Source organism: Undibacterium sp. FT79W (assembly GCF_014284215.1).
GTDB classification, from domain to species: Bacteria; Pseudomonadota; Gammaproteobacteria; order Burkholderiales; family Burkholderiaceae_D; genus Undibacterium; species Undibacterium aquatile.
Window position 1 is genome coordinate 1 of the sequence record NZ_JACOGB010000003.1, and the last position, 115343, is coordinate 115343.

The window sequence follows — 115343 nt, forward strand, 5'->3', positions numbered from 1 at the left end:
GCGCCAGTTTTGCGGAACCTTGGATGATAGGCAGATCGTCGCCTGGGAATTCATATTTGGACAGTAATTCACGCACTTCCATTTCAACGAGTTCCAGCAATTCAGCGTCATCAACCATGTCGCATTTGTTCAGGAAAACGATGATGTATGGAACACCAACCTGGCGAGCCAACAGGATGTGCTCACGCGTTTGTGGCATTGGGCCGTCTGCTGCGGAGCAAACCAGGATCGCGCCGTCCATCTGAGCCGCACCAGTGATCATGTTTTTAACATAGTCAGCATGGCCTGGGCAGTCAACGTGAGCGTAGTGGCGTGTTGCTGTTTCGTATTCAACGTGGGCAGTATTAATTGTAATACCGCGTGCTTTTTCTTCTGGTGCTGCGTCGATTTCGTCGTATTTCTTCGCTTCGCCACCGAATTTTGCAGACAATACTGTTGCAATCGCTGCTGTCAATGTTGTTTTACCGTGATCAACGTGACCAATTGTACCTACGTTGACGTGCGGCTTGGTGCGTTCGAACTTACCTTTTGCCATTTTGGACTCCTAACGATTTTATGAGATACTCAGGCACGCGCCCGACGACTTCAGACTTGAAACACCAGCTTACATGGTGCCCTTGACGTGGATTGAACACGTGGCCTCTCCCTTACCAAGGGAGTGCTCTACCACTGAGCTACAAGGGCAGCTTAGTCTGCACAAAGCCATGCAAAATAACTGGAGCGGGTGAAGGGAATCGAACCCTCGTCATAAGCTTGGAAGGCTTCAGCTCTACCATTGAGCTACACCCGCAGGGGCTACCACTTCAGCCGCAATACAAATTCTTTCCTATGGTGGAGGGGGCTGGATTCGAACCAGCGTACTCAGAGAGAACAGATTTACAGTCTGTCGCCTTTAACCACTCGGCCACCCCTCCATAGGGAACTCAGAACTATAGAGATCCGAAGCACTGATGTCAAGAGCTATTTAAAAAAATTGTCGAAAAGAGTCAATTTCGTGCATGCGACAGCTGGAAGGAATCAACGCCGTCAAATTTTTCGAAGTCCTGAGATAAAACACTGATTGGCAGCGCAAGCTTTTTATCCATTGCGACTGCAACAAAACGCCACTCCAGAGCACCATTACTCTGTGCAATCGCCAACGTACCACTGGCCATTTCATAACCGCGTCTCAAAGCCATTTCGCCCATTGTTTTCTCATCCGGCAAAAATCCCTTTTTAAAACGTATCGTGATCACAATTGCCGCTTGTGAAGGTAACCAAGACTCAAGGCGATGCACCCATACCATGCAGGCGGCCGACAAAAGCGCCAACAGAATTGCCGCGGCATAAAAACCTACTCCGACCAAAACACCGATCGCAGATGATGCCCACACCGAAGCAGCCGTCGTCAAACCGCTGATCGTAAATCCTTCCTTCATGATCACACCGGCACCGAGAAAGCCAATACCGGTGACGATTCCCTGAATAATTCTGGTCGGATCAAGCGCCACCGGCGCTATCGCGCGACCGCCGTACCAGAAGTCAGGGTAGCCGGCAATCACGACCAACGCTGCAGAAGCCATACATACCAGCCCGTAGGTCCGCATGCCTGCGGCACGTCCGTGATAAGAGCGCTCGTAGCCGACGACAAAGCCCAGCAACATTGCGCCAGCCAGATTCAAGAATATGATTATGTTGGCGTTCAGCTCGGCGGCCGACCAGAAACTCATGAAATGACTCAGGTAACTTCCCATAACGCCCCATAAATGATGTAAATCGTTTTTTAGTTTATCAACTATCAGTCTGCGGCGGAAAGCAATTTACGCTACCTGCGTAAGATATCCGGATAAAAATCAGTTCCCGTTTTTTTAAACCTATCGTCCGCAAGCGACTATGCAGTATAATCCGCGCTCACATTCATTGGGGAGTAGCCTGCTTCAGCCTTGCTGAAGAAATCGCATCAACATACTTGACTCAACAGTCATGGTGCGGTTGATCCTGTGATCAGCAATGGATCAGCGATGATCTGCGCGGGATTTGGCAAGACCTTTGATAGTTGCACTTCTGTTACCGGAGATCGGGCGGAGTGTTGCTGTCATTGGTTATCAGCGCCCGATCTCAATAAAAATCATGGAAGCTTTCCTCGTCTCTGCTCTGGCCGTCACCGTTGGCGAAATTGGTGACAAAACACAATTGCTCGCCTTATTACTGGCAGCGCGCTATAAAAAACCAATCCCTATCATTCTCGGCATATTGATTGCCACCTTAGCCAATCATGCTCTGGCCGGATTACTGGGCCAATGGGTTGCCACTAATATTCCCTCCACGTTGTTGCGCTGGGCGCTAGGATTATCTTTTCTGGCCATTGCAGCCTGGACACTGAAACCTGATGAAATGGAAGATGAAGGTCTGAGTGAAGGAAAATACGGCGTCTTCGCGCTGACCTGCATCACTTTCTTTATTGCCGAAATCGGCGATAAAACACAGCTGGCAACGGTCGCACTGGCAGCAAAATACTCGAATCTCTACCTGGTTATCGCCGGTACAACGCTGGGTATGTTGATTGCTGATATTCCTGCAGTCTTTTTAGGAAAAATCGCAGCGCCGAATTTTCCATTCAAAATAGTCCGCTGGATTGCTGCTGGCGTATTCGCTATTCTTGGCGTCTTGGTGCTGATGGGTATCGGCGATCGTTTTTTATAAAGAGAAAGAAATGCTGACGATTTATCATAATCCGCGTTGCTCCAAATCCCGTGAAGCACTGGCGATACTCGAATCTGCCTGCGCCGAACACGCGCAGGAGTTAAAGGTCATCGACTACCAGAAAACACCGCTCTCGGTCGGACAATTAACGACACTGCTGGAACAACTGGGCGGCGATGTACAACAAATGTTGCGCAATAACGAAGCGGAATATGCCGAGAAAAATTTAGCGGAAGCCGACGATTCCCGCGCGCTTCAGGCCATCGCTGATTGTCCCAAATTACTGCAACGTCCTATCGCTACATTCAATGGAACAGCGGTCATAGGACGTCCGCCGGAGCAAGTGCTGCATCTATTTAAGAAAGTGTCATCACATGAGTGAATTTAAACTTGCCGCTGGCAGTATCGTCAAATTCGGTTGCACAACAACCCAGCTTTATCCGATTTTAAGAAATGGTATCGCGATGAGTAGTGTGCGCCAGGGTTTGCAAGATGCCGCTGGCGCATCAATACCAGGAATCATGATAGGCGAGTTGATGGCTTACTTCGCTGCGTGTGCAGATTTCTGCAATAACACCGGCGCGGTCCATCACGCACATCAGGACATCATGGCAGCTTTCGTGCAGGCGCTGCAGAATAATCGCGGCGAAAAACCGCAAATGCCGGAGCTGGAAAGCATTGCCAGTGAAACCGGCTTACCGGTCGTGCTGGAAATCGTGCTCGGGGAAGATTGCGTCGTACTGGCAGACACGCATTTCGTCAGTGAAGGTGAAGCCGAGAAAAGCTGGAAACTCTGGCGCAGTGGTTCTTTGCAAAGAGAAGGCGGAATTCCGGCGAGTTGGATCAAACAATTCTATTTCCCGCGCCTGCTCGATTACCGCGATATCAGCGTTGCCAGAAATCCACGCAGTCTGGAACAAACCACCGATACAGCGTTGATGGTCGGTGGCCTGATGCAATCGTGGCACAAAGACACACCGGCAGATTTACTGAATGCCTTCAATAAGCAATACGGTCGCATTAATTTTTCTCAGCGCAGTCAATTTGATGAAACATCGCTGGAGCGCTTCTTCAATCTGAATGCCATGCTGGACCCGGCAACCCGCTTGTTAAATCAAATGACCATCTGGCAAGACATTGATTCTCTCGCCAAGAAACAAGGTATTGAGCTGAACTAAAGCAAATCAGTTGGACGGACTGCGTTTGACGAAAAACAGCGCAGCCCCAATCGCCATCAGTATCCCGCCGAAGAAGCGATTCTGGCTTTTTAACCAGCGTGGATCACTGAAATATCTCTGCATGGTCGAGGCGGCATACGCATAGCTATGCATCACGATCAGATCAACGCCGCACATAGTCGCCCCGAGTATGCAAAGCTGCGGCAACAACGGCGCATCATGCGAAATAAATTGTGGTAACACCGCCACCATAAAAATGATGCCTTTAGGATTCGTTGTATTTGTAAAAAATCCGATCAGGAAACGTCGGCGCGCAGTGGGCAACTGTGTCAGCGTGACGTTTTTTTCTTCTTCCTTCACCACTTCTACCCGCGCACGCCATTGATTAAATCCAAGATAAATCAAATACAGCGCACCAACGATTTTAACGATATTAAACGCGAATTCTGACGCTAACAGAATCGAACCCACCCCTGCCCCGGCAATCGCCAGAATCAACAACAAGCCAGCCTGCAAGCCCAGTATCGTTGTACTGGCTTTTTTGACGCCGTAATTCAGCCCATGCGACATTGATAACACTGCACCAGAACCAGGGGAAATAGCGATTACACAAGCGGCAATCAGAAAGGCAAACCAGGTAGAAAAAGTCATAATCATCAATAGCGACGAGCGCTGAAATTAAACTGCAAAAAAAAACTATTGTAGCCGCTGCACCGCAGGCAGCCGCAGATCGTAGAATAAAAAATCAGCCTCGCATCATCGCGGCGAGTAACTGACTTTTCAAGGTCTTGATCAAAGCGGTTTCATCCGGCGGCACGCCTTCATCCGCGGTGGTCGCGCGATCCGCATAAAACAAGCCTAGAGGCTTCTTTTGTATGACCAGCGGCAAAATAATAAAACTACGGGCGTCCGGTAATAATTCCTGATGCCAGGCTGGCAATAAACTGCGGATTTTTGGCACCATCGCATCCGAAATCATCACGTCAGCATTATTGCTTAAGGCCAGCGCAAATAAATCAGACTCGGATTTGCCGCCGAAGAAAAAGCTCTTTTGCCGTTCGGCATAATGTTCACCAACCGCCAGCCGCGCGACATAACGCCCGCTGCTGATATCGCGCAGGCAGACTGTGGCAAAACGAAATCCCATGCTGGTGTACAAGGTTTCGAGCACCAGCAAGATCAGATCATTCAATTTATAGTCATCGGAGGTCAGCATCTGCGTCACATCCTGCACGCCGGTCAGCAACAGATCACGCGCGTTGTGCGGTTTTCCGCTGGGGTAACGAATCGCTTCCTGCGCGGGAGTGACTTCGGCGGTCTTCAGCAAAAATTCACTGGGAACGCCCAGCGTTTTCAATAATTCCGGCGCTTCTGCATTCGCCTCTGGCAAGGCAATATCCATGCTCTTTGCCATCTGGCGGGTCTCAGCTTCAACTTTGAGCAACAAATCGTCCAGCATCGCCTGATCCAGCTCCAGCACTTTACCGAAGCGCTTCAGCAATTTTTCATAACGGGCTGATTTATCGCCGACACCCGAAATCAGAATACCGGCCAGCGCATCGCTGAAGCTTGCCACTTGTTTCAGCCATTCATTACGTTGCGTGCTCTTGCGCAGCTCGCCGGAAGGCAACGGCGCCATCGCCTGAATAATCGCATCCGGAATTTTCCAGCCTTGCAACGCCAGCTCGCCAAAACGCTCGAAGCTACAGCCGAGCAACAAGACCGATGCCGCATCCTCACTGGTTTCTCCGGTGGCGGCAACATTCTGGATACGAGAAAATAATCCGTGGTCAAACGAGGCAATCAGAACCTTGCCGACATTCTTGAACAAGGAAGCAACCGCCGCTTCTTCGCCATCCTGAAAACGCCCACGCTGTGCAATTTCGCGGCCGATAATACTGGCGCACAAAGAATGAATCAGCTCTTTACGTACACTGATCGCCTGCGCCTGATCTTTGAAAAAATCGACCAGCAGCATCGCCAGAGCGCTGGTTTTAACGGTATTGAATCCGAGCAGAAATATCGAGCGTGAAATGGTAGTCACCGCAGCGCCAGCCGCAGTCCGGTATTGCACCGTATTTGCCAGCCGCAATATTTTTTGCGTCAGGCCGACATCCGACAAGACAAAATGCGCGAGACGGGAAACCGAGTCTTCGCCGGACGAAGTAATTTCAACGACTTTAGCGATCGCGACACCCAGTGTCGGTAAATCGTTTTCGTCTCGGATTTTTTTTAATAAGCGCTCGCGATGCGACTCGAGGGGAATCTGAGAAAAACCTGCTGTTGGATAAGTTGCCATAGTTCCTGCGTGTGCAGCCAATGAATTCGACAAGATACTGTGCGACTCCTGCCTGCCGTTCGATCAATCGCCGATACGGCTGGCAGATATGGCAATCGATCTAATTTTTTGTAAAACGACTGATACTCAAACCATACTTTTTCTGCAGCTCATCATATAAACCCCGAATCGCCTTCAGACGCGGATTCATAGGATCAAGATGACGCGCAGATTCGATCAGCGCCTTCGCCTGCTCACCGATAGTATTGTCCCAGCCAAGATTTTCCAGACATTTCAATGCCGCCAGCGCAGCATTCATCACCACTTGTGAATTGTCCGGCGATTTACGGGCAGCGGCCGTCATCAGCTCAACCGAGCCGCGGAAATCACCCTGCTTCGCTTTTTGCACACCCAGCGCCACCAGATCCATAACTTCCTTCTTGCTGCGCTGTGCCAGCTCTTTCGCCAGATGCCCTTTGCCGGCGCTTTCAAACACGCCCATCGCCTTGTTCATGACCTGCTGGTTACTCGCCGCATTTTTCATCACGTCGAGAATAATTTCGGAAGCCGCGTCTTCATTGTCGTTATCAAGGCAACTCTTCGCCAGACCGATCTTGGCACCGGTCGATAAACCGATGTCTTCGCGCGAGGCTTCGACGGCGGCACCGAGTTCTTCGGTCAACCTCGCGTCACCGGTTTTGGCATGCACCATCGCATTTGAAATCGCGCGGCAGGCCGCGGTCTTTTTCAGACCGACCATACTTCTGTCCATGTCTCGGATCACCGATTTAGCCTGATCGGTATCGCCTTTTTTGACCAGTGCATCGACCAGATTCATGTGATCTTCAGGATCACGGAATTCAGAAAATTTTGCCTTGCTGACGACTTTTTTAAACACGTTTTCTGCGGTTTCGATGTCACCGGTTTCCATCGCAATCCGGCCCAGATTACGTAAGCGGCGTACACCGTGCGGCGAAACGGCGACCGCCGTATCCAGCACTTCTTTCGCTTCGGGGAGCTGGCCAACCATTTCATGTGTTTTGGCAAGCCAGTCATACGCATCCATGTACTTGCTGTTTTCCGCGACCAGATTTTTCAGGATGCTTTCCGCTTCCTGATATTTTCCCTGCATGTACAGCGTTTTCGCCAGCCCCAGACGAGCCCAGGCGACGGCTTTCATTTCAAACAGCTGGGTGTACAGCGCTTCGGCTTCTGCGGCTTCGCCCAGTACCACATGCAGTTCGGCGCGCAGGCGCATGAAATCAATCACGTAGCGCGGAAATTCACGTTCGCCGTGGTAGGTGGCGGTAATCGCCTCGCTCACTTGGCCCTGTTCCATCAGGTTATACACATCGACAAAAGCTTTGCGTTTTTCCAGCGCGCGAACCACACGTTCCAGCAGCATGTCAGCAGTAAATGGCTTGAGCAGGTAATCAGACGGGGCAAGTTCAGCGGCGCTGACGACTTTGGCGTAAGAGCGCTCGGCGGTCACCATAATAAAGATGGTCGATAAAGGCGCAAGCTTGTGATGGCGCATGTCTTCGAGCAATTGCTGACCGTCCTGACCGACGCCGAGATCGTATTCGCACAGAATCAGATCGAATACTTTTGCCTGTATGGTCCGCACTGCAGTACCGGCAGTCAGCGAGTGCTCGATTTTTGTAATGCCACACAGATTGAGCATATTGTGCAAACTGACCCGCATTCCCTGATGCGGTTCAATGAGCAATGCCCTGATTTCGCTGAGTTCGCTCATTTCTACCTTTAGCGTAATTTTTTGTTTGTAATCGCTAGTAAGACATATCAGATAGCAATGCTGATATAAGTTCAGCAACCTCCTGATTGCTGCCACGCCTGTCGATTCATTATATTAAAGTGACGGCGAAATAGCGTAAAAACTTTAATCGGCCAACGCTGCAAAATCGGTGCAAAATCGGCATTTTTTCTGCGCTATTGCTTTCACTTGAAGACGCGCGCGAGCAACAACACGACCAGCGAAATCAGTATCGTCGAGGCAAACGGAAAAGAAAAATCACGACCAAATAAGCGAAAACGAAGGTCGCCGGGTAAGCGTCCTATGCCCAGTTTTTCCAGCCACGGCAGCAGGCTGGAAAACACCACGACGGCCAGAAATATCGTCAATACCCAACGAAACATCAGATACTCCCCCCTGTTTTCATCAAAAACACCTTTATGTCCTTATAAACACTGGGCTTCAAAATATACTCCCCCCAGTATATTGGACGCCTATTTTCACGTCCGCACGCGATCAAAGACGGTGACTGCGGTCGTGCCGCAGTAAATTGTCAGGAAGATCAATCCCGCTGCCGACCACAAGGACTTTGAATAACTCACCCATTTCCGCCGGAGAGATCAGTTTTTGCAACGCGTTCGCCTGCGGCAGATAAGCCATCACCTCTTCCGGCGAGGTACGGCTGAGCAGGTCTGCAATGCCCGATTCGAGTAAAAAACCGGCCTGACTGGTGTAGCTCAATACAGACAAATTTTCTTCCAGCGCCGCGCGCGCCATGGCAGTAAAGTCAACATGGGCGGTGATATCTTGCAAGCCTGGCAAATAAAACGGATCAGGATGTGCGTGATGGCGATAGTGACACATCAGGCTGCCCTGCGAGCGCTGCGGATGATAATACTCTTGCGCCGGAAAACCGTAATCGATCAGGATCGCCGCGCCGCCTTTGCCAGTCGCTGCGCAACCGGCATTCAGCATCTGCGCCAGACTGTGCATAAAACCGCTGGCCACCGCATGCACTTCAGTCAGATAAGCAAGCGGCAGCTCGTCGGCATCGGGAATCTGCGCGCATGTTGCAGCGTCGCAGGTGCGTTCGCGGTATTGCAGAGGCGCTGCGTCACCGTCGTCCGCCAGCGCCACGCCTATCTCGCACCAGCCATCGGCGGTCTTGCGCACCAGATCGACCGGCATCGCATCGAGCACTTCATTGCCCAGCACAATGCCGGAAAATGAGACTGGCATTTCCTGCAACCAGACCACCTGCGGAAAGTCTTTCAGCAAATCTTCCTGACGGGCGCGCAATTCGCCGGACAATTCCACGATAAAATAGCGTTCTATCGCGATACCGGATAATTGACACTCCGTTAAAAAATCTTTGGCGAGCTTACCTGTACCGGCGCCGAATTCCATGACTTGCGCGGTGGTTTGGGCGAATAATTTGCCCGCCAGCGTGGCCAGCGTCGCACCGAACAAAGCAGACATTTCCGGGGCTGTTGTAAAATCGCCGTCTTTGCCTAATTTTGTGGCACCGCCGCTGTAATAACCCAGATCCGGCGCATACAAGGCCAGTTCCATGTAGCGCGAAAAAGGGATCCAGCCCTGATGTTGCCTGATGTCGTCAATGATGAGCTGTTGCAGTGCCTGTGAAGCTGCGAGCGCCTCCGGCGCAGGAATAGGAAGAGATAATTTTTGCATACCGGCATTGTAGTAAAAACCCCGTAGTCACGTTAAAGAATTTCCATGACCCAGACCAAGCTCAACAACACCGAGGCGCGTGTTGCCCTCGTTACCGGCGGTGCGAAACGCATAGGGCGGCATATCGCCCTGACAATGGCGCAACAAGGCTGGGATATCGTCGTGCATTTCGGCACCTCGGCCACCGATGCCGCCAGCGTGGTACAGGAAATTCAGGCGCTGGGGCGACGCGCAGTCGCTTTGCAGTGCGACCTGGCCGATGAAACCGCGACACGCGCTTTGTTACCGCAGGCGATTGCCGCGATGGGTGCCGTGCATTGCGTGGTGAATAATGCGTCCCTGTTTGCCGAAGACAGCGCCAGCAGCTTTACCTATGCCGCGCTCGACCGCCACATGCACGCCAATCTGGGCGCACCGCTGATCCTTGCGCAGGTGCTGCATGCCGCCACCGCTGCGGGCCAGCAAGCCTGCGTGATTAATTTGCTCGATCAGAAATTATTTAATCTGAATCCCGATTTTTTATCGTATACCCTGTCCAAAGCTGCACTACAATGCGCGACCACGACACTGGCACAGGCGCTGGCACCGAAAGTACGGGTGGTTGGTATCGCGCCCGGCATTACGATGGTGTCTGGTCATCAGAGCGAGGCCGATTTTCAGCAGGCGCATCAGGTTACGCCGCTGGGTCGCTCCAGTACACCGGAAGATATCGCGCGCACAGTCTGTTTTGTGGCTGACAGCCCGGCCATGACAGGTACGACCCTGCTGGTTGATGGTGGCCAGCATTTAATTCCTTTGCAGCGCGATGTGATGTTTGTCGCCACTGCGAATAATACGAACTAAGATTAATACGAATAATACGTCGGCCTGGCGATAAGCTTGCCACAGCTTACCCGCTGATACGCTACCCAGAATCACGTTTTTACTTTATCAGGCTACTTATGCTATCCATTTTGCACCACCCACAACTCGCTGACTGCCGCCGCTTGTTTTTACGGAACTACGAAATATCGATCAACATCGGTGTGCACGAGTTCGAGAAAAAAGGCGAACAGCGCGTCTTGATCAATGTCGATCTGTATATCCCGCTGGCACTCTCGACGCCGAAAGACGATCAGCTCGATGAAGTCGTCGATTACGATTTCATGCGCGGCACGATTGCCGCCCGCGTTGCGCAGGGTCATGTGCATTTGCAGGAAACCCTGTGTGACGACGTTGCCCGTATCATGCTGGCACATCCGCGCGTGCGCGCTGTGCGTGTATCGACCATGAAGCCGGATGTGTATCCCGATTGCGAAGGCGTCGGTGTTGAAGTATTCCAGATCAAAACAGAAATTTGAGTCACCCCATGCAAGTAACTAACGTCTCTTTCAATGAGCAGGCTGCCGACAGCAAGCAAGCGGCAGATAGTGCTGTGACTAAATCGCAGGAAAAAATCACCTACGAAAACAATAAACTGCACAAACGTCTGTGCCGTCAGGTCGGCCAGGCGATTGGTGATTTCAATATGATAGAAGACGGTGACAAAGTCATGGTCTGTCTTTCGGGCGGCAAAGACAGCTATGCGCTGCTCGATATCCTGATGACGCTGCGTGAACGCGCACCTATCCATTTTGATATCGTCGCGGTCAATCTCGATCAGAAGCAACCCAACTTTCCGGCCGATGTCTTGCCAGCGTATCTGGAAAAAATCGGTATTCCGTATCACATCGAAAACCAGGATACCTACAGCATCGTTAAGCGCCTGATCCCGGAAGGCAAAACCACCTGCTCGCTGTGTTCGCGCCTGCGCCGCGGTATTCTGTACCGCGTTGCCGATGAACTGGGCGCAAATAAAATCGCACTCGGCCATCACCGTGACGACATTCTGGAAACCTTTTTCCTGAATATGTTTTTCGGCGGAAAAATCAAAGGTATGCCAGCGAAATTGCAATCCGATGATGGCAAGCACATCGTCATTCGCCCGATGGCGTATGTCAAAGAAGCCGATACCGAGCGTTATGCACAGGTCAAAAATTTCCCTATCATTCCTTGCGATCTGTGCGGTTCGCAGGAAAATCTGCAACGCAAACAGATCAAAAATCTGATGCGTGAATGGGATAAGAAATATCCGGGTCGCGTAGAGAATATTTTCTCATCCTTATCGACCGTGGTGCCTTCCCATCTGATGGATAAAAACCTGTTCAACTTCACCGATCTGCAACTAAACGGCGAAGTCAATCCCGATGGCGATATCGCATTTGACGAAGAGCCATGCGCCACGCCAACCAGCGGCGTGATTCAACTGCATCTGGATCAGGACGATTAAGTCTTTTTCACTGACATAAAAAAAGCGGGCATGAAGTCAGTTCATGTCCGCTTTTTTATTTTCTTTGCTGCGTTCGTTTCAGGCCAGTTTCCCTTCGCGGAAATCGCTGATCGCCTTGAAGATCTCTTGCTGACTATTCATCACAAACGGCCCGTACTGCACTATCGGTTCACCCAGCGGCTCACCGGCAATTAACAAGGCCCGGGTAGCTGTAGCGGCGCTGATGATAACGCCATCCGCCTCTGCTGCTTTTTTCAGGATCGCCATTCTTTGCTGTGGTACGGCTTTGCCAGCAACGTCCAGCTCGCCTTCATACACATACAAAAACGCATTGGCCGTCGCACTCAGATGCTGGCGGAATTGTGTACCGGCAGGCAGGTGAATATCGAGATACAAAGGCTGCGTTACTTCACGCTGCATCGCACCGGCAACGCCATGACTATGCCCGGCAATCACGCGTGCTTTCACGCCTTCTGCGGTCAGCAATTCAGGAATCGCTTCACTCTGAATATCGCGATACCACGGCGCGATCATCTTGTCTTTGGCAGGCAGATTCAGCCATAACTGAAAACCTGCCATACGGCCTTCTTCCTGTTCCGGCATTTCTGAGTGAATCACGCCTCGCCCGGCGGTCATCCATTGCACGCCACCGTTTTGCAGCAAACCTTCGTTCCCGGCGCTGTCGCGATGACGCATGCGCCCGGTCAGCATATAGGTGATGGTTTCAAAGCCGCGATGCGGATGGTCGGGAAAGCCGCCGATGTAATCATCCGCCTCGTCGCTGCCAAACGCATCCAGCATCAGGTAAGGATCAAGACGATACTGGAACGGCTGGGTCAGTACCCGCGTCAGTTTGACGCCGGCGCCATCGGAGGTCGCCTGACCGGCAACCAGTTGCTCCACCACCCGTGACTGGCTGACGTTTTCTGTCTGCAGATCTGTATGTACAGTGCTCATCCTGATTCTCCTTGTAACTGATTGCGCCAGATGGCAATCAGGCTTTCAGTGCATCTTCAATTTGTTGCGTCGCTGAAGCAATCGCTGCCGCTTCGGCGTCCGGCCCCATTGCCAGACCTTCGGCATAAATGAATTCCACATCGGTCATGCCGAGGAAGCCGAAGAAAGTCTTCAGGTAAGGCATTTGTGTGTCATTCCCTGTGTTGCGATACAAGCCACCACGGGTCAGCACCACATACACTTTTTTGCCGGTCAACAAACCTTCAGGGCCATTCGCGGTATAACGGAAAGTGACCTGAGCACGGGAAATCGCATCGATCCAGTTTTTCAGCTGGGACGAAATACCGAAGTTATACATCGGTGCGCCGAGCACGACCACGTCTGCTGCCTGAATTTCTGCGATCAGCGCATCATCTTGTGCCACACGCGCCTGCTGCGCCGCATTGCGCTGATCGGCTGGTGTGAACAAGGCTTGCAAGGCCGCTTCGTCGAGTGCCGGATGTGGCGTATGCCCGAGATCACGCACCGTCAGCGCTGCGCCCGGATTTGCTGTCAGCAAACGCTCGACCAGCACTTTAGACAAACGGTTGGAATGGGAACCTTCGGAACGGACGCTGGAATTGATTTGTAAGAGTTTCATTTTCTTGCCTTCGATAAAGTGGTTAAGGATCAGATGACCATGAACGTACTTTATATGTTCCAATCATATTCCAGAAGACCATAAATTGGATATCATTATCCCAAATATGGAACAATGGCTTGTTTATCAGTCAGTTTCCCCAAACTCCCACAAAAAAATCAGGCGAAAAGAGAACGACGATGCAACTGGAAGCGAATGATCTTTTACTGTTTGCCCGCATTGTGGCTGAAGGCAGCTTCAGCAAGGCGGCTGCCCGTTTAGCGGTACCGAAATCGACTTTGTCGCGCCGCATCACGGCACTCGAATCGCAACTCGGTGAACGGCTGCTGCTGCGCACGACCCGCAAACTCAGCGTCACCGAATTCGGGCAGCATGTCTTGCAGCACGCGCAGCATGTGCAGGAAGAAGTGGATGCCACTCTGGCGCTGACCCAGCATCGCCAGGCCGAACCATCGGGACGCCTGCGGGTCTCGATGCCCGCCGATTTTGCGAATCAGGAAATGAGCCAGTTTTTATCTGCGCTGATCGCCGCACATCCGGCGATTGCGTTTGAAATTGATTTGTCACCGCGCCGTGTTGATCTGATCGGTGAGAATTTCGATGTCGCGATCCGCACCGGCGATCTGCCGGACGATGCCTCGCTCGCCGCACGTCGGCTGGCCGTATTCACGGTGGGTTTATACGCGTCGCCCGCCTACATCGCGCGGCACGGCTTACCCAGCGAGCCGGAAGCGCTGATGGAGCATGATGCTTTGCTGCTGTTGGCGCGCAATGGCGAAGCAACGCCGTGGAAACTGAGTCGCAATGAAGAAAAATGGGAAGGCATTCCACCCGGACGCGCCAGCGCCAATTCGCCGGAATTGCTGACGCGCCTCGCGCGCAACGGCGATGGCATCATCATGCTGCCGGATAATTTTGCCGAATGCTATGTGAAATCGGGCGAACTGATACGCATCCTCGGCGACTGGCAATCGCCGGATATCAAACTTTGGGCAGTCTTTCCCGGCCGTCGTCTGATGCCGGCGCGCACCAGAGTATTTCTCGATGCCTTGCAGCAGCAATTTGAATCGACCTGCACGTCGAAACAATCAGCCTGAAAAGCCAGAAAAAACCTCAGAAATTGATGTTTTTATGGGAGTATATGGCGATTTTGCCTTTATCTCCTTATAAACAAAGGGCTTTAAAATATACTCCCCCCAGTATATTTTCCGCTTCTGGGGCCGGAAATAGCTGAAAAATGGCAGCCGCAGCCATTAACGCATGGTCGATTTCAACTGAATGATGTCGCCAGCAACCATGAATTTGCCGTAACCCAGATGATGCAAGGTGCGTGGCGCCGTCACCGCCGGATCACGCCACGCCTTGACGACTTCCAGTACAAACTGACCATATTTTTTGACCCTGCTAATGTCCACCACCCGGCATTCCAGACTCGCATAACATTCAGCGATCAGCGGCGCACCCACCATTTTTGCGGCGACCGGCGTCAGCCCGGATTGCAGAAATTTATCGACCGTCGCACCGCTGACATTACCGCATTGCACGACTTGTTCCGCAATCTCTGCGGTCGGAATATTGATCACACATTCCCGCATCGCCATCAGCAAATCGAAAGAGTAATTGCGGTTGCTGACAACGCAGCTCAGCAGCGGCGGCTCGAATTCCAGCATCGCATGCCACGACATCGTCATCACATTCGCCCGCCCCGCAGCCGCCGTCGTCAGCAACACCACCGGCCCCGGTTCCAGCAAGCCATAGACTTTGGCCAAGGGATAAGATTTTTTGGGCATGATTTCAGTTCGCTCAATTGTCGTCTTCACTGCTGCACGCTATCCATACAAGCACAAAAAACTGAGCCCGTGAAACGATCAACGATTCACAGGCTCATATTGTACAAAATTCCGTTATCAACAAAACGCTGCGATCAGCGGCTCATGCCCTTTAACATCCCCAACACACTGCCCAGGGTATCGCCCATCGCATTGCCTTCAGGCACAGTGCCGTCCGGCGTTAACTTGTCGACGACCTGAGGCAACAGTTCTGCCAGATGACCCGACACTTCCTCAGCGGAAAATCCAAATTTTTCAGCGATCGCCTGCACCTGTTCACTGCCGAGTACCGACTGTAACTGCTCAGCAGATATCGGCAGATTTTCGCCGGTTGCGACCCATGAGGAAACCACGCCACCCAGCCCTTTTTCCTGAAATATGGTGATCAAACCGCTCAGGCCGCCGATCTGCGGATTATTCATCAAACCGCCTATCGCTTCCAACAACCCCGCATGCTGCGTTGCGCCTGCCTGACCGGACTGCGTCAACGAGCCCAACACCTGTCCTGCAATTGAATCGAATAATCCCATCATCATCTCCTCAACTAAGCTACTGAACGCCTGAATGTCCCTACATTCAGGATCTGACCAGATTGGCTTGCTTAGTATAAGCACAGATCAGCCAAATGAGCAGCAATTGGTTTCAGAAAATCGTTGCCCTGCACTGTTCTCAAAGAATTCATTCACTGCGTACAAGGAATCATTTTTCCGAGGCAGCCCGTTGTCGATCTGCCGGATGATTGACGCCGTCATTGGTCGGCACATCACGAAGATCAAATGGATTCACGCCTTCCAGGCAAGCGACGTTATAACCGTATTGCTCAGGATTTGAGCGGCGTTGATGGTGCGTGTAAATCCCACAGTTTGCGCAAAAATAGTGTTTAGCGGTGAAGGTATTGAATTGATATAACTTCAGAAATTCCATCCCTTTGACTATCCTGATTCCAGATAAGGGAGCAGAAGCAACGATAGCGCCACGTCGCCGGCACATAGAACAATCACAGCGACGTGCATCGACTATGCCATTGGGTAGATCCAGCTCTAATTCCACGGCACCGCAATGGCAAGTCGCTTTATGTTTTTCCTGAATGATAGTGTTACCGACAATTTTCAGCATAGCTCCTATTTCCTGAAGGAAGAATGAATCACAAGGTTAAACAAACAAGACTCAATTCGCGCTGAATATCATACGGCATAAAAAAAAGGAAGCCGCGAGCTTCCTTTTTTTACCGCGTCATCATGCGCATTTCAAACGCCAGACCTCAGCTTCTGGCAGGCAACAAAGTACCGGCGACTTCGCCGAAACCTATGCGCGGCAGGCCTTGTTTTTGCGTCCAGCCGCGCAGGATGACGGTATCGCCATCCTCCAGAAACAGCCTTTGTTCACCATTGCTCAGTGCAATCGGCTTTTTGCCGCCTTCGGTCAGTTCCAGTAAGGAACCGGCTTCTTCCGGCGCCGGGCCGGATTGGGTGCCGGAACCGAGCAGATCGCCGGGATTGAGGTTGCAACCATTGACCGTGTGATGCGTGACGAGTTGCGCGACCGTCCAATAAGAATCACGGAAATTCGATGTGGACAAGCGTTGTGGCGCGATGCTGTCAGCCCGCATTTTTTCGGTTTGCAGCAAGACTTCGAGCTGAATATCAAACGCTCCGCTGTCGCGTAGATCCGGCGCATCCAGATATGGCAATGGTTGCGGGTCAGCCGCATCGCGCTGCCACGCCTGACGATACGGCGCCAGCGCTTCCAGCGTGACGATCCAGGGTGAAATTGTCGAGGCAAAATTCTTTGCGAGGAAAGGGCCGAGCGGCTGGTATTCCCAGGCCTGCACATCGCGTGCCGACCAGTCGTTCAGCAGGCACAAGCCAAACACATGTGATTCGGCCTGATCCATGCTAATCACATCGCCCAGTGCATTGCCCTGACCGATGAAAATGCCGATTTCGAGTTCGTAATCCATGCGCTTGGCCGGGCCGAATACCGGTGTCTCTGCTGTCGGCGGTTTGGTTTGTGCCACCGGGCGGCGGAATTGCTGGCCGGACACACCTATCGATGATGCGCGTCCGTGATAACCGATAGGCACCCATTTGTAATTCGGCAGCAGCGGATTATCGGGACGGAATAGTTTTCCGACCGCCGTTGCGTGATGCAGCGAGGTGTAGAAATCGGTGTAATCGCCGATCTGCGCAGGTAAGGCATATTCAGCCGCGCTCTGCGGCAGCAGGCAGTTTTGCAATGCGGCCAGATGTTTCGCATCGGCCCGCAATACGCGCGATAAAGCCAGACGCAATGCCGACCAGACTGGCGCGCCGAGTGCCATCAGCGCATTCAGATGTTGTGCATTGACCGCTGCCGTAAAGTGCCCGCCCTGCAATTCGGTATAGCCTGCAAATGCGTGTATCGCATGGGCTGCAGCCAGATCAAGAATCTGATCGCCGATCGCCACACCGATGCGGAAAGCCTGATGGCTGCCGTGGCGACGAAATACGCCGAAAGGCAGATTTTGTATAGGGAAATCGCTGTCAGGCTGATTCGCCGATGCAACCCAACTGCGCAGCTCGGGATTGTGGGTTTCATTCAATTGTATCGTCATGGTGATGCTGTCTTTCACACTTGTTTTCACGCTTGTTGCGGATTGAAATTTTTTCTGATGCCTTGCCAGCATTGATAGTAATCGGCCTGTAATTGCGGCGATGTCATTGCGGCGCGGGTCGGCTTAATAATATTGCGTGTCTCTATCATGAACGCCATGGTGTCTGCGACTTTGTGCGGCGTGCTGGTATCAATGCTGCTGGCTTTTTCAAACGTGGACGCATCGGGGCCATGGCCGCTCATGCAGTTATGCAAACTCGCACCGCCCGGACGGAAACCGGTGGATTTTGCATCGTACTGTCCATGAATCAGCCCCATAAATTCACTCGCGATATTGCGATGGAACCAGGGCGGGCGGAAGGTATTTTCCGCAGCCAGCCAGCGCGGCGGGAAAATCACGAAATCAATGGTATCGACACCCGGCGTATCGCTGGGCGATTGCAATACCAGAAAAATCGACGGGTCCGGATGATCGTAACTGATAGAGCCTATGGTGTTGAAATGACGCAAATCGTATTTGTACGGCGCGAAATTGCCATGCCAGGCGACCACATCGAGCGGCGAATGGCCGATGTTTGCCGACCACAGATTGCCACTGAATTTGGCCAGCAATTCAAAATCGCCTTCCTTATCTTCATACCACGCGATGGGCGTCTGAAAATCGCGCGGATTGGCAAGACCATTCGAGCCGATCACACCCAGATCGGGCAAGCGAAACATGCTGCCAAAGTTTTCACAAACGTAACCACGCGCCTCGCCATCCGGCAACTGCACCTGAAAACGGATGCCGCGCGGAATCACGGCAATCTCTTGCGGCTCAATATTCATGCGGCCCAGCTCGGTGAGTATATGCAGGCGCCCTTGCTGCGGAATGATCAGTAATTCGGCATCGGCGTTGTAATAGAAACGCGTGCTCATGTCGCGGTTTGCCGCATACAAATGAATCGCGCAACCGCTCTGCGCATCAGCAGAACCGTTGCCTGCCATCGTCAGCCAGCCATCAATGAAATCGGTCGGCGTCAGCGGCATAGGTTGCGGGTCCCAGCGTAGTTGATTCGGTGTCGATGGCATCTGACTGAAATCATTCGTCATATTGCCATTGCTGACTTGCTGAAACGGCTGATGCATTGCCGCCGGACGTATGCGGTACAACCATGAACGCCGGTTCGCATGGCGTGGTGCAGTAAACGCCGTACCGGACACCTGTTCGGCATACAAACCGTACGCGCATTGTTGCGGAGAATTCTGGTGTTGCGGCAACGCACCAGCTAATGTTTCGCTGGCAAATTCGTTTGCAAAACCAGTCTGATAACGAAGGATATCTTGCATGCTCATAGGGCCATCCTGTCAGGAAATAGGAGAATTTCTGGAACTCTACTGCAGCCTGGTGTTTTTTACGATATAAATACAGAAATACAGACCATTCATCAAATCAATAATTAGAGACGCGCATGATAGAAGCCAAAGATATCGACCTGAATCTGCTGGTGGTGTTTCAGCATATTTTTGAAAGCAGACAAATTTCGCTGGTGGCGCGTCAGCTTGGCCTGTCGCAACCGGCGGTCAGTAATGCGCTGGCAAGGCTGCGACGCAGTTTTGATGATGAACTGTTTGTGCGCACCGCCAACGGCATGCAGCCGACGCCACGCGCCGCACAACTGGCGGATTCCGTTGCACTCGCACTCAGCCATATCACGCAGGCACTAAACAGCGAAGACAGCTTTGATGCGGCAAGCTCGAAACGCCACTTCACCATCGCCATGACGGATGTCGGGGAAGTCTATTTCATGCCTTTGCTGGTGGAGGAATTGCTGCGGCAAGCACCGCAGATAAAAATATCGACGGTACGCGCTGGCAGCATCGATCTGAAAACAGAAATGGAATCTGGCCGTGTCGATCTGGCGATTGGTGCGTTTGATGATTTATCCGATGCCTGGTATCAACGTCGTTTATTCCGGCAAAATTATGTCTGCATGTTGCGGCAGACACATCCGTTGGCGGGCAAGCCGCTGGAACTGAAGGAATTTGTTGCCGCACGCCATCTGATCGTCGCTTCGCAAGAGGAACCGTATATCAGTATCAATCAACGTCTGGAAAAAGCGGGCATCCATCCCCACGCCCACTTTAAAGTGCCGCATTTCGTTGCTGTTCCGTATATCGTCAGCAGTAATGATTTACTGGTCACCGTGCCGCGTAAGCTGGCGGAGCGGGCGGCAGCGCCTTTTGGTTTGACGTATGTCAAGCCACCGCTGCGTTTGCCAGCGCTGCAAACGAATTTGTTCTGGCACCGCCGCTATCACCAGGATGCCGGTAATCAATGGCTACGGCAGTTTATTTGCGAACGTTTTGTCGAAACAGAAACGCTCAGTTGAAAATACTTCACCGCAAAACTGAAACGTTTTCCCCCATCAAATCACCGTTATCCCCTACACTTTTGCCTATTCATTAGTCCACCGGAGAATCAGCATGCCCGTTATTACCTGTGTAGAAGATTTACGCTTACTCGCCAAAAAGCGTGTACCGAAAGCATTCTATGACTACGCGGACAGCGGTTCGTACACGGAAAGCACATATAAAGCGAATAGCAGCGATCTGGCCGCAATCAAACTGCGCCAACGTGTCGCTATTAATGTGGATCAGCGCAATACCCGCACCACGATGATAGGTCAGGATGTCACGATGCCGGTCGCCATTGCACCGACCGGCCTGACCGGTATGCAGTGGGCGAATGGCGAAATGCTGGGCGCGATTGCGGCAGAAAAATTCGGCATTCCGTTCACGCTGTCCACCATGAGTATCTGCTCGATTGAAGATGTTGCCAGCGTGACCACCAAGCCATTCTGGTTTCAGCTCTATGTGATGCGCGACCGTGGCTTCGTCAAAGAAATGATACAGCGCGCCAAAGCCTGCAAATGCTCAGCACTGGTATTGACGCTGGATCTGCAAATTCTCGGGCAGCGTCACAAGGATTTAAAAAATGGCATGTCGGTACCGCCGAAACTGACGCTCGCCAATATTCTTGATCTGGCAACCAAACCATCATGGGCACTGCGCGCACTGGCCGGGCGTAAAACCTTCGGTAATCTGGTCGGCCACGTCAAAGGCGGCGACGGCATACTGACCCTGAGCCAATGGACGGCCAGCCAGTTCGATCCTACGCTGAACTGGGACGACGTGGCCTGGATCAAAAAAGAATGGGGCGGCAAGCTGATCCTGAAAGGCATACTGGATGTGGAAGATGCCAAACTGGCCGTCGCTGCTGGCGCGGATGCGATTGTCGTCAGCAACCATGGCGGCCGCCAGCTCGATGGCGCAATGTCGTCGATTGAAGCTTTACCGGCAATCGTGGACGCAGTCGGTCATCAGACCGAAGTCTGGTTCGATGGCGGTGTCCGCACTGGTCAGGATATTCTGAAAGCGACTGCACTCGGCGCAAAAGGCAGCATGATAGGCCGCGCGTTTCTGTACGGACTGGGGGCGATGGGTGAAAAAGGCGTCACCACAATGCTGGAAATTTTACAAAAAGAACTGGATGTCAGCATGGCACTGACCGGTACCAAAGATATCCGCGAAGTGAATCTGAGTAATATCATCCGCAAATAAAACTAATCAAACGTCATAAAAAAAGCATGGAAAAATTCCATGCTTTTTTTGTTTGCGTATCAGAACAAACGTAGTGCTTATGCTGCTTGTGACTGCACCAGTTGCAGGTTGTCGCCATCAATCAGGATGCGGCGTGGTTTATAGGCTTCCGGCACTTCGCGCACCAGCTCTATGCTCAGCAAACCATTGTCCAGACGTGCGCTGACCACTTTCACATGATCGGCAAGGCGGAAACGGTGTTCAAAATCGCGTGAGGCGATGCCGCGATGCAGATAGTTTTTCTGTGTTTCATCTTTTTGCTTACGACCAACGATTTTCAATGTATCGCGTTCGCTTTCGATATCGAGTTCGCTGCGATCAAATCCGGCAACGGCCATCGTGATCGCATATTTATCTTCCGCAATCAGTTCGATGTTGTATGGCGGGTAGCTTGGTGTTGCATCATTACGCTGCGCGTCATCAAACAATTGTGCAAGACGGTCAAAGCCAATTGCAGAACGATACAACGGAGCAAAGTCAAAATTACGCATGGTGATATCCTTTTAAATTGAAGCGATATAAATAATTTCCGCAGACCTCAGGTGAGCATCTGCTGAGTCAAAGATAGGGTGCGTCAAAAGCTTTTCAAGAGAAAAATTTGTATACATTTTTTTCGTGACCCGGGGCGTGATGATTCTCTACAATAGCGGTTTCGACGCTCTTGAAATCACCCCAGACCGTCACTATTTACCTCGACCTCATTTTTAAGGAACACCGTGGCAAAGCTTTATTTCAGATATTCCGCCATGAATGCAGGAAAATCGACCGCCCTTTTGCAAGTCGCACACAATTACGAAGAACAGGGTCAGCAAGTCTGTCTGTACACGGCCGCCATCGACCATCGCTACGGGCAGGGCAAAGTTACTTCGCGTCTTGGACCGCAACGTGAAGCCGCCGTATTTGATGCCGGTTTCGATTTTTTTAAAGAAGCGCCGCAAGTCAGTTGCGTGCTGGTCGATGAGGCACAGTTTTTATCTGCCGATCAGGTAAGGCAATTGCATCAGCTCGCGCATGTGCGCGGTGTGCCTGTTATTTGTTACGGCTTGCGCAGCGATTTTCTGGGTGAACCATTTACTGGCTCCACGTATTTACTGGCACTGTCAGACACGATAGAAGAACTCAAAAACATCTGCAGCTGCGGTAAGAAAGCGACAATGAATATCCGCGTGGACGAACAAGGCAAACGCACCCGCAGCGGCGAACAGATCGATATCGGCGGTAATGAACGTTATCACCATGTCTGCGGCCGCTGTTTTTACAGTAACTGAGTTTACAGTAACAAAACTGCCTGTCTAGCAATCTGCTTCAGCGCAAAATTCTAAGATCTGCTTCAGCGCAAAATTCTAAGAGATGGCAGCGGTTTTACAAACGCAAAAAATACTACCGACCATCTCTTTCTTCTTTTCCCGGGGTATCGGAAGCACAGATATTTCAGCTGACGAATAGAGTAAACACCCTAGTATCAATGTCATCACGATGACATATCCACCCCCTAGTCTTTCTGGTTTTTAGCTTGTTGTTGCGTACTGCTTTTCGCGTACGCCAGCAATATGGTCTGATGCAGAATCGTCTGTCGCATCAACGCATGACATCCGGCTCCTGTATGCCCATGCGATACGTCAACAGCAGTCTGCTCAACCGCCAACTCCAGGGAGATGAAATTGGATAGACGACAGTTTTTGAAATACAGCGGCTTTTTATCAGTATCAGTAGCCACTGGCAGTCTGAGTGCCTGCGGCGGTAGCAGCAGCGTCGCCAGCGACCAATCTGAATTACCGCTGGCCACGGGCGCAAGCTGGAAATTCCCGCAAAGTGTCGCTTCCGGTGACCCTCGTCCTGACAGCGTTATCCTGTGGACACGTGTGACTCCGGCATCGCTGGGAGTCGCAGCGGTAGCGCCAACTGGCAACGATGTCGCAATACGCCTGATCGTAACCGCAACAGATAACACGGCTCTGCTCGGCAGCAATGCCGCACTGACTGGCACGACCGTCGTCGATACACGTTTGTCTGTACTCGCCAGCTTCGATAACACAGTTCGCAATAAAGTGACTGGCTTGCAGGCTGGTCAGACTTATTTCTATCAGTTCGTCGCCGGTGATGTGCGCTCGAATGTCGGACGTTTCAAAACAGCGCCAGCAAGCAACGCAGATGTCGCACAATTACAGTTCGCCTATCTGACTTGCCAGGACTGGAGTGTCAATCACTGGGGTGCGATGGACTACATCGCTAAAAATGAAAATCTCGATTTCATCATTCACCTCGGCGACTATATTTACGAAACCGTTGGTGCAGCATTCCAGACAGGTAATGCTGAAGCGCGCCACACCGCATTGCAATTGCCTGATGGCACTGCATTGCTGAATGCCGACGGCACTACCGGTAAAGCTAAATATGCGACCACGCTTGCCGATTACCGTTACCTCTACAAAATGTATCGCAGCGACCCGCGTCAGCAAGCAATACACGAACGTTTCGCGTATATCGCGATCTGGGACGATCATGAATTTTCTGATGACGCCTGGAAAGACGCCGTCACCTATGAAAACAACAGCCTCGATTCAAGCGGCAATAATATTCACCAGACCAGCCGCCGCCGCACAGCGAATCAGGCATGGTTTGAATTTATGCCAGCCGATGTCAGCCTGGATGCAGCAAATACCGGCTTCCAGAATATCCAGATTTATCGTGACTTCCAGTTCGGTAAGCTGATGCAACTGGTCATGACCGATGAACGCTTGTATCGTTCAGATCACGTCGTGCCGGAAAGCCTGTTCAACCCTGCAACAGGTAAAGCGCTGAACAGCAGCATGGGAACGCGTTACGTGGTGCCGCAAGATGTATTCAATCTGGTGGAAGCACAAAAAATCACTGCGGCCACTGCCATGACCGGCGATCCATTGTCGGATGTCAGTATGCTGGGTAAAACCCAGCGCGACTGGTGGAAAAATAAAATGCAGACATCGACCAATACCTGGAAAATCTGGGGCAATGAAGTCTGCCTGATGCGCATGGGTCTCAATGGTACGGATGCTATTGCGACATTACTTGCGCTCAATTCCATCTCCACACTGGCAACAAATATCACCACCGCACTGAGTAATCCTGCACTCGGCGGCAATGTGCTGGTCGCAGCAACGCTGGTGGCAGCAATGACTGCCGATGCCTCGCAAGCTATTGCCAGTGCTGGCGCAGCAGCCATCGCCACGGCTGCTGCGACTGGCGGCAATCTTGCCACTGCCGCAACAAGCGCAGGCTTAACCGCTGCACAGGCAGGTATCGCCGTAGCAACGTTCAACGCCGCGAAAGCTGCTGCAGCAGCGGGAACAGCGACACAGATCGGCGCAGCTGCACAAACCATCGCGTTTGGTTATATCAAACCGGATGTACAGACCAACAAGCAAAACTCCAGCTTCGTCATCGCTTCGGGTCAGCAAGCAGCGCTGTCGTCGTTCTTCACTAAGTTCTTGCTGAACTGCGATCAGTGGGATGGTTATAACAGCGAACGCAAAGCGCTGATGCAACATTTGCTGACGAATAAAATCAGTAACGTCGTCTCTGTAACAGGTGATATTCACGGCTTCTTTGCCGGTACCGTCAACGATGATTTCGATGCGGCTGGCGGCGGCACACCAGCAATGGTGGATCTGGTCAGCGCTGGTATCAGTTCCGACTCTTTCTTCACTTATATGAAAGATGGTGCAGGTTCTACAGGTCTGGCAACGATCATCTTTTACCCGCTGAGTATTCCTGTGCCGAATATCGGCACGATTACCATCAACGTCAATATGCTCGATTACACCATGGGCAAAGCGGCACCGACAGTCGATGGCTTGCTGGAACAAATCCGCGTACAACTGACCGGCGCACTGACTGCCAAAGGTGTGCCTGAAGGCGCAACACTGACTGGCACCGTGCAGGCAATTTTGTCCAGCCTGAAAACGAATAGCGACTTCAATACCAGCCTGTTGGGTCTGGCGCAGCAATTGGCAGCGCTCGGAAATAATCAGTGGATGAAGTACATCAATTCCGATGCACAGGGATATACGGTGGTGACATTGACGCCGGGCAAACTGGTCGCTCAGTTCAAGCAAGTGAATAAGCTGGTCAATAACGGTACGATGACAGCGCCAACAGATGTGATCGCCCGCATTACCACTGCCACCGTCAACAGCGGCACCAGTGCGGTCAGCATCTCGTAACAACTCGCAATAATATTTACCAGAAAATCAGGTGCCGGTTCTGCGGCACCTGTATTCACGACAGTATGATGCATGAACGCCGTTGTCTGACACGTTTGCCAGACAACGGCTTTTTTTTGCTTATTTATTGTTGCCGTTACTGTTGATATTCAAAAACGGAATCGCGCCGCCAGTTGTCGTAGGCAGACGACCATCCCATTTCTCTATCGCTTTCGCCTGATTTTCTGTTTCACGCAGACGCAGCAACTCCGGTGTCACCTGCTGACGTTGTAACGCCAGTGCTTCCGCTTCAGCGCGCGCGCGCGACACTTTTTGTTTCGCTTCGACTTCGATACGTTGCAAATCACGTTCCGCTTTCATTTTTAACTGATCTGCGGTCGTTTTTGCTTCAATCGCTTCATTGAACGTGCGGCTGAAATTGAAGTTGACGATAGAGAATTCATCCACAACTAAACCGTGTCTGGCCATGCGTTCTTTGAGCGCGATGACAATTTCATCGCGGACTTGCGAGCGTTTTGAAATCAGCTCTTCAGCGGTGAATCGCGCAGTTACGGCTTTCACCGCTTCCTGCACACTAGGAATAATGATGCGCTCGCCTGGCTCATTGCCGAGATCACGGAAGACGGAGACTACCGCATCTGGTCTGACGTGGTAATTGATCGCAATTTTTGTATGGACGGTTTGCAGATCTTTCGATGCGGCGTCACCATCGCCCTCACCTTTTTGTATCGCGACCGACACTTTATGCAAGTGCTGTGCAATCGGCCAGACAAAGTGGATACCTTCGCTATACACTTCATCAGACGGCTTACCAAACGTCGTTAACACACCGCGATGTCCAGCTTGTATCGTGGCAAAGGGATTGAGAACGAACAACAGCAGAAGCACAATAATGATGGATGCAATAGCAGGAATATTTTTCATGATGTCTTTATCTCGTTATTGAAAAAACATGCGAAGTATAGATTCAAGAATTGCAAATGACCGTGGTAATTTTTTCAAAAAAATACCACTGTCGTAATTTCGCCGCAGTTTATGCAACAATGCCCTCTCTACCAGACCAGTTCATCGACGCATGTCACGCCCGCCTTCCGACTCCGCCATACAAAAGTCCAGCAAACTCCATCCACGCAATCGCCATCAGGGGCGCTATGACTTCGCCAGACTAGTGGCGGCCGACAAAGCACTGGCGGCGTTTGTGATGAACAACGAGTACGGTGAATCCAGCATCGATTTTGCTGATCCGGCAGCAGTGAAAGCGCTGAATCGTGCCTTACTGAAAAGTGAGTACGGGATACTTGAATGGGATATTCCGGAGCAGCAGCTTTGTCCGCCGGTTCCGGGACGGGCTGATTACCTGCACCATCTGGCGGACTTACTGACATCGACAAATAAAGGTATTCGCCCGAAAAAAAATTTGCTGAGCGTGCTCGATATCGGCACGGGAGCCAATGGCATTTACCCCTTGATCGGCACCAGTGAATACGGCTGGCAATTTACCGCGACTGATATTAATGCAAAATCGCTGGCCAATGTACAACGTATACTCGACGCGAACCCCGCGCTTGCTGACAAGATTAGTCTCCGTCTACAACCTTCGGCGAACGCCATTTTTAACAGCATCGTCGGCGATGATGACTGGTTTGATCTCAGTATGTGTAATCCGCCCTTTCACACTTCGATTGCGGAAGCGCAGGCTGGCTCGCAACGTAAATGGAATAAGCTCGGTAAAGACAAGCTGGCAGGTGCAGCTGAACCCATGCTGAATTTCGGTGGTCGCGATGCTGAACTGTGGTGCCCTGGCGGTGAGCTTGCTTTTATCGAACGCATGATCACTGAAAGCGCCAGCATACCGGGACGATGCTTCTGGTTCAGCACGCTGGTATCAAAATCAGATAATTTGCCCGCACTCAAAGCAGCACTGAAACGCGTCAAAGCGCTGGAAATCAAAGAAATTGCCATGAGCCAGGGCAATAAACAAAGCCGTTTTCTCGCATGGACTTTTTTGACACCATCTCAACAAGCAGCCTGGAAAAAATTGCGCTGGTGAACGCCAGGCGAGAGTCTGCAACGCGGTACTCATTACCATCAGCACGGCAACAGAGACTGACGGAGGCGATCAGAAATAAAGCTCAGGAAGACATTGTTTTTTTCTGAGAGAGCCTTATGTAAAGCAGATATCAAGCGCATCGTACGAATGATGAGCAATTTAAAAGAAGACGTCATTCAATTCCGACACTTGTTTACGGCAACACTATGCTTGCCAGCGTTGCCTGTGCTCAGCAAAAAGTGCCAGCTAATGCGACAATTACGCACCCGAGCTGTCCTTGTCATGTCCCTGAAACAGTCATCAGGCAAATTGAGACGTCAATAAAACCACTTCACGCCAGTACGAATTTGAGGGATATCAACAAGCTGCAAAAAAATAGCGCTGATTGCAATTATTTTCCGGGAGCAGAAAAGAGAAAAATGATGTTTTTACCAATATCTGTGTAAAAGAAAAAATAGCTTAATTAGGATTATTTCCCTCCCTTTGTCGTCTAGCTGTCTGCAAAATCATAAAAATGATGCTAATGACAATTTTTTTACACTTAAATTTGCTGTTTTTTTAGGCATAAATGTGAATACTTGCGAGACGAAATTATTCACAGCGCATAGCTAGCCTGGCTTACAATCTGGGGCGCTGTTATTTTATAAAATAGCTTTGTGAAAATATTTGACAAACTTATGTTGAATAACGGCCTCACTCAGTAACGAGATTTCGCCATCGGGTGCGACTTACAGCTCAATGTGTCAAGGATTGCAATGAAACGAGTAGATGATTTCCGCCTGAAGTTAGGCAAAGATGAACTGGTTCCCATCATGATAGGCGGGATGGGTGTCGATATTTCCACTGCGGAACTGGCATTGGTTGCAGCCCGTCTGGGTGGTATCGGCCATATTTCTGACGCACTGGTTCATGATGTGTCGGATCGCCGCTTTGGTACCAGCTACATCAAGGAAAAAACCAAATTCTACAAATACAACATCAACAATTCCGACAAGACGGACATCAAATTCAATCTTGAGGATCTGGCCGCAGCGACACGTCTGCACATTGGTCGCACCATGGAAGCCAAGCAAGGCTCGGGCATGATCTTTGTGAACTGCATGGAAAAACTGACCATGAACGGCCCGCGTGAAACGCTGAAAGTGCGTCTGGAAGCAGCACTGGATGGCGGCATTGATGGCATCACGCTGAGCGCTGGTCTGCATCTGAGTTCCTTCGGTCTGATGGCGGATCACCCGCGTTTCCGTGAAGCCAAGCTTGGCATCATCGTCTCGTCAGTCCGCGCGCTGCAATTATTTCTGCGTAAGAATGCAAAATTAAACCGTCTGCCTGACTACGTGATCGTCGAAGGCCCGTTGGCGGGTGGTCATCTGGGTTTCGGTGATGACTGGGCCACATTCGATTTACAGACGATTGTGACCGAGGTGTCTGAGTATCTGAAAGCAGAACAACTGGATATTCCTATCATTGCGGCGGGCGGCATTTTCACTGGCAGCGATGCGGTTTCTTTCCTCGAAAACGGTGCCTCCGGCGTACAGGTGGCAACCCGTTTCACAGTGACGAAAGAATGCGGTTTGCCGGATAGTGTCAAACAGGAATACTTCAAAGCCAGCGAAGATGATATTGAAGTCAATCATATTTCGCCGACCGGCTACCCTATGCGCATGCTGAAAAATACGCCAGCGATTGGCGATGGCATTCGTCCAGGTTGTGAGTCCTACGGCTATCTGCTGGATGCGAACGGAAATTGTGCTTACATCACTTCGTACAACCGCGAAGTGGCGCTACACCCTGATGCAAAAAAAATCTCGGTTATGGACAAGACCTGCCTGTGCACCCACATGCGTAACTTCAATTGCTGGACTTGCGGTCAGACCACGTATCGCCTCAAAGACACCACGCGCAAATTGCCGGATGGTACTTACCAGATCCTCAGTGCCGAACATGTGTTCCGTGATTACCAGTTCAGTACCGATAACAAGATCACCTTACCTGACGCACAGCCTGAATAAGTAAGCCTGATTCAACGCTAAACGCCAGTGCTCTCCTGACGTCATAGTCAGAAGAGCACTGGCGTTTTTTATAAGTACTATCCAGCCAATATGAAGATGCGCCGTTTTATTCCCAACTTGTCTTGATTTGGTGCAAAAACACGCCAACAAAAATCCGTATCGACTAGCTAAGCCCAATCACCGCCCCTCCTCACACCGATCCAAGTCTATCCTCCTGCGCAGCCGCAACAATAGCTATATGGCATGAATTATGCTGCACTGCACACACGGTAATGGCAATTCACGATGATTTTAGACTAAGGATCTCTGATGAAAATACGTTCTCTGTCAACACCTTTCATACTGTTCGGGTTGCTGTTTTGTCTGGGCTCAGCACCAGCCTCCGGACAGACCGACGATCCGGCCCCTGCATCTGGCAGCAGCACTGAAATCACCATCCCCTCAGTACCATTGGTAAAGCCAACGACGGCAGTAACAGCATCCTTACCACCGGCACCGATGACAATGCCGACGCTCGTCAATGCAACGACCATCAGCGCAGGGGATACCGCCTGGATGCTGACGTCAACGGCGCTGGTACTGCTGATGACCATTCCAGGTCTGGCTTTGTTTTATGCCGGCATGGTCCGCAAAAAAAATGCGCTGGCAACCGTCGCTCATAGCGTCACCACCACCTGTATCGTCACGATTATCTGGGTCGTTCTCGGTTACAGCCTGGTATTCACGCCAGCCACGCCGTATCTGGGTAGCCTTGACCGGCTGCTGTTGCACGGCATGGTATTTCTGAAAGATGCTGGTCAGCTGACAGTGCACCATATCGCCACGACGATACCGGAAAGTGTGTTCATGATGTTTCAGATGACCTTTGCGATCATCACGCCAGCCCTGATTACCGGTGCCTTTGCTGAAAGAATGAAATTTTCTGCTTTTCTGTTGTTCATCACGCTCTGGTCACTGATCGTCTATGTTCCTGTAGCTCACTGGGTGTGGGAACCGACGGGCTGGCTGGCAGCGCGTGGCGTGCTCGATTTTGCCGGTGGTACGGTTGTCCATATTAATGCCGGTGTATCAGGACTGGTCGCAGCGCTGATCATCGGCCCGCGCAGTGGTTTCGGTAAAGAACCGATGCCACCTCATAATCTGGTACTGACAGTCATCGGCGCAGCGTTGTTATGGGTAGGCTGGTTCGGCTTTAATGCCGGCTCTGCTGGCGCAGCAGATGGACGTGCAGGTTACGCGATGCTGGTGACGCAATTGGCAGCCGCAGTGTCTGCCATGGCCTGGATGTGCGTAGAATGGCTGCGCCGTGGTAAGCCATCTGTCCTTGGCATTGTTTCCGGCGCTGTTGCTGGCCTGGTCGCGATTACTCCTGCCTCAGGTTTTGTCGATGTGACCGGGGCATTCGTGATCGGCGCGGTGGCCGGTGTTGCTTGCTATTGGGGTGCAACGTCGCTCAAAGCAATGGGTCGCTACGATGACTCTCTGGATGTGTTCGGCGTGCATGCGATAGGCGGCATTGTTGGTGCGCTGCTCACGGGCGTGTTTGCACTCAAAAGTATTGGCGGTGTCGAAGGCAGTCTGAGCAATCAGGCATTTGGGGTAGCAGTCACGATCATTTATTCGGGTGCCATGACAGCGGTGATTCTTGGTATTGTGCGTCTGCTCACTGGCTTGCGTGTGACACCGGAACAGGAAAGAGAAGGTCTCGATCTGGAACTACATGGGGAGCATGTATTATGAGTGCAGTTATGTCTGACAACCTCGCATTCTCTCTGATGGCGCGTATGCATGTCATTTTGCGGCGCCAGAATGAGAGGGTGATCGATATCGAATACATGCGCATCGACCCTGTTTATTGCCGCTATATTCTCGATCTGGCTTTGGAATTACCAAACACCGACCTGCATGACATCTGCCTCAAGCTGGAAGAAATTTATTTTGGCGAACATGGTCTGTTTGTCGCTACCGAACCGACACCGCTGATCAAGAAACTCGAAGGTTTAAAAATACGCCCCAAAACGCCAGTGGCAGCAACACCTGCCGTATCGGCAAATCTGGTCGCCGCCGCAGTCACATCTGCTGACCCGACAAAATTACCGGCACTCGACCAGAACTCCATCGTCGATCAGACCTACATCGGCAGACTACGCTGATTGTCTCAGTATTGATGCCGCTTACAGGCCCGAATATGGCTGATGTCCGCATCAATACTGAGATTTAATTTTGAAAATCAAGCTATTTCCTGATTTGTGGATCAACGCGCCATTCAGAAATACCAATAACCGTCATTCACCCATTGCGTCAGCGCTTTGACGAAAGCAGCGTGCTGCAAACCTTGTTCCAATGCCGCCAGACTGAGATTGTCTTCATCGCACAGCGCCAGCACAGTCGCACTGCAGTCTGCACCGAATTCATACCGCTCGCCGTTGACATAGCAAATACCCTGACTAATGCTGTCGTCAAGATAGAAGCAACGCAAGCCACCGGTGCGAATCAGATCGGTTTGCTGCAAATTCTTGCGTAACTCGGTTTCATTGATAGGAAAATCCAGCGCCTGTAAATCGAGTTCACATTTGGTTTTTGATAAATGGCAGCCGACAAAATTCATCATGATTTCGTCATCATTCAGTATCGTCTGCATTTGCTGTTTGATCAGCGCAAAATCACCGGCATTAATATGCCCCTGATGCTGATGCATACGACGTTGCGGATCACTGATCAGGGTGCCACCGAGTTCATTATCTATCAGGTAGTCCGCCAATCCACTCAGCATATCGCTGGCTGATTTACTGCGAAAGCCCACTGAAAAACTCATAGAGCTCTCAAGTGAGACACCTTCATGCGGAAAGCCGGGTGGAATATAGAGAATATCACCCGCCGTCAGCACCTCGTCGATAATGGGCTCGAAAGGATCGGTATGCAATAAGGCGGCGTGAGCAGCGAATTGACGATGGTTACCCCGATCACCAACGCGCCAGCGACGGCTGCCTGAGCCCTGACAGATAAACACGTCATACAAATCGATGTGCGGTCCGACACCGCCGCCCGGCGCGGCAAAGCTGATCATCACGTCATCGAGCCGCCATTTCGGAATGAAAGAAAATGCCCGCACCAGACTGGCGACTTCCGGCGACCAGTGATCAACGGCCTGTACCACCAATGTCCAGTCGCGCTCACCAAGATGTTCGTAACTTTCAAACGGACCATTTTCGGCTTGCCATTTTCCTGATTGTTTATAAATCAGACGAGAATCTATCTGCGATTCACATGCCAGACCTGCCAGCTCATTCGGCGAAATCAGATCACTGAATGCCGGAAAGCCTTGACGTATCAGTACCGGTTTTTGTTGCCAGTAATTAGCTAAAAAATCATCGAGAGAGAATTCACTGAGCGTCAGGGTCAACATGGCAGAAATTGGCAAAAAGTAAAACTGTCTTGTAGCATGAAGAACTTAACCGTCATACCGGACAGATCAAACTTTCAGCAGAAAACAGTCAGCCAGGTGCATCAATGCGGCACCAATATGACAAATAAAGACACACCGCCGATCTTTATTGACTGAGATCAAGACAACTTACCAACGCGCAAAATGATCCTCCGTCACCCCGGCCAGCTTGCTGACAGGCCGTGGGCTGGCATCTGCATGCGCCTTTACCCAGCCGCTGAAGCTGCCCACCGGTTGTTGATAACGACTCGCAGCGATCAACAAATTCTTGTTTTCACTGCGCACGCCTTCCGGCTGAAAATGCAAATCCAGTAAACCATCACTGGTGTGGATATGCCAGGGTGCCAGCACGTTGGCCGGGTCATATTCAAAGTGCGCGCTGCTCAGGGAAATCAGTTGCCCATCCAGCCACAAAGCATTTTCCTGATCGCCGAAATAGCCGGATTGCAGATTAAATCCCATATCCAGACTATGTGCCGACGCCCAGAGCCAGCGTGTTTCCCGCGCCAGAAAGCCGTTGCTATGATCAACACTGCCGCAGCCACCGGCAAGACTGAAACAACGTTGCCCGACTTTCACTTCTCCGCTCAAGCACATCCCGCCAGATTTCACCGTTGCATGCACGCCGCCACCATTAACGTTGCCAACCGCCAGTAATTCCGGTGCTGCCCCCGTCATGTGTAATTCCGCGTTGATCTGGCAATCGCGAAACGACACCTGAATACGGTAAGTATTGTTGGCAGGCTGATGATGAAAATGTAGCCGCTGTCCGGGAAAGCGAAACCAGCTTTCAGCGCCGGTGGCAGGGTGGGCATTAAGATACGCCGTCAGCCCGGGTATGCCATCTTGCGAAAATTCTGCCAGCAGCTTTTTTTGCTGACGGTCAAACACGTAGGCAAATGCAGTATTGGACCAGCCAACATCCACAATCGCGATGCCGCAAAATATCTGATCCGTCACCAGCGCAGCATACTGCCAGTGCTTGTGATGAAAGCGCTGCCATAAGACACCGCGCCGGAAAGGAGCCGCAAGCGCAGACCAGTCAATCACCGAGACGGCACCGGCAAATTTTCCGGTGCGAACCTGACCAAACGCATCGACCAGCGCATCTGGCGCCGTCGGCAAATCAGCTGACTGAGAAGTAGTTGGCATGATGTTTTTATGAAAAGATATTCCACCCATTGTCCGATAATCCAGCGCTGCGGAACATCAAAATCAGACGATCTGTTGCATAAGGTTCAATTAAGCCAACACTTACCTGCGTGAGAAGTGACGAGGATGCGAAAGACGCGTGCAACAAAGATGAGGACACATCAGAAAGCGCTGATCCCCTATACAATGACGGGCTATATACGCACCAACTGAGTCAGATTTTGAGCCTACTTGCAAGCCCTCTTGCCTTCGTCGACCTGGAAACCACAGGCACCATCGCAACCCGCGACCGCATCACTGAAATAGCTATCGTGACTTTTGATGGCGAACGTACAGAACGCTGGTCACAACTATTAAACCCCGAAGCAGCTATCCCGCCCTTTGTTGAGCAACTGACTGGCATCAGCAATGCAATGGTCGCTGATCAGCCTGTGTTTGCTGATATTGCAAAGGAAGTCCTGCAACGCCTGCAAGGACATATCTTTGTTGCGCATAATGCACGCTTTGATTATGGATTTTTGAAAAATGAATTCAAGCGCCTCGGCCTCACTTTCAGAGCAACGGTGCTGTGCACGCTGAAGCTGTCGCGTCAGTTGTTCCCTCAGTTTGCCAAACACAATCTGGACTGTCTGATCGAGCGCCATCAGATCAGCGTAGGCGATCGGCACCGCGCCTTGACCGATGCCGATGCGATTTACCAGTTCTGGTGCGATCTGCAGGCGACTTTGCCCGCGGAAACCTTACAGGTAGCGGTACAAGAACAAACAGCGCGCCCCAGTTTGCCGCCGCATCTGGATGCGGATATTGTGGAGCAACTGCCAAAAGGCTATGGCGTTTATCTGTTTTTTGCAGAAAACAGATTGCCGATTTATGTCGGCAAAAGTAATACGCTGCGCCAACGGGTGTTATCGCATTTTTCTTCGGATCATGCGATTGCCAAAGAAATGAGCATCTCACAACAGGTGCGCGATATCGAGTGGATAGAGTGTGAAGGTGAAATTGACGCACTGATTACCGAAGCCAGACTGATCAAAGAAATGCAACCAACGCTGAATCGTCAGTTACGCCGCAACACAGAATTCTGCTCGTGGCGTCTGAAGGATATGGGCAGCGGCTTGTTGCAACCACAACTCGTGTATGCCCGTGATCTGGATCTCGGCAGACAAGAACAGTTATACGGCCTGTTTAAAAGCGGCGCCAGCGCACGCGAGTTTTTATTGCAGGCAGTGAAGCAATTTCAACTATGTGCTGCCACGCTGGGGTTGGAAAAAGGTGGTGCGGGTAAGCCTTGTTTTGCGCGCCAACTGAAGCAATGCAAGGGAGCATGCGTCGGCGCGGAATCACCGTTGCAGCATAATCTGCGGCTGGCAGAGGCACTCGGTGCAATGAAATTAAAGGCATGGCCATTCTCTGGCCCCGCTGCACTCAAAGAAGGCAATGTCCATCACGTGATTGAGGCATGGTGCTATCTGGGCAAGGCGAAGAGTGAAGCGGATATTCAGGATTTGCTGACACGCGGCAAACCGCGTTTTGATCGTGATACTTACAGAATTTTGCTCAAGTATCTGAGCAGGATGAAAGCCATCAGTGTCGCAGGCATCAAAGTTCAGGCAGAAGTTAGCTAAAAAGACGGGGAAAGCGGGAAACGGAGCACAGCCAGACTGGCTGTGCTCCGGAAAGCTGTTGGCGAAAATATTAATTCAACGCTGCAGCCGTTGGTTTTTCACTGCCATCCGAAAGCAAGGCGGGAACGCCTATCAGCTTCATCAGCAAAGGATACACGTCAACGTTGTCAAACGCGGGGATCACCACATTCTTTTTGAATGCAGGCCCATTGGCAATAAAGGTCGCCGCCATTTCTGGTGCCGTATTGTCGTAACCATGCGCGCCGCCGTTAGTACGGTTTTTGATATTTTCCTCACCAAAAATCAGCCAGCCGACATCGGCCAGACAAACGACGGATGGCACGCGGACATTGCTACCGAAGTGGTAGCGCACCGGAATATCGGCTTTCTTCCAGCATTCCATGTGCTCGTGTTTTTTCAACAGCTGTTGCTTCACAACGGCATCTTGCCCGGGAGCCACTTCGATACCGGTGTAGGTTCCCGCTGTCACCACCTTAAAACTGTCTGGCGGCAGGATTTTATTCAGATACACAACCCGTTCCGCGCTGGTGGCCGCCATCCCGTGATCCGACACCACCACAATGTTGGCGTTGACCTGACGCGAGCGCAGGCCGGCAATCAGACGGCCAATCGCCGCATCAACGCTGGCAACAGCGTCTGTTGTGTGCTGATCGTCCGGCCCGAATTCATGGCCAGCGTGATCGACATCATCAAAATACAAGGTCAGAAAGCCCACTCTTTTCTCGACAGGCTGATCGATCCAGCCCAGCAGCGTATCAACGCGTTTTTCTGGCGGCAATTTACCATCGAATACGCGCCACTCTGTCGGACGTACACCATGAATATCCGCTTCTGAACCTGGCCAGAACATAGTGGCGGTACGGACACCATTTTTTTCTGCGGTCACCCAGACTGGCTCGGCCTGATCCCACCAGCGACGGTCGATGACGGCATCGCGGTTACCCAGACTGAAACGGACACCGGGAATCGCCGGATCTATCATCGTATTTCCGACGATGCCGTGATGATCAGGCCTTAAGCCGGTCACCAGCGTGTAGTGGTTAGGGAACGTGATCGAGGGAAATGAGGGAAGCATTTTTTCTGCACGCACACCGTCAGCAATCAGGGCATTCAGATTCGGCGTCACGCCGCGTTGCAGGTAGTCAGGTTTGAAACCATCGATCGATACCAGAATCACTGGTGCTCGTGCTGACTGCTCAGTCGCAGCAGAAACCGTCGTTTGCTTGACTGGTTGCGCGCAGCCTGCAACACCGATGACCAATGCCGCACAAACCGCTTGGATAAAGCGTTGTTGAGAAAAAATCTTAATCACATTTCACCTTAAAAAAAGGGGCAAGCTGCCCCGCATCAATTAATTTCCTTCCACGATCAGTTGCAAAAACTGATCAAGAATATGGAAATGATCATCAAAAAACTGCCCTTCCATCGCACACAATTCGGTTACCGGAAACCATGCTGCCCGCGCTGCATCATCGGCAGCAACAATCTCAGGCAGCGTTGCCAACGGCAGATCAAAGAAATGGGCATGCGTAATCGTGCGTCCACGCTGACTGCGAGCCGGGTGATCAAATACCCGGACATCAACCAGCGCCTCTTCGAGTTCCGGTTTGGACACCGCAAGATTCGTCTCTTCGATTAATTCTCGGATTGCGCCTTGCAGTAAAAGTTCCTGCTGATCAAGGAAACCACCCGGTAAGGCCCACGAACCTTTGCCCGGGTATCCTCGGCGTTGAACCAACAAAACATGTCCGGCAACTTTCACCACAGCATCCACGGTACAAAATACCGGCGGATACGGTGCTGCTTTCCAGGCGTCTTTGTATTTCTGCAGTTGCACATGCTCTTGCACCAGCCCGGCATAATCAGGCGTTAATACCCACTCACTGATAAAACGCAGCACAGACAATGGCAGAAACGCTGCGACCATATCCAATGTTGCCTGCATATTTTTTGCTGCAAACAGCTGTTGCCGTATCTGTGTTGCATCCGTTGTGACAACCCGCTCTGCCTCTATCCATTGCCATTGCGGGAAGTGCTGCAGATAATAGCTGGATGCATCTTTCACATAACCGATCAGTGCGATATGCAAAGATTCGCCACACTGCCCGGCAATGGCTTGCGTGACTTTAATCTGCACCGCATTGGACCAGCGCAGATCATCGTAAGAATCGCGCACCGGAATAAAACTGACACGCGTCCGGTCAGCTTCAGACAAACTCTCACTGATCATCGCCGCCCGTTCGCGCCAGGTGAACGGATTCCTGACACTTCTGGCACAAAATGCCGAACCCAGCACCACCAGCACTTTTTCCGACGTCGACAGAGCAAGCGCTAATAAGCCGGCATGCCCGTGATGAAATGGCTGAAAACGTCCAATCAGAACTGCAGCGTCAATATGATTCATCGTTGCATACTCATATGGCAGGATGATGAAATACCTGACGCAAGTACGCCAGAAAGGTTTCATCGGTGCAGAGCGTTTTGCCAGCGGAATCCGATAACTTAGCAACGGGCTGACCATTGCATGACATGAGCTTCATGACGATATTCAACGGTGGGATTCCAGTGTCATTAGTCAGGTTGGTACCGATGCCAAATGCCGGCATTGTACGATCCGCAAAGTGACGGTAAATTCTGAACGCAGTATCAAAATCGAGTGCATCTGAAAACACCAGACGCTTGGTTTTACCATCTATTCTGAGTTTTGCGTAATGCGCCAGCGCCTTTTCGCCCCAGACGATAGGGTCGCCGGAATCGTGCCGCAAACCATCAAACAACTTGGCAAAATACAGATCAAAGTCAGCGAGGAAAGCATCCATACCAACGACATCGGTTAAAGCAATGCCGAGATCACCGCGATATTCCTGCACCCAGTCTTCCAGCGCCGCCTTCTGAAAATCGCGCAAACGCACGCCAAAAGACTGATAGGACTGCAAGTATTCATGCGCCATCGTTCCCATCGGTACGAGGTGATGTTTCTTAGCGAGATAGACGTTCGATGTACCTTTGAAAAATTCCGGTACTTCGCGTGCCAGCGTAGTGATGACTTCGTCATGCCAGGCTCCGGAAAAACGGCGGCGCACGCCAAAATCAGAAAACTCAAAAGGATGAATTTTTTTTGGTTCCTGCGCAAACGCCTGTAACTGTGAAAGCTTTGCAGCCAGTCGCCGCCGTGCTTCCGGTAAGGTGGCATCGGTCTGCAAACGGCGGAAATACAATTCATTGACGATATGCAGTACAAAAATTTCAAACGCCGAAACATGCACTTGCGGACCTGTAGCAACGATCTCCAGTTGCTCGCCATTCGTACTGACTTTGATGAACTTGCGCTGGAAATGAAATAGCGCCAGAAAATCGGTGAAGTCACTTTTGATGAAGCGTAAGGAACGCAAATAGTCGAGTTCATCTTCAGTAAACTTTAATGAACACAAATGATCAAGCTCACGCTCAACATCGTCTTTCAATTCCGCCAACGGATAGACTGGCGTGTTTCTGCACACAAACGCGTATTCGGTCTGCGTATTCGGATGGCTGTGCAGCAGCGCCTGCCACATTGTAAATTTATATAAATCGGTTTCCAGCAAGCTTTGTACAACTGGCTTCATTTGAAATTCTTTACGGTAATTGATAGACACCAGCATGATGGCTGGCGTATGAAATTCAGCGCGCCTGATTCGCTACTAAGTCGGGCAACACATCGGCTGCGGTGGCAATCTGCACACCGCGTTGCTGCATATCGTGAAGGAAACTGGCATATTGCGCCTCAAACCCTGCTACCGGGCTGATGCCGTCACTCAGCAATACCAGCTTTGACAACTGCGCCGGGTCAAAGTGTTCAACGATGTGTTCTGTTGTCGCTTTGACGCAGTGGCTACCAGCCTCGCCCGCAATGTAGATCTGATCGGCTCCGGCCAAGCTGTCGATAAAGCTGCGGTTCAGCTGCGTTGCAGGGTCTTGCGGATCCGGTACTTCTGCCATCACCGCAGAATAATGTTCAGTCCAGGGATTGCTGCCTTTGATCAGTTTCATCGCGACGCTGCTGCCAGCTTCCTCCCAGTGACCATAAGCCGCCCGCACATCCGCATGAACATTATGTCCCCAGCTACCGATTTCGCAATGCACCGGCCACACCATCAGTTGATACCGTCCATTCGTTTCCAGACTATCCATATACGCGAGTGTGCGGGCGAGTGATTGCGACTGACGTGGCAGATAGCGCCCTTCCCTGACATCCTGCGCCGAAATCACGGTGAACGGTGCGATCGCCTTTCCGCTGGCATCCATCCAGAAAGGCGGATGGGCGATGTCATACCGGTGATGAGAATCCAGCGTGATACTGATGTCGGACAAGCCTGTACCAGCACGTTCTATGAGTTCTGCAATTCGCAACATATCGGCATGTGCCCCCGCCACAGGTAAAGCGGGAGTGACGATTTGTCGGCTGACAGGGTCGGTCATCAGATAATCGGCGGGAACATCACAAAAATCATTTTGCGGGTCAATGAGGAGGAGATGCAGAGTTCGTTTCATAAACTTTCCTGAGCTGAAGGCATGATTTTATGCCATGACGCAAGATCGTTCATGAAATGCCTGAGTTGAGTGCCAGATCGTCGTTGAATTTGTCTGTTCTTTCGTTTCGACTATCAGGCAGGGAATGCCACATTTGTGTATAAAAAAACACAATAATGTTCAAGGCTTCTGAAAAATCTGTAGCCATTATCAATATGCAACTTTTCTACTCTTAACAATGTAGAATATGTAAAGATTCCTTCATCTGAGTCAAGGTCATGCAAAGATTCATACTTCTGTAAGATTCTTACCTTGTATCAACTGAATTCGGGATTGAATAAAGACAGATGTTGAACAATACTTCCTCTGTTTCTACCCGTAACATCTCTTTTGTAAAAACTAAGCTTCGAACGTGGATCAGAGTGTGCAATCACATTATCTGCCGGAACTTAGCTTATTCTTAAATCAAACCAGACAAATTATGCTCAGTCATTTACTTAAGTCTTTCGTCTGCAGCGTGCTGATCACCACGCTGGCTGCTTGTGGCGGCAGTACGCCGGACACAAGTTCAACCAACAGCAACAACGCGGCCGGAAATTCCGTGCAAGCAATGGCTGCAAACTATGTTCAACCGAGAACCGGATGGTTCTGGAATCCGGCGGAAGGTGGTCGGGGTTTTGCGATTGAACGTCAGGGCAGCCAGTTGTTCGTTGCCGGATTCATGTATGAAACAACGGGTGAATCAACCTGGTATGTCAGCACCATGAATCAACAACCTGATGGTAGTTACCGTGGCGATTTCCTGCGCTATACCGGCGGTCAGTCGCTGCTGGGCACCTATAAACAAGCGCAACCAACGACCTACGCGACGGCAACCGCCTCTTTCGACAGCAGCACAACCGGCCAGTTAAGTGTCACCAGCTCAGGCAGCAATGCGACAACGGTGATCGCGCTTCAGGCTTTTCCGATTTCAACCCCAACCGCGTTCCAGCCTTCTACTGACCAGTTCCAAAGTGGCTGGTGGTGGAATCCGGACGAAGGCGGACGCGGTTTCTTTATCGAAGCCCAAGGAGCGCAAGCCTTCATCGGCAGCTTCATGTATCAGGACAATGGTTTGCCGACATGGTATGTCAGCAGCGCAAAATTACTGGCGCCGAATCTGATCAGTGGCAACCTGGAATCCTACTCTAACGGTCAATCGATGTTTGGCGGCTATAAAGCAGCGTCCCTTTCGCCAAGCGGCCCGGGTGTGGTCAGCTTCGAGATGACCAGCAATACCACTGGTGTCATGACACTCACAAACGGCAATAAAATCAATGTGCAGCGTTTTGTCTTTAATACAGAGCCTGTCGCAGTGGAAACAGCAAAAAATTTGCTGATTTCTGAAGTCTCTTCAGACTATTACAGTAACGGGTCCACATGGTTCGAAGTCTATAACCCGAATGCAACTACCAGCATCAATCTGGCCGACTATACATTGCGTAGCACTTATCTGGATCAGGGGTCGATTTATTCAACGCCGACGACTTTCCCAATGCCGTCAGTTACTATTCCGCCAAAATCGTATCTGGTAGTCTCAAGCAGAACCGTGGATAACCCTGTCGATAGCAAACAGATTGTCTATGTTGGCAACAGCGCACAAAAACCTTTCTGGACATCTTCTGGCTTCCTGGAGCTGATCAAAGGTGGTCAGACCGCTGATGTCGTTCGTTTTGGTAACAACAATGCTAGTCCGACAACTGCCAGCGCGTGGACCGGAGCCAATGCACCGGCGCTTCCTTTTGATAAGAACCAGTATGGCTACTCTATCGTCCGCCTGGCTGCATCAGGAATGACGGATACCAATACAGGCTCGGACTGGTCTTCAGTGAACTTTGCTACGCCAGCAGGCCCGAATGATGTCGGTGTCGGCGTGGTTGACTCTGATGGCGACGGCATCCCTGACAGCGCAAAAATCAATGGTAAAACTTTTGCCGGGCTGGATCTCTATGCTATGGGTGCCCGCCCTGGTCAACGTGATGTGTTCATGCAAATTGACAGTATGAACAGCAATGATCCCGGCATCATTTTGCGTCCGGAAGCTGCACAAAAATTGGTCGATACTTTTGCCAATAAAGTCTACAGTGCCGGCAAGAAAAAAATCGCATTACATATTGATGCAGGTAATTTATTCTCGCCGACAATCAATCCGGGAACGTTCAACCTTGGTGGCGGTAAATCCGTCCCTTACACACCGTGTCTGGTAATGGAATATGACAAGGTCACGACGTCCGGCTGTACCAATCTGTACGATGTAAAACGGACTAACCTCGATGTACGCCGTAAGCTGATTTTCCATTACGTCATTATGGGGCAGTCTCAGCAAGTGGATGGCAGTTGTGGTTCCAGCGGCCTCGGTGAGGTCAATGGCAATGATTTTATTATCACATTAGGGAATTGCGGCTTCAAAACTACTGCCGGCACACAAGTCACCTATCTGATTAATGCCCAAGCTGCAACGCTGATGCATGAGTTTGGTCATAACCTGGGCCTTTCACATGGCGGTAATGAAAGCAATAATTACAAGCCCAACTATTACAGCATCATGAACTACATGTATAGTTTCCCAGGCTTAAGCGCAAATCCAAGTAGTACTCAGGCAGCCAACCGTTTTTATCTGACCAACAAAACCTACGCCAAGGCTACTGGTCTCAACATCTGCAATATCGATAATTCGCCTTGCGGCAACAGCTTTATCATGGATTATTCGAACGGCAGCAGTATCGATCTGGATGAAAATAACCTGAACGAATCGCTGAATATCGGCCGTGGTGCAGTTGCTGGCGCTTACGCGGATTGGGACAACAGCAATAGCCAGACGAGCGGCACATTTGCGTTCAACATCCACAATCCGGATACGACGACAAGCCTGAGGGTGCTCAAAGATTACAACGACTGGGATAACCTGGTATTCCCATTTGCTCGTAACTATCAAGGCGTAAATTCCGGTGCAGTATTGCCAACGATGCAGCCGGTCAAAGAAATTGTCCGTAAAGATACGATGAGCGACAGGCCACGAAATCTGGTCTATGAAGATCCGAATCTGTTGCCGAGGCATTTAGATTCAATACGAAGAACTCAGCATTAATAAGAACAGCCCGCACTCTTTTGACTGCGGGCTTTTTTTATTTGTATCCGCTCATTTTTTTCTGATTGACGGCAACCACTGCCGTCACTGTTCCCGCTCAACACCACCTGCCGCAGAATCGCAGTTAACAATAATTGTCATCCGGCGAATCAAGATAATTACAGCCATATCTATTACAATGCGGACACTCCTGTGTGACTCGTTATATCCATCTCCTTTCGGGATCAGATAACGGATATCGGTCACAAAGCTATGCATGTTACTCAATAAAATTAGTGATTATTCAAATATGGACATCTCTTTGGCCGATGTAAAAAATGCGGCAAGTAATGAAGACTTACATACGATGGCCTGGAATCACTCAATGTTTCCCCTGTTTGCAATAGATATGGCTTCTGGTCAGTTGCTTGACGTGAACCGCGCAAGTGAATTGCTGACTGGATATGATCGGGCAGAATTGATAGGCATGTCATATCAATTATTGTTTCCAGAAAACGAGCGCAGCTCCCTGCACACGACTCTGCTCACCGTATCGACACCTGCCGTTCTCAAAGATCTGTATATACAGACAAAAGCGATGCAACTGATCCCGGTGGAAGTCTCACTGGCAACGATGTTTGAAAATCAGGGTAGTTACCAGCTGATAGGCAGTTTCAGAAATCTGCAAACCATCGCAGACACTGAATATGAACTGGCGGCGAAGAAATGGGAATTATCAGCGTATGCCAGTGCCGCACTGGCACTGTCACAGGCAAGTTCAGCAGAAGAGTTAATGCAGTTGGTATGTGACGCCTTAACGCACGAACATCGCTACGTTCTTGCCTGGGTTGGTATCGCCGAAAACACCGCAGACAAACGTGTACGTATTGCCGCCGGATCCGGTTGCAGCAAAAACTATCTGACGGATTTGTCTGTCAGTTGGGCAGAAGACAGTCCCTGGGGACAAGGCTCGACCGGGCTGGCAATACGCAGCGGCCTCACCCAGATGATGAAAGACGCTGAAACCAATCCTGGCTTTACGCCATGGAGTGAAAAAGCAAAGCAGGAAAATATTCGTGCCAGCGTTGCCGTTCCATTCAAATATCAACACGATCAACATGGCGCCTTAACGGTTTACTCGTCTGAGCCTGAGACTTTCGGCAAAACTATGCTGGAATTATTCGAGCATCTGGCGGGAGAAATTGCGCACGGGCTGAATAAATTTGCTCAGAATGCCGTTATCGACAGCGAACGGCAGCAGCGTGAAGCAGCACAGTTGAATTTATCCAATGCCCTGGGCGCTGCAATCCGTGCGATGGCAAAAACAATGGAAAATCGTGACCCTTATACTTCAGGTCATCAGGACAGAGTGTCTGTGATTGCCTGTGGCATTGCGCAGCGGCTGGGTTGGAGTAGCGATCGCTTGCAAGCACTGCAAATGGCAGCAGTCGTGCATGACATAGGAAAAATTGCGATTCCGATTGAAATTCTGACCAAGCCGAAGCGCCTGAGTGATGCTGAGTTTCTATTGATGAGTGAACATCCGTACACCGGTTACACGATACTGAAAGATATACCTTTCCCGTGGCCTGTTGCAGAAATTGTTTATCAGCATCACGAAAAAATAGACGGTTCCGGCTATCCGCGTGGATTGCAGGGAAATGAAATTCTGCCGGAAGCACGCGTACTGGCGATCGCTGATATCGTCGAAGCAATGGCCTCGTATCGACCTTATCGACCGGCTTTAGGTATAGAAAAAGCACTGCATGAAATTGAACTGCTTGCAGGTAAGCAGTTAGATGCTGAATATGTTGCCGTTTGTGCCCGGATGTTCAGAGAGGAAAATTTTGCATTACCTTTGCCGGATCATCTCTGATCGGAAGCCAGATACAGCGAGAGACCCACGCGGCTGACTTTTTACCCGGAAGACAGATCGTTTATTCTATTAAAAATAATTTTTTCACAGAACATCATTTCATTGAGAGTTTCATCCGCGCGACGCTGATCAGCTCAGGAAATGTCGAATCAAATTTATGGTGATGCACAACGATATGCACAACGATACGCATGACGACACAGAAGATGACTATAAAACTGCGGCAGAACGCAACGCCGCTGCCGCACGCAGCACCTGGACCAGCGTTGTCGTCAATCTTGCGCTGACCACGCTGCAGATCAGCGTCGGTATATTCGGAAAATCACAGGCACTGATCGCCGACGGCATACACTCGCTATCCGACTTAGTGGCAGACTTTGTCGTTCTATTTGCCAGCCATCACAGTAAAAAAGATGCGGATGAAGATCATCCTTATGGACATCAGCGTTTTGAAACAGCAGCCTCGCTGATACTCGGCATGTTATTGTTAGCCGTTGGTATCGGCATGTTATGGTCAGCATTCAGAAAGCTGGAATCACCGGAAAGCGTGCCTCAGGTGCACAGCATTGCTTTGTGGGTCGCTGGCAGCGCGTTGATTTCCAAAGAGCTGTTATTCCGTTACATGCTGACCATTGCACAAAAAGTAAAATCTAGCATGCTCGTTGCCAATGCCTGGCACGCCCGCTCAGATGCAGCCTCGTCGCTGGTGGTCGCTTTGGGTATTATCGGCAATCTGGCTGGTTACCCGATTCTTGACCCGATTGCGGCACTGATCGTCGGCTTTATGGTGGCGAAGATGGGCTGGGAGTTCAGTTGGGAAGCGCTGCATGACCTGATGGATCGCGCTGCCGATGATCAGGAAGTACAGGCAATACGTCAGACGCTGCTCGAAACCCCGGGTGTGATTGACGTGCATGATGTGCATACCCGCAAGATGGGCGACATGATCGTCGTCGATGCACACATAGAAGTCGATGCAACGATAACGGTAGAGGCCGGACACGACATCGCTGTTGAAGCCCGACAACGCGTGATGTTACGCCACCGCGTACTGAACCTGATGACGCACATCGATCCCTGGAAACGCCCGGACCGGGATCATACAGAACAGGTCAGCAAGCCCTGATAAAATTGAATTATTGGCCTGAGCGTTTGCAGATGGGCGAACTGCAGTAATCAGGCCACTACCTTTCCTCACTTCCAACCGCATTTCAACTCACGCAGTTTGTATGCGGCGACCGCGAACGCAGTCGCTTCAATCGCGTCATCTTTCTGAACAAACACAGATTGCTTGTCTGACCTTGCTATAGCAAAGTATTATAGAAAAAATTCATACGCAGGCACCACCATTGAGTTTGATCGAATGGTCACCACACGCTCTGCGATACACTACCTTTCCACGCACATGCTGCGTATCGTCTTGCCATCCACGGCAGAGACTAGGAAAGCTTCTGCGCCAGTGCCCGCACTGGTATCACCTCAGTAACATTGTCAGTCATGCTCACCGGGCTGTCTGAAGAAAGGGATTGAATGGATCACGGCGTATCTCTGATCACCACTGTCGCGGCCGCTTTTGGCGTCGCACTCATTCTTGGCTTCATCGCTGAACGGATTAAAGTACCCGCCTTAGTTGGTTATCTTGTAGCGGGCATCATTATCGGACCGGCGTCGCCAGGCTTTGTAGCCGACGTCAATATCGCTTCGCAGCTTTCTGAAATCGGCATCATGTTGCTGATGTTTGGCGTAGGCCTGCATTTTTCGCCTGCCGACCTGCTTGCAGTCAAACGTCTCGCCGTGCCGGGAGCTATCGTGCAGATGGGATGTGCCGCTTTACTCGGTATCGGGCTTGCCTCATGGTGGGGCTGGTCATTTGGTGCGGCGCTGGTATTCGGCTTGTCCTTATCATGTGCCAGCACGGTAGTGTTGCTGAAGTCATTAGAAGCACGCAATCTGCTCGATACCATGAATGGCAAAATTGCCGTAGGCTGGCTGGTGGTACAGGATCTGGTGACGGTCATGGTATTGGTGTTGCTGCCTGCATTGGCTGGCATACTCGGCAGTCATACTGCCGTGGCCAACAGCAGTTCTTTGTGGTCAACAATAGGTCAGACACTGCTGCAAGTCACTGCATTTATTGTACTGATGCTGGTCGTTGGACGACGCCTGCTGCCGTGGATGCTGTGGCAGGTTGCGCGCACTGGTTCGCGTGAATTATTCACATTATCCGTGATCGCAACAGCGATTGGTATTGCCTATGGTGCGGCCGAATTATTCAAAGTGTCATTCGCGCTCGGTGCATTTTTTGCGGGTTCAGTCATGCGCGAATCCGAATTCAGTCATCGTGCCGCAGAAGAATCGCTGCCTTTACGCGACGCATTCTCGGTACTGTTTTTCGTCTCGGTCGGTATGCTGTTTGATCCGTCGGTGCTGGTTGACCGGCCGCTGCATGTATTGGGCGTGGTTGCGATTATCCTGCTGGGTAACTCCATCCCGGCGGCCACGCTGGTACTGGCCTTTAAATATCCGCTGAATACGGCGCTGACAATTGCCGCCAGCCTCGCCCAGATCGGCGAATTCTCGTTCATTCTGGCCGGGCTCGGAAAATCCATCGGTTTGTTACCGGCCGAAGGTGTCAATCTGATTCTGGCGGGCGCACTGATTTCTATCGCACTGAATTCCTTCGTCTTTACCGCGATATCACCGTTCCGCCGCTGGATACTGGATCGTTCGGCATTGGCACGTCGCCTGGAAGTTAATCTCGACCCTTACGCCGAACTGCCTATGAGTACCGAGCGCAAATATCTGGAGGGACAAGTGGTGCTGGTCGGCTACGGTCGTGTCGGCAGACGTATTGCGAAAGCGCTGGATGAACGCGGTATTCCTTACGTTGTGGCAGAACAAAACCGTGAAGTGGTAGAAGATTTACGTAAAAACGGTCGTGCCGCCGTGTCAGGTAATGCAGGCGATCCGGCTGTGCTGATTCAGGCACATATCGCCAACGCAGCGATGCTGGTGGTGGCGACGCCGGATACGATCAACGTCCGCCAGATGGCTGAAACGGCACGCACGCTCAACCCGGCTATCGAAATCATTCTGCGTACCCATAACGAAGAAGAATCCGTCCTGTTACACAACGAGGGTATCGGTTCCGTATTCTTTGGTGAAGAAGAATTAGCCAAGGGCATGACCAGCCATGTTCTGAATCGCTTCGCACCAGGTAGTTCCGCGACCGGTGCCCACTGAATGGCGTTGCAGTCAGCCACTTTCTATCATCAGGAAAGGGCTGACTAAATAACTCAGGCAATTGCAGGATATGTACCAGTGCCGTCTGGCCATGGTGTCAGCACTTCAAAACCGTTGGCTGTCACCACCACCATGTGCTCCCATTGTGCCGATAAAGAATGATCCTGCGTCACGACAGTCCAGCCATCCTGCAATTCTTTGACGCCGCGTTTGCCCGCATTGATCATCGGTTCTATCGTGAAAATCATGCCTTCTTCGAGGCGCAAACCTTCACCACGTTTGCCGTAATGCAGCACCTGCGGTTCATCATGATAAATTTTACCGATACCGTGGCCGCAGTATTCACGTACCACGCTGAAACCATCGCGATGTGCAATGCTCAGGATAGCATGGCCGACATCGCCCAGCGTCGCCCCCGGGCGCACCTGCATGATGCCCGCCCGCATTGCCTCATAAGTCGTATTCACCAGTCGGCGTGCCTGTGGGCTGGGCTCTCCGGCAAAATACATGCGGCTGGTATCACCAAACCAACCATCTTTGATCACAGCCACGTCGATGTTAACGATGTCGCCTTTTTTCAGAATTTTTGTCGGTGACGGAATACCATGACAAACCACGTGATTCACCGAAGCACAAATCGTTTTTGGGAAACCGTGATAGCCGATATTGGCAGGAATCGCCTTGAGTTCATCCACGATGTAATCATGGCACAGCTTATCCAACTCTTCGGTACTGACGCCCGGTTTGACATGCGGCGTAATCATATCCAGCACCGCTGCCGCCAATTTGCCGGCGGCACGTGACATGGCGATTTCGTCCGGCGTATTGATTTTTACTTTAGCGCCTCTCATTGCACACCTCCGACGGCGGCACCTGTGCCTGGTCCGGCGGTACGGATAGACGATAAAGTCGCCAGATCGAAACCACCGGCCTGTTCGGCACGAATCAGCAACTGACAGATATCGCGGTGATCCAGATCAGGGTAGATTTCGGCCAACATGCCGATACGCATCCAGTGTTCAGCCTGCGCGTTGATAGAACGAGAGAGCGCATTGCTGGCAACACGCAGATTCTCATGCATTTGTTCGGAAATTTTTACGATGCCCATGGCTTTTCTTATATATGAAACATAAACAATTCATATATTACCATAAAGCTAGGCAAGCGTTGCCAGCCAGCGCCTTTTCTAGCCCCGAGCGACGACGTGCAAACTATTCCGCATCAAATTGCTGTGCTGGTGCCGCCAGTTGAAATGCTTCCAGCAATTCACACGCAGCAACGATGCGGCTGATCACGGGCAAATCGTCCAGCGGACATTGAAAACGGCGCGCATTGAATACTTGCGGGATCAGGCAGCAATCCGCCAATCCCGGCGTATCGCCATGGCAGAAAATGCCGGTGCGCGGGTCGTTGGCGAGCAATTGCTCGACCGCTGCCAGCCCTTCATTCACCCAATGCCGGTACCAGTCGTTTTTCTGCTCTTCGGTCATGCCCATGTTTTTTGTCAGATAAGACAGTACCCGCAAATTATTCAGAGGGTGGATATCACAGGCGATGGTCTGCGCAATCGCTCTGACGCGAGCGCGTCCGTCGGCATCGTCGGGCAACAAAGCGACTTGCGGATAAGTTTCATCTAACCATTCGATGATCGCCAGCGACTGCGTGAACACCGCATGTTCAGTCTCCAGCGCAGGGACGATGCCTAGCGGGCTTTTCTGTTTGTATTCCGCCTGCTTCTGCTGACCACCATCGCGCAGCAAATGCACAGCCACGGCGTCATACGGCAGTTGTTTCAGATTCAGCGCAATGCGGACACGATAAGCAGCCGAGCTGCGAAAATAGGTATACAGCTTCATGGAAAAAATTAAGTGTGATGATGATTGATCAGGCGGTTATCCGATGAGCCTTTACTCGCATAACCAGAAAATACAGCCACTGTATTCTATTGAAGTTTGAGCGCTAACGTTCGCTTATCTTGTGCGAAATTTGCGTCGAATTCGTCTTGATCTAGCATTAGCCATTCATCACAACACCAGCCACGACAATCACATCAGGCTGATCACCAATTTTCCTAATGTCTGCAAGGCCGCATCCATACGTGCATCAAAGCGATGTCCATAATTGATACGCAAACAGTTTTTGAAATGCCGTTGCGCTGAAAACATCGGCCCCGGCGCAACACTGATGCCCAATGATAATGCCCGCCGATGTACCTCTAAGGCATCCACATGCGCTGGCAATTCTACCCATGAAAAATAGCCGCCCCCCGGCCGCGTCGCTTTAGTTTCAGCAGGAAAATAACGGGCTATCGCCTCGATCACCGCGCTTTGCTGCACCGATAAAACATGCCGCAACTGCCGCAAATGGCGATCAAACTGCCCCTTCGCCAGATAATCCGCCAGCGCCTCTTGCGCCGGAACAGAAGCCGATAAGGTCGTCGTCAATTTATGTCTGGCGACCGCACTGGTAAAACGCCCCGGTATCGCCCAACCGACACGAAAGCCCGGTGCCAATGATTTAGAAAACGAAGAACAATGCATGACCAGCCCTTTGCTATCAAAGGCTTTTGCCGGCAACGGGCGGCGCTCGCCGAAATACAACTCGGCATACACATCGTCTTCAATCAGCGGCAATTCGTAACGGGTGATCAGTTCCACCAGCGCGCGCTTTTTTTCATCCGACATCTGGCTGCCAAGAGGATTCTGGAAATTCGTCATCAGCCAGCATGCTTTCGGCTGATGCTGCTCTATCGCCTGCGCCAGCGCATTCAGATCGACGCCTTCACGCGGATGCGTCGGCACCTCAATCGCCTTCAGACCCAGACGTTCGAGTGCCTGCAAGGCACCGTAAAAACTAGGGGACTCAATAATCACCGCATCGCCCGGTCTGGTCACGGCCAGCAGACATAAATTCAGCGCATCCAGTGCGCCGCTGGTGATGATGATGTCGTCGGTATGCACATGCATACCGCTGACCAGATAACGCAAGGCAATCTGTCGCCGCAGATGAATGCTGCCGGGGGTCAGATCATCGACCGTGCTCCACGGGTCCATCACCCGCATGCTGGCATTCATTGAACTGGCGAGCTTATCAAACGGAAACAATAAGGGGCTCGGAAACGCCGAACCAAAAGGCGCAACATCGCGCATTTTGGACGCTTCCAGAATATCAAATACCAGCCGACTGACGTCCACTTCGGTCGAACTGCTGGCTGGGCTGGAAACGCGCTCCGGTTCCGGCGGCAGCTTTTTTGCGCCCGCAATCACGTAATAGCCACTGCGCTCTTTGGACCGTATCAGACCACGCGCTTCCAGTAAATAATAAGCTTCAAAAACAGTAGACGGACTGACACTGCGACTGATACTGGTCTCACGTACCGATGGCAATTTGTCCCCGAGTTTCATGACTCCGGTGCGGATGGATTGGGCGATATCTTCCGCCAGGGTCTCATACAATTTCATATTTTTTCTATCTGCGCAGCCATCTTTTCAACACAGTTATACCTGAATTGCAGCGGTGCTGACCAGCGCATTATTGCGTAGGTTTATCAGCACGGCCGCTATAAGCACACTAAGCAGACTACTGGCGTGGAACGAAGAACGTCGCTTTTTCAGAAATTTTCACCTGCTCATTATCCAGCGCCTGCAATTCGATATGAATAGGATTTGCACCTTGCACACCGTCACCGCCCGGCACCCGCACCGTCACCGGTACAATTCTGGATTCTGTCGGGCTCAGCGTCACTTCATTGGCCGTTTCCAGCATGATATTCGGAATGCCGCTGACACGAATCTGATAACGATGCGCCTGCTCATCCGAATTCATGATATGCAGGCGATACACATTTTCTACCGCGCCATCATTCACTATCCGCCCCATATTACCGCGATCGCGAATCACATTCATTTTTAACGGCACATGCGTCGTCAGTGTATAAGCAAATGCACCTACCATCGACATCAGAATCAGACTATAAATAAGCACCCGTGGACGCAGAATATTGCGCATGATCTGCTTCGTTGTCAGCCCGTTCTGCACTGCATTTTCTGTCGTGAAGCGGATCAGGCCGCGGGGTGAGCCTATTTTGTCCATCACACTATCGCAGGCATCGACGCAGGCAGCGCAACCGATGCAATCATGCTGCAAGCCATTACGGATATCGATACCCGTCGGGCATACCTGCACGCACATAGAGCAATCGATACAACCGCCTTTCGCGATCATCGCAGGATCAGATTTATTCAACACATTCCGTGGCTCGCCGCGTGCTTTATCGTAACTGACAACCAACGTGTCTTTATCAAACATCGAACCCTGAAAGCGCGCATACGGACACAGGTAACGGCACATCTGCTCACGCATGAAACCAGCATTGCCGTAAGTCGCGAAACCATAAAACAAGATCCAGAATGCTTCCCACCGCCCCAAAGAAAAACTCAGCACTTCGCTACCCAGCAAATGCACAGGAATGAAATAACCGACGAAGGTAAACCCGGTCCAGATACCGACCAATCCCCACACCGTATGCTTGCTGAATTTTTTAGTGAATTTTTCCAGATTCATCGACTGCTTCGCCAGCCGCATACGCGCACTGCGCGGCCCCTCGATCTTATTTTCTATCCACATGAAAATCTCGGTGTACACCGTTTGCGGACAAGAAAAACCACACCAGACCCGCCCCGTCACCGCCGTGAACAGAAATAAGGAATAAGCGCAGATGATCAGCAGCACCGCCAGAAAAATGAAATCCTGCGGAAACAACACCAAACCAAATAAATAAAACTTACGCGCAGCAAGATCAAACAACACTGCCTGCCGCCCATTCCAGCTCATCCAGGGCGAACAATAAAACACGCATTGCGTGAGCCAGACAAAAAACCAGCGCCAGTTGGTATACCGCCCCTTCGACTGCCTGACATAAATGTCATCAAACTTCCTGTAAATACTCACTACGGATACGCGTGCGTCTGCCTGACTCATCATTTCACTCAATAGAAAAACAGAAATTAATCCCCGCCACCGCATAGTGCACACGACAACGGATGAGGAATAACGCAAACTTGTTCCGGCAAGGCATGGCCTCACATGGATTTACAGAACATCACCATCAGCGCCAGCGATACAAGCAATGCACATCTGCAAAAGCAGTATCACCGAGAGCCATCACGCCACCGTGGCGGTTTTGCGTCAGTCCTGTGGATATAAAAAGAGACAGTTCAGATAAAACCGATGCAGAACACCCACCACCGCATCACCCACCATGAACCATCACCACTGGTATTGACGACGCCAGTGTGCTACGGAGCAGAAGCAAAAAACAGTGGCAGAAATGGATGAAAAACCATATCAGATGGAAATTCAGCGGAGCAGATCAGAGAAATAGTGAAGTGAAAAGCGGCAGGAAACAGAGATGTCAAGAGTAAGCGTTTGGTGAGCGGATGCCCGCACGTCCCTGACGCGATCTGTGTGTTGGATATCTACTTTGAAATGCAGGTATGAAGTTAATTAAGGTGAAGCAACAACAACGATACTAGGTGATTTGGCGTAAGTCCCACCAATAACCAAATCGTCATTTAACTTGCGAACACAATATCCAAATATGCCTTATCTAATTTTTCAGTCAGATTTTCAATCTCATAGATGCACTCATCGTCATCCAGCAAATGCCCCAACCTTGTTTTTATCAAACGGATAGCGAGACAAATCGCCTGCATCGCACTACCGCCCTGAATATCAGGGTATTGAGGATCAACACCCTTTAGTTCCGCCGGACAAGCCCATGACAACTCATCGAGCTTATAAGGTTCACCGATCTGCCCGACCACCGACACCTCACTTCCGTCTTTACGCACCCACAGCAAATTGATTGTCGCTACTGGCCGATACACCGCACTTTTTGTCATGATTTTTTACCTCATTAAATTACGATCTGATAGCACTCGAAAACCTTCCTGATCTGCCCCCGCTAAACATAGGCCAGGTAGCCAGGCTCTTCATCATATTGCTCTTTCTAAACCTCGTGTAGCTATGCGTCCATTTGGGGTGTCTAACGTGGAATCAACCGGCTGGCGCAGCTGTATCGCGCTAGTCCAGGTTGAATGATGGGTTAGCGAGATACATCATGTTTGCAAGCTTCAGTTGTTATGCGCACTATCTCAGCAAGCTGTTGTTTCGTGGTTATCTCAAAGCACGATGCGTCTATTGAATAATCCATTGTGATACTTGTAACACCCGTAGATACCTGCCAAGGTCTTTCAAATGCATCCGCCTCGGTAGGGCGGACGAATTGGACTTGAGATGGTTGCATACCGTTCGAAATTTTCAGGGCGGCAATTACATTGCTCAAAGACATCGATACAAGCTGTAGTAGTTGCGCCACTTGCTCAGCACTCCAGTTCAATGATTTCTTCTTCGACCGATAACTACGGTTTGCCTTTTCATCCGTCGGTACTTTTTCAAGCGTGAGGAACGATGAACCGAACTCACTGTAACCAATGGTTTTCATTTCTTCCTGTGGTGGGGAAACACCATATTCGTGTTCAATTCCAACTTGTAACCCGAAACCTCCCTGCCTGATTCTGAAACCATGCTTAATTCCGTTGTACTCCAGTACGTTTTCATCCTTCAGGTAGTGGGCTGCTAACCTTTGCCAAAGGATAGAAAAGTTATCGGCATTCTTTTTGGCTTCACTTGGCTCTGAATTCGAGTATGAGAAAATCATGCTGCACAATTCTTTCCAAGAGACCTTATCCAATACCAGTTTCCGAGGTAGTGAATCATCTTCGCAGTTAATGCGCTCAACAATTTTCCGGACATCACCCGGATTGCATTTAAGAACCCAACCATAGACACAATCAGGTGCTTGAATCAACGCACCCAGCATTGAAAATAGAGTTTCCAACCCGTGGTACAAGCCTTGGCGCATTAATAGCGCCGCGTGTTTTTTATGTTCTGCGTCTTCAATATCTCTCAGTGCCGTGGTTGCAAGATATTCAAAATATCCAGCATCAAATTGCTCTAAAAAGTCCAAATTCCGTTCGTTCAATGAAACATCCCAGATACAAAATGGGTCTTCATTTACCGAGAAAACACTGTTAGATAAAGTTGCGCTCATGTGGCTTGCTAACTTGTTTTAAAGTACAAAATGGCAAAATATCAGATCGATAAAAAATAAGCAACGAGCTCCAATGCGTCGCAAGTCCTTATCTGGTATCGGTGCAGTGCCAGGATGACGTCCTCGCCACTGAAAAGTGGTGCTGCATTGAGGCTGGATTGCTTTGTTCTGGTCTGCGTCGTCTATCGGAAATACGGGGTGGCTTGAATGGCAGGAGCAAGCGGTTTGGATGGCGCTGCGCATTTACGTGCGGCGCTATGCAAAGCCAGCATTTACCAAATCAGCACTTGCGGGAATGTGATAGCTAACGAAAACATCACCAGCAACGGCATAGATTTCGCGCGGTGGTATCGGCATTTTCGATCTCCCTGCAGGCATTCTGATGCTGAAGGATAATGAGTCATCGACTTCAACTCATCATTCAGTCGAGTGTGTTTGCAAACGCAGCGGATGTTGCCACAGCGTCGTTGTCCGCTGTAAAAATAGACCGCCGATTTCTGGCGCAGAGCGCTTGCTTGTTGACTGATGTTGAGCCTGTTTATCTGACCCAATTTTACGTTCACCCCTGAGGAGACTCCATGAAAAATAAACTTTGTTCCAGTATCGCTGCCGGTTTGATTTCGACTTCCGCTTACGCCGCTGAACGGCTTCCGACCATACCGCCCGATCAATACACAACAGAACAAAAAAAGGCCGCTGAAGAGTTTTTGGCGACTCGTAAGGTTCCCGTATTTGGCCCGTTTGAACCCTTGATGCACAGCCCGCAAGTCATGTCGCAGGCCAGAGCCATGGGCGATTATTTGCGCTACAACTCGGCAATAGGCAATACCTTAAGCGAGCTGGCAATTTTAATCACGGCACGCGAATGGACGCAGGATTTTGAATGGTACGTGCATTACCCGATCGCGCTCAAAATGGGCATCAAACCAGAAATCGCCAACGCCATCGCCGACGGCACTCGCCCTGTCGGCATGACTGCAGATGAAGAAATTGTGTATGATTTTTCAACCGAGCTGCATAAAAACAAACGCGTATCAGACGCCACATTCGCGCGCGCCGAAAAACGTTTTGGTAAAAAAGGCGTCGTCGATTTAACTGGCATCAATGCCTATTATTCTTTGCTGGCGATGCAGCTCAATGTCGCACAATATCAAGTGCCCAAAGAGAGTAAAAAACTCGTCCGCTTTCCAGAATAAATCTGTCTGGTCATTGTGAGAAATGGGGTGTTGGATAGTGAGCGTCAACACCCTCCTGTTCAGATGGGTATGTCACTTTTGGGTGTGAATTTCGACGTTGAGATATACGACTGCAGGCTTATTCCTCGCGCCAGAACTATTGATTAATTTCTTGTACTTCGGGGGGAGTCCATATACGACTGGTTAGGCCGCTGATTTAGCACCCGCAGCCCCCAGATACGGAAAGCGTGACCTGACTGCCGGCCGAACTTACTTTCGCAACGCAAGAATACCCAATGTACTCACAGCCAGACGTTCCCCAACAGGTCTGAGACACCTTGCAGCTCAGGACAGTTGCGCTGGTAGGTGACGAGAATTTGTACTCAGTGCTATCGCCGACCTGGGGCTCAGAGTCAGGGCCGCCCTTCCTCCGGCTCTTCTCTCCCACAAGTGTTTGACGCTCTGTCTTTCCGTTTATCTGAATTGCGGCTTCGGCTGGGTCTTTTCCTCCATAGATCCAGGCCATAACCGTCGAGAACTTACTGCGACTGCTACTAAAACTGCAGCCGCAACCTTCGAACTCCTTCTCAACAACTTCGGGCATTCGTTCCACTCTGACCTTACGGTCACGCGACTGCGCTAAGAGCTCACTTGCGGAACATGGGAACGCAACGAGGACGCTAAGGACGGACAAAACTAGGAGTTTCATACTGCTGCGGCCTAACGCCAAAGGTAAGCGGCACCGTAGCCCGATAGGGCAGAGGGCACCAACACTGGCCATGAAAATGGCGAAGCCATGGCCGGTGTTGGGGTCCGCTTGACCGCCCAGTTAGGCTTGTGGATAGGTGATAGGTCAGTCATTGAACTGAAAGAGCAGGTGGAATAGCTTGTTCCATGGCGGCATGCCCTCGCTACGCTGCAGAGGTTCAAATCCTTGCGGTGCATCCTGCCGCAAATAGTCCGGAGATGCCACGAGATAGCCGCAGCCCTGTAGCGCTTCGCTGATACGTGCCCGAAGCATGTCAGACGGTATTTGTGAAGGGCTGATTAGCTCCGGCAAATCGAGCGCCCCGTAGCCACGAGAGCTCCATGTTCCGTCGGCCCGCAGCGTTTCGCCCCATGATGAAAAGCCCATTGCAGCCACAGCGGCGAGGTGGTGGAAGTAAAGCAGTACGCACTGATAGTTGGCACGCATGTAGCCGTTTGGCTCGGCATACCGCACAACTTCAGCTGGCATGTACACATAAACAGGGATGTAGTTGTTATACGTGTGATCTCCGATCTCGGCTTTGAGATCGGAATGCCGGTTGAGCGCTGCGGCAAAGGTATTCGCGGAAGAGAGCGCCAGCGCTTCATCATGCGGGCCGATGGGCTCCCATTCGGCAAGGAGGCGTAGTGTTGCTAGGTCGAACATGCGTGGAGGTCTAACTTGTTTTAAAGTGCAAATTGGCAAAATATCAGATGAATAAAAAATAAGCAACGAGTTCCAATGCGTCGCATGTCCTTATCTGGTATAGGCTTTTCGTTATACCGATGAAGTACACAGTATGCCTGCCATGAACACGCATCCCTCCCCAAGTTCTCGATTAAATTCGGCATAGATTGCAGTGCCAGTATGACGTACTCGCCACTGAAAAACGGTAACGACATTGAGGCTGGATTGGTCCGCTTTGTTCTGGCCTGCGTCGACTACCGTAAATAGGAAAGGCTTGAATGGTGGGAGCGAGGGTTGGGATGGCGCGGCGGATTTGCATTTCCTGCTGCGCTGACAACAGCACATAAATCGCCGTTTTGAAACGATCATTTTTGTAAAAATCGGGGAGTATGTGCCAAAAACACCTTATTCTCAGCATAAAACAAGGGCATTTAAAAATACTCCCCCCAGTATATTTAGCCCTTCGACAGACAAAATTTGGAGTAAACGACGCAGTTGGCGCGGCTCACGCTATCAGCGCCCTGCGCTTTTTGTAGTTCAGGCGAACAGCTCGACATCGGGCAGATTTGCCAGCACCTGGTCGTAAGTATCGTAGCTGCGCAGCGCGGTGACGACGACGGGTAAAGGCTCACTCCAGACTTCGGGCAGATCGCGTTCCTGCGGTGCGAGGATGGGAAATGCGAGCGCTTCCTGCGGCGGGTGAAACTCTGCTGCCACGCCGGGTTTGTTGCCGCGCGCATCGATCCGGTACCAGCCGTGTTCCGGCAGATAAACGGCGTTGAGGCCGTGCAGGCAATACGGCGCGCCGTCGCCAGCGACGGACAAGCGTTGATAACACAGCCCGGTCGGAATGCCGTTCGCGCGCAGCAGCGCGGCGAGCAAGTGGCTTTTGGCGTAGCAGTAACCGGTGCCGTGCAGCAGCACGTCAGACGCTTTGCAGGTCACAGGGTTGAGCTTGTAATCGGAGCTGTGTTTGATCTGATCGCGCACAAAATGAAAGATGTGCCGTATCAGTTCATGCGTGTTGGTCGCGCCAGCGGATGCCGCGAGTTCCTGCGCTTTTTGCCGGATGGCGGGATGGTCAAAATCGATGTATTCGCTTACGCTTAAAAATTGCTTCATAAAAAATTCTGATGAAATGAGGAGTGTGCCGCGACACTGAATACACGATCAAGGTGCCACGAATTTTTAGATTATCACTGATGATGTCCTGCAGGCAGTGCGAGCCTCAATCACGATACAGGTCTGCGGAATAGTGAACGTTAATCATCGGCCGGTTGCGCATTCTGCGACATGCGCTTTGCTTGCCTCGAACGGCACCAGAACCAGGCTTAGCGCGAGCCCCAGCGCCAACGTGGTGGCTCACCTTTGAGCAGACAAACTGCGATCAGCGCGGCGCAGATGATTCCGAGGTAGAGATTAAATATCAATTGCCCCTGCGTTGGCAGCAAGACGACAGCACCGGCCACTACCAGCAAAAGGAACACAAACAACACCAGCCAACCTTGCCACACGTTGGGAATACCCCAGCCCCAGCCGTAACGTTTTGCCGGAAACCAGTATATTTTTTCGACGGACATAGTGCCTCCTTGTAAGTGCGTTGCTTACTGCAGTGTAGCATCCGGGCGGCTCTTCTGAACGCGCACAAATGAGAAAACATGCACCGCATCGTGATCCTTCATGACGATACGAAACACCGTCGCTTCGACATCAGATGCCCGAAGCCACAGCAGGTCTGGTGCAATGATGGATCAGGCTTTGGGAAACCGAACCGGTTCCGGGCTGCGTTTTTTTTCTCTGACAACAACGGTGCGTGCCAGCTTATCGTGCCATCCTTGTTTTTTTCTGTCCAAACCGACCCAGATCAAACCAAGGCCCATTGGAATTATCGAAATAAAATAGGCTAAATATCGTCCCAGGCTTTGAGCAATTGAGAGGCTCTTGCCGGAGTCCGCGTCCAAAATGCGTAAAGATAATGCTGACTTACCCGGAGTGGCTTGCTTTTGCGACCAAAACCAAATGGCTGCAACAACCGGAAAAATCCACGTGATCAAGAGGTCTACTGGCCCCGCCACAATCTTCTCAAAACCGAGATATTCCCAACCGTATATTGAAATAAGAATTGGATATGAAATAACCATTAACAGCAAAGTATCGATAACGGTAGCACCTACGCGTACCCAAAATCCAGCATATTCAACATCTAATTCGTCCATCGATAACCCCTCTGTTCAGAAGCCTGACTTGATTTAATTTGACAAAAACGAAGATTAACTCGAAGTGTCAAAAAAGACAATTTTCAACATGCCATTGAAACAAACTGCAACAACCAAAAATTACCGCTTAAAAATCCTCATTTTGATAAAAATCGGGGAGTATGTGCCAAAAACACCTTATTCTCAGCATAAAACAAGGGGCTTTAAATATACACCCCCTAGTATATTCAGCCCTTCCACGGGCTGAAAGTGAGCAAACTGGTGTGCTCTGAGCGCACCTGGCAGCAGGTGTGATTTGTGTGAACCCGGCCAGTCAGGTATGTTGCTCTGTCCACATGGCGTTGATGATCGCCCAGCGTTCATGGTCTTTCCACTCCAGCCCGCCGATTCTCAAATAGTTTTTAGAAAATCCTTCTTTCACAAAACCGGCGTTTGACACGAGGCGGATGGATGCCAGATTTTCCGGTTGTATGTTGGCTTCGAGCCGATGCAGATGCAATTCTTCGAACGCTTCTTTCAGGAGCAGTGTCATGCCCTTGCGCATGTAGCCTTTCCCCTGATGAGGGTGAAAAACTTCGTAGCCTAAATACGCCGATTGAAAATAGCCGCGCACGATGCCGGAGATATGGAAGGTGCCGAGAATATTGCCGTTCGTTGCGGAACAAACAAAATACCGGTTTTCCTGGCTGATATAGACCTCGTAATCGCGCGGCGCATAAGTCCACGGCTGATGAAAAGAAGTGCTTTGTTCGTATAATTTTTTGACTTCAGCAATATCACTGAATTCTGGTTTTCTTAAAATGACCATTTTTTTCTCGTTGCGGTGATGTCTTCAGAGATGCGATGCGCAGCACCATCTGCATCAGTAAATGCGAATAAGTGCCGCGCGAATGCAGTTCGCAGTTTATTCGCTTTCATTTTAACTTTCACCTGCAAGTCGTCAGGTATTTCGCGGGGTCAGGCAATTTTCCAGTGTTATCGAACCGTATTACCGTCAAAGACGTTGTGCCGATTCAGCTCTGCGCCATAAGTAAATGGCGCTTGCCACCAGGCAGGCGGTTGCGAGTTGCAATGCGTAGCGGAGTGCGCTTGCGTGATCGGCCGCAAATGTATTCATCAAGGCCACGACGACGGGGCCAAGCAATTGTCCAAACGCGAAGCTGGCGGTCATGCGTGCCAGAACGGCGGTCGGGTTGGCGGCGACGCGGGCACGGGCTTCCTGCATTCCCAGCATGGTGATGACCATGAAATTTCCACCGACGAACAAGGCGGCCAGCACGATGCTGGTCATCGAAAGCCAGATGCAGGGCAATATCACGCCGACTGCCATCAGTACATGGGACGTTGCCCATACATGCAGGCGATTGCACTTGCCGAGCACGCCTGCAACGATCAGGGTCGATGCGGCAGCCGCCATGCCGAATACGGGCCATGCCCAGCCGAATATCTGCGGGTCATCCAGCAATTGTCTTGCCTGTGCTGGCAGATACGTCGCCGGCAGGATGTAGCCGAAACCAAACATGCCGTAACAGATGATCAGCCCCGCCACACCGGATGCTGAAGTTGATGCTGATGCTGACACTTGCGCGGCATTCACAGGTGTAGCGACGCTGTTTGCAACTGGCGGTAAGGGAAAATAAAAGCTGACGATCAGTGGCAATAGGGCGACCAGTGACGCCAGACAAGCTAAGACTATCCACATCGCTCTGGCGGGCATTTTTTCTGCCGCCCACAAACAGAACACACCCGCCGCGACGATACCCAGCCCAACGCCAGCATAGATAAGACCCGTCAGACGGGGCCTGGCCAGATTCGCCATCCAGCCCAGACCCCACGCGCTGGTGGCAATCAAGGCCCATGCACTGAAGACACCGGCCAGAAAACGCAACACAGCCCAGGCCCACTCAGACGATGTGATGCCTATCGCAGCGGTGACGATTACAATGCAAATCAGGCTGAGCGTCAGCAATCTGGCGGGCGGCAAACGCACCCGGCTGGCACACAGCGCGCCAATCAGATAGCCCAGATAATTACTGGCGGCCAGCCACGCACCTGCATCGCTGCGCAACACACCATCCCGCAGCATCAATGGAAACAGGGGCGTGAACGCAAAACGACCGATGCCCATCGCCAGCGCTAAGGACAACATAGCGGCGGTAGCGATGAGGATGGCGAGGTGTTGCGGACGTGTTGCCGGATGCAATGCGGGTGTATTCATCCGTTCATTAAAATGGAAATCTGCTTCACTGACAAATGAATTATTCTGGATTAATATTCTCTTTATGAGAACAATAGATTTAGAGTCACTGCTGATATTCCGAACCGTGGTCGAAGAAGGCGGTGTCGTGCGCGCAGCAAGCAAGTTGCATCGCGTGCCTTCGAATGTCACTACACGCATACGGCAACTGGAAGAATACCTGGCCGTTCAACTCTTCCGACGCGAAGGCCGTACGCTGGCGTTGACGACGGAAGGACACACACTGCTGAACTACGCGCACCGATTGCTGCGTCTGGCAGACGAAGCGGTAAACGAAATGCAGACCGGAAAGCCGCACGGTACGTTCCGCCTGGGCTCTCTGGAAAGCACCGCGGGCAGCCGTTTAGCGCCGATACTGTCGCACTATCACGAGCAACATCCGGATGTAATTGTCGAATTGATGACTGGAACCACCGCCGCGCTCATCAAGCGCGTCACGCAGTTTGAGATCGAAGCGGCATTTGTTTCTGAACCATACACAGCGCCGGAACTGGAATCGATTCCCATCTTTCAGGAAAAACTGGTGTTGATCACTTCAAACAAAATCAGCCGCTTGCACAGCCCCAGTGATCTGGGCAGCAGCACCATGATTGCATTTGCGCAGGGCTGTTCGTATCGCCAATGTCTGGAAAACTGGTTAAGCAATCACAATGTGATTCCGCAACGTGTGCTGGAATTTGCTTCCTATCAGGGAATGATCGCCTGCGTTGCCGCCGGAACCGGATTTGCCATCGTGCCGGTATCGGTCTTGAGCGCTTTGCAGGCGAATGACAAAGTCAATCAGCATGCATTACCAAAACAGGTGTCGTCGAACAAAACGCATCTGGTCTGGCGGGGGCAAGCATCGTCAGCATTAACGGCATTCATCAAAATGCTGAAGACAAAAAAATGAAGCCACAACTGGTCTGCTTCACATCTTAAAATATCCGACAGGCTGATAACCATAACGAAATTAAAACAGACAGAAATCAGGCCAGATCGTGCGCCACCTGGTCTGCGATCTGCGCCCATTCGTCATCGGTGAACAGGCGCGAACGGGTGTGAAACGCCTTGCCGCTTGCGCCTTCCAGTGAAAAGGTGCCGCCGTGACCGTCAATCACATCCAGAATCAGCTGGGTGTGTTTCCAGTAATCGTATTGCAGCTTGCCTATGTAAAACGGCACGCCGCCGACCTCGCCCAGTTTGATATCGTACGGGCCTATGGTCAGGTCGGTAGGCAGATAGCAATTGGCGGCGCTGTTATCACAGCAGCCGCCGGACTGGTGAAACAGGATGCTGCCATGTTCGGCCTGCAATTGCTGTATCAGTTCCAGCGCTGCGGGTGTGGCGGTGACTCGCTCAACCATAATCGCCCCTCCAAAACCATCCATCTCTATTTTTTAGAGATAGGCGGTGGTTTGTGATGAATTGGGCATGGCGGTTTTGTCCGCCACCCTTGTTCCAATCAAATTTCATGAGCGTTTGCCGTAAGCCGATGCAAATATACCCACAATCTCAGCATGCGATGCTTGAATCGGATTGGTCAAACCGCACACATCTCTGAGCGCGTTTTGTGCCAAGACAGCAAAATCCTCTTGCTTCACACCCAATTCTTCGAGCGATTTTGGAATGCCCACGATATCTGCTAATTTTTTAATCGCTTCAATGACGCCCAAACCTGCCAAATCTGGATTGCTGGCATTCAAAATGCCGCCAATTTGATTTAAGCGCTCTTGTGCAGCACGCAAGTTAAACGTTTCCACATGTGGCAAAAGGAGTGCATTGCACACACCGTGCGGTAGATTATAAAAGCCGCCCAATTGGTGCGCCATCGCGTGAACGTAACCTAACGACGCATTGTTAAATGCCATACCCGCTAAAAACTGCGCATAGGCCATTTGCTCGCGTGCTTCCTGATTTTTAGGTTCTTTGACCGCAGTCGGCAAATAGCGTCCGATTAACTCTATGGCCTTGACTGCACAAGCATCAGTCAGGGGAGTGGCAATCGTTGAAACATAAGCTTCAACCGCATGTGTCAGTGCATCCATCCCCGTGGCCGCAGTCAAGCCAGCGGGCATCGCCTCCATCAAACCTGAATCGTTGATGGATAAAAATGGTGTCACGTGGCTGTCGACTATCGCCATTTTAACGTGCCGGGTTTCATCCGTGATAATGGTAAAGCGCGTCATTTCAGACGCGGTTCCAGCCGTTGTATTCACGGCGATGAGCCTCATTTGTGGCACTTTGGATTTATCTAAGCCCTCGTAATCCTCAATTTTCCCGCCATTGCTTGCAACCAGCGCAATGCCTTTGGCGCAGTCATGCGATGAACCACCACCCAAAGAGATGATGAAATCGGCTTGCGCGGTTTTGAGTTTTTCCAAACCGGAATTGACGTTACCAACGGTTGGATTGGGTTGCACGCCATCGAATACCTCTGCCGAAATACCTTGGGCGGCTAGCTTATCGGCAACCATTTTTGCTAAACCCATTTTTGATAAAGCACCGTCCGTGACGATTAAGGCTTTTTTATAGCCCATTTGTCCTATTTGATTAATTCCCTCATCTAAAGCACCCAAACCAAGAATGTTTTTACCTGGCATAAAAAATTGTGAAACGCCCATAACGATTTCCTTAATTTTTTTAAATAAGAACTTACGTAAAATTGTCGCGGCAAGGTATGGCGACGAAGACAGTACGGAAAGGAGTCATAACGCAGCCGTGGAGATTTTGCGTAAGTCCTGCAAATATTCAATCAACACTACAAGGGGCACCATGGACAGGTGACGAGTCACCTGTCCAAATCAGAGACTTAACTCCCCATGGAAATTAAAAGAAGCCGAGTTTATTCTCACTGTAGCTGACCAGCAGATTCTTGGTTTGCTGGTAATGATCGAGCATCATTTTGTGAGTTTCACGTCCGATACCGGATTCTTTATAGCCACCGAATGCCGCGTGCGCTGGGTAAGCGTGGTAGCAATTAGTCCAGACGCGACCCGCTTTGATAGCACGACCCATGCGATACGCGACATTACCATTACGGCTCCATACACCGGCACCCAGACCATACAAGGTGTCGTTGGCCAGCGCCAAGGCTTCAGCTTCGTCTTTGAAGGTGGTCACTGCCAGCACAGGGCCAAAAATTTCTTCCTGGAAGATGCGCATTTTGTTGTGACCTTTGAACAGCGTAGGCTGCACATAGTAGCCGCCTTCCAGATCGCCACCCAGATGCGCCTGACTACCACCCGCCAGCACTTCGGCACCTTCTTGTTTGCCAAGATCCAGATACGAGAGGATTTTTGTCAGTTGTTCTTTGGAAGCCTGCGCACCCATCATGCTGTCGGTATCCAGCGGATTTTTATGCTGAATCGCGGCAACGCGTTTCAATACGCGTTCCATGAATTTGTCGTAAATCGATTCCTGTATCAGCGCACGTGATGGGCAGGTGCAGACTTCACCCTGATTGAAGGCAAACAAGACCAGACCTTCGATGGCTTTATCGAGAAATTCGTCGTCTTTATCCATGATGTCGGCAAAAAAGACGTTCGGCGATTTGCCGCCCAGTTCCAGCGTCGCTGGAATCAGGTTGTTTGCAGCAGCCTGCGCAATCACACGCCCAGTGCTGGTGGAACCGGTGAATGCAATCTTGGCGATACGTTTGCTGGTCGCCAGTGGCATACCGGCTTCGCGGCCGAAACCATTGACGATATTGAGCACGCCGGGCGGCAGCAGATCAGCAATCAGATCGACCAGAATCAGAATAGAAATCGGTGTGGATTCGGCTGGTTTCAGCACAACACAGTTACCTGCACCCAGCGCCGGAGCCAGTTTCCATGCGGCCATCAGAATCGGGAAATTCCATGGAATGATTTGTCCGACAACGCCGAGTGGTTCCTGAATATGGTAAGCAACAGTATTCTCGTCGATGTTCGACAAAGCACCTTCCTGCGCCCGCACACAACCGGCAAAATAGCGGAAATGATCAGCGGTCAGCGGAATATCTGCATTCAGCGTCTCACGGATCGCTTTACCGTTATCCACGGTTTCGGCATAGGCCAGCAATTCCAGATTGGCCTCAACACGGTCAGCAATTTTCAGCAGGATATTCGAACGCGTCGCAGCATCTGTCTTACCCCAGGCATCGGCGGCAGCATGAGCAGCATCCAGCGCAAGCTCGATATCTTCGGCGGTCGAGCGTGCTGCCTGTGTGTACACCTTGCCAGTGATCGGTGTGATGACATCAAAATACTCGCCTTTCACAGGCGCAGTCCATTTGCCGCCGATGAAGTTGTCGTAACGGGATTTATATTGGATTTTGGCGCCTGCAGCACCTGGGGCTTCATAGATCAAGGTTGTCTCCTTCAGTTAGTTGTTATTGACAGTCACAAAGTTTTTTTGCGCTGGTCAGCGCCACTATTCGCAAAAGCCATGCCAACCGCGGATAACAAGATAATCAGCCTGCTTTCCCCTCTGGCGTCGCCTGTACGAGAGCGATGGCGAAGGCGACACATGCACTTTTGCCGACGGATTCCTGCTAAGATAGTTGTCAACTGTCCGCTGATGTCTGTGACACCTGACACAAAATGAGACAGGTATAACAGTGGCAAAAAAAGCAGTAAACGCAGCAGTAAACACAGCGGCAAACACAGCACTAAACACAGCGGCAACTACCGATGCCGCAGGAGACAAGTTCATGCGCAACCACGCCATTCTGCCCTCATCCCATCTGAAGCAGGCCCGTTTGCAACTGGTCGAATATGGCATAGCTCCGGCCCCGGGTATTGATGATCGCATTGCACAATCCTGGCAGCGCAGCTTGTCGGCAGGGCTTTTCCCGGTAGGACGGGTCGAATGTGACGACAATTTAAGCAGCAGCAATTTACAACATGCACGTCATTTCAATCATGAGCTGATCAGCCATTCAGAACCGGTGATCGAATATCTGTTTGAACAGGTGCGGCACAGCCATAGCATGGTGATACTGGCCGATGCGCAAGGTGTACTGATGCATACGATGGGCGATCTGGATTTTCTGAATAAGGCTGACCGTGTGGCATTGAAATGCGGTGCCACCTGGGCGGAAAATCAGCGCGGCACCAATGCGATCGGCACGGCAGTGGCGGAGGCCAATGAAATCGAGATTCACGGCGCGGAACATTATCTTGAGCATAATGAATTTCTGACCTGCGCTGCGGCACCCATCTTGTCCGCACAAGGTAAGCTGATGGGGATACTGGACATCTCCGGCGACCATCGCAGCCGCCATCCGCATACGCTGGGTCTGGTCTCCACAGCGGCACAAATGATAGAAAACAGCATGGTACTGAGCGCTTGTCAGCATCAGATTATCGTGCAATTGCATCCGCGCGCCGAAGGTTTGGGCTCGGTAGCACAAAGTGTGCTGGCATTTTCAGAAGATGGCTGGCTGACTGGCGCGAATCGTAAAGGGCTGGCATTACTAAAATTGCAGTACAAAGACATCGCGGCAACCTGCTGGTCGGATTTATTCGAGACAGAATTTCAACAGATACTGTCATTTCACCAGCGCGCAGTGATACGGCCTGAAACGCTGCGAACCAAAGATGGCGGCATGTTGTTTGCGCAGGTACATAGTCACAGCCTGGCGCGGCAAGCACTAAGCACCAATACAAAAGCCGCTCCGGCAACACCCATATCCCCGACGACGAATGAAGATGCCCAGTGGCTGGCCGCAAGCGAGAGAGCACGCAAGGTCATCGACAAGGCGATTCCTTTACTGGTGACGGGCGAATCCGGGGTCGGCAAAGAATTGTTTGCACAAGCAACACACCGGGCATCACTGCGCCGGAATAAGCCGTTTGTCGCGGTGAATTGTGCAGCGATTCCAGAACATCTGATCGAAGCCGAATTATTCGGTTACGTCGCAGGCGCATTTACCGGCGCGACAAAACAAGGTGCACAAGGACGTTTGCGCGAAGCTCAGGGCGGCACTTTATTTCTGGATGAAATCGGCGATATGCCTTTAGGCTTACAAACACGATTGCTGCGGGTGTTACAGGAACGTCAGGTTACACCGCTGGGCAGCAGCACGCCGGTGGCGGTGGATTTCAATTTAATTTGCGCCACGCATCAGAATTTAAAAAACAGCATCGCTGCTGGCCGTTTCCGCGAAGATCTGTTTTATCGCATCAATGGTTTAACGGTCTGTCTGCCTGCGTTACGGGCGCGGACGGATTTTGAGTTTTTATGCGGAAGACTATTGCAAGAATTTGCACCGGACAGCGATCTACACATTGCACCTGATCTGCTGAGCGCGATGAAAACCTTTCACTGGCCCGGCAATCTGCGTCAACTCAGCCACGCGCTACGCGCTGCGGTCGCTTTACGAGACGATGATCAGCGCTGCATCAGTTGGGAACATCTGGCAGACGATTTAGTCGCAGAGTTACAGGTGCCGACTGCTCAGAAAGCCGCTGCGACAATCGTCAGCGACAACGCTGGTGAGCCACAAGAACTCAGCTTACATGCACGTTCGATGAAAGCGATCCGACAGGCGCTTGCCAATGCGAATGGCAATGTCTCGGCAGCGGCACGCGAATTAGGCATCAGCCGGCAAACGCTGTACCGCAAGCTGCAAGAGACTTAATCCGTAAGACAATTCCGGCAAACCTTTTTTTCTGACGACGCATAAAAAAACACTGGCTTGCAAGCCAGTGTTTTTTTGTTGTTACTATCAATAAGTGACTACTAATAAGTTACGACCAATCACTCAGGCATCTAAACGGATAGTGACAGAATCGGCGTTGTAAGTGACCGTCGCTTTAGGAAAGCCATCGACTGTCACGGTAGCGAATTTGCCGCCAACCGATTTTGCGCTCAGTATTGTCAGTACGGTTCCTGCCGCGGGTTTGTAATCGGCAGCAAATTTCAGATTCAGGCTGGCCGCACCATCAATCGCGACCGCACCTGCGATCTGAATTTTTCCGAGGTTGCTGCCGTTGGCGACGATTTCCAGCGCGCTGCCAGTGAGTTGCGTGTAGTTTGCCAGCAGTTGCAAAGGCAATTTGCTGTTATGCACCAGCTTGCCACCATTCAGATAAACATCGCCTTTACCAAACGCCAGATTGCTGTCTGCTGCCAGCGTACCTGCGCTGATAATCGTGCCGCCGCTGTAGCTGTTATTACCGCTGAGACGCAGGATACCTGTGCCAAGTTTGGTCAAGCGACCAATGCCGCTGATGTCATTTCTCCAGCTATCCTGCGCAAAAAATCCACCTTTCGTTGCATCCATCGTGACGCTGACATCGCCGTTGAATGCAGCGTAAGCATCCGCCGCCGCGAACAGATTCAAACGACCCCAGCCTTCTTCATCATCCAGAATCGGATAGCCGGATGGCAATGCGGTGGTTTTCAGCACAACGCGACGCTGATTTGCATCGAGATACGGCAAACGCGTTTCCAGTAATATTTCCGCCCCTTTTGGTACGACGGCTGGTTTGCTGGTGTCGCCAATCGCTGGCAAGCCAAAAGTCAGACGACGCAGATAATTTGCCTTATTGATCTGGTAGTCAGCAAACCGGTCACTCGCCGCCGTGCCGCTATGGGCATAGGTCTGTAAAGCATTAGCATCACTCAGTTTCAGGGCATTTTGCAAACCGGATTGTGCCTGTTGATATGCCTGCGTTTTCAGATCATTCTTAGCATTCGCACCGGTGGCAATACTCGCTGTCGCCACGGCCTGCGCCTGCACGCGGCCACTGATCACGTCGAGCGGAGAGTGCATGCCAGCGAGGATACGGTTTTCACCAAGTTCCAGACCCCGCGCCAGCATTTCCTGATAGCGTTGTGGCACCAGATACGCCATCGCAATCGCCTTGCGCACCGCTTCCGCAGAGTGACCGCTGATATAACCGCCATCGGTTGCCGGGGTGGTGCTTTTCGCTGGTTCCAGCGCCGCGACGACCTTGACACTGCTGTTCCAGCGCCAAGGACGGGCGTATTTGAAGAAGCGTTTAGCAGGTTCGGTAGAACCATTTTCTCCGATGTTATTAACAAAATCGACCGCCAGACCAAAACTGGTATTGGTGCTGCTGCCGACGCCGATATCATTGCCTTTATCGTCATAGCGCACGGATGTCGCATCCGCCGCGATGTCGGTGATGGTCGTGGTTTGTTGCGCACTGCTACGCCATGCCTGCGTCAACGGGCCCATGCCATCGCTGATGCTGTATCCCTTGTTGCGGCGATCATCCAGATAGGCGGCGAGTTCCTGCTCAGGCGTACGCACTTTAGTTGCGTCGACTACATACTGAATATTGGCGTTGTGTATCGTCGTGTTGAGCACTTTGCCATCGGTCGCATCACCGGGAACCCCGGTCCAATCCGATGCTGTCACTGCCGGAAAGCTGCCATTCGCCGCTGCCGGAGAGCCCGCATCCACCAACAGACTGCGCGGTTGCCAGAGTTGCAGAAAACCCGCAACGACGCGCACACCGGCGTTGGTTTGCAAGGTCGCATAGCGTGCATCGCCGCGTTGATTGGTATAAGCAAAGTCAACATAAGGAAACACTTTACTTTCGTCAGCAACCGGCGCGCTATCGGTAACACCAGAACCTTTAGGTGCCTCCGGAATAACTAACGGCGCCGTCGCCACGACTGAATCGGAAGATCCACCACAAGCGACAAACATGAAGCCAGAAATCAGAACGGCGGAAATCGTACGTAGCGGAAATGAGGTTTTTATCATTTTCTATACACAGTGAGATGAATGGGTAGGACGAATCAACGAATAGAACAAGTCGAATACGGGCGCTCACTATAAGGGCGGCGTATGTCATCCCTGTGACACCGTTCATTCAATGCAGACTACGACGAAAAATAACTCACCGATTCAGGCGTAAGACTTATTTTTTTAAGTATTTAGTGAATGAGATATAGTATACCCCCCTACCCTATTTTATTTAATATGAGCCACACGATTAAAGATAAGCAAAAGCTACTGAACCGGGTACGCCGTATCCGTGGGCAGCTCGATAGCATAGAGCGGGCACTGGAGGAGGAAAAAGGCTGCATGGAAATTCTGCATCAGATCACCAGCTGCCGCGGCGCGATGAATGGCCTGCTCGCCACGGTACTGGAAGACCACATACGCACGCATCTGATCGATGCACCGCATGACAACACTGACCACAATGAAGACCACACCGATGCACGCGAACAGCTGATTGATGTGGTGAAAAGCTACTTAAAATAAAGCGCTCAATATGATTGAATTCTCAACGCTGCTGCAACAAGGCGCAACGAATGCGTGGCTGTTTATTCCCAGCGCCATCCTGCTTGGCGCTTTACACGGACTGGAACCCGGCCATTCAAAAACCATGATGGCGGCATTTATCATCGCCGTGCGCGGTACGCTGACACAGGCCGTTTTGCTCGGTTTGTCGGCAACCCTGTCGCATACCGTGATCGTCTGGATCATCGCACTGGCCGGTATGTATTTCGGCCAGCAATGGAATGCCGAAGCCACTGAACCTTATTTACAGGTCGTGTCCGCGATCCTGATTATCAGCATCGCCGTCTGGATGATGTGGCGTACCTGGCGCGAGCAGCATCATGCTCACCACCATCACCACCACGATGATATGCAAGAGATCGATACGGGGCATGGCATTGTGCGACTGGAGATATTTGAAGACGGTGTACCACCACGGTTCCGGCTCTATCAAAACAATCAGGACAAGCAGCGCAATCACGTCTGGACGGCGGAACAACTGACGTTGGAAACCGTGCGTAACGAGAAAGACCGCCAGACTTTCAGGTTTGTGCAACGGGAAGGCTTCATAGAATCAGAACAGACGATTCCTGAGCCGCATGAATTCTCTGCCCATTTGCACTTAGGTCACGGCAACCACGCGCATGAATATGTCGTGCATTTCACAGAACATGAACATCATCATACGGAGTCGGACAGCCTTGACGTGGCCGGTGACGAGTATCAGGATGCGCATGAACTTGCCCATGCGAACGACATACGCCGTCGCTTCACCAACCGAGAAGTAACGACCGGACAAATTGTCATGTTCGGTTTAACCGGCGGCCTCATTCCCTGCCCGGCATCTATCACGGTCTTGCTGCTCTGCCTGCAACTGAAAAAGGTCGCGCTGGGTGCAACACTGGTGCTGAGTTTCAGCATTGGCCTGGCGCTGACCATGGTCATGTCTGGCGTATTGGCCGCACTGAGCATCAAACACATCTCGAAACGCTGGAGCGGTTTCGGCGCTTTTGCCCGCAGAGCGCCGTATTTATCCGGCGCTCTGATTTTACTGGTCGGCTTCTATCTGGCTTATGAGGGCTTGCATAGCTTACTGAAATAAGATTAGCGGTAAGCGGCTTCCCGCATCAGCCTCGCGCCCTGCCCCAGCATTAAAACGTTTTGCTGATGTTGACGACCAGGGCAGTCTTACCAAGAAACTTCCCGTTTGCAGGCGACGTATAGCTTGTCTCACTGGCATTCGTGCCAACCACCGCCACAGCGCCTGTCAAGACACCGAAATCTTTGGTGATGCCGATTTTCCAATCCGTATAGCTGCTGGCACTGTTATTTTTCACCTGTTGACGCCCCGCATGGATGTTCAACGTCAGCCCTGTGGCGACGTCGATGTTGGCACCCAGATCAAGATAGCCGCTGTTTTTACTGTCAGCAATACCGAATAAATTGGTGACCGCATGTGAATACTTCACGTACGCAGGGCCATAGGTCAGTTGCCCGTAAATCTCGGTGGTATTCGCATCCGTGGCCAATCGATTGGAAGGATAAACATAAGTCAGAACACCAATGTCGTAGCTGATGTCTTTGTTTATTTCACCACGGCGACCAGCATACAGATCCGCTTCAAGATTACCGCCGCCGCCCGCATCTTTCGTCCACTTAATTCTGGAAAACCATGCGCCCGCATACAATCCGCTAGGATTATGAACGTAATCAGCGCCGCCTTGCAAAGCTGCTTGCAGGCGTGTTTGCGAAATACCGCGATAACGGTAGTCGGAAGTCAGGGCAGCATTAAAACTGACTTCGTTGTCCGGTTTCATTTCAGGTTTGACTTCCTGCGCCTGGACATAAGCCACAGAAAATAAGGTCGGGAAAATTGCTGCAACAAGTATTTTTTTCATAGCACTTCCTTTCATGATAACGACAATGTCGTTCTGGTTGATGTTCATCGTCCGCCGCAAATATCAATTCGCTGAGTGACGAAAAACATATAAAAATTTAAATTGCAGGCGTGCAGACGCCCCTCCGGCGAGCAGATTCTGGCGCCGGATACTCAGAGAAAAAATGAAAAATCAGCTAGGTAATAACAATCGGTAGCCGACCGCTGTTTCGGTCAGAAGATAACGTGGCTGGGTAGGATCATCTTCTAATTTATGCCGCAGATAGCGCATGTAAATGCGTAGATAATGGCCACTTTCTGCATGCGATGGCCCCCATACTTCGCGTAATAATTGCGGGTTAGTCACGACCCGGCCAGCACTATTGATCAGTGCGCTCAACAAACGAAATTCAGTCGGGGTGAGTTTGACGATGACGCCCGCTTTCGTGACCATACGCGCCTGCACATCGACTTTAACGTCGCCAAACTGAACGACGCCATCTGGTGTACTACCGGGTTGACGCTGACGCCGCAAAGTTGCCCGCACCCTCGCCTGCAATTCACCGACACCAAATGGCTTCGTCAGATAGTCGTCGGCACCAGCATCCAGCGCTTTAATTTTTTCCGCTTCGCTCACTCTGGCAGACAACACGATAATGGGAACACCTGACCATCTGCGCACGTCTTTAATGAAGTCGATACCGTCGCCATCAGGCAGACCAAGATCAAGAATAATCAGATCAGGCTGGCGGGTGCCGGCGTCGACCAGTCCGCGTTGTAAAGTGCCGGACTCAAACACCTGCCAGCCACCTTCTTCTAAAGAGCTGCGGACAAAGCGGCGGATTTGCGGTTCATCTTCCACCAGCAAAGCGGTGGGCAGAGTGGCATTGTGTTCTGACATAGGCGGCGTCGATGCTGATGTGTTCATACGGATAATGGTCGTATCGGATGGTTGCTGCCGATGGTGTGTGCTTCGTGGTTCATGAGGCTCATGATTTCCATGTCCGGCATATCTGGCGGATTTCCTAATGGCAGAGAAATGATAATACAGGCACCGCCATCGGGCGACACACCGGCGTGGATATGCCCTTTATGGGCTTCAACGATAGCGCGACAGATGGCCAGCCCAAGCCCCACACCCGGTTTGGAGGACTCTCTCTCGCCACGGGTGAATTTTTCAAACACGGCCTCTTCTCTGCCCTGCGGCAGACCCGGTCCATTATCAAATACCTTGATATCGATGTCGGCTCCGCTGGTTTCGGCACTGAGGGTAATACGGGAACCTGCCGGTGTATATTTCGCCGCATTTTCCAGCAGATTACAAAGCACACGTTCTATCAGCACGGCATCAAAATGAATTAACGGTAAATCCTCTGCCATGATAGTCTGTACCTGATGTTCTTTCAGTTGTGGTGCGCAGATACGGATAGAACTGCCAATCACTTCTTCCAGCGGCTGCCATTGCAGATCGAGTTTGATTTCACCACTCTGTATGCGCGCCATATCTAACAGATTGGAGACCAGCGCACTCATACGCAAGGTTTCATCATGTAAGGCATGTGCCATTTCCTTCTGGCGATCACTGAGCGGCGGTGTCGACATCGTGAGCGATTCGGAGATCCCCACCAGCGAGGTCAGCGGTGTACGTAAATCATGTGACAGCGCGGCCAGCAAGGAATTACGTAAACGCTCGGACTCCATGTGCACCAGCGCATTCTGCGCTACCTCAATGTAATGCAGACGCTCCAGCGCAATCGCTGCCAGTGCAGCAAATGTATCCAACTGCTGCCTTTGTTCCGGTATGAGTATCCAGCGACGATTATCAGGTTGTATCGCCAGCAATCCACGTGTACGCATAGGCGCTACCAGCGGCAGATAAAAGAAATTGCTGGCGGGCAGGGTGTCGGTACCGATACCTGCGGTTTCGGCTTTATCAAAAGCCCATTGCGCTATCCCCATATCCAGACCGGGAACTTCAGGTGACGGCGGCTGTAAGCGGCCTTCATCGTCAGGCAACAAGAGTGTCGCGTTCGCCCGGAATGCACGCTGTATGATGGCCTGGGTTTTATCAGAGATCTGTTCGCCCTGTAAAACACCGGATAAATCACGGGCAAATTCGTATAAGGCGCGGGAGCGGGATTCTCTGCGTGAAGCGACTTTCGCCTGATACCGCAAACCCGCCGTGAGATGTCCGGTAATCAGCCCCACCACTAACATCACGACAAACGTCATGGCGAATTGCAGATCACTGACGGCAAACGAAAAACGCGGTGGCACAAAAAAGAAATCGAATGCCAATACGCCCACCACCGTTGCCAGTACGGACGGCCCCCGGCCAAAACGCACAGCAACCAACACGACTGTCAATAAAAACAACATCGCAATATTGACCAGATTAAAAACGTCGAGCAAGGGAGTCGCCACCAGCGCTGTCGCCATACTTGCCAGTGCGGCCAGCAGATAACTCCGTATCTGGTTTCGGTTGTATCGATTGGCAGCCGGAATGCGTTTATCCAGCGCGTGAATCGCAACAGATTCCGCCGCCATCTCTGACAGCGAATCCTCATGATCAGATGCGGCGCGACCAATTTCTATCAGATCAATATGCGGCGCTAATGCAGCGACTGTCCTCGCATACGACGTCGTCCACGGTAACCGACGTGACAGGCGTGACTGCCGCCCCATCACGACGCGTGAAAAATTCTGTCCGTTCGCATAATCAACAATTGCCTGCGCAATGTCGTTACTGAATAACACCGCAGTGTTGGCACCGAGATCCTGCGCCAGCTTCAGACTTTTTAAAATGCGTTCACGCTGCGCTGCCGGTAACTTTTGCAATGCAGGTGTTTCGATATAAACGGCGTGCCAGACTGCATTCATCTGCCCCGCCAGTCTGGCGACACTGCGGATCAGATGATCCGCACCACGCCCGGGTCCAACACAAGCAAGCAATGCGGCATCCGTTTTCCAGACGGTATTGATCGATTTTTCAATTTTATAGGCACGGACATCGTCCTCTACCCTGTCAGCAGTGCGACGCAAGGCCAGCTCACGCAACGCAATCAGATTTCCTTTGCGAAAAAAATTCTTCGCAGCGCGTTCTGCCTGCGGTATCTGATATACCCGCCCGGATTTCAGCCTGGCTAACAGCTCATCGGCCGGAATATCGACCAGCACCACTTCATCGGCGTCATCAAACACGGTGTCCGGCACGGTTTCTGCCACGCGTATACCGGTAATACTGCCAACCACATCATTCAGACTTTCTAAATGCTGGACATTCACGGTCGTGTAAACGTCGATGCCGGCATCCAGTAATTCTTCGACATCTTGCCAACGTTTAGGATGGCGGGAACCGGATGCGTTCGAGTGTGCCAGCTCATCCATCAGTATCAGTGGCGGACGCCGCTCCAGTGCTGCATCAATATCAAACTCGGACAACACTTTGTCGCGATAAGGAATATTCCTGAGTGGTAAGACATCCAGACCATGAAGCAATGCAGCGGTTTCTTCCCTGCCGTGGGTTTCTATCACGCCGACTAATACCTGACGACCATCCGCTATCATTTTCCGCGCGGCGGTCAGCATTGCATAGGTTTTACCAACACCGGCAGACGCGCCGAAGTAGATGCGCAACTTACCACGCGCAGCGCGGCGTTCCTGCGCCTGCACATGTGCCAGCAACATATCGGGGTTGGGGCGCTGATCGCTATTGATGGCCATCGTTATTGTATTTCTCTTGAAAATCAGTCAAAGCAGCTGAGTGACAGAATTGCCGGAAGCGCAGCATTCGCGCACGTCCATATCACATCAAATTTCTGCAACATGTTGCACTACTTATTTTTTCTTCTGATCCAGCGCCAGGTTTAACGCCAGAACATTGACCCGTGCTTCGCTAAACAAACCGATCACCGGATGTTCGGCAAGTTCGTCAATCAGCTTACGCACCTGGTCTGTTCCTATCTGACGAGCATGCGCCACACGAGACGCCTGATAATACGCTGCAGCAAGGCTGATGTCAGGATCCAGCCCGCTGGCAGAGGCCGTCACCAGATCGACCGGTATTTTGGCAGTGTTTGCAGGATCTGCTGCTTTCAGGGCATCGATACGGGCTTTGACGACATCCGTCTGAGCCTGATTGCTAGGACCAAAATTGCTGCCGCTGGAAGCAAGCGGGTTGTTTGGCATAGGGCCTGTAGCGGAAGGACGCCCCCAAAAATACTGTGGCGAGCTGAAAGCTTGTCCTATCAGGGAGGAACCAACAATTTTCCCGTCTTTCCGGATCAGACTACCTTCCGCTTTATCTGCAAAAGCGATCTTACCGACGCCGGTCAGCGCGACAGGATAGAGCACGCCAACCAGAATTGACAGGCTGCAAAACAGCATGAATGCAGGACGCAGTGTGTGAGTGAAAGAGTGAGTGACAGAGTTCATGAATATCCTCGATTTCTACGTTAAGCCAATTGCAATGCGGTCAGAATCACATCGATCATTTTGATACCGGCAAATGGCAAGAGAATGCCGCCAAGGCCATAAATCAACAGATTACGACGCAATAACAGCGATGCACCGATCGCACGGTATTTCACGCCTTTGAGCGCCAGCGGAATCAGAAACACGATGATCAGCGCATTAAATATCACCGCAGACATGATCGCAGATGACGGGCTGGTCAGATGCATGACGTCCAGCGCTTTTAATTCCGGATATGTCGCCACAAATGCGGCCGGAATAATTGCAAAATATTTAGCGATATCGTTGGCGATAGAAAAAGTCGTCAGAGAGCCACGCGTCATCAGCATCTGTTTACCGATTTCGACGATCTCCAGCAACTTGGTCGGATTCGAATCCAGATCCACCATGTTTCCCGCCTCTTTGGCGGCCTGCGTACCGGAATTCATTGCCACCGCCACATCCGCCTGTGCTAATGCAGGCGCATCATTAGTCCCATCACCAGTCATGGCCACGAGGCGACCGTCGGACTGATAACTGCGTATCAGCTTGAGCTTATCTTCCGGCGTTGCTTCTGCCAGAAAATCATCGACACCCGCCTCTGCCGCAATTGCTGCTGCGGTCAGCTTATTGTCGCCGGTAATCATGATGGTTTTAATTCCCATACGACGCAACTCGGCAAAACGTTCCTTGATGCCACCCTTGACGATGTCTTTCAGCTCTATCGTTCCCATCACCCGGCCATCGTCCACTACGACCAGTGGCGTACTGCCACGGCGGGAAATGTCATCGACAGTTTTCGCGACTTCCAGCGGAAACGAACGCCCCATCGCCTCGACAAATTTTCTGACTGCGTCAGCAGCGCCTTTGCGTATAACGCGTTCGCCGATATCAACGCCACTCATGCGGCTTTGTGCAGTGAACTGGACAAACTGTGCGTGGAGTGAGGACATTTCCCTCTCCCGTAAATTAAAGCGTTGTTTTGCCAACACCACGATACTGCGTCCTTCCGGTGTTTCGTCCGCCAGCGATGCGAGTTGCGCTGTATCTGCAAGTTCAGAAGGTGTCACGCCGGGTGCAGGGAAAAACTCAGACGCCTGACGATTGCCTAAAGTAATCGTGCCGGTTTTGTCGAGTAACAGGATATCCACGTCCCCGGCAGCTTCAACCGCACGACCTGACGTAGCGATCACATTTGCCTGCATCATGCGACTCATGCCCGCCACGCCTATGGCTGACAACAAGCCGCCGATGGTTGTTGGGATCAGACACACTAACAGCGCAATGAGTACCGTGATAGAAATGGGCTGCGAAGTCATTCCTAGCGCTTTGGCCGCATCTACACTGAACAATGAGAACGGCAGCAGGCTTACCGTCACCACCAGGAAAATAATGGTTAAGGCGATCAGTAAAATAGTCAGGGCAACCTCGTTTGGTGTTTTCTGACGTTTGGCGCCTTCGACCATGGCAATCATACGATCGATAAAACCCTCGCCCGGATTCGACGTCACACGCACCACCAGCCAGTCAGACAACACCCGGGTACCGCCCGTCACGGCAGAAAAATCGCCACCAGATTCACGTATCACAGGGGCAGACTCGCCTGTGATTGCGCTCTCGTCGACGGTGGCAACGCCCTCAATCACTTCGCCATCCACAGGAATAACATCGTTGGCTTCGACTAAAAAGACATTGTCTTTACGCAGATCTTCCACCGCCGCTGGCAGCCAGGTGGTGCCATGTTGAGGAATCGCCAGCTTTTTGGCCATCACCGTTTGTTTCAGCGCCCGTAATGATGCTGCCTGTGCTTTGCTGCGCCCCTCTGCCAGCGACTCAGCAAAATTGGCGAACAGGACGGTGAACCATAGCCATACGGAAATGGCCAGAATGAATCCGGAGCTGGCTTCCCCCTGACCAAACAGGGATTGCAAAAATAACAGACTTGTCATCACACTGCCCACATAGACGACAAACATGACCGGGCTGCGCAACTGTGTACGTGGGCTGAGTTTTCTGAAAGAGTCGGCAATTGCCGGGCCTATCAGACTCGCATCAAAGAGCGGAAGACGAGGCCTGCCGCCGGTTTGTACTGCATAGTCAGCCCCTATGCTGGTGCGATCGTTGCTGTGATCCGCGGAACCGGCTTTGTTATCGGAACTTTTTTGGACATTGGTACTGGACATCAGATTTCCCCTCAATTCTTAGCGTGGTGCAGTTGCAGATGTTCGGCGACCGGCCCTAAAGCCAGCGCTGGCACATAGTTCAGTACGCTGATCAGAACCACGGTGCCTGCCAGCAAGGCAATAAACATCAAACCATGCGTAGGCATCGTGCCGGCATTCACTTCCAGACGTTTTTTGGCCGCCAGCGAACCGGCAATTGCCAATACAGGCACAATCATGGCGAAGCGCCCGAACCACATCGCCATCGCCAGCATGATGTTGTAGTAAGGTGTGTTGGCACTGATACCGGCGAATGCGCTGCCGTTATTGTTGGCGGCGGAAGTAAATGCATACAGCACTTCAGAAAAACCATGCGCTCCTGGATTCAGAATGCCGGCACGACCAGCCTCTGTCATGACTGCAATCGCGGTACCTGCTAACACCAGTACAGGCGTGACCAATATAGCGACCGAGGTCATTTTCATTTCATACGACTGGATTTTTTTACCCAGATATTCAGGCGTACGACCTATCATCAGGCCGGCAATAAATACCGCGAGGATGGCAAAAATCAGCATCCCATACAAACCCGAGCCAACACCGCCGAATACAACTTCACCGAATTGCATCAGGGCGACAGGAACCAGACCACCGAGTGGCATTAGGGAATCATGCATCGCATTCACCGCGCCACAAGAAGCAGCAGTAGTCACAGCGACAAACAGTGAAGATGCACTGATACCAAAGCGAGTTTCCTTGCCTTCCATGTTGCCACCTGACTGCAGGGCGCTGCTGCCCTGATCAACATTCATCGCTGCCAGTGCAGGATGTGTCTGCTGCTCGGCCACCATTACACCGACCGTCATCACAACAAACAGTAATGTCATCGTCGCCAATACCGCCCAGCCTTGTCTCTGATCGCCGACCATGCGGCCAAATGCAAAACACAAGGCTGCCGGTATCAGAAAAATTGCGATCATCTGAAAGAAATTGCTCAAAGGCGTAGGATTTTCATAAGGATGAGCAGAGTTCACATTAAAGAAGCCGCCACCGTTGGTCCCCAACAGCTTGATCGCTTCTTGCGAGGCAACTGGCCCCATCGCCAGTGTCTGTGTGCGGGTTGTCATCTCTTCCGTTACAGGTGCGCCTTTGCTGTCTTTTAAGGGCTGACCATCCGCGCCAGTCTTAGGCATGCTATAGGTCACAGCATCGGATAACTGCACGTCTTTGTATGCCGAGAAATTTTGCACTACGCCTTGTCCCATCAGGAAAACAGCGAAGATCACAGACAAAGGCAGCAACAGATATAAGGTCGAACGCGTGAGATCGACCCAGAAATTACCTATAGATTTGGATGAGTGTGCGGAGAAGCCACGGATCAGAGCGAAGACCACGGCAATGCCAGTCGCGGCTGAGAAAAAATTCTGCCCGGCCAACGCCAGCATCTGCGTCAGGTAACTCATCGTTCCTTCACCGACGTATCCCTGCCAGTTCGTATTACTGACAAAGCTGACCGCTGTGTTAAAGGACGAGTCCGCACTGACATTCGGCATCGATTGCGGATTCAGCGGCAACCATAATTGCAATCGCTGTATCGCATAAACAAACAAGGTACCGAGTACATTAAATACCAGTAAGGCTAAGGTATACCCTTTCCAGGTCATACCTTCGTCTGCTTTGACTCCGGCAATTTTATACATGCCTCGCTCTGACCAGGCCAGCCATCGCATTCCGGGCACTGACGCTTTGCCATCAGCAATTTTTGCAATCAGTATCCCTAATGGATACGACAACACCAGTAATACCGCTAAAAATACGATTAATAGAATAAGCGCTTGTGTCGTCATCACAGTTCCTCTGCGTTCAATAACGCGATCACCAGATACACCAACAAACCTGCGGCAATTAACGCTCCGCCGATATAAAACATATTCATGACTTCGCTCCTAATTTTTCACATACCAACATCAGGATCCAGATCATCAAAAAACAGATGACTATCCCGCCTGCATAAAGAATGTCCGTCAACAATTCCATCACATACCTCTTCCGGTTTTTCCACACTGTGGAGAATAGACAAAAGGGTCTAAGAATTTTGTTAAAACTCTGGGTGAAGCTGTAAACAAACTGTAAAAATTTGTGTTGGAAGAGAACTCGTGCAGACGCGGTACGGACTACGTTGAGATGCCTAAATCAGAACAGGAAAATTGAAAGTGAACTATCAGCGCAAAGGAGAGGGCCTAGCAGTGATCGCCGTGAAATAAGCCGCTTTCCGTATTGGAAAAGGCATCATTACCGCGAGTAAATGTAGCTATCGGATAGACGGGGAAGACAGTAGCAGCTTTTGTTATACCGGTTGAACAGCATAGGAGATAACAAGCTACTACTAGTGGTGGCTCGACTTACCAGTGAATATTCACCCAGCCTTCACTTTACTTATGTCAGGCATAGAGTCAACCGTGTCTGTCGATTGCTGTAAACAAACGATCTGATTTCTGCCCTGTGCTTTTGCTGCATACAATGCCTCGTCGGCACGTGTGAGAGTTTTCTCGAACGCCTCTCCTGGCTGGTATCTGGTCACACCGATAGAGACGGTCAGGCTGATCCATGAACCGGCGAATTTGACAACATCGGCTGCGACTGCGGCACGCACACGTTCCAGGCAAATCAGTCCGACGTCGAGTTCAGTCTCTGTCAGTAAAATCAGAAATTCCTCACCGCCCCAGCGCGCCAGAGTATCGGTAACGCGGATTTTTTCCTGCACGGTTTTAGTAAATTTCTGTAATGCGACATCGCCGGCCTGATGACCATAAGTATCATTGATGCGTTTGAAATAATCGATGTCCAGCATCGCTACCAGCAACGGGTTCGCAGAACGATCGGAACGCTGGCTTTCGTACTGTATCAGTTGCAGCATATGCCGCCGGTTTGCTGCACCGGTAAGTTCATCATAGTTAGCGGTTTGCTGAATTTTTTCCAGCGCCTGTGTCAGTTGCAGCTTCTGATGCCGCATGTGCTCACGCATTTCGCACAGTCGCCAGGTCAAAAAAGTGGAACTGGCAAGCACAATCACCACCATGAAATAGTAGGCACCATACAAATAGTAGGTCGTTCTTTCTGTCTCTCGCAGCAGAGAAAAAAGAATCGCTTCAGCAAACAGCATCAGGCCGTACACCGCAACGGTAATCACCTGCTGTATGGATAAACCAAACATGCCGAACATCAGAATCACGGCCAGCAACGGTAAGGTCACGCCCCGGCCATCACCGGCCAGCGCGAACGCCGCAGCATTGCAGGCAATCGCAAACAGCATCTGCACAAATGCCAACGAAGGGTCAGACCAGCGCAAGGAATAGCCACTGCGTATCAGCGCATACACAATCATCAGACCAGCGGTTGAACAGGCGGCCCACAATCGCACGTCGCCCATCCCTCCAATACCCACCGATTTCATGAAAAATAAGACACCAATACTCGCCAGCATCAGCAATGCGGCGAGTACAAACTGGCTGGTACGGATGCGCATCGCCTTTCCAGATCCGAGTACCAGATCAAGGCTGTACCTGATGAGTGTCTTCATAACAGACATGCAAAAAACTCCGACCATCAATCTGAGAAAAATTACCGGCTGTCTGCGCACATACCAGTTGTACGCCTGACAGCAAATGCCTGAAACCAGATACTGCTACGACACTGACTGTTGATTACTAAAACAAATGCAAAATATCGGAAGAAATAACAAATGGAGGTCACGCAGTGTATCTGTTGTATTTGGGGAAATTTCCCACCCTCATTTATTCATGGCAAGCGCTGAACCCTGCTGCCATCCACAGATACAGGATGTATAGGTCTCCGATCTATTCGATTTATTCTATTTTCCGACGCAAGCAATGTCTTCACAGCACGCTGTCGTCATTCCGCTTTGCATTTATAACATTTTTAAAAAGACAGATCAGCCTAATTCAAAAAAGACGTCCCTCGGCTCCACTTGTGGACAACGGTTTACCCTGAGCTGAACATCTGCCGATATTGTCACTTGATCATACCGACATATGACGGCATCGCGTTTCAGATTACTGCTTTTTTGACCAAATTTCACATTGGCAATTATTTTAAAGAATTACAATGGAATGATGTGTGGCACATACACACCAAAGCCCATGAAAACCTGATCAATAAACATGCGATCCGAAAATATAAAGAACAGGCATGCAGAATCTTTTAATCAATACTTTGCGCCCCGCTGACGATCAGGAATGTGATGTCGAGGCGCACCTGCTGTATGCAACATACAGCCAGGAGCCACTGAATCAGACGATGGCTGTGATTACTGCGGTCTTTGGTGGCGCTATCGTTTGGGGCATCGTTCCCGTCCCGCAATTGTCACTCTGGATCGCCGCTGTATTAGGAAGCGCAGCACTCGGACATGTGCAATATCAGTTCTTTAAAAAGGCAGCACCGTCCGGTTCCACCATCAAAAAATGGCAAAAAATATTTTTTGTACAGGCAACGACGCATGGTGCAGCGTGGTCTCTGGGACCTGTCTTATTACTCCCTCACAGCAGCGGCGTTCTGCCAGCCTTTTTTATCGGCACCCTATTGTGCGTCAGTGCCGTTTCGGTCAGTACAGTAGCAAAACAGTTTCATGCCATGCGCGGATTTATCGTCGCCAATCTGCTGCCTCCTGTTGTTGCGATATGGCTGTCCGGTGACAGCAAGGAACTCATGCTGATTCTGATCTTGCTGGCCAGTAGCATGGCATTTATCGCCGTTGGCTACTACTCAAATCAGTCTGCACGCACTATCTACGAGACGCAGTTTCAGCTGCGGGGAATTTTAAATTCATCGCAGGACGCGATTATCACCATCGACTCCCGGGGCAGAGTATCCGACTGGAATCCACGGGCAGAACACATGCTGGGCTGGACAAGGGCCGAAGCGCTGGGGCTGGTATTAAATGACACTATTACGTCCCCCAAAAACCGCGAGTATTTTCAGTACGGAATGAAACGCTTTCTGGCGTTAGGTGAGGGACTGATATTAAATAAACGCATAGAAACAAGCGCATTGCATAAAAACGGCACAGAATTTCCAGTTGAGCTGACCTTCACTCATCACAAATTAGGACGACATTTTTATTTCACTGCCTTTATCACCGACATCACTGAACGCAAGGCGATAGAAGACCGTCTGGAATTATTCCGTCGGGTTTTTCATGCCAGTAATCAGTGTGTCGGCATCTGCGATGGCAAAGGCTATCTGCTTTATCAGAATCATGCTCTGGAAAAAATGCTGGGGTATACCGACGCGGAAATAATCGGCCAGCATTTCAGTTTTGCTTTAGCAGAAGCACAGGCAAAAGACATTACGCAGGAAGTGGGCAGTTGTATCCGAAGCGGTAAAAACTGGGTAGGGGAATTGCCGCACCGGCGCAAAGATGGTTCCGTTTTCATCACCATGAGCAACATCGGTTTTATCAAAAATGATCTTGATGAAATTCAATACATCTTTAATATCTGGACTGATTTCAGTCAGGAAATCTCCCGCAGAAACGAACTCGCCCTGGCGCGAGAAGCGGCTGATAAAGCAAATCAGGCAAAGTCAGAATTTTTATCCAGCATGAGCCATGAATTGCGCACACCCTTGAACGCTATTCTCGGCTTCGCCCAGATGCTGGGCTATGAAGCTCCACTGACTCCCGCCCAACAGGATCATGTACAGGAAATTCTGAAAGGGGGGCGACATCTGCTGGAGCTCGTCAATGAAGTGCTGGAACTGGCCAAAATAGAAGGTGGCCATGTGCGCCTGTCGCTGGAACCTGTCAATCTTGAAGACCTGATTACAGAATGCTTCGATCTGATCCGCCCGTTAGCGGCAGAAAGAAAAATATCGATGCAATCGCTGATTACCTCGCCCGTCGCCGTGCGTGCCGATCGTGTTCGCTTAAAACAGGTTGTATTGAATCTGCTTTCCAACGCCATCAAATATAACTACACCGGTGGTAACGTGCAGGTCGATGCCGCAATACAATCTTCCGGAAATATGCGGCTGTCTGTGACCGATACCGGCATCGGCATTCATCCGGATAAGATGGGTGAACTGTTTCAGGCATTCAACCGGCTTGGCGTCGAACTGGGAAATACCGAGGGCACAGGTATTGGTCTGACGATCACGCAAAAACTGACCGAACTGATGCATGGAAAAATCGGCGTAGTGAGTAAATTAAATCACGGCAGTTGCTTCTGGATTGAGCTTCCAGGTGACGCCATTCCTGCAGCGCCTATGCCTGCCGCGCCTATGCATGTTGTACCGCAACTGTCTGACGAACCAGTCTGCGCCTGGGGAAATAATGCGGTCATCCTGTATATCGACGATAGTCCGGTCAATCTGAAACTCGTGAGACAAATCCTCGGCTTACGATCTGGCATGCAATTACTGACAGCACAAACACCGCAAGCTGGTATTGAGCTGGCGCACCAGCATCAGCCGGATATTGTGCTGCTCGACATTAACATGCCAGGGATGGATGGCTACGCGGTATTGCGTCAGATGAAAGCCGATACCCATCTGCGTTGCACGACATTTATTGCATTGACAGCGAATGCAATGAATCAGGATATTGAAAAGGGGCTCAACGCCGGTTTCCATTCTTACCTCACCAAGCCGCTGGAAATTAATACCCTGCTGTTAACGATAGACCGCTGTCTGGCTCCAGGAAATGCGTGTGCTGCCATGCAAACACCTGAACCATGAGCATTGCCAGCCTGAGTGAGGCCTGCATGCCCGTTTACGCACGTATCAGCAATGTGGGGAAAAGCGCACGTATTTTTTCCTGCAATGGCAGTGAAGGATAATCGGCGATCAGCGCCTGGTTCAACGCCTTTGTCTGGCATCCCTGTGTACGGAATTTCTGCAGTACGTAATGTTGCACACCGATTGCCGACAGTTCCAGCGCCAGCGCCATTATTTTCTGTTCACTGAGTAAGGTCGGATGTATGGTGGTTCGGCATTCGTAATCAACGCCGCTGGAAAGTATCATTTCTGCGCATTGGTGAACTGCACGGTCGCTGCCCTGCACACCGGTAATAGCTGCGTAGTCCGCCAACGGTGCCTTGACGTCGAAGCCAACCCAGTTCAGCAACGGCAACACACGCTCTAACTGTTTGGGATAAATGCAGGCAGTGTGCAAACCCACCTGAAAACCGAGTTCGCGAACCTCTTTCATTGCCAATGCTAAAGCGGGATCCATCGTCGCTTCGCCGCCGCTGAAAACGACCGCATCAATCAATCCGGTTCGGCGTGACAAAAAACTACGGATAGCGTCCCAGGTCTGATCCGTTGCGGTTCCGCGTTCCTGTAAATGTGGGTTATGACAATAGGAACAACGCCAGGGACATCCTTGTACAAACACCACAGCAGCGAGTTTCCCCGGATAATCTGTTGCGCTGAATGGGGTAAACCCGCCAATTCTCAGGCTGTTCCGCATGCTACGGTTATCGCAGCTGAGCGGCATTTTCGGTGAAATAGGTACGCTCGCAGAACTCCCCTTTTTTCCCGGTGTTGAAAGAACTGACCGGGCGATGGTAACCCATCACCCGTGTCCATATTTCACATGGCTGACGTTCTTCGTCATTGAGTACAACGCTATGTTTTTCTATAGTCTGAGCGGTATGAAGTAATGACATGGTGAATGACCTCTGGTTAGTTGGTGGTAGTTTGCATGGCTGTCATGCGTTTGCGGGCAATGATCTCGTCATCACATTTCGGACAGAATGGATGGCTTCCCGGCAGATATCCATGCTTAGGACAAATGGAAAAAGTCGGCGTCACTGTGATGTACGGCAACCTGAAACGGCTAAGCGAGCGCTGCACCAATTGCCGGCATGCATCGGCGCTGGATAAGGCTTCGGTCATGTACAGATGCAGCACGGTGCCGCCAGTATATTTACGCTGCAAATCGTCTTGCAGCTCCAGCGCTTCAAATGGATCTTCGGTAAAGCCGACCGGTAATTGTGATGAGTTAGTGTAGTAAGGCATCTCGGCCGTACCGGCCTGCAGAATATCCGGAAAGCGCTTGCGGTCTTCTTTCGCAAAACGGTAGGTTGTTCCTTCCGCAGGTGTCGCTTCCAGATTGTACATATGGCCGGTCTCGTCCTGAAATTCCAGCATTCTGGCGCGGATATGATCCAGCAAACGAATCGCCATCGCATGGCCAGCAGCGCTGCTGATATCGTCTTCACCGGCAGTGAAGTTACGTATCATCTCGTTGATACCGTTCACACCCAGCGTCGAAAAGTGATTACGCAAGGTTCCCAGATAGCGCTTGGTATAAGGGAACAGGCCGTTATCCATGTGGCGCTGTATCACTTTGCGCTTTATTTCCAGGCTGGTTTTTCCGAGTTCCAGCAAATGATCCAGTGCTGTCAGCAAGGCAGACTCATTACCTCGATAACGATAACCGAGACGGGCGCAGTTAATCGTGACCACACCGAGCGAGCCGGTCTGTTCAGCAGAGCCAAACAAACCGTTACCGCGCTTCAGCAATTCACGCAGATCCAGCTGCAAGCGACAACACATAGAACGTATCATGTTCGGCTTGAGCTCAGAGTTAATGAAATTCTGAAAATACGGTAAGCCATAACGTGCCGTCATTTCAAACAGACGTTCGGCGTTCGGGCTGTACCAGTCAAAATCCTCGGTCATGTTATAGGTAGGAATAGGAAAGGTGAACGCGCGCCCTTTTGCATCACCGGCCATCATCACTTCGATGTATGCACGGTTAATCATGTCCATTTCGGCCTGTAATTCACCGTAGGAAAATGGCATTTCGATGCCAGCGATCACAGGTATCTGATCACGTAAATCAGCCGGGCACACCCAGTCGAAAGTCAGATTCGTAAAAGGCGTCTGAGTGCCCCAGCGTGACGGCACATTCAGGTTGTAAATCAGCTCCTGCATACACTGTTTAACACTGGTGTAACTCAATGCATCCTTGCGCACGAAAGGCGCCAGATAGGTATCGAAAGAACTGAATGCCTGAGCGCCCGCCCATTCATTTTGCAATGTCCCGAGAAAATTCACGATCTGGCCGACCGCGCTCGATAAATGTTTTGGCGGCGCAGATTCGACCTTACCCGGCACGCCGTTCAAGCCTTCGTTCAACAAGGTACGTAAAGACCATCCGGCGCAGTAGCCAGCCAGCATATCCAAATCATGAATATGCAGATCCGCTTCCCGGTGTGCCATACCGACTTCTGGCGGATACACATGACTCAGCCAGTAATTCGCAATGACTTTGCCGGAGACATTCAGAATCAGACCGCCGAGCGAGTACCCCTGATTGGCATTCGCATTGACACGCCAGTCCTGACGCTGCAGGTATTCATTGATGGATGATTCGACATCAACGAGGGTGTGTTGGTCATGCCGCAAACGTTGGTGCTGTTCGCGATACACAATATAGGCGCGCAAGGTCTGGCGATAACCGGACTCAAATATGACTGATTCGACTACGTCCTGAATCTGCTCGATATGCAGTAGCGACGTAGCGTTTACCATCGCATTACTTTGCATTACCTGTGCACACAAATCACTCGCCACGCGTAAATCGAATTCACCACTCGCCTGACCTGCGCGCTGCAGGGCAAATTCAATTTTCTTTGCATCAAATGCGCTGATGCTGCCATCCCGCTTGATTACCTGTGTCTGCGATTCACAAAATTGCTCAGTCATTATCGTCATCCAAATACACAATATTTAGTAGTTGAATTTAGAATAATCACTAAATATAGTATAGTCAAACGAAGACTGATGCTTTTTTAAAATCATTGATCCGGGTCAAAAAACTCATAGATCAACTGATTGATACGAAAAAACTCGCAGCGCCACGATATTACGCTTGCTGTGCTGATCGGCCTGTCGCCACTGTAATGAGCACTTTCTATCAGTCTTTCAAGATCAAAAAAATGACTTCTGTCCGCAGACATCTAAGCCTGCGGACAGATCAACGCAGGCATAAAGAAAAACAGCGGGAAGCTGGCGTGTGCAAATCTTGCCTGCGGTAACTATATAAACAGATACAGAAATATTTGTACTGACGCCACAGCCATACACGAAGGAATGTGGCAACATTTATAGCCATAAAGGGCAAGTCGGATTACGAGACGACAATCGACTGCGTCAACACTACAATGCTCTGCAATTGCTGACACGTATCCGGGATTGCTTACTATTCTAAACATAACGCGTTCAGGTATGAGACAAACGATGAACTTGTTGATGCAGATAATGACGGCGTTAATTTCAACAAGTGTTGCGGCTGAAACACCTGGAAATTTACATATTTCTGTCAACGTCGACTCTGCCACTGGCATGATTGCAGCATCCATACTTCGCGAAGTATACAAACAGACGAAGCTGGAATTTTGTATTATCAACCTGCCGCCACTGCGCGCAACCAAAGAAGCTAAGGCTGGAAACATAGACGGCGAAGTATTGCGGCCACCCAATTACGCAGCGTCACATCCAGAGTTAATACGTATTGATCCGCCTTATATCGTCGTTGAAACTCTGGCGTACACATTAAAAACCCGCAATCTGACTATTCAGAAAAAAAGCGATTTAAAGCCACTCAGAGTTGGTGTCGTCCGCGGAATTATAAATGCGCAAAATGCGACCGAAGGGCTCAACGACATTACGTTTGCTGATACGTCAGAAAGTCTCTTCAAAATGTTGACCGCTGGTCGTATTGATGTCGCGGTGGACTCCAGATATAGCGCGGACCGGGCAATGAAAAAAGCAATGATCAATGACATTGTTTCGGAAAAAATCGTCTTACTGGTACAACCCGCTCACCACTATCTGAATATCAAACACAAAGCGTTGGCAGCGAGTCTGGCCACAACGATCAGTCAGCTCGCGGCAACTGGAGAATTGCAGCGACTGGCAACGACTGCAGAATCTGAGCAAATGAAAAACGACAACGCAACAGCGACACTTCCTGTGAAAAACTGTAACTGAATTACAGTCAGATAAAAAAGTGATTTTATGCAGCAGATTCATCCGTAGTGTGTTTCACCCCGTGTGTCAGAAGAAAAGAAACGTCGATAGTAATCGCAGGCCTGAACTCAACAATATACGAAGAGGACACCATGAAAACGCGTTTATTTTTATCCGGAATAAGTCTGGCAGGAATGTCTGCCTTTTCACCAACTGTTTCAGCACAATCGAATGTCGTGCTGTATGGCATCGCAGACCTTGGCATTCATTACAGTAATGGATTAAACGCCAGCAATGCTCCCACAGCATCGAATTCCACCACGGCTCTGAGCAGCGGCATCAACAATACCAGTCGCTGGGGCATCAAAGGTCAGGAGACGCTGGGAAATGATATGTCAGCACTTTTCCAGCTTGAAGGCGGCCTGAATATTGATACGGGTGGTTCTGCCAAATCGGATAAGTTGTTTGACCGTATCGCATTTGTTGGCTTAAAGACCAGCGCCGGCGTACTGACGGCCGGGCGTCAGGCGACGATATTGTCGGATGCGATATCGCCGGTCGATCCTTTAGGAATGCGCTTTGCCAGTTTCAACCCTAACATCAATGTGACCGCATTAAGTAATACGACTTTTGGCACTCATGCCTTTGGAATGCAATACGGCACCAGCGGCTACAACGACAATTACTATCGTCTGGACAATATGCTGAAATTCACCAGTGACTTTGGTCCGGTGACAACTCGCGTCTCCTATTCATTTGGTGAAGTGGCGGGAAACACCAGCGCGTTGTCGACGGTGGGCGCGGGGCTGAGCTACCAGCAAGATGGCCTGGCTGTTTCTGGCGCGTATATGAAATTGAAAAACAGTGCCAGTTTCAGCCTTGATGCCTATACGCTGGGCGCTGCCTATAACTTTGGTGAATTCACACTCAAAGCCAATTATGGCAATAACAAAGCAGAAACGGCAATCAATAAGGAAACAAAAGAAAATATCTATTCAGGCGGCGGCAACATCGTGATTCGCCCCGACCTGTCGCTGACCGCCGCGTATTATCGTGTACGACGCGACAGCACCGGCTTTACCTCGGATGGGTTTGATCGTGTCGTTGCCTATCTCGAACAGGAAATGTCAAAGCGCAGCACCTTATATGTTGAGCTTGATTCAACCAAATGGAACGGTAATGCAGCTGGCACAACCGGAACGCAGGCGAATAAATCCAACGGGTATGGTGTCACCCTGGGTCTGATGCATAAATTCTGAAGAACGTCTCTGCAACGGATCATCTGTCATAGCGCGCGGCTGAAACAGATTCAGCCGCGCTGCAGAGTCAGGCAATTACTATCCCAGTCTGCGGGTAACACGGGTGACTGAAGTCGTATCCAAACGGAAGACACTGACGGCATTCGTCAAATGCACGGCCTGATCCTGCATGGATTGTGCTGCCGCTGCGGCCTCTTCCACCAATGCAGCATTTTGCTGAGTCACTTCATCCATCTTGATGATGGCGTTATTCACTTCCTCAATTCCTATGCTTTGCTCTTGTGTCGCCGCACTGATTTCATTGACGATATCGCTGACTTTACGCACACTATCAACCACTTCATCCATGGTGCTTCCTGCCTGATTCACCAGCTTGCTACCAGCCGCCACTTTTTCTACTGAATCGTTAATCAAATCCTTAATTTCTTTAGCTGCTGCGGCACTACGCTGAGCCAGATTCCGGACTTCGCTCGCCACCACGGCAAAACCACGTCCCTGTTCTCCGGCACGAGCTGCCTCTACTGCAGCATTCAGTGCCAGAATATTCGTCTGGAACGCAATACCATCAATCACGCTGATAATGTCCACAATTTTGCGGGAAGACTCGTTGATGGAACTCATGGTCGCAATCACTTCGCCAACGACTTCTCCACCTTTTCCAGCGACCGTTGTGGCAGACCCGGCCAGACTATTGGCGTGTCGCGCATTGTCTGCATTCTGCTTTACCGTCGACGTTAACTCTTCCATCGCCGATGCAGTTTCTTCAAGAGATCCCGCCTGTTGTTCAGTACGCGCAGACAAATCAAGGTTGCCGGTCGCGATCTCCTGAGAAGCGGTATTGATTGCATCCGTACCTTCGCGAACCTGTCCCACCAGTCTTTGCAGGCTCGCATTCATCGTTTTCATCGCGCGCAGTAACTGGCCGATCTCATCGTCTGATTCAGCCTCAATCGATACCGTCAGATCACCGCTGGCAGCACTTTCCGCCATACTGACTGCCGCACGCAGTGGTCGGCTGATCAGGCGTGCAATCCATAAAGCCAGAATCACGCTGAGCACCATTGCCGCACTCATAATTCCAATAATCCACGAGCGTGAAGACGAAAACAAATCATCGTTGGTGACCAGTGCACGCTCGCTTTCAGCCTGACTCATCTCCACCAGTTTATCGACGAGATCGTTCACAGATCGAAATAATTTTACGGAATCACCACGGATCGCTTTCCGCGCCTCATCCTGATTTCCGGCACGGGATAGCTCAAGCACTTTTTTGCCAGCATTGCGATACGATATAAACGACTGATCTAAGGTATCGAATATTTTTTTCTCTTCTGCCGAGTTGACCAGAGATCGATATTTCGTTTCATACCCCGTAAATTCTGAAGTACGGGATTCAATACTCTTTTCGTAATAGCTGAAATCCGACTCTTCGCTGGAAAGAATATGCTGCAATTCCGATACACGCATGCGGTTCAGCGTTGCCTTCATCAGCAGCGCATAACGCACTCCCGGCAACGTATCATTGAGTACCGTCGTTGACGCAGCATTCAGGCGCGCGGTCTGAACGATGCCAAAAATGCCTGTAGCCAGGGTCAGACTCAGGGCAATAAAAAAAGAAAGCAGTAATTTATACGCAATCTTCAGATTCAGAAACCAGCTCATATCAGCTCCTTTAAAGCTATTAACAACGACGTTTCCCGCGACGAAGTAATGGATTCATTTTCAAATGCTCTTTGCACGAAGGAGGACCAGAATTTGATTCTGCACAGAATCCAATGACTGGCCGTCCTGACGTTGCTCAGAAAAAAGAATCGACAGAATGGTAATCACCAGCGTTGCGACAGGCAGATCTGCTCCTATCATTCACACGAAAAGCGATGATGGCAAACAATAAGAAGCGACTCAGAATTCCTTTTTCCAGAAATGTTGTCAGCCAGAGACACATATCGGTAAATTGACAGTCATGCGCTTTCTTAAACCTCTTACAAATAATAAAAAAGCAGGCAGTAGTGATTCACTCACTATCTGCCATGCTTTTTACTTTGAAAAACTGGCTTTAATTGCCGGCCAGGGCAATTAACGTTCCTTGACTACACCGCGATAAATCAGGAAAGTCGCCAGCAAGCCAACACTGCCGGCCATTGCCATCCAATATCCCGGCGATGCTTTATCGCCCGTAGTTTCTATCAACCAGGTGGAAACCAGCGGTGTCAGACCGCCAAACAAGGCTGTTGCCAGGCTATATGCCAGTGAGAAACCTGTGGTACGGATACGGACAGGAATGATTTCGGTCAGAGCAACAATCGTCGCACCGTTATAACTTCCGTACAGGAACGACAGCCATAATTCTGCCAGCAGCATATGCTCAAAACTCGGATTGGCGATCAGCCATGACAACAGCGGATAAGCCGTCACAGCAGTCAAGCCGGAAAACAGTGCCATGATGGGCCATCTGCCGATACGGTCAGACAAGGCTCCCATAACTGGCAACCAGATAAAGTTGGATACCCCCACACACAGCGTCACCACCAGACTCTCGACCGTTGTCAGCTTCAGTACGGATTTACCAAAAGTTGGCGTATAAACGGTGATCAGGTAAAACGAAACCGTGGTCATCACGATGAGCATGGTGCCGGTCACAACCAGTGGCCAGTTCAGAGAAATAGTTTTCAGCATTTCTCTGAACGTAGGATGCGTTTTTTGTGCCAGATATTCTTCTGTCTCTTGCAAAGAACGGCGAATGAAGAAAACTACCGGAATAATGGAGCAACCAATGAAGAAAGGTATGCGCCAGCCCCAGTCCGCAATGAATTCCTTACTCAAGGTTTCATTGAGAAAATATCCCAACGCTGCGGAGAAAATGATGGCCACTTGTTGACTGGCCGATTGCCAACTGACGTAAAAACCTTTGTGGCCCGGTGTTGCCATTTCGGATAAATACACAGACACGCCGCCCAGTTCAACCCCGGCAGAGAAGCCCTGTAGCAAACGACCAATCAGGACCAGCAAAGGTGCCAGCAAACCGATGGTGGCATAACCGGGGATAAAAGCGATCATGGCGGTACCCGAAGCCATAATGCCCAGCGTCAGCACCAAGCCTTTGCGGCGACCGATGCGGTCAATATAGCTACCCAGAATAATCGCGCCCAGCGGCCGCATGAAAAAGCCCGCACCGAAAGTCGCAAATGTCATCATCAGCGCCGCGTATTCACTGCTGGCAGGAAAAAAAGCTTTAGCAATATAGGTTGCGTAAAATCCAAACAGGAAGAAGTCATACATTTCAATGAAATTTCCACTCGTCACGCGGATGACGGTAGAAAATTTCGAGTGGCGTTTTGCCGCAACATGACCATCCTGATGGACGTTGCTTACTGCGTTAGAAGTTGTGCTGGACATACTATCGACCTTTTTAATCGGCGACCGTGCAGTTGCACAGCCAACCCGTCAAAACAAGATAAAAAAAACGAACAAAGATTAACGCTGAATCAGCGTCTTACTTTTTAGCAGCAACCGGCTCCAGGCCAGTCTCTGCAATCACACCGGAATTTTTTTCCGACGACAGGAAGTCAAGCAAAGCCTGTGCGTTTTTCTGTACCTTACTGCCGCTGACTATGGCTGCAGAGAAAGGCGTGCTCAGTTGTACTTCCTGCGGCAGCAAGCCAACAATATCAATTCCTGCGACCGGCAATAATTCGCTACGTTGCTGGCACCCGAAATCGGCCTCACCGTGAGCGATGATTTCACCGACAGGTGTGGCAGGAATTTGTGCTGCCTTGCCCTGCATCTGCTCTGCAATACCCAGCTTTTTCATCAATTGGTGCTTGATGTATTCACCGCTGGCACTGTCGGAATAAGCGACTGTTCGCGCTTGCAAAAACGCTTGTTTCAGACCTTCAACGGTGCTGATATCGGGCTTAGTATTTCCCGTTTTTACCGCGCAGGCGATCAGTGAATTTGCCAGCACCACTTTGCTACCGGCAACCAGTTTTCCTTCCTTCATCAAGGTGTCCAGAGAATCACCTACCATGATGACGACATCAATATTCTCACCACGAGCCATACGCACCGGGATCGCATTTGCGGTTGTTCCCATCGATGGCCCCCAGCCAGATATCAGCTTATCGCTACTACTCTTTTCATATGCAGAAGCGAGATTTTTGTATGCTTGCGCAAAGCCGCCCGAACTGATGACGCGAATGTCCTCCGCTGCTGCCAGGCTGGTAACAAATAAGCTGCTGGCCGCCAGCGTGAGTGCCGTCATATTGAAACGAAGTTTTAACTTCGACATAGTGATTCCTTTCATTGCTCAGAACTTGTGCATCAGACCTATCGTCAGGCCATAACCGTTACTGCTGTTCGTTTTGTTACCGCTAACACCGGCAGCATTAGCTTTCCAGTTTGTGTAATCAGTTTCGATATACGCAGTGCTACGTCTTGACAGGGATTTTTCCAGATAAATAAAGCTGCGATCAAAGCCATCATCGGCAAAGCCGGTGGCTTCACGACGAACGCGGTAGTACGCCGATGTCAGCGTCAGATCTGCGGTTAATGCCAGTGCAGCACCGCCAGAGGCGATGTGTTGGCGGGTTTGTTTTGTTGTGCTGGTATCGGCGCGGTTCTGACCAAAATTGACCTTCAGTTGCACGCTACCCAATTGATAGGCAGCACCCAGGGTATAGGCCTGTAAATCAAAGTCAGCGCTGTTCTTGAATTTCATCCAGGCGCCAGAGATATTCAATCCGTCTTGTTGATACGCGAGGCCGACACCCATGGTCGACAAGGCGCTGCTATTGCCCGCCACTTCACCAAATGAATATGACGCCCGCGCCACCAGCGGACCAAAGTCACCGGTGTATTTCAGCATGTTGTCCAGACGATAGTAATTGTCGTTGTAGCCGCTGGTACCATACTGGACGCCAAACGCATGAGTACCAAACGCGGTATTGCTCAGTGCCGTGACATTAATATTCGGGTTGAGGCTTGCATACCGCATCCCCAGCGGATCAACCGTCGAAATCGCATCCGACAGTATCGTTGCCTGGCGGCCGGCGGTCAGGCTGCCATAACCGGTTTTAATGCCAACGAAGGCGAGGCGATCAAATAGCTTGTCTGATTTTGCAGATGCGCCGGTATCGATGTTTAAGCCGCCTTCAAGCTGAAACAGGACAGTCATATCAGCACCAAGAGACTCTTGTCCTTTGAAACCCCAGCGGCTGGTATTATTGACGCCGCTGCTGACGGAGCCGGTGGAACCGGATACGACAGGCGCATTGCTGGCATTGATGCCGTTACTGTAATGGACGCCAAGATCCGCGATGCCATACGGTGTGACAGTAGATTGTGCAAAGGCACCGCTGCTGATGCCCAGCAAGACGACGAGATAAGAGGGTTTCATGTGGTCTCCGAGGTATTGCCTTCTTAATGAGGCCTTGAAATGTCTGTAATGCTTGGTTTGAGCCGGTCAATATTCACGTACCGCCGACTTTTTATTTGGTCTGCATCATCCGCCACATGGCATAATTTGTGAATTGCAATATTTATTAAGATTAATGCATGGGACGCATCAATTTCGATTTACAAGAACTGCAGGCCTTTGTCGCCGTCGCAGAACGCAGCAGTTTTAAACAGGCGGCGGAAGATCTGTTTTTATCGCAACCGGCATTGAGTCGCCGCATCGAAAAGCTGGAAGATATGCTGGGCGTCAAATTATTTGAACGGACCACGCGGCGCGTGCAATTGACTAATATCGGCAGAGTATTTCTGAGCAACGTCCGTACCGCACTCGATGAACTGGAAGGCGCGATACTGAACATGTCAGATCTGGCTGCGCACCGCACCGGCATCGTGACCCTGGCATGCGTTCCATCGGCAGTGCATTATTTTTTGCCCGACGTATTGAAAGGCTTTACCGAGCGCTTCCCCAAAATACGCGTGCGCATATTTGATGAGAGCGCACAAGACGTGCTGAATCTGATATTGGCTGGCGAGGCGGATTTTGGTATTAACTTTGCCGGTGCTGAAGACCCGGAAATTGATTTTCACCCAATTTACAAGGAGAGTTATGTGCTGGCGATGCGCCATGATCACGCACTGGCAAAACGCAAAAAATTATCCTGGAAAGAAACTGCCAGCGAGCGCTATATCTCGGTCTCCAAGTCCAGCGGTAACCGCAGCTTGATCGACAATGCGTTGGCCGGCGTAGAAAAACACCCCGTCATTTTTTATGAAGTGAACCATGTCTCTGGCATTCTGGCACTGGTTGAAGCAGGCATGGGAGTCGCCGCCGTTCCTCGCTTATCGCTGCCCAAATATATGGATGCAACGCTGGTCGGCATTCCCTTAGTCAATCCTTCCATCCACAGAACCTTAGGCTTGATCTCAAAACGCGGGCGCATCATGCCACCAGCAGCCAGAACCTTATTCGACATGTTGGTGCAAAGTAGTAAAACGAATAAATCAGTGCTGCCGAAATGACCTTGCCCTTCTCATTTCTGAGCAAACGTTTGTATCTGCAAGTTTTGCTTGCCGTGTTTCTCGGCATAGGATTTGGTCATTTCTGGCCAGCACTGGGAACAGAATTAAAACCGCTGGGAGACGCATTCATCAAACTGGTCAAAATGATGCTGGCTCCGCTCGTGTTCTTTACGATCGCTGGCGGTATCGCAAGCCTGAATGAGCGTCGAGGAGTTACCAGCACGCTTGTCAAAGCGATGCTGATTTTTTATTTGCTGACTTTACTGGCGTTGTTAACCGGATGGCTGGCAGCGTCCCTCATGCGTCCAGGGGCAGGCTGGCATTTTCACCCGACCGCCACCGACAAAAATACTCTGTCGCCAATGTTAGGCCATGCCGAATATCAGGGTTTCGCCGATTTCATTCTCCACATCATCCCGCATTCCTATGTCGGTGCTTTTACCCAGGCCGAGGTCTTACCAGTCTTGTTGCTTGCGGTACTGACCGGTTTTGCGGTCGCCCGTAGCCGACGCCCCGGTGACCGTATGCTGACAACAATTGATGAGTTAAGCCGCCTGTGTTTTAACATTTTTGATTACGTCATGAAACTGGCACCATTGGCGGCATTCGCCTCTATCGCCTATACGGTTGGACGTTTTGGCATAAAGTCTGTGGCTGCGTTCAGTTATCTGATTCTGAATTTCTACATCGCTTGCGCGTTTTTTGTCATCGTCATTCTTGGAAGTCTTGCGAAGCTGCATGGTTTCAGTCTGTGGAAACTGATGAGTTATATCCGGGAAGAGTTGCTCGTTGTATTGGGTACATCCTCATCAGAGCCGGTGCTGCCGCCGCTCATGAAAAAACTACAAACGCTCGGTTGCAAAAAAGATGTTGCAGGATTGGTGTTACCGATGGCGTATTCGTTTAACCTCGATGGCACCGCAATTTACCTGACGCTCGCCTCAATGTTTATTGCCCAGGCCTGCGACATACAACTCAGCAATGGTCAGATCCTGAGCCTGATCGCCACTATGTTGCTGACATCAAAAGGTGCCGCCGGTGTCAGTGGCAGTGGCTTCGTCACACTGTTGGCAACGCTTACTGTCATTCCGGATCTGCCGTTGGCAGGAGCTGTTTTATTGCTTGGCATAGACAGATTCATGTCAGAAGCCCGCGCTGTCACCAGCACGATCAGCAATGTTGTGGTGTGTATCGTCGTTGCACTCTGGGAAGGTGCCTGTGACAGAACGATACTCAAACATCAGCTTGAAACATCAAAGTCAATATAAGGCCGGATGTCGTCATGTATTGCAGAGGTAATCTATCCTGAATTCGTCGTATTCAAGCTTGTTCACAAAACGGATTCACAATAATACGACGAGACTGAATCAGCACGGCATCCAGCGGTAAAGTGCTCAGCACTGACGATACGCATAAATTCTCCATCCCAAATTTGGTAATAGCACCTGCTCTAAACCAACCGATCAAGTAAGTTGATTACACACCAGGCAGACCTCACTGCAGTAAGCATGTCGGACACTCCTGAATGAGCCTAACGTTACCACGTCAGCATAAAAAGAGCTCCGTGGAATTCCATCAATACTCTCTCATGTTTTTCTACGCATGAATCACAAACGTACGTTGAAATTATATTGAAACGAACTCGAAACGATAAAAAAAGACCATAAAAATTCGTGCAGACAAACATCCCATCAGTCTATCGGCGCAAAAAATATCGCTTGCTGATAATATACGAAATATATACAATACATATACATTACATACATCCCTATAAGGTTGGAAATTTTGAATACCTTCAATGATCTGCACAACCAGATGTACACAGCAAACACGATGATGACCGCAACCATGAATAGAAAATCTGCTGGAATAAAGATTGGTAGCTTGATTGATGTCAGGCCACCGCAGACTGTCACTGAAACCTTTACCCGGGAGCAAAGGAATGCTCATGCCAGAGCGATAGTCGGAGCATTCATATGACAAAGCGACCGGAAGAAATCGCCTTAATGGCGGAGTCGGGCAGACTACTGGCGCAGGTATTTAGCCATCTGGATAAATTGAGCTTGATCGGCATGTCGACCATGCAGGTAAATGACTTGGTCGATAGATATATTGTGAATGAGCTTAAGGCACGTCCGGCAAGCAAAGGTCAATACGACTACGCTTACGCGCTGAATTCTTCACGCAACAACGTCGTCTGCCATGGTGTTCCTTCCACCTCGGATATCTTGTTGAACGGAGATATCGTCAATTTTGATATTACGTTAGAGAAAAACAACTTTATCGCTGATTCCAGCAAAACCTATCTCGTCGGCGATGTATCGAATGCTGCCAGACGGCTGGTAAAAGTCTGCTATGAAGCCATGTGGAAGGGAATCAACGTTGTCCGTCCGGGTGCCCGGCTCGGCGATATCGGTCATGCTATCGAGCGTCACGCCAGGAAAAACGGCTATTCTGTCGTGAGAGAGTATTGCGGTCACGGGATTGGCCGTGAAATGCACGAGCCACCTCAAGTACTGCATTGGGGAAGACCGCACACCGGACTGATAATGCAGGAAGGAATGGTGTTCACCATCGAACCAATGATTAATCAAGGTCGTCATACCGTTAAGACGGAGGAAAATGGCTGGGCAGTCGTTACGACTGATGGGAAATTATCCGCGCAGTTCGAGCATACGGTAGCGGTAACACGTAACGGGGTACAGGTTTTAACGCTGCGCCCCGAAGAAATAGCATTATCTGAATCCGCCCACGGGAAGAGTTTAGACATATAGTCCAGACATTCAGCCAGTTGCAAAAATACGCCCCCTCAAAAATGGAGCGTATGCGACTTTTCGATGAATTCCGCCAGCTGTGATTGATACGTCAAAAGATCGCAGGTGTTTGCAAGCGGCGCTGCCAATCTTCAACACTGCCGTTTCTTAATCGGTCTTGCGCGATTTTTCTCCACGAGGGTGTCAGCTCCTCAAGTTCACTCATGGCTTGCATTGCTTGTGCATTCATGGTGTCGATATACAGGTGATGTAGCAAACGTGCCAGCGACCAATCCGGTTGTGTACGATCAAGCAAACGCAAGCTATCGCCCGGTGCAACGGAACCTGCTTGCAGGACACGGTAATACCAACCTGTACGCAAACTGTTTTGCACGATGCTGGCCATATGATGGTTTTCAAAACGGAGATTCAGTTTCCAGCACGGCTGCCGCGCTTGTGTCACTTGCAGTATTGCAGTACCCAGCATAAAGACATCGCCGATGCAAACCTGATGCTCAGTCCAGCCAGAGGTAGAAATATTTTCACCAAAGCCGCCCGGACAAAAGCGTGACGCTGCATCGTCCCCGAATTGCACGCGCCAGATAACATAATGTTCAGACGGATAGTGGTGTACGGCCTTATCCGGCCCGCCGTGATACAACTTGTCACCCTGTTCGTCTCCCTGCAAGCCGGACGTAGTAACTGATACTGCATCCCAGACCTGCTGTTTTTGTATAGCGCTGACTTCACCATTTGGCCCGAAAGCACGCGCTTGCCCGATAAAGATTGCATCAATGGTGCTTTGAATAGTTCGCATCATCGCCCGCACACGTTAAGCCATTCAGCGAAAAACAAACGCGCCTGTTGTGTCAGTTTCGGGCCATGGATAGCGGTCTGTTGACGCATCAGTGACGGCGAATGTTTTTCATGCTGTATTTCATGGGCATGCCCGACATACCAAGCCTCCAGGCCGGTGGCAGTAACTTCTGGGTGACATTGAAACGCCAGTGCGTTTTTTCCCCAGCTATATACCTGATTTTGACAGGCGTCACTTGACGCCAGCAATTGTGCGCCAAAAGGTAAATCGAAGGTATCGCCGTGCCAGTGGAACATCGTGCAATCTCTTTCGTCAAAATATCGCACCGGCGTATGCTTACCTTCCTGCGTGATCCTTAGCGGATACCAGCCTAGCTCTTTGGTTGTTGCCGGATACACACTTGCACCGAGTGCCCGCGCCATCAATTGCGCGCCGAGGCATATCCCCAGTGTCGGCAAGTCTGCATGCAGACGCTGCTGTAAAAAATGTACTTCTTGCAGCAAAAATGGGAAATGGTGATCTTCGTAGGCACCGATAGGCCCGCCCAGCACGATACAAACATCGGCATCAAGCGGGTTGAGTTCAGCCCAGTTGTTGTTGCAGGCATTGACTTCCTGAATAGAAAAATTCATCTCCTTCAGCAAAACAAGAAAACTACCCGCATCTTCAAAAGCGACATGATGGATGATTAACGCCGTTTTCATCTTCAACCTCCAACTGGCAAAATAGAATAAATTTCATAAATCAAAATGACACGATGTGTCATATATTACACTAATTGTCATTTAATTTTCCATTCCTGGAATTTCAGTAAGATTCATCAGATCAGGCAAAAAATAAGAAACGGAAAACAAAAATGTCGCAAAAAATTAAAATGCTGCGCCAGCAAATGGGCATGAGTCTGCAAGATATGGCAGATGCCAGCGGTCTGACCAAGAGTTACTTATCAAAGGTCGAACGCGGAATCTGTGTACCTTCGATTGCCGCCGCGATTAAAATTTCCACAGCACTGAAAATCGATGTCGGCCAGTTATTCAGTCCCACAAGCAGCAGCGAAATGCTTTCTGTCGTGCGACACAATGAGCGCCTGTGCATCGTCAGAGCGGCTGGTGAGGGCAGCAGCATGGAAGCCTTGGCAGCAGAAATCAACAACAAGCGCATGCAGCCTTTCATTGTGTACCCGCCCAGTGAGCTGTCCGACGGCCCGCATGCTGCTGGACACGCGGGTGAAGAGTTCTTATACGTATTAACGGGGAGCATAGAAATTCAATTCCCCGACCATCGCGAGCAACTTAAGAAAGGCGATGCGATTTATTTCAACGCACTGCTACCGCATTGCTTGCGATCTGCCGGTAAGCAACAGGCATCAGCGTTGGTGGTGATTAGCTACGATCAGGGGTAAGTTTGAAGCAGAAGAAATCGTAAGTCAGAAATCAGAAATCAGAAGACGCTACTACGCGACACGGACTCTTCCGTAATTCACGCCATATCAGGATGAGCTGATATTGCGATTGTTTGACCATCCCATCTTGATAAATAGCGGTAAGTGGAAAAGAAAATGCTGCTCAGCAAGAGCAAAAATTTCTGGTGTAAAAAATCACCAAATTCAAACTCGCCAACGCACAGGGCGAGCTTTCTTGAAGAAGGTAAGGTGATGCATCCCGACTCAGCCCACTGACTTGATGCGGGAAACAGTGCGAGCAATATCACACTACTGTTAATCACATAGTACGAACCACTACACAAACGTATGTTGAGGCCTCAGGCTTAACATATTCATCATTAGCGCCGAGTTCGCGCAGAGCACAGATATCCGAAGGTTTGAGCATATTTAATCAACTTAATCGTTGCCTGATTTAAGCAAAAACGCGACAGAGAATTAAATATAGTTAAATGAGCTTCGCACTCCTTTTCCTCAGAGCAATTTCTAACTAAAGTGAAGGCTAGTAGTTATATTTTTCTGCAATAGCTGCTGTTTTTATTTGTCGTTCTGACTCATACCGTATGCACGATTATAAGGAGCACAGTTACCTTTACTAAGTAGCTAGCGCATAGTCAGATTTCCCTACGAAGATTACTAGCCGGAGTAAAAATGACCATCGCCAAACGTCTCTATATATTAATGGCTGCAGTTTTGATTGGTATCGTAACGCTGATTGGCATTGGGATTTCTCAGATCAATAAAGTGTTTGAAACGACGAATTATGTGAACGTCAATGTTGTTCCTAGTTTGATCGATCTGAATCTGATTAAGTCTGGAACTGCGCAGAATCGTATCTTGAGCTGGCAGTGGCTGGCTGCATCCGATCCTGCAAAAAAAGCTGAACTACAAAAGAAAATTGACGAAGCAGAGTCCGGAGTACTCAAAGCCTTTGATAAATACGAGAAAGATGACATTAGTAACGATAAAGATCGCTCGATGTTGTCAGATGACAGAAAAGCTTTTGAGGTATACCGGCAGATCCGGAATAAGGCGATCGAGATCGGTAACGGTGCCGGTGCTGAAGAAGCCCGGGCTTATCTGTTTTCTCAGCAGACCGATGCAAACAAGGTAGCAAAGCTAGTCGATGATCATATTGATTACAATGTACAGATAGGTATAAACAGCGCTGAAGAAGCCAAAAAAGTGCAAAATTCCGCTATCTGGATGTCACTCGCCATTGGTGCAATCGCACTGGCAGCGATTGGACTGATGGGGATCCGTTTAGCGCGTAACATTTCGTCTTCTCTCAATTCGGCAATTGATATCGCAGAACGTGTGGCGGCCGGTGATTTGACTCAGGTGATCGAAGTCAAAGGCACGGATGAAGTCGCAAAATTGATGATTTCCCTGAAAAACATGTCCTCCAGTCTTGAGCATATTTGCACAGAGATTCGCCATAGCACTGATTCGATTGCGACTGCTTCTGGAGAAATAGCTTCCGGTAATATGGATTTGTCGTCACGTACTGAACAGCAAGCTGGTGCGCTGGAAGAAACCGCGTCGTCAATGGAAGAGCTGACCTCGACCGTGAAACAGAACTCAGACAATGCACGTCAGGCGAATGTCCTTGCAAGCACCGCAACAACACTGGCAGTGGAAGGTGGTAATGTGGTCGGCCAGGTGGTGCATACCATGGGTGAAATCAATGAGTCCGCGAGAAAGATCGTGGACATTATCAGTGTGATCGATGGAATTGCTTTTCAGACGAATATTCTTGCGTTGAATGCGGCTGTCGAAGCTGCACGTGCCGGCGAACAGGGACGAGGCTTTGCGGTGGTGGCGTCAGAGGTGCGGAATCTGGCGCAGCGTTCCGCTTCGGCTGCGAAGGAAATTAAAGCGCTGATTGATAACTCGGTAGAAAAAGTCGATGCCGGTAGCCGCCTGGTAGATAAGGCGGGTAATACGATGTCCGAAATTGTAACGGGAATCCATAAAGTCAGTGATGTGGTGAGTGAGATCAGTAGTGCCAGCAGTGAACAGAGTGCGGGCATAGAGCAGATTAACCAGGCGGTTGTTCATATGGATGAGACCACGCAACAAAATGCAGCGCTGGTCGAAGAGGCCGCTGCAGCTGCTTCTGCGTTGCAGGATCAGGCTGAAAAACTGACAGAACTGGTTTCTTTTTTCAAGCTCAGAGAAATGGGTGGCGCGTCTAAACGCTCAGTTTCAAGGACAACACAAACGACAGCACCCGCACCGAAACCGGTAGCAAAAGCATCTGCCAAGCCAGTCGCCATTGCCGCTCGCCCTGCATTGAAAACATCCGCGTCGACCAACGACTCCGGCACTGATTGGGAAGAGTTTTAATCAGTGTGAAAATACGAAATCGAGAGAGCAATATGGATGATCCAAATGCAAAAATTACATAAGAAATGCCCTATTCTCTCTCGGCAAAATATCTTCCTATCTCGCGCGATAAGTTAATCGAGATGCCCCAAGCATTTGAGAGCAGATTGTTCGAGATGGTTTGTGAACAGACCGGGAGTTCCAACGAAGTGTTGTACGTAATGCTGGAATCGTTGAAGTTAAGAAAATAACTTTTTCTGACCACAATTAATTGTGCTATTTGTCACCGAAAAGGCGCTTATTGTTTAAGTTCACGCAAGGCAATCCTCCCCCCAAAAGACAACGTTAAAAGTAGAATTTTCTTACATGAGATTTTGAGGAAGTTTTACGCGAAGACGTCACGCTTTAGCGACAGCCAGATCATCAGTATTTTGAAACAAGCCGAGAGGCGCGCGCTCTGGAGTGCCACTCCGAAGCAGGAATTCGCCCAACCGACTTATCCTCTACTTTTTGCTTTGCTCAGTAATGGGGAAATACCCATTATCGGGAATAAGACATTTGGCTTCAAAGTACTTTCTTCACTGCAGGTTGATCTTTCAGCACTGTTCTTTCCAAACTGTCGAAAAAAAATACTTTGTCTCAAGCACGGATTTTAAAATTAATATATGATGGTAATCATGCAGAAAAAAACAAATCAATCCCTGACACCTGGTCGTAAAGAACTCACTCATGGCCGCATCGTAGATGTAGCGTCTCGCGCGATTCGTCGTAGTGGCTACAGCGGCACTGGCGTGGCAGATATTATGAAAGAAGCTGGCCTTACGCACGGCGGATTTTATGCACACTTTGAATCCCGGGATGCTTTATTGGCTGAAGCAGCTGGCAAAGCGGGTAGCGATTCAGTGGCACTCGCAGCGCGCATTGCTGCGAGTGCCCCACCTGGTTTGGCGGTACAGGCGATGATGCAAGCATACCTGGCGCCTGAGCATATAGCGGGTATCGAGACAGGCTGCCCTGTTTCGGCCTTGGCTTCTGAAATGCCTCGGCAAGCGCCAGAAGTAAGGCACGTAGCGACTATGCATATTAAGGAGATGATTGATTTGTTTGCCAGACAGATGCCGGATTGGGGACAACCAGATGCGCACGAACGTGCAATGGCTCTGCTGTCTGCTTTGATCGGAACAACCATGCTCGCACGTGCTGTGGATGATCCAAAGTTGTCCGCGGCACTCTGTGCTGCAACAATGAAACAATTCGCAACTACTGCCGATTGAATTACCGGCAGTTTTTTTTAACAAAATATATGATGATCGTCATATATTATTTACTAATAGCTCGTGCCGATGGCGCGGCACTTTCAAAGAAGGATTTCAAATGACTAATTCATCACAAAAAACTGCTGTTGTAACAGGAGCGTCGTCAGGCATCGGTGCAGTGTACGCAGACCGGCTTGCTCAGCGCGGCTACAACTTGGTCCTGGTTGCACGTCGCGAAGATCGGCTTCAGTCCGTCGCAGCCGCAATTAAATCAAAATATAGTGTGCAAGTTGACATCTTGTGCGCTGATTTAAGTACCGAAGACGGCTTGTCCACTACTGAGCAATTGCTCAAAGAAAAATCGTTCGACCTGCTCGTTAATAACGCAGGTATCGCCAGACTGGCTCCGCTTGCACATGGTCCGTTAAGTGATTCGCTCTCACAAATTGCCCTGAACATCACAGCGTTAACCCGGCTCACCCAAGCCATCCTCCCCGGAATGAAACAACGAAATTCAGGAACCATTATCAATATAGCCTCGGTGATGGCATTCAGCACCTTGCCTATGGGTGCGGTTTATAGCGGAACCAAAGCATTCGTACTGTCCTTTAGTCAAGTATTGCAGCAAGAACTCTCTGAAACAGATGTCAAGATACAAGTGGTGCTCCCAGCAGCGACTGCTACCGAAGTATGGGATAACTCGGGTGTGCCATTGTCAGCACTTGACCCCGCTGCTGTTATGCAGACAGAAAATATGGTGGACGCAGCGTTACAAGCATTGGACAACGGCGAGGTTGTCACTTATCCATCGGTGGCTGATGAGGGAATGATTTCACGTTTGGAGGAAGCAAGAGTAGCCGTCTTCGCGGCTGCGCAAACCAGCCAGGTCGCTCCACGTTTAATTTCGCAATAATTTTATCAATAAGATTTTTAATAAAGGCACAAAAATGTTATTTGAAACTTTCAAGCTCCGCGACGTTGATCTCAGCAACCGGACAGTTATGGCACCTCTTACCCGCAGCCGTGCTACAGAAAACAATACCGCCAACAGTTTAATGGCAGAGTATTACGCTCAGCGTGCGACCGCCGGGCTGATTATCACTGAAGGTACATCGCCGTCGCCTAACGGTTTGGGCTATGCGCGCATCCCAGCGTTATTTGAGGAAGACCATGTTAAAGGCTGGAAATTGGTCACCGATGCTGTCCATGCTAAAGGCGGCAAAATCGTTGTGCAGTTAATGCATACTGGACGCGTAAGCCATCAAGAAAATCTGCCAGAAGGTGCTGAAGTACTGAGCTCTTATGCAGAAGTCTGTCCAGGTGAAATCTGGACAGACTCCATGGGCAATCTTCCCTACACACTTCCGCGCGCGATGAATACAGCGGACATCGACGCGGCCGTCGCCGAATATGCTGCTGCCGCAGTGTTAGCAATGAAAGCAGGGTTTGATGGCGTTGAACTTCATGCTGCTAATGGCTACCTTATTGAACAGTTCCTTAACGCAAACGTTAATCGTCGTGACGACGCCTACGGCGGGTCGGCCGAACGACGCAACCGCTTTTTACTTGAAGTCACTCGTGCCACAATAAAAGAAATCGGTGCGAACCGGGTTGGCGTACGCTTATCACCATACGGTGTAGTCAATTCAACTGGCATCTATGATGGCATCGACGATCAGTACATTCCACTGGTCAAAGAGTTGTCCGGGCTTGGACTGATGTACATTCACGTTCTGGATCATGCAGCAATGGGGGCACCAGCAGTTCCTTCCGAGTTAAAAACGGCTCTGCGTGCCGCATTCAACGGTCCTTTCATCCTTGCCGGTGGATTTGACAAAATGAGCGCTGAGCAGGCTCTTACTAGTGGACAAGCTGATCTCATTGCAATGGGGCGACCATTTTTAGCAAATCCCGACCTGGTTGCACGTTTACAGCAGGATCAAGAATTGAATAAACCTGATCCCAGCACTTTCTATACGCCAGGACCACGAGGCTATACTGACTACCCACTGAAAGGATAGTCCATCGAAATTCAGCTTCTGTGTGCTCTTGATTTTTGCTCGCTACTAATTTTTTACCGTCAAATTAGTAGTTCAACATATACCGGAAGCTGGTTATGGCAGCCGTCACCCCATTGCGCTTTATGTTGCTTTCGGAGTGACCTCCATAGCGGTAGCAGCAGAGGTTTCGTACACGCTGGCTTTTTCTGGTCGGTCAGGAAAAATATCGCTAAGCTGTCTATACAACAGTATGCGATAAATTAAGTCAGTTTCAGCGCCTGCGTTCAGCATCTGACCAACTATCAGCGAAAGAAGATGGGCGATCATCATTCAAATATAAAGAAAGTAAAAAATGAAAGCACTTGTCCTGAAGCGGTATGGCAAAGCTGACCAAATTGAGTTTGCCGATGTACCAAATCCCTTGATCAAACCCAACGAAATACTAGTTCGCATTCATGCAGTCGGCCTGAATCCAATCGATTACATGATCCCCAAGGGCGCGTTCAAGCCCATGCTGAAATTTGATTTGCCCGCAACCCTGGGCAGTGATCTGGCTGGTACTGTCGTCGAAGTAGGAAGTCAGGTCACGCGGTTTAAAGCAGGTGATGCTGTTTTCGCCAGCCTGTTCGACCTTGGCAATGGCTCGCTTGCCGAATTCGCCGCCGTACCGGAACACGTGGCTGCGCTCAAACCTGCTAACCTGAACTTTGTTCAGGCAGCCTCTATACCCATGGTGGCATTAACTTGCTGGCAAGCTCTCAATGAGCGTATCAAAGTCACTCCCGGGCAAAAGGTATTCATACCAGCAGGCTCTGGTGGTATCGGAACGTTTGCTATCCAGTTAGCCAAATACCTCGGCGCACACGTTGGTACAACGACCAGTACCGCAAACGTCGATTTAGTTCGTAGTTTGGGAGCCGACGATGTGATCGACTACAAGAAGCAGGAATTTGAGAACGTGCTGAGCGGTTATGATGTGGTGCTGGGAACCGTCCGGGGAGATGGCATCGAAAAAGCACTACGTATCCTGAAGCCAGGGAGCAACGTTGTTTCGCTGATCGGTCCACCAGATGTTCCATTCGCCAAGGCGCGCGGAATGAATTTCCTGATGACGTTGATCTTCGGCTTGCTAAGCCGTAAAATTATCCGCCTTGCTAAACGGCAAGATAGCAACTACTCCTTCCTGTTTGTTCGTCCGGACGGCGAGCAGCTCGGTAAAATCAGTAAGCTCATTGAAGCCGGCACGATACGTCCGGTAGTAGACAAAGTATTTCCTTTTTTTCAAGCGAAACAAGCCTTGGCGTATCTTGAACAGGGACGATCAAAAGGTAAAGTGGTTGTGGAATTAGAGCAGAGATAATTCTGAGTTCGATCTGCAGCAACACTTGCACTCACCATAGAAAACGATCAGTACAAATCATCCTCACTAAAGACGAGATAGATCGCTGCACGTTTTTCCGAGCTACTTGCAGCAACAATTATCTCGCGAAACGTACTTCGCTCTCCCAGCAGTTGCCGGCATTTTCTGCCGGGGGAGCCCCTGTTTCAATCAGATGCTGACGAAATTGTGCGTTGACAGCGGGCCAAATGGCAGCGAGGCAAGTGGCCCACCAACATCGAGCGGGCCGAGGTCGATCGGGAAGAATCCGGCTATTTCCATGATGTCACGCACCTCAGCTTTTGCGGCAGCGTCGTCACCCGAGTAAAACAATACGCGTTTGCCACCTGCTGTTTTTGGTTCTTTCAGCACATTGACGTCGTTGTGGTTGAACGCTTTGACGACGCGTGCGCCAGGAACGAATTGCTGGATGATCTGACTCGAGTGCTTTCCGCCGAGATCGACCGCCTTGATCCCGTAAGCCGCGAGGGGATTGCTCGGATCGTTCGCATCTGGCGAGGTTGCGGGGTCGAAGAACTCTACGGGGTTAGTACCGTCGATCACAATGCGATCATTCCACGCTGGCAGGCTACCCAGTACTTTTTCTGCATCAACCCAGCGAACCGCGACCAGCACTATGTCTGCGCTTGCTGCCTCTTCCACTGTACCTGCCTTGATAGATGGCCCCAACTCTTTGACCAGCTCTGCCAGCGAAGCAGGTCCACGGCTATTAGAAATGGTGGCCGAGATTCCTGTGTTGGCGAGAATGCGGGCGAAGTTGGAGCCGAGCGCGCCCCAGCCAATGATACCGATAGTCATACTATTTCCTTTAAATCAAGTGAATAAACTGTTTGCTGAGTTGAATTTTAGGGTCTTGCTATTTATATTGTTAGTAGCATTCAACTATAATCAGTTTCAATTATTACTTTAAAATAAAGCCATGGAGACTCTCGCCAATCTGGAATCCTTCGTACGCAGTGCCGAGAGCGGTAGCTTTTCTGCTGCGGCACGTCGTCTCGGTTTGACACCGGCAGCAGTGAGCCGGAACGTTGCGTTTCTTGAGCGCAATCTTGGCGTTCGACTCTTCGCACGCAGCACGCGCGGTCTGACATTGACTGAAGCGGGCGAACGTTTTCGACTATCGGTACAGAGTGGTCTCGACAGCATTCAGGAAGCCATCGCTGATATTAAGATGAATGCAGGGGAACCGGCCGGTGTCTTGAAACTAAGTGCTGCACCTGGATTTGGTATGGATTTTCTGTTGCCTCTGATGCCTGCATTTCTCGAACGTTATCCCGGCGTAATTCCTGATTGGGTTTTTGATAGCCGTCCGCTGGATCTGATCGCGGGCGGCTTTGATGCAGCGATAGGCGCTGGCTTTGATCTGCCACCGGGTATGGTAGCGCGTGAACTGGCACAAATCCATTTGATTGCGGTGGCTTCGCCAGCCCTATTACGGGGTAAGCGTCATCCCAAAGATCCAACCGGACTTGCTGAATTCCCCAGTGTTGTGTTGCGCTCGCCATTGACTGGCCGCGTGCGCACGCAGGTTATGCGTAATAAATCAGGCCTCGAAGTCACGGCAAAGCAGCAAGCGGTCATGCTTGTCAACGATCCGGATGCACTCTGCCGCGCCGTGGTGCTGGGCCTGGGCATCGGCTTAATACCCGTGTCACACGCCACTTCACATCTGGAAAATGGTTCGCTGGTGCGGTTACTGCCAAATTGGTACGGCGATGTGGGTGCGATCTCGCTGTATTTCACTAGTCAGAAACTGTTGCCAGCGAAGACGCGCGCTTTTATCGATTTTGTTGTCGAGGCATTTAAGGTACAGAAACTGCCGCAAGTCCTCGCCACTCATTAGCGTACCGTTGAGCGTGCGCATTTTCGCAGTCTGCGTGGTTCTATGACCTGGCAAGTTATGAGGCAGCAAGCATATGCTGCTCAAAAGACGGTGCGATCATAGGGTGAGAAAACCTTAGGCGGCTGCAAAAAGGCACTTAGCCCCTGAAACCACATAACCTCGCGAAAATCTCCGCTAACGACAAGATCCTTGCTGCCCACTCCTCGGATGAAAGCCGCTTGACTATCCTTGGCCGAAAGGATCTCGAAGCCTTTCACCGCATCTGAGAATGTGAAAGTGAATTGTGGGTGCGGAGCAAGTCCAGAAAAGGAACGGATGGTTCCGGATCGGATCTCATAATAGCGACCAACGCCTGAAGCGGTGCAGATCTGGAACACCAGCACTTTTCCCTGAACGTAGCGTCCACAAAGAGGATTATTATTGATCTGTCGTCTTAGCAATTGGTTGAAAAACCATAACAATAATTTGAATTTCAGCATGGCGGCCTTTAGATATTTGATACGTCAATTGAAGAGATTGAATAGTGTTACCGTCACTCCGCAAGGAAGTGCACTGCGTGATACAGAAAGCGTTCTGGGTACTGGAACTGGGCTCCGTGCCCTGCCTCTGGATAAATAAAAAGCTGCGCATCAGGTATGTTGCGGGCCATATAAAATGAATTCACTGTCGGAATCATCACGTCATGCACACCATTGAGTATGAACGTAGGCTGATTGATAGTACGCAGATAAGCAAACGGGTCCTCCTCGGACAGTCGCGGCAAATAGTGCATATTGGCTTCGATCTGTGCGTTGGCAGCCTCAAGCGACGACGGAGGATCCTGATCAGCGCGCAGGTGGCGACGCTGCCAGAATTCACGCGAGGCCTGAAGCGCGCGCGGTGAGCGTCCAAAGAACAGATACTGGAAGTCTTCCAGTGTGGGCACTTCGTGTACGGCGGTAGTCAGTACCTGCGCCTCCATCTCTGGATCTCCACCACGCGGTCCAGTGCCAAGCAGCATGAGCTTGCGCACAAGATGTGGATGACGCCAACATAGATCCAGTGCTTGAAAACCTCCCAGTGAAAAACCAAGCAGGTCAATCTGCGACAGATTCAACGCCTGTACAAATTCTGCCGCGTCATCCGCCATGTCTTCGATACGTGTGCGCGGCTTACCGCCTGAAGAAGCGACACCCCGGCCGTTAAATAGAATGACCTCACGCCCTTCGGCAAGACCATCCGTAAGCAAGGGATCCCAATGATCCATGCCACCCCGAAAATGCTGAAGCATCAGGATGGGCGGCAGATCGGAGTCTGTATTTCCCCAGCGCCGGTACGCAAACTGCGTGTTAGCAATGTTTACGTAACGTGTGGGCGCGGTGTTATGGGTATCAGTCATCATTTATCGTCTGTTGAGTGGCGTTCGCCTTGAGATCGTCATTGCGTTAGATCGGGCGCTGTGCCGGTTAGTGATTTAGCGTGCCAGGAAGTCCAGGACGGATGGCACAAATTCGGCGTGATACTGAAATATGCCCCCGTGCCCCGCATCTGGATAAATGACGAGGGTGCTATTCGGTAGTCGTTGTGCGAGGTCGCGTGAGTTGGAAGTCGGTACCATACGATCCTGATCCCCATTCACCACAAGAACCGGCTGTGTGATTACCGACAAGTCTGCCGGAAGTTTGTTACCCCATGCTTTCAATGCCGCAAGTTGTGCCAGATATGCGGAGACGGCGATGTCCTTATCGCGGTCTTGCGAGCGCTCTTTCAATCGTGCAAGGAATGCCTTCCCTGCCGCGATGCCATCGGGGGTGCGGGTGAAGAATAAGAACTGCTTTGGGTCCTGGAACGTGATCAATCCACGCAAGATATCCAAGTTAGCAACACCCGCTACTGAACTGATCCCTTCACCGCCAGCCGGCCCGGTTCCTGCAAGGATCAGCTTGCGGACTAGCTGTGGATGCTTTAGTACGATTTCCTGAGAGACCATTCCCCCCATTGAAAAGCCGAACAGGTCAACCTGCTCAAAGCCCATAGCTTTGATGAAAGCGACTGTATCGTCAGCCATTTCCTCAATCGTCTCAGGCG

At 50.6% G+C, this 115343-nt stretch carries 99 protein-coding genes, 3 tRNA genes and 1 riboswitch (1 of these 103 running past the window's edge); of the genes, 39 read left to right on the forward strand and 63 right to left on the reverse strand.

Translation table 11 applies throughout. The annotated features are described in order from the left end of the window. The 5 genes from H8K38_RS05435 to H8K38_RS05455 form a co-directional block, all read right to left on the reverse strand. A partial coding sequence (locus tag H8K38_RS05435) for a GTP-binding protein (protein WP_186883802.1) occupies window positions 1-535 on the reverse strand: 535 nt, incomplete at its 3' end. A gap of 74 nt (window positions 536-609) precedes the next feature. After that, window positions 610-684: transfer RNA gene (locus H8K38_RS05440), tRNA-Thr, on the reverse strand. Window positions 685-716: 32 nt separating this feature from the next. Further along, a tRNA-Gly gene (locus tag H8K38_RS05445) sits at window positions 717-790 on the reverse strand. 39 nt (window positions 791-829) lie between these two features. Continuing rightward, window positions 830-914, reverse strand: a tRNA-Tyr gene (locus tag H8K38_RS05450). A 72-nt stretch (window positions 915-986) separates the two neighbouring features. Continuing rightward, on the reverse strand, window positions 987-1709 hold the full coding sequence (locus tag H8K38_RS05455) for an MgtC/SapB family protein (RefSeq protein WP_223826793.1): 723 nt from the start codon (window positions 1707-1709) through the stop codon (window positions 987-989). 180 nt (window positions 1710-1889) lie between these two features. Beyond that, window positions 1890-2017: riboswitch (yybP-ykoY riboswitch) on the forward strand. A gap of 92 nt (window positions 2018-2109) precedes the next feature. Between H8K38_RS05455 and H8K38_RS05460 the strand changes: the two genes are divergently transcribed. The 3 genes from H8K38_RS05460 to H8K38_RS05470 are packed head-to-tail and all read left to right on the forward strand — an operon-like array spanning window position 2110 to window position 3860. Next, entirely contained in the window at window positions 2110-2682 is a 573-nt protein-coding gene (locus H8K38_RS05460; protein WP_186884179.1) for a TMEM165/GDT1 family protein, read from the forward strand. Between the two features lie 10 nt (window positions 2683-2692). Then, the gene (locus H8K38_RS05465; protein ID WP_186883804.1) at window positions 2693-3064 is read left to right on the forward strand and encodes an arsenate reductase family protein; all 372 of its coding nucleotides are present in this window, start codon (window positions 2693-2695) and stop codon (window positions 3062-3064) included. After that, window positions 3057-3860 carry a hypothetical protein gene (locus H8K38_RS05470; RefSeq protein ID WP_186883805.1) on the forward strand — a complete coding sequence of 268 codons (804 nt, stop codon included), beginning with the start codon at window positions 3057-3059 and terminating at the stop codon, window positions 3858-3860. Before H8K38_RS05465 ends, H8K38_RS05470 begins: the two co-directional genes overlap by 8 nt. Window positions 3861-3866: 6 nt before the next feature. Here the strand turns inward: H8K38_RS05470 and H8K38_RS05475 are convergent, their stop codons facing one another. The 5 genes from H8K38_RS05475 to H8K38_RS05495 all read right to left on the reverse strand — a co-directional run bounded on the left by H8K38_RS05475 (window position 3867) and on the right by H8K38_RS05495 (window position 9583). Then, window positions 3867-4511, reverse strand: coding sequence for a LysE family transporter (locus H8K38_RS05475; RefSeq protein ID WP_186883806.1), 645 nt, complete (start codon window positions 4509-4511; stop codon window positions 3867-3869). A 94-nt stretch (window positions 4512-4605) separates the two neighbouring features. Next, window positions 4606-6159, reverse strand: coding sequence for an HDOD domain-containing protein (locus tag H8K38_RS05480; RefSeq protein ID WP_186883807.1), 1554 nt, complete (start codon window positions 6157-6159; stop codon window positions 4606-4608). A 100-nt stretch (window positions 6160-6259) separates the two neighbouring features. Next, window positions 6260-7894, reverse strand: a complete 1635-nt coding sequence (locus tag H8K38_RS05485; RefSeq protein WP_186883808.1) for a tetratricopeptide repeat-containing response regulator — start codon at window positions 7892-7894, stop codon at window positions 6260-6262. Window positions 7895-8097: 203 nt separating this feature from the next. Then, the gene (locus tag H8K38_RS05490; protein ID WP_186883809.1) at window positions 8098-8295 is read right to left on the reverse strand and encodes a DUF2905 domain-containing protein; all 198 of its coding nucleotides are present in this window, start codon (window positions 8293-8295) and stop codon (window positions 8098-8100) included. A 112-nt stretch (window positions 8296-8407) separates the two neighbouring features. Then, complete coding sequence (locus H8K38_RS05495; RefSeq protein WP_186883810.1) at window positions 8408-9583, reverse strand: class I SAM-dependent methyltransferase; 1176 nt, start codon at window positions 9581-9583, stop codon at window positions 8408-8410. Window positions 9584-9628: 45 nt separating this feature from the next. On the opposite strand from H8K38_RS05495, the gene H8K38_RS05500 reads away from it, so the two are divergent. The 3 genes from H8K38_RS05500 (at window position 9629) to ttcA (ending at window position 11891) form a co-directional block, all read left to right on the forward strand. Then, window positions 9629-10426: an SDR family oxidoreductase gene (locus H8K38_RS05500; RefSeq protein WP_186883811.1), complete on the forward strand. Its 798-nt coding sequence runs from the start codon at window positions 9629-9631 to the stop codon at window positions 10424-10426. A 98-nt stretch (window positions 10427-10524) separates the two neighbouring features. Next, window positions 10525-10923 (forward strand): dihydroneopterin aldolase, encoded by a 399-nt coding sequence (locus H8K38_RS05505; RefSeq protein WP_186883812.1) that lies wholly within the window; start codon window positions 10525-10527, stop codon window positions 10921-10923. 8 nt (window positions 10924-10931) lie between these two features. After that, a complete protein-coding gene (gene ttcA / locus H8K38_RS05510; protein WP_186883813.1) occupies window positions 10932-11891 on the forward strand; it encodes a tRNA 2-thiocytidine(32) synthetase TtcA in 960 nt (319 codons plus the stop codon). 78 nt (window positions 11892-11969) lie between these two features. Here the strand turns inward: ttcA and H8K38_RS05515 are convergent, their stop codons facing one another. Together H8K38_RS05515 and H8K38_RS05520 are read right to left on the reverse strand one after the other, a co-directional pair. After that, window positions 11970-12848 carry a pirin family protein gene (locus H8K38_RS05515; RefSeq protein WP_186883814.1) on the reverse strand — a complete coding sequence of 293 codons (879 nt, stop codon included), beginning with the start codon at window positions 12846-12848 and terminating at the stop codon, window positions 11970-11972. Between the two features lie 37 nt (window positions 12849-12885). Next, a complete protein-coding gene (locus tag H8K38_RS05520) occupies window positions 12886-13488 on the reverse strand; it encodes an FMN-dependent NADH-azoreductase (protein ID WP_186883815.1) in 603 nt (200 codons plus the stop codon). A gap of 179 nt (window positions 13489-13667) precedes the next feature. Between H8K38_RS05520 and H8K38_RS05525 the strand changes: the two genes are divergently transcribed. Beyond that, complete coding sequence (locus H8K38_RS05525) at window positions 13668-14585, forward strand: LysR family transcriptional regulator (protein WP_186883816.1); 918 nt, start codon at window positions 13668-13670, stop codon at window positions 14583-14585. Between the two features lie 156 nt (window positions 14586-14741). On the opposite strand, the gene H8K38_RS05530 is transcribed toward H8K38_RS05525, so the two are convergent. From H8K38_RS05530 to hmgA, 5 genes are all read right to left on the reverse strand, one after another. Further along, complete coding sequence (locus H8K38_RS05530; RefSeq protein ID WP_186883817.1) at window positions 14742-15278, reverse strand: flavin reductase family protein; 537 nt, start codon at window positions 15276-15278, stop codon at window positions 14742-14744. 134 nt (window positions 15279-15412) lie between these two features. Beyond that, complete coding sequence (locus H8K38_RS05535; protein WP_186883818.1) at window positions 15413-15847, reverse strand: YidB family protein; 435 nt, start codon at window positions 15845-15847, stop codon at window positions 15413-15415. Window positions 15848-16016: 169 nt separating this feature from the next. Beyond that, a complete protein-coding gene (locus H8K38_RS05540) occupies window positions 16017-16433 on the reverse strand; it encodes a GFA family protein (RefSeq protein WP_222610773.1) in 417 nt (138 codons plus the stop codon). 145 nt (window positions 16434-16578) lie between these two features. Next, entirely contained in the window at window positions 16579-17910 is a 1332-nt protein-coding gene (gene fahA / locus H8K38_RS05545; RefSeq protein ID WP_186884181.1) for a fumarylacetoacetase, read from the reverse strand. 26 nt (window positions 17911-17936) lie between these two features. Continuing rightward, window positions 17937-19244, reverse strand: coding sequence for a homogentisate 1,2-dioxygenase (hmgA, locus tag H8K38_RS05550; protein ID WP_186883819.1), 1308 nt, complete (start codon window positions 19242-19244; stop codon window positions 17937-17939). A gap of 116 nt (window positions 19245-19360) precedes the next feature. Here hmgA and H8K38_RS05555 point away from each other — a divergent pair, with 116 nt between their 5' ends. Together H8K38_RS05555 and H8K38_RS05560 are read left to right on the forward strand one after the other, a co-directional pair. Next, window positions 19361-20281 (forward strand): LysR family transcriptional regulator, encoded by a 921-nt coding sequence (locus tag H8K38_RS05555; RefSeq protein WP_186883820.1) that lies wholly within the window; start codon window positions 19361-19363, stop codon window positions 20279-20281. A gap of 94 nt (window positions 20282-20375) precedes the next feature. Then, entirely contained in the window at window positions 20376-21512 is a 1137-nt protein-coding gene (locus tag H8K38_RS05560) for an alpha-hydroxy acid oxidase (RefSeq protein ID WP_186883821.1), read from the forward strand. A gap of 77 nt (window positions 21513-21589) precedes the next feature. Here the strand turns inward: H8K38_RS05560 and H8K38_RS05565 are convergent, their stop codons facing one another. Beyond that, window positions 21590-22042 carry an Hsp20 family protein gene (locus H8K38_RS05565; RefSeq protein WP_186883822.1) on the reverse strand — a complete coding sequence of 151 codons (453 nt, stop codon included), beginning with the start codon at window positions 22040-22042 and terminating at the stop codon, window positions 21590-21592. 225 nt (window positions 22043-22267) lie between these two features. Between H8K38_RS05565 and H8K38_RS05570 the strand changes: the two genes are divergently transcribed. Next, window positions 22268-22819 (forward strand): thymidine kinase, encoded by a 552-nt coding sequence (locus H8K38_RS05570; protein WP_186883823.1) that lies wholly within the window; start codon window positions 22268-22270, stop codon window positions 22817-22819. A gap of 387 nt (window positions 22820-23206) precedes the next feature. After that, window positions 23207-25753: an alkaline phosphatase gene (locus H8K38_RS05575; protein ID WP_186883824.1), complete on the forward strand. Its 2547-nt coding sequence runs from the start codon at window positions 23207-23209 to the stop codon at window positions 25751-25753. Window positions 25754-25873: 120 nt separating this feature from the next. On the opposite strand, the gene H8K38_RS05580 is transcribed toward H8K38_RS05575, so the two are convergent. Further along, the gene (locus H8K38_RS05580; protein ID WP_186883825.1) at window positions 25874-26677 is read right to left on the reverse strand and encodes a prohibitin family protein; all 804 of its coding nucleotides are present in this window, start codon (window positions 26675-26677) and stop codon (window positions 25874-25876) included. Between the two features lie 151 nt (window positions 26678-26828). Between H8K38_RS05580 and rlmF the strand changes: the two genes are divergently transcribed. The 5 genes from rlmF to H8K38_RS05605 all read left to right on the forward strand — a co-directional run bounded on the left by rlmF (window position 26829) and on the right by H8K38_RS05605 (window position 31968). Beyond that, the gene (gene rlmF, locus H8K38_RS05585) at window positions 26829-27803 is read left to right on the forward strand and encodes a 23S rRNA (adenine(1618)-N(6))-methyltransferase RlmF (RefSeq protein WP_186883826.1); all 975 of its coding nucleotides are present in this window, start codon (window positions 26829-26831) and stop codon (window positions 27801-27803) included. A gap of 206 nt (window positions 27804-28009) precedes the next feature. Further along, window positions 28010-28249 carry a hypothetical protein gene (locus H8K38_RS05590; protein WP_186883827.1) on the forward strand — a complete coding sequence of 80 codons (240 nt, stop codon included), beginning with the start codon at window positions 28010-28012 and terminating at the stop codon, window positions 28247-28249. Between the two features lie 309 nt (window positions 28250-28558). Beyond that, window positions 28559-29815, forward strand: a complete 1257-nt coding sequence (locus H8K38_RS05595; protein ID WP_186883828.1) for a nitronate monooxygenase — start codon at window positions 28559-28561, stop codon at window positions 29813-29815. A gap of 309 nt (window positions 29816-30124) precedes the next feature. Further along, complete coding sequence (locus H8K38_RS05600; RefSeq protein WP_186883829.1) at window positions 30125-31555, forward strand: ammonium transporter; 1431 nt, start codon at window positions 30125-30127, stop codon at window positions 31553-31555. 8 nt (window positions 31556-31563) lie between these two features. Further along, window positions 31564-31968 carry a hypothetical protein gene (locus H8K38_RS05605; RefSeq protein ID WP_186883830.1) on the forward strand — a complete coding sequence of 135 codons (405 nt, stop codon included), beginning with the start codon at window positions 31564-31566 and terminating at the stop codon, window positions 31966-31968. A 113-nt stretch (window positions 31969-32081) separates the two neighbouring features. Here the strand turns inward: H8K38_RS05605 and H8K38_RS05610 are convergent, their stop codons facing one another. Both H8K38_RS05610 and H8K38_RS05615 read right to left on the reverse strand, forming a co-directional pair. Continuing rightward, window positions 32082-33221 (reverse strand): cupin domain-containing protein, encoded by a 1140-nt coding sequence (locus tag H8K38_RS05610; protein WP_186883831.1) that lies wholly within the window; start codon window positions 33219-33221, stop codon window positions 32082-32084. A gap of 168 nt (window positions 33222-33389) precedes the next feature. Beyond that, the gene (locus tag H8K38_RS05615) at window positions 33390-34412 is read right to left on the reverse strand and encodes a DUF2804 domain-containing protein (protein WP_186883832.1); all 1023 of its coding nucleotides are present in this window, start codon (window positions 34410-34412) and stop codon (window positions 33390-33392) included. Between the two features lie 221 nt (window positions 34413-34633). Here H8K38_RS05615 and H8K38_RS05620 point away from each other — a divergent pair, with 221 nt between their 5' ends. Next, window positions 34634-36037 (forward strand): 3'-5' exonuclease family protein, encoded by a 1404-nt coding sequence (locus tag H8K38_RS05620; protein ID WP_222610774.1) that lies wholly within the window; start codon window positions 34634-34636, stop codon window positions 36035-36037. A gap of 70 nt (window positions 36038-36107) precedes the next feature. Here H8K38_RS05620 and H8K38_RS05625 read toward each other — a convergent pair whose 3' ends face one another. From H8K38_RS05625 to H8K38_RS05640, 4 genes are read right to left on the reverse strand one after another with little or no spacing between them, the layout of a single operon-like run. Continuing rightward, window positions 36108-37370: an ectonucleotide pyrophosphatase/phosphodiesterase gene (locus tag H8K38_RS05625; protein WP_370587063.1), complete on the reverse strand. Its 1263-nt coding sequence runs from the start codon at window positions 37368-37370 to the stop codon at window positions 36108-36110. A gap of 39 nt (window positions 37371-37409) precedes the next feature. Next, complete coding sequence (locus H8K38_RS05630; protein ID WP_186883833.1) at window positions 37410-38462, reverse strand: bifunctional nicotinamide-nucleotide adenylyltransferase/Nudix hydroxylase; 1053 nt, start codon at window positions 38460-38462, stop codon at window positions 37410-37412. A 10-nt stretch (window positions 38463-38472) separates the two neighbouring features. Next, window positions 38473-39663 (reverse strand): nicotinate phosphoribosyltransferase, encoded by a 1191-nt coding sequence (gene pncB / locus H8K38_RS05635; protein ID WP_186883834.1) that lies wholly within the window; start codon window positions 39661-39663, stop codon window positions 38473-38475. A 55-nt stretch (window positions 39664-39718) separates the two neighbouring features. Further along, window positions 39719-40588 carry a cysteine hydrolase gene (locus H8K38_RS05640; protein ID WP_186883835.1) on the reverse strand — a complete coding sequence of 290 codons (870 nt, stop codon included), beginning with the start codon at window positions 40586-40588 and terminating at the stop codon, window positions 39719-39721. Window positions 40589-41048: 460 nt separating this feature from the next. Between H8K38_RS05640 and H8K38_RS05645 the strand changes: the two genes are divergently transcribed. The 4 genes from H8K38_RS05645 (at window position 41049) to ybaL (ending at window position 48792) form a co-directional block, all read left to right on the forward strand. After that, window positions 41049-43694: a hypothetical protein gene (locus H8K38_RS05645; protein ID WP_186883836.1), complete on the forward strand. Its 2646-nt coding sequence runs from the start codon at window positions 41049-41051 to the stop codon at window positions 43692-43694. 256 nt (window positions 43695-43950) lie between these two features. Then, entirely contained in the window at window positions 43951-45549 is a 1599-nt protein-coding gene (locus tag H8K38_RS05650) for an HD domain-containing phosphohydrolase (protein ID WP_186883837.1), read from the forward strand. 163 nt (window positions 45550-45712) lie between these two features. Then, on the forward strand, window positions 45713-46675 hold the full coding sequence (locus H8K38_RS05655) for a cation diffusion facilitator family transporter (RefSeq protein WP_370587070.1): 963 nt from the start codon (window positions 45713-45715) through the stop codon (window positions 46673-46675). Window positions 46676-47079: 404 nt separating this feature from the next. Beyond that, window positions 47080-48792, forward strand: a complete 1713-nt coding sequence (ybaL, locus tag H8K38_RS05660; protein WP_186883838.1) for a YbaL family putative K(+) efflux transporter — start codon at window positions 47080-47082, stop codon at window positions 48790-48792. Window positions 48793-48845: 53 nt separating this feature from the next. Here the strand turns inward: ybaL and map (H8K38_RS05665) are convergent, their stop codons facing one another. The 7 genes from map (H8K38_RS05665) to H8K38_RS05695 form a co-directional block, all read right to left on the reverse strand. Continuing rightward, window positions 48846-49643, reverse strand: coding sequence for a type I methionyl aminopeptidase (gene map / locus H8K38_RS05665; protein WP_186883839.1), 798 nt, complete (start codon window positions 49641-49643; stop codon window positions 48846-48848). After that, window positions 49640-49900, reverse strand: coding sequence for a ParD-like family protein (locus tag H8K38_RS05670; protein ID WP_186883840.1), 261 nt, complete (start codon window positions 49898-49900; stop codon window positions 49640-49642). The genes map (H8K38_RS05665) and H8K38_RS05670 overlap by 4 nt, the downstream gene beginning before the upstream one ends. A gap of 103 nt (window positions 49901-50003) precedes the next feature. Then, window positions 50004-50648, reverse strand: a complete 645-nt coding sequence (maiA, locus tag H8K38_RS05675) for a maleylacetoacetate isomerase (RefSeq protein WP_186883841.1) — start codon at window positions 50646-50648, stop codon at window positions 50004-50006. A 189-nt stretch (window positions 50649-50837) separates the two neighbouring features. Next, entirely contained in the window at window positions 50838-52253 is a 1416-nt protein-coding gene (locus H8K38_RS05680; protein ID WP_186883842.1) for a PLP-dependent aminotransferase family protein, read from the reverse strand. A 118-nt stretch (window positions 52254-52371) separates the two neighbouring features. Then, a complete protein-coding gene (gene ccoG / locus H8K38_RS05685; protein ID WP_317889231.1) occupies window positions 52372-53775 on the reverse strand; it encodes a cytochrome c oxidase accessory protein CcoG in 1404 nt (467 codons plus the stop codon). 590 nt (window positions 53776-54365) lie between these two features. Next, on the reverse strand, window positions 54366-54695 hold the full coding sequence (locus tag H8K38_RS05690; RefSeq protein ID WP_186883843.1) for a hypothetical protein: 330 nt from the start codon (window positions 54693-54695) through the stop codon (window positions 54366-54368). A gap of 203 nt (window positions 54696-54898) precedes the next feature. Then, a complete protein-coding gene (locus H8K38_RS05695; RefSeq protein WP_186883844.1) occupies window positions 54899-55906 on the reverse strand; it encodes a hypothetical protein in 1008 nt (335 codons plus the stop codon). A 578-nt stretch (window positions 55907-56484) separates the two neighbouring features. Between H8K38_RS05695 and H8K38_RS05700 the strand changes: the two genes are divergently transcribed. Beyond that, on the forward strand, window positions 56485-57102 hold the full coding sequence (locus H8K38_RS05700) for a carboxymuconolactone decarboxylase family protein (protein WP_186883845.1): 618 nt from the start codon (window positions 56485-56487) through the stop codon (window positions 57100-57102). Between the two features lie 832 nt (window positions 57103-57934). Here the strand turns inward: H8K38_RS05700 and H8K38_RS05705 are convergent. The 6 genes from H8K38_RS05705 to H8K38_RS05730 form a co-directional block, all read right to left on the reverse strand. Then, on the reverse strand, window positions 57935-58495 hold the full coding sequence (locus H8K38_RS05705) for a hypothetical protein (protein ID WP_186883846.1): 561 nt from the start codon (window positions 58493-58495) through the stop codon (window positions 57935-57937). Between the two features lie 558 nt (window positions 58496-59053). Next, window positions 59054-59638: a transglutaminase family protein gene (locus H8K38_RS05710; protein ID WP_186883847.1), complete on the reverse strand. Its 585-nt coding sequence runs from the start codon at window positions 59636-59638 to the stop codon at window positions 59054-59056. Between the two features lie 209 nt (window positions 59639-59847). After that, window positions 59848-60096 carry a hypothetical protein gene (locus tag H8K38_RS05715; protein ID WP_186883848.1) on the reverse strand — a complete coding sequence of 83 codons (249 nt, stop codon included), beginning with the start codon at window positions 60094-60096 and terminating at the stop codon, window positions 59848-59850. Window positions 60097-60267: 171 nt separating this feature from the next. Continuing rightward, window positions 60268-60732 (reverse strand): RDD family protein, encoded by a 465-nt coding sequence (locus tag H8K38_RS05720; RefSeq protein WP_186883849.1) that lies wholly within the window; start codon window positions 60730-60732, stop codon window positions 60268-60270. A gap of 313 nt (window positions 60733-61045) precedes the next feature. After that, the gene (locus H8K38_RS05725; protein ID WP_186883850.1) at window positions 61046-61540 is read right to left on the reverse strand and encodes a GNAT family N-acetyltransferase; all 495 of its coding nucleotides are present in this window, start codon (window positions 61538-61540) and stop codon (window positions 61046-61048) included. A gap of 186 nt (window positions 61541-61726) precedes the next feature. Beyond that, on the reverse strand, window positions 61727-62950 hold the full coding sequence (locus H8K38_RS05730) for a YbfB/YjiJ family MFS transporter (RefSeq protein ID WP_186883851.1): 1224 nt from the start codon (window positions 62948-62950) through the stop codon (window positions 61727-61729). A 64-nt stretch (window positions 62951-63014) separates the two neighbouring features. Between H8K38_RS05730 and H8K38_RS05735 the strand changes: the two genes are divergently transcribed. After that, the gene (locus tag H8K38_RS05735; RefSeq protein ID WP_186883852.1) at window positions 63015-63881 is read left to right on the forward strand and encodes a LysR family transcriptional regulator; all 867 of its coding nucleotides are present in this window, start codon (window positions 63015-63017) and stop codon (window positions 63879-63881) included. Between the two features lie 76 nt (window positions 63882-63957). On the opposite strand, the gene H8K38_RS05740 is transcribed toward H8K38_RS05735, so the two are convergent. From H8K38_RS05740 to H8K38_RS05750, 3 genes are all read right to left on the reverse strand, one after another. After that, window positions 63958-64335, reverse strand: a complete 378-nt coding sequence (locus H8K38_RS05740; RefSeq protein WP_186884186.1) for a DUF779 domain-containing protein — start codon at window positions 64333-64335, stop codon at window positions 63958-63960. A 105-nt stretch (window positions 64336-64440) separates the two neighbouring features. Further along, on the reverse strand, window positions 64441-65592 hold the full coding sequence (locus H8K38_RS05745; RefSeq protein WP_186883853.1) for an iron-containing alcohol dehydrogenase: 1152 nt from the start codon (window positions 65590-65592) through the stop codon (window positions 64441-64443). A gap of 205 nt (window positions 65593-65797) precedes the next feature. Next, a complete protein-coding gene (locus H8K38_RS05750) occupies window positions 65798-67318 on the reverse strand; it encodes an aldehyde dehydrogenase family protein (protein WP_186883854.1) in 1521 nt (506 codons plus the stop codon). A 343-nt stretch (window positions 67319-67661) separates the two neighbouring features. Between H8K38_RS05750 and H8K38_RS05755 the strand changes: the two genes are divergently transcribed. Further along, window positions 67662-69593: a sigma-54-dependent Fis family transcriptional regulator gene (locus H8K38_RS05755; protein ID WP_186883855.1), complete on the forward strand. Its 1932-nt coding sequence runs from the start codon at window positions 67662-67664 to the stop codon at window positions 69591-69593. 123 nt (window positions 69594-69716) lie between these two features. Here the strand turns inward: H8K38_RS05755 and H8K38_RS05760 are convergent, their stop codons facing one another. After that, a complete protein-coding gene (locus H8K38_RS05760; protein ID WP_186883856.1) occupies window positions 69717-71693 on the reverse strand; it encodes an autotransporter-associated beta strand repeat-containing protein in 1977 nt (658 codons plus the stop codon). Between the two features lie 219 nt (window positions 71694-71912). Here H8K38_RS05760 and H8K38_RS05765 point away from each other — a divergent pair, with 219 nt between their 5' ends. Together H8K38_RS05765 and H8K38_RS05770 are read left to right on the forward strand one after the other, a co-directional pair. Then, complete coding sequence (locus tag H8K38_RS05765) at window positions 71913-72200, forward strand: metal/formaldehyde-sensitive transcriptional repressor (protein ID WP_186883857.1); 288 nt, start codon at window positions 71913-71915, stop codon at window positions 72198-72200. Between the two features lie 10 nt (window positions 72201-72210). After that, a complete protein-coding gene (locus H8K38_RS05770; protein ID WP_186883858.1) occupies window positions 72211-73320 on the forward strand; it encodes a nickel/cobalt efflux protein RcnA in 1110 nt (369 codons plus the stop codon). A 49-nt stretch (window positions 73321-73369) separates the two neighbouring features. Here H8K38_RS05770 and H8K38_RS05775 read toward each other — a convergent pair whose 3' ends face one another. The 8 genes from H8K38_RS05775 to H8K38_RS05810 all read right to left on the reverse strand — a co-directional run bounded on the left by H8K38_RS05775 (window position 73370) and on the right by H8K38_RS05810 (window position 84297). Further along, the gene (locus H8K38_RS05775) at window positions 73370-74116 is read right to left on the reverse strand and encodes a TorF family putative porin (protein WP_186883859.1); all 747 of its coding nucleotides are present in this window, start codon (window positions 74114-74116) and stop codon (window positions 73370-73372) included. Between the two features lie 171 nt (window positions 74117-74287). Then, entirely contained in the window at window positions 74288-75022 is a 735-nt protein-coding gene (kdpE, locus tag H8K38_RS05780; protein WP_370527116.1) for a two-component system response regulator KdpE, read from the reverse strand. Continuing rightward, window positions 75019-77817: a two-component system sensor histidine kinase KdpD gene (kdpD, locus tag H8K38_RS05785; RefSeq protein ID WP_186883860.1), complete on the reverse strand. Its 2799-nt coding sequence runs from the start codon at window positions 77815-77817 to the stop codon at window positions 75019-75021. Before kdpD ends, kdpE begins: the two co-directional genes overlap by 4 nt. Before the next feature lie 114 nt (window positions 77818-77931). After that, entirely contained in the window at window positions 77932-78528 is a 597-nt protein-coding gene (kdpC, locus tag H8K38_RS05790) for a potassium-transporting ATPase subunit KdpC (RefSeq protein WP_186883861.1), read from the reverse strand. A gap of 20 nt (window positions 78529-78548) precedes the next feature. Further along, entirely contained in the window at window positions 78549-80729 is a 2181-nt protein-coding gene (gene kdpB, locus H8K38_RS05795; protein WP_186883862.1) for a potassium-transporting ATPase subunit KdpB, read from the reverse strand. Between the two features lie 11 nt (window positions 80730-80740). Next, the gene (kdpA, locus tag H8K38_RS05800) at window positions 80741-82555 is read right to left on the reverse strand and encodes a potassium-transporting ATPase subunit KdpA (RefSeq protein ID WP_186883863.1); all 1815 of its coding nucleotides are present in this window, start codon (window positions 82553-82555) and stop codon (window positions 80741-80743) included. Then, on the reverse strand, window positions 82555-82644 hold the full coding sequence (kdpF, locus tag H8K38_RS05805; RefSeq protein ID WP_186883864.1) for a K(+)-transporting ATPase subunit F: 90 nt from the start codon (window positions 82642-82644) through the stop codon (window positions 82555-82557). Before kdpF ends, kdpA begins: the two co-directional genes overlap by 1 nt. A gap of 480 nt (window positions 82645-83124) precedes the next feature. Next, the gene (locus H8K38_RS05810) at window positions 83125-84297 is read right to left on the reverse strand and encodes a GGDEF domain-containing protein (RefSeq protein ID WP_186883865.1); all 1173 of its coding nucleotides are present in this window, start codon (window positions 84295-84297) and stop codon (window positions 83125-83127) included. Between the two features lie 620 nt (window positions 84298-84917). On the opposite strand from H8K38_RS05810, the gene H8K38_RS05815 reads away from it, so the two are divergent. After that, window positions 84918-87461: a PAS domain S-box protein gene (locus tag H8K38_RS05815; protein WP_186883866.1), complete on the forward strand. Its 2544-nt coding sequence runs from the start codon at window positions 84918-84920 to the stop codon at window positions 87459-87461. A 34-nt stretch (window positions 87462-87495) separates the two neighbouring features. Here H8K38_RS05815 and H8K38_RS05820 read toward each other — a convergent pair whose 3' ends face one another. From H8K38_RS05820 to H8K38_RS05830, 3 genes are read right to left on the reverse strand one after another with little or no spacing between them, the layout of a single operon-like run. Beyond that, window positions 87496-88194, reverse strand: coding sequence for an anaerobic ribonucleoside-triphosphate reductase activating protein (locus H8K38_RS05820; RefSeq protein WP_370587064.1), 699 nt, complete (start codon window positions 88192-88194; stop codon window positions 87496-87498). A gap of 7 nt (window positions 88195-88201) precedes the next feature. Continuing rightward, entirely contained in the window at window positions 88202-88393 is a 192-nt protein-coding gene (nrdD, locus tag H8K38_RS05825) for an anaerobic ribonucleoside-triphosphate reductase (protein ID WP_186883868.1), read from the reverse strand. Window positions 88394-88409: 16 nt separating this feature from the next. Further along, window positions 88410-90440 carry a ribonucleoside triphosphate reductase gene (locus H8K38_RS05830; RefSeq protein ID WP_186883869.1) on the reverse strand — a complete coding sequence of 677 codons (2031 nt, stop codon included), beginning with the start codon at window positions 90438-90440 and terminating at the stop codon, window positions 88410-88412. Between the two features lie 534 nt (window positions 90441-90974). On the opposite strand from H8K38_RS05830, the gene H8K38_RS05835 reads away from it, so the two are divergent. Both H8K38_RS05835 and H8K38_RS05840 read left to right on the forward strand, forming a co-directional pair. Beyond that, entirely contained in the window at window positions 90975-91727 is a 753-nt protein-coding gene (locus H8K38_RS05835; protein ID WP_186883870.1) for an ABC transporter substrate-binding protein, read from the forward strand. Between the two features lie 131 nt (window positions 91728-91858). Beyond that, complete coding sequence (locus H8K38_RS05840; protein ID WP_255422840.1) at window positions 91859-92965, forward strand: porin; 1107 nt, start codon at window positions 91859-91861, stop codon at window positions 92963-92965. A gap of 78 nt (window positions 92966-93043) precedes the next feature. Here the strand turns inward: H8K38_RS05840 and H8K38_RS05845 are convergent, their stop codons facing one another. The 4 genes from H8K38_RS05845 to H8K38_RS05860 form a co-directional block, all read right to left on the reverse strand. After that, complete coding sequence (locus H8K38_RS05845; protein ID WP_186883871.1) at window positions 93044-94627, reverse strand: methyl-accepting chemotaxis protein; 1584 nt, start codon at window positions 94625-94627, stop codon at window positions 93044-93046. Between the two features lie 414 nt (window positions 94628-95041). Next, entirely contained in the window at window positions 95042-96361 is a 1320-nt protein-coding gene (locus H8K38_RS05850) for an MFS transporter (RefSeq protein WP_186883872.1), read from the reverse strand. Window positions 96362-96458: 97 nt separating this feature from the next. Further along, window positions 96459-97253 carry a substrate-binding domain-containing protein gene (locus H8K38_RS05855; protein WP_255422841.1) on the reverse strand — a complete coding sequence of 265 codons (795 nt, stop codon included), beginning with the start codon at window positions 97251-97253 and terminating at the stop codon, window positions 96459-96461. A gap of 18 nt (window positions 97254-97271) precedes the next feature. Then, the gene (locus tag H8K38_RS05860) at window positions 97272-98360 is read right to left on the reverse strand and encodes a porin (protein WP_186883874.1); all 1089 of its coding nucleotides are present in this window, start codon (window positions 98358-98360) and stop codon (window positions 97272-97274) included. Window positions 98361-98518: 158 nt separating this feature from the next. Between H8K38_RS05860 and H8K38_RS05865 the strand changes: the two genes are divergently transcribed. From H8K38_RS05865 to map (H8K38_RS05875), 3 genes are all read left to right on the forward strand, one after another. Further along, a complete protein-coding gene (locus H8K38_RS05865) occupies window positions 98519-99439 on the forward strand; it encodes a LysR family transcriptional regulator (RefSeq protein WP_186883875.1) in 921 nt (306 codons plus the stop codon). A 2-nt stretch (window positions 99440-99441) separates the two neighbouring features. Continuing rightward, the gene (locus H8K38_RS05870; RefSeq protein ID WP_255422842.1) at window positions 99442-100707 is read left to right on the forward strand and encodes a cation:dicarboxylate symporter family transporter; all 1266 of its coding nucleotides are present in this window, start codon (window positions 99442-99444) and stop codon (window positions 100705-100707) included. A gap of 708 nt (window positions 100708-101415) precedes the next feature. Then, the gene (map, locus tag H8K38_RS05875) at window positions 101416-102213 is read left to right on the forward strand and encodes a type I methionyl aminopeptidase (protein ID WP_186883877.1); all 798 of its coding nucleotides are present in this window, start codon (window positions 101416-101418) and stop codon (window positions 102211-102213) included. A gap of 91 nt (window positions 102214-102304) precedes the next feature. On the opposite strand, the gene H8K38_RS05880 is transcribed toward map (H8K38_RS05875), so the two are convergent. After that, window positions 102305-103012: an MOSC domain-containing protein gene (locus H8K38_RS05880; protein WP_370587065.1), complete on the reverse strand. Its 708-nt coding sequence runs from the start codon at window positions 103010-103012 to the stop codon at window positions 102305-102307. Further along, entirely contained in the window at window positions 103009-103713 is a 705-nt protein-coding gene (locus tag H8K38_RS05885) for a glutamine amidotransferase (RefSeq protein WP_186883878.1), read from the reverse strand. Before H8K38_RS05885 ends, H8K38_RS05880 begins: the two co-directional genes overlap by 4 nt. Window positions 103714-103865: 152 nt before the next feature. Here H8K38_RS05885 and H8K38_RS05890 point away from each other — a divergent pair, with 152 nt between their 5' ends. The 6 genes from H8K38_RS05890 (at window position 103866) to H8K38_RS05915 (ending at window position 111394) form a co-directional block, all read left to right on the forward strand. After that, window positions 103866-104411 carry a helix-turn-helix domain-containing protein gene (locus H8K38_RS05890; protein WP_186883879.1) on the forward strand — a complete coding sequence of 182 codons (546 nt, stop codon included), beginning with the start codon at window positions 103866-103868 and terminating at the stop codon, window positions 104409-104411. Window positions 104412-105101: 690 nt separating this feature from the next. Then, window positions 105102-106799: a methyl-accepting chemotaxis protein gene (locus tag H8K38_RS05895; RefSeq protein WP_186883880.1), complete on the forward strand. Its 1698-nt coding sequence runs from the start codon at window positions 105102-105104 to the stop codon at window positions 106797-106799. 644 nt (window positions 106800-107443) lie between these two features. Continuing rightward, window positions 107444-108052 (forward strand): TetR/AcrR family transcriptional regulator, encoded by a 609-nt coding sequence (locus tag H8K38_RS05900; protein ID WP_186883881.1) that lies wholly within the window; start codon window positions 107444-107446, stop codon window positions 108050-108052. Window positions 108053-108152: 100 nt separating this feature from the next. After that, window positions 108153-108947, forward strand: coding sequence for an SDR family oxidoreductase (locus H8K38_RS05905; RefSeq protein ID WP_186883882.1), 795 nt, complete (start codon window positions 108153-108155; stop codon window positions 108945-108947). A gap of 34 nt (window positions 108948-108981) precedes the next feature. Next, window positions 108982-110055, forward strand: coding sequence for an alkene reductase (locus H8K38_RS05910; RefSeq protein ID WP_186883883.1), 1074 nt, complete (start codon window positions 108982-108984; stop codon window positions 110053-110055). A 331-nt stretch (window positions 110056-110386) separates the two neighbouring features. Further along, on the forward strand, window positions 110387-111394 hold the full coding sequence (locus tag H8K38_RS05915) for an NADP-dependent oxidoreductase (protein ID WP_186883884.1): 1008 nt from the start codon (window positions 110387-110389) through the stop codon (window positions 111392-111394). Window positions 111395-111583: 189 nt separating this feature from the next. On the opposite strand, the gene H8K38_RS05920 is transcribed toward H8K38_RS05915, so the two are convergent. Continuing rightward, window positions 111584-112231, reverse strand: a complete 648-nt coding sequence (locus tag H8K38_RS05920; protein WP_186883885.1) for an NADPH-dependent F420 reductase — start codon at window positions 112229-112231, stop codon at window positions 111584-111586. 121 nt (window positions 112232-112352) lie between these two features. Between H8K38_RS05920 and H8K38_RS05925 the strand changes: the two genes are divergently transcribed. Next, on the forward strand, window positions 112353-113276 hold the full coding sequence (locus tag H8K38_RS05925) for a LysR family transcriptional regulator (RefSeq protein ID WP_186883886.1): 924 nt from the start codon (window positions 112353-112355) through the stop codon (window positions 113274-113276). A gap of 80 nt (window positions 113277-113356) precedes the next feature. Here the strand turns inward: H8K38_RS05925 and H8K38_RS05930 are convergent, their stop codons facing one another. From H8K38_RS05930 to H8K38_RS05940, 3 genes are all read right to left on the reverse strand, one after another. Then, window positions 113357-113755: a helicase gene (locus tag H8K38_RS05930; RefSeq protein WP_186883887.1), complete on the reverse strand. Its 399-nt coding sequence runs from the start codon at window positions 113753-113755 to the stop codon at window positions 113357-113359. A 53-nt stretch (window positions 113756-113808) separates the two neighbouring features. After that, entirely contained in the window at window positions 113809-114657 is an 849-nt protein-coding gene (locus tag H8K38_RS05935) for an alpha/beta fold hydrolase (RefSeq protein ID WP_186883888.1), read from the reverse strand. A gap of 72 nt (window positions 114658-114729) precedes the next feature. Further along, a protein-coding gene (locus H8K38_RS05940; protein ID WP_370587071.1) for an alpha/beta fold hydrolase crosses the window boundary here: on the reverse strand, window positions 114730-115343 show its 3' portion. 265 nt of this gene lie beyond the right edge of the window; only the last 614 of its 879 coding nucleotides appear in the window; the start codon falls outside the window, past its right edge; its stop codon occupies window positions 114730-114732.

Excerpts from the sequence above, each read along its gene's own strand:
- H8K38_RS05455 (WP_223826793.1), bottom strand. The coding sequence starts at position 1,709 with ATGAGTTTCTGGTCGGCCGCCGAGCTGAACGCCAACATAATCATATTC.
- H8K38_RS05460 (WP_186884179.1), top strand. The coding sequence starts at position 2,110 with ATGGAAGCTTTCCTCGTCTCTGCTCTGGCCGTCACCGTTGGCGAAATT.
- H8K38_RS05465 (WP_186883804.1), top strand. The coding sequence starts at position 2,693 with ATGCTGACGATTTATCATAATCCGCGTTGCTCCAAATCCCGTGAAGCA.
- H8K38_RS05470 (WP_186883805.1), top strand. The coding sequence starts at position 3,057 with ATGAGTGAATTTAAACTTGCCGCTGGCAGTATCGTCAAATTCGGTTGC.
- H8K38_RS05475 (WP_186883806.1), bottom strand. The coding sequence starts at position 4,511 with ATGACTTTTTCTACCTGGTTTGCCTTTCTGATTGCCGCTTGTGTAATC.
- H8K38_RS05480 (WP_186883807.1), bottom strand. The coding sequence starts at position 6,159 with ATGGCAACTTATCCAACAGCAGGTTTTTCTCAGATTCCCCTCGAGTCG.
- H8K38_RS05485 (WP_186883808.1), bottom strand. The coding sequence starts at position 7,894 with ATGAGCGAACTCAGCGAAATCAGGGCATTGCTCATTGAACCGCATCAG.
- H8K38_RS05490 (WP_186883809.1), bottom strand. The coding sequence starts at position 8,295 with ATGTTTCGTTGGGTATTGACGATATTTCTGGCCGTCGTGGTGTTTTCC.
- H8K38_RS05495 (WP_186883810.1), bottom strand. The coding sequence starts at position 9,583 with ATGCAAAAATTATCTCTTCCTATTCCTGCGCCGGAGGCGCTCGCAGCT.
- H8K38_RS05500 (WP_186883811.1), top strand. The coding sequence starts at position 9,629 with ATGACCCAGACCAAGCTCAACAACACCGAGGCGCGTGTTGCCCTCGTT.
- H8K38_RS05505 (WP_186883812.1), top strand. The coding sequence starts at position 10,525 with ATGCTATCCATTTTGCACCACCCACAACTCGCTGACTGCCGCCGCTTG.
- ttcA (WP_186883813.1), top strand. The coding sequence starts at position 10,932 with ATGCAAGTAACTAACGTCTCTTTCAATGAGCAGGCTGCCGACAGCAAG.
- H8K38_RS05515 (WP_186883814.1), bottom strand. The coding sequence starts at position 12,848 with ATGAGCACTGTACATACAGATCTGCAGACAGAAAACGTCAGCCAGTCA.
- H8K38_RS05520 (WP_186883815.1), bottom strand. The coding sequence starts at position 13,488 with ATGAAACTCTTACAAATCAATTCCAGCGTCCGTTCCGAAGGTTCCCAT.
- H8K38_RS05525 (WP_186883816.1), top strand. The coding sequence starts at position 13,668 with ATGCAACTGGAAGCGAATGATCTTTTACTGTTTGCCCGCATTGTGGCT.
- H8K38_RS05530 (WP_186883817.1), bottom strand. The coding sequence starts at position 15,278 with ATGCCCAAAAAATCTTATCCCTTGGCCAAAGTCTATGGCTTGCTGGAA.
- H8K38_RS05535 (WP_186883818.1), bottom strand. The coding sequence starts at position 15,847 with ATGGGATTATTCGATTCAATTGCAGGACAGGTGTTGGGCTCGTTGACG.
- H8K38_RS05540 (WP_222610773.1), bottom strand. The coding sequence starts at position 16,433 with ATGCTGAAAATTGTCGGTAACACTATCATTCAGGAAAAACATAAAGCG.
- fahA (WP_186884181.1), bottom strand. The coding sequence starts at position 17,910 with ATGACGATACAATTGAATGAAACCCACAATCCCGAGCTGCGCAGTTGG.
- hmgA (WP_186883819.1), bottom strand. The coding sequence starts at position 19,244 with ATGAGCATGCAAGATATCCTTCGTTATCAGACTGGTTTTGCAAACGAA.
- H8K38_RS05555 (WP_186883820.1), top strand. The coding sequence starts at position 19,361 with ATGATAGAAGCCAAAGATATCGACCTGAATCTGCTGGTGGTGTTTCAG.
- H8K38_RS05560 (WP_186883821.1), top strand. The coding sequence starts at position 20,376 with ATGCCCGTTATTACCTGTGTAGAAGATTTACGCTTACTCGCCAAAAAG.
- H8K38_RS05565 (WP_186883822.1), bottom strand. The coding sequence starts at position 22,042 with ATGCGTAATTTTGACTTTGCTCCGTTGTATCGTTCTGCAATTGGCTTT.
- H8K38_RS05575 (WP_186883824.1), top strand. The coding sequence starts at position 23,207 with ATGAAATTGGATAGACGACAGTTTTTGAAATACAGCGGCTTTTTATCA.
- H8K38_RS05580 (WP_186883825.1), bottom strand. The coding sequence starts at position 26,677 with ATGAAAAATATTCCTGCTATTGCATCCATCATTATTGTGCTTCTGCTG.
- rlmF (WP_186883826.1), top strand. The coding sequence starts at position 26,829 with ATGTCACGCCCGCCTTCCGACTCCGCCATACAAAAGTCCAGCAAACTC.
- H8K38_RS05590 (WP_186883827.1), top strand. The coding sequence starts at position 28,010 with ATGCTTGCCAGCGTTGCCTGTGCTCAGCAAAAAGTGCCAGCTAATGCG.
- H8K38_RS05595 (WP_186883828.1), top strand. The coding sequence starts at position 28,559 with ATGAAACGAGTAGATGATTTCCGCCTGAAGTTAGGCAAAGATGAACTG.
- H8K38_RS05600 (WP_186883829.1), top strand. The coding sequence starts at position 30,125 with ATGAAAATACGTTCTCTGTCAACACCTTTCATACTGTTCGGGTTGCTG.
- H8K38_RS05605 (WP_186883830.1), top strand. The coding sequence starts at position 31,564 with ATGTCTGACAACCTCGCATTCTCTCTGATGGCGCGTATGCATGTCATT.
- H8K38_RS05610 (WP_186883831.1), bottom strand. The coding sequence starts at position 33,221 with ATGTTGACCCTGACGCTCAGTGAATTCTCTCTCGATGATTTTTTAGCT.
- H8K38_RS05615 (WP_186883832.1), bottom strand. The coding sequence starts at position 34,412 with ATGCCAACTACTTCTCAGTCAGCTGATTTGCCGACGGCGCCAGATGCG.
- H8K38_RS05630 (WP_186883833.1), bottom strand. The coding sequence starts at position 38,462 with ATGAATCATATTGACGCTGCAGTTCTGATTGGACGTTTTCAGCCATTT.
- pncB (WP_186883834.1), bottom strand. The coding sequence starts at position 39,663 with ATGAAGCCAGTTGTACAAAGCTTGCTGGAAACCGATTTATATAAATTT.
- H8K38_RS05640 (WP_186883835.1), bottom strand. The coding sequence starts at position 40,588 with ATGAAACGAACTCTGCATCTCCTCCTCATTGACCCGCAAAATGATTTT.
- H8K38_RS05645 (WP_186883836.1), top strand. The coding sequence starts at position 41,049 with ATGCTCAGTCATTTACTTAAGTCTTTCGTCTGCAGCGTGCTGATCACC.
- H8K38_RS05650 (WP_186883837.1), top strand. The coding sequence starts at position 43,951 with ATGTTACTCAATAAAATTAGTGATTATTCAAATATGGACATCTCTTTG.
- H8K38_RS05655 (WP_370587070.1), top strand. The coding sequence starts at position 45,713 with ATGCACAACGATATGCACAACGATACGCATGACGACACAGAAGATGAC.
- ybaL (WP_186883838.1), top strand. The coding sequence starts at position 47,080 with ATGGATCACGGCGTATCTCTGATCACCACTGTCGCGGCCGCTTTTGGC.
- map (WP_186883839.1), bottom strand. The coding sequence starts at position 49,643 with ATGAGAGGCGCTAAAGTAAAAATCAATACGCCGGACGAAATCGCCATG.
- H8K38_RS05670 (WP_186883840.1), bottom strand. The coding sequence starts at position 49,900 with ATGGGCATCGTAAAAATTTCCGAACAAATGCATGAGAATCTGCGTGTT.
- maiA (WP_186883841.1), bottom strand. The coding sequence starts at position 50,648 with ATGAAGCTGTATACCTATTTTCGCAGCTCGGCTGCTTATCGTGTCCGC.
- H8K38_RS05680 (WP_186883842.1), bottom strand. The coding sequence starts at position 52,253 with ATGAAATTGTATGAGACCCTGGCGGAAGATATCGCCCAATCCATCCGC.
- ccoG (WP_317889231.1), bottom strand. The coding sequence starts at position 53,775 with ATGATGAGTCAGGCAGACGCACGCGTATCCGTAGTGAGTATTTACAGG.
- H8K38_RS05690 (WP_186883843.1), bottom strand. The coding sequence starts at position 54,695 with ATGACAAAAAGTGCGGTGTATCGGCCAGTAGCGACAATCAATTTGCTG.
- H8K38_RS05695 (WP_186883844.1), bottom strand. The coding sequence starts at position 55,906 with ATGAGCGCAACTTTATCTAACAGTGTTTTCTCGGTAAATGAAGACCCA.
- H8K38_RS05700 (WP_186883845.1), top strand. The coding sequence starts at position 56,485 with ATGAAAAATAAACTTTGTTCCAGTATCGCTGCCGGTTTGATTTCGACT.
- H8K38_RS05705 (WP_186883846.1), bottom strand. The coding sequence starts at position 58,495 with ATGTTCGACCTAGCAACACTACGCCTCCTTGCCGAATGGGAGCCCATC.
- H8K38_RS05710 (WP_186883847.1), bottom strand. The coding sequence starts at position 59,638 with ATGAAGCAATTTTTAAGCGTAAGCGAATACATCGATTTTGACCATCCC.
- H8K38_RS05715 (WP_186883848.1), bottom strand. The coding sequence starts at position 60,096 with ATGTCCGTCGAAAAAATATACTGGTTTCCGGCAAAACGTTACGGCTGG.
- H8K38_RS05720 (WP_186883849.1), bottom strand. The coding sequence starts at position 60,732 with ATGGACGAATTAGATGTTGAATATGCTGGATTTTGGGTACGCGTAGGT.
- H8K38_RS05725 (WP_186883850.1), bottom strand. The coding sequence starts at position 61,540 with ATGGTCATTTTAAGAAAACCAGAATTCAGTGATATTGCTGAAGTCAAA.
- H8K38_RS05730 (WP_186883851.1), bottom strand. The coding sequence starts at position 62,950 with ATGAATACACCCGCATTGCATCCGGCAACACGTCCGCAACACCTCGCC.
- H8K38_RS05735 (WP_186883852.1), top strand. The coding sequence starts at position 63,015 with ATGAGAACAATAGATTTAGAGTCACTGCTGATATTCCGAACCGTGGTC.
- H8K38_RS05740 (WP_186884186.1), bottom strand. The coding sequence starts at position 64,335 with ATGGTTGAGCGAGTCACCGCCACACCCGCAGCGCTGGAACTGATACAG.
- H8K38_RS05745 (WP_186883853.1), bottom strand. The coding sequence starts at position 65,592 with ATGGGCGTTTCACAATTTTTTATGCCAGGTAAAAACATTCTTGGTTTG.
- H8K38_RS05755 (WP_186883855.1), top strand. The coding sequence starts at position 67,662 with ATGCGCAACCACGCCATTCTGCCCTCATCCCATCTGAAGCAGGCCCGT.
- H8K38_RS05760 (WP_186883856.1), bottom strand. The coding sequence starts at position 71,693 with ATGATAAAAACCTCATTTCCGCTACGTACGATTTCCGCCGTTCTGATT.
- H8K38_RS05765 (WP_186883857.1), top strand. The coding sequence starts at position 71,913 with ATGAGCCACACGATTAAAGATAAGCAAAAGCTACTGAACCGGGTACGC.
- H8K38_RS05770 (WP_186883858.1), top strand. The coding sequence starts at position 72,211 with ATGATTGAATTCTCAACGCTGCTGCAACAAGGCGCAACGAATGCGTGG.
- H8K38_RS05775 (WP_186883859.1), bottom strand. The coding sequence starts at position 74,116 with ATGAAAAAAATACTTGTTGCAGCAATTTTCCCGACCTTATTTTCTGTG.
- kdpE (WP_370527116.1), bottom strand. The coding sequence starts at position 75,022 with ATGAACACATCAGCATCGACGCCGCCTATGTCAGAACACAATGCCACT.
- kdpD (WP_186883860.1), bottom strand. The coding sequence starts at position 77,817 with ATGGCCATCAATAGCGATCAGCGCCCCAACCCCGATATGTTGCTGGCA.
- kdpC (WP_186883861.1), bottom strand. The coding sequence starts at position 78,528 with ATGAACTCTGTCACTCACTCTTTCACTCACACACTGCGTCCTGCATTC.
- kdpB (WP_186883862.1), bottom strand. The coding sequence starts at position 80,729 with ATGTCCAGTACCAATGTCCAAAAAAGTTCCGATAACAAAGCCGGTTCC.
- kdpA (WP_186883863.1), bottom strand. The coding sequence starts at position 82,555 with ATGACGACACAAGCGCTTATTCTATTAATCGTATTTTTAGCGGTATTA.
- kdpF (WP_186883864.1), bottom strand. The coding sequence starts at position 82,644 with ATGAATATGTTTTATATCGGCGGAGCGTTAATTGCCGCAGGTTTGTTG.
- H8K38_RS05810 (WP_186883865.1), bottom strand. The coding sequence starts at position 84,297 with ATGTCTGTTATGAAGACACTCATCAGGTACAGCCTTGATCTGGTACTC.
- H8K38_RS05815 (WP_186883866.1), top strand. The coding sequence starts at position 84,918 with ATGCAGAATCTTTTAATCAATACTTTGCGCCCCGCTGACGATCAGGAA.
- H8K38_RS05820 (WP_370587064.1), bottom strand. The coding sequence starts at position 88,194 with ATGCGGAACAGCCTGAGAATTGGCGGGTTTACCCCATTCAGCGCAACA.
- nrdD (WP_186883868.1), bottom strand. The coding sequence starts at position 88,393 with ATGTCATTACTTCATACCGCTCAGACTATAGAAAAACATAGCGTTGTA.
- H8K38_RS05830 (WP_186883869.1), bottom strand. The coding sequence starts at position 90,440 with ATGACTGAGCAATTTTGTGAATCGCAGACACAGGTAATCAAGCGGGAT.
- H8K38_RS05835 (WP_186883870.1), top strand. The coding sequence starts at position 90,975 with ATGAACTTGTTGATGCAGATAATGACGGCGTTAATTTCAACAAGTGTT.
- H8K38_RS05840 (WP_255422840.1), top strand. The coding sequence starts at position 91,859 with ATGAAAACGCGTTTATTTTTATCCGGAATAAGTCTGGCAGGAATGTCT.
- H8K38_RS05845 (WP_186883871.1), bottom strand. The coding sequence starts at position 94,627 with ATGAGCTGGTTTCTGAATCTGAAGATTGCGTATAAATTACTGCTTTCT.
- H8K38_RS05850 (WP_186883872.1), bottom strand. The coding sequence starts at position 96,361 with ATGTCCAGCACAACTTCTAACGCAGTAAGCAACGTCCATCAGGATGGT.
- H8K38_RS05855 (WP_255422841.1), bottom strand. The coding sequence starts at position 97,253 with ATGTCGAAGTTAAAACTTCGTTTCAATATGACGGCACTCACGCTGGCG.
- H8K38_RS05860 (WP_186883874.1), bottom strand. The coding sequence starts at position 98,360 with ATGAAACCCTCTTATCTCGTCGTCTTGCTGGGCATCAGCAGCGGTGCC.
- H8K38_RS05865 (WP_186883875.1), top strand. The coding sequence starts at position 98,519 with ATGGGACGCATCAATTTCGATTTACAAGAACTGCAGGCCTTTGTCGCC.
- map (WP_186883877.1), top strand. The coding sequence starts at position 101,416 with ATGACAAAGCGACCGGAAGAAATCGCCTTAATGGCGGAGTCGGGCAGA.
- H8K38_RS05880 (WP_370587065.1), bottom strand. The coding sequence starts at position 103,012 with ATGATGCGAACTATTCAAAGCACCATTGATGCAATCTTTATCGGGCAA.
- H8K38_RS05885 (WP_186883878.1), bottom strand. The coding sequence starts at position 103,713 with ATGAAAACGGCGTTAATCATCCATCATGTCGCTTTTGAAGATGCGGGT.
- H8K38_RS05890 (WP_186883879.1), top strand. The coding sequence starts at position 103,866 with ATGTCGCAAAAAATTAAAATGCTGCGCCAGCAAATGGGCATGAGTCTG.
- H8K38_RS05895 (WP_186883880.1), top strand. The coding sequence starts at position 105,102 with ATGACCATCGCCAAACGTCTCTATATATTAATGGCTGCAGTTTTGATT.
- H8K38_RS05900 (WP_186883881.1), top strand. The coding sequence starts at position 107,444 with ATGATGGTAATCATGCAGAAAAAAACAAATCAATCCCTGACACCTGGT.
- H8K38_RS05905 (WP_186883882.1), top strand. The coding sequence starts at position 108,153 with ATGACTAATTCATCACAAAAAACTGCTGTTGTAACAGGAGCGTCGTCA.
- H8K38_RS05910 (WP_186883883.1), top strand. The coding sequence starts at position 108,982 with ATGTTATTTGAAACTTTCAAGCTCCGCGACGTTGATCTCAGCAACCGG.
- H8K38_RS05915 (WP_186883884.1), top strand. The coding sequence starts at position 110,387 with ATGAAAGCACTTGTCCTGAAGCGGTATGGCAAAGCTGACCAAATTGAG.
- H8K38_RS05920 (WP_186883885.1), bottom strand. The coding sequence starts at position 112,231 with ATGACTATCGGTATCATTGGCTGGGGCGCGCTCGGCTCCAACTTCGCC.
- H8K38_RS05925 (WP_186883886.1), top strand. The coding sequence starts at position 112,353 with ATGGAGACTCTCGCCAATCTGGAATCCTTCGTACGCAGTGCCGAGAGC.
- H8K38_RS05930 (WP_186883887.1), bottom strand. The coding sequence starts at position 113,755 with ATGCTGAAATTCAAATTATTGTTATGGTTTTTCAACCAATTGCTAAGA.
- H8K38_RS05935 (WP_186883888.1), bottom strand. The coding sequence starts at position 114,657 with ATGATGACTGATACCCATAACACCGCGCCCACACGTTACGTAAACATT.